109 protein-coding genes, 2 tRNA genes, 1 other RNA gene and 2 pseudogenes (1 of these 114 cut by a window edge) are annotated in these 109,180 nt (G+C 68.9%); 56 read left to right on the top strand and 58 right to left on the bottom strand.

Annotated features, from left to right (window positions below):
* The 3 genes from ACIHAO_RS00570 to ACIHAO_RS00560 form a co-directional block, all read right to left on the bottom strand.
* Positions 1–770, bottom strand: the 5' portion of a protein-coding gene (locus ACIHAO_RS00570; protein ID WP_396554088.1) for an asparaginase. The gene continues 178 nt to the left of window position 1, outside the view; 770 of the gene's 948 nt are visible here — the first part of the coding sequence; its start codon is at positions 768–770; its stop codon lies beyond the left edge, outside the window.
* Complete coding sequence (locus ACIHAO_RS00565; RefSeq protein ID WP_125797676.1) at positions 767–1,333, bottom strand: aerial mycelium formation protein; 567 nt, start codon at positions 1,331–1,333, stop codon at positions 767–769. The genes ACIHAO_RS00570 and ACIHAO_RS00565 overlap by 4 nt, the downstream gene beginning before the upstream one ends.
* A 636-nt stretch (positions 1,334–1,969) precedes the next feature.
* Positions 1,970–3,097, bottom strand: a complete 1,128-nt coding sequence (locus ACIHAO_RS00560) for a folate-binding protein YgfZ (protein WP_125784888.1) — start codon at positions 3,095–3,097, stop codon at positions 1,970–1,972.
* A 30-nt stretch (positions 3,098–3,127) separates the two neighbouring features.
* Between ACIHAO_RS00560 and ACIHAO_RS00555 the strand changes: the two genes are divergently transcribed.
* Positions 3,128–3,982, top strand: coding sequence for an aminodeoxychorismate lyase (locus tag ACIHAO_RS00555; RefSeq protein WP_396554087.1), 855 nt, complete (start codon positions 3,128–3,130; stop codon positions 3,980–3,982).
* Here ACIHAO_RS00555 and ACIHAO_RS00550 read toward each other — a convergent pair.
* The 10 genes from ACIHAO_RS00550 to ACIHAO_RS00505 form a co-directional block, all read right to left on the bottom strand.
* On the bottom strand, positions 3,975–4,406 hold the full coding sequence (locus ACIHAO_RS00550) for a TFIIB-type zinc ribbon-containing protein (protein ID WP_396554086.1): 432 nt from the start codon (positions 4,404–4,406) through the stop codon (positions 3,975–3,977). The two genes, ACIHAO_RS00555 and ACIHAO_RS00550, sit on opposite strands and share 8 nt — an antisense overlap.
* Entirely contained in the window at positions 4,406–4,819 is a 414-nt protein-coding gene (locus ACIHAO_RS00545) for a hypothetical protein (RefSeq protein ID WP_396554085.1), read from the bottom strand. The genes ACIHAO_RS00550 and ACIHAO_RS00545 overlap by 1 nt, the downstream gene beginning before the upstream one ends.
* A complete protein-coding gene (locus tag ACIHAO_RS00540) occupies positions 4,807–5,679 on the bottom strand; it encodes a biotin-dependent carboxyltransferase family protein (protein WP_396554084.1) in 873 nt (290 codons plus the stop codon). Before ACIHAO_RS00540 ends, ACIHAO_RS00545 begins: the two co-directional genes overlap by 13 nt.
* Complete coding sequence (gene pxpB, locus ACIHAO_RS00535; protein WP_396554083.1) at positions 5,676–6,287, bottom strand: 5-oxoprolinase subunit PxpB; 612 nt, start codon at positions 6,285–6,287, stop codon at positions 5,676–5,678. The genes ACIHAO_RS00540 and pxpB overlap by 4 nt, the downstream gene beginning before the upstream one ends.
* Before the next feature lie 10 nt (positions 6,288–6,297).
* Positions 6,298–6,921: an FABP family protein gene (locus tag ACIHAO_RS00530; protein ID WP_396554082.1), complete on the bottom strand. Its 624-nt coding sequence runs from the start codon at positions 6,919–6,921 to the stop codon at positions 6,298–6,300.
* A gap of 222 nt (positions 6,922–7,143) precedes the next feature.
* Entirely contained in the window at positions 7,144–7,452 is a 309-nt protein-coding gene (locus tag ACIHAO_RS00525; RefSeq protein WP_396554081.1) for a DUF1416 domain-containing protein, read from the bottom strand.
* The gene (locus tag ACIHAO_RS00520; protein ID WP_396554080.1) at positions 7,452–8,288 is read right to left on the bottom strand and encodes a sulfurtransferase; all 837 of its coding nucleotides are present in this window, start codon (positions 8,286–8,288) and stop codon (positions 7,452–7,454) included. The genes ACIHAO_RS00525 and ACIHAO_RS00520 overlap by 1 nt, the downstream gene beginning before the upstream one ends.
* Before the next feature lie 21 nt (positions 8,289–8,309).
* The gene (locus tag ACIHAO_RS00515) at positions 8,310–8,744 is read right to left on the bottom strand and encodes a DUF4395 domain-containing protein (protein WP_396554079.1); all 435 of its coding nucleotides are present in this window, start codon (positions 8,742–8,744) and stop codon (positions 8,310–8,312) included.
* A 229-nt stretch (positions 8,745–8,973) separates the two neighbouring features.
* Entirely contained in the window at positions 8,974–9,393 is a 420-nt protein-coding gene (locus ACIHAO_RS00510) for a TlpA family protein disulfide reductase (RefSeq protein WP_396554078.1), read from the bottom strand.
* Positions 9,394–9,400: 7 nt separating this feature from the next.
* Positions 9,401–10,294: a DUF2993 domain-containing protein gene (locus ACIHAO_RS00505; protein WP_396554077.1), complete on the bottom strand. Its 894-nt coding sequence runs from the start codon at positions 10,292–10,294 to the stop codon at positions 9,401–9,403.
* A gap of 143 nt (positions 10,295–10,437) precedes the next feature.
* On the opposite strand from ACIHAO_RS00505, the gene ACIHAO_RS00500 reads away from it, so the two are divergent.
* The 6 genes from ACIHAO_RS00500 to pstB all read left to right on the top strand — a co-directional run bounded on the left by ACIHAO_RS00500 (position 10,438) and on the right by pstB (position 16,317).
* Entirely contained in the window at positions 10,438–11,184 is a 747-nt protein-coding gene (locus tag ACIHAO_RS00500; RefSeq protein ID WP_396554076.1) for a DNA-binding response regulator, read from the top strand.
* Positions 11,185–11,250: 66 nt separating this feature from the next.
* Positions 11,251–12,135, top strand: a complete 885-nt coding sequence (mshD, locus tag ACIHAO_RS00495; protein WP_396554075.1) for a mycothiol synthase — start codon at positions 11,251–11,253, stop codon at positions 12,133–12,135.
* A gap of 229 nt (positions 12,136–12,364) precedes the next feature.
* The gene (gene pstS / locus ACIHAO_RS00490) at positions 12,365–13,492 is read left to right on the top strand and encodes a phosphate ABC transporter substrate-binding protein PstS (protein WP_396554074.1); all 1,128 of its coding nucleotides are present in this window, start codon (positions 12,365–12,367) and stop codon (positions 13,490–13,492) included.
* A 200-nt stretch (positions 13,493–13,692) separates the two neighbouring features.
* Positions 13,693–14,610: a phosphate ABC transporter permease subunit PstC gene (pstC, locus tag ACIHAO_RS00485; protein ID WP_396554765.1), complete on the top strand. Its 918-nt coding sequence runs from the start codon at positions 13,693–13,695 to the stop codon at positions 14,608–14,610.
* 2 nt (positions 14,611–14,612) lie between these two features.
* Positions 14,613–15,530 carry a phosphate ABC transporter permease PstA gene (gene pstA / locus ACIHAO_RS00480; protein WP_396554073.1) on the top strand — a complete coding sequence of 306 codons (918 nt, stop codon included), beginning with the start codon at positions 14,613–14,615 and terminating at the stop codon, positions 15,528–15,530.
* A 10-nt stretch (positions 15,531–15,540) separates the two neighbouring features.
* Positions 15,541–16,317, top strand: coding sequence for a phosphate ABC transporter ATP-binding protein PstB (gene pstB, locus ACIHAO_RS00475; RefSeq protein ID WP_125679661.1), 777 nt, complete (start codon positions 15,541–15,543; stop codon positions 16,315–16,317).
* A 401-nt stretch (positions 16,318–16,718) separates the two neighbouring features.
* On the opposite strand, the gene phoU is transcribed toward pstB, so the two are convergent.
* The 7 genes from phoU to ACIHAO_RS00440 all read right to left on the bottom strand — a co-directional run bounded on the left by phoU (position 16,719) and on the right by ACIHAO_RS00440 (position 23,550).
* Positions 16,719–17,381 carry a phosphate signaling complex protein PhoU gene (phoU, locus tag ACIHAO_RS00470; RefSeq protein ID WP_396554072.1) on the bottom strand — a complete coding sequence of 221 codons (663 nt, stop codon included), beginning with the start codon at positions 17,379–17,381 and terminating at the stop codon, positions 16,719–16,721.
* Between the two features lie 80 nt (positions 17,382–17,461).
* Complete coding sequence (locus ACIHAO_RS00465) at positions 17,462–18,865, bottom strand: LCP family protein (protein WP_396554764.1); 1,404 nt, start codon at positions 18,863–18,865, stop codon at positions 17,462–17,464.
* Positions 18,866–19,673: 808 nt separating this feature from the next.
* Positions 19,674–20,402 carry a GGDEF domain-containing protein gene (locus ACIHAO_RS00460; RefSeq protein ID WP_396554071.1) on the bottom strand — a complete coding sequence of 243 codons (729 nt, stop codon included), beginning with the start codon at positions 20,400–20,402 and terminating at the stop codon, positions 19,674–19,676.
* 65 nt (positions 20,403–20,467) lie between these two features.
* The gene (idi, locus tag ACIHAO_RS00455; protein ID WP_396554070.1) at positions 20,468–21,079 is read right to left on the bottom strand and encodes an isopentenyl-diphosphate Delta-isomerase; all 612 of its coding nucleotides are present in this window, start codon (positions 21,077–21,079) and stop codon (positions 20,468–20,470) included.
* A gap of 58 nt (positions 21,080–21,137) precedes the next feature.
* Positions 21,138–21,971, bottom strand: coding sequence for an alpha/beta fold hydrolase (locus ACIHAO_RS00450; protein ID WP_396554069.1), 834 nt, complete (start codon positions 21,969–21,971; stop codon positions 21,138–21,140).
* Positions 21,972–21,993: 22 nt separating this feature from the next.
* Entirely contained in the window at positions 21,994–23,139 is a 1,146-nt protein-coding gene (gene dusB / locus ACIHAO_RS00445; RefSeq protein WP_396554068.1) for a tRNA dihydrouridine synthase DusB, read from the bottom strand.
* 18 nt (positions 23,140–23,157) lie between these two features.
* Entirely contained in the window at positions 23,158–23,550 is a 393-nt protein-coding gene (locus ACIHAO_RS00440; protein WP_396554067.1) for a hypothetical protein, read from the bottom strand.
* A 130-nt stretch (positions 23,551–23,680) separates the two neighbouring features.
* Here ACIHAO_RS00440 and ACIHAO_RS00435 point away from each other — a divergent pair, with 130 nt between their 5' ends.
* From ACIHAO_RS00435 to ACIHAO_RS00420, 4 genes and pseudogenes are all read left to right on the top strand, one after another.
* Positions 23,681–24,256, top strand: coding sequence for a DUF3800 domain-containing protein (locus ACIHAO_RS00435; protein ID WP_396554066.1), 576 nt, complete (start codon positions 23,681–23,683; stop codon positions 24,254–24,256).
* Between the two features lie 155 nt (positions 24,257–24,411).
* Positions 24,412–24,549: pseudogene (locus ACIHAO_RS00430) on the top strand (undecaprenyl diphosphate synthase family protein); the annotation flags it as partial.
* 72 nt (positions 24,550–24,621) lie between these two features.
* Positions 24,622–26,607: a DUF2339 domain-containing protein gene (locus tag ACIHAO_RS00425; protein ID WP_396554763.1), complete on the top strand. Its 1,986-nt coding sequence runs from the start codon at positions 24,622–24,624 to the stop codon at positions 26,605–26,607.
* Positions 26,608–26,650: 43 nt separating this feature from the next.
* The gene (locus ACIHAO_RS00420) at positions 26,651–27,052 is read left to right on the top strand and encodes a TIGR03667 family PPOX class F420-dependent oxidoreductase (RefSeq protein ID WP_396554065.1); all 402 of its coding nucleotides are present in this window, start codon (positions 26,651–26,653) and stop codon (positions 27,050–27,052) included.
* Positions 27,053–27,061: 9 nt separating this feature from the next.
* Here ACIHAO_RS00420 and ACIHAO_RS00415 read toward each other — a convergent pair whose 3' ends face one another.
* Positions 27,062–27,613 carry a superoxide dismutase gene (locus ACIHAO_RS00415; RefSeq protein ID WP_396554064.1) on the bottom strand — a complete coding sequence of 184 codons (552 nt, stop codon included), beginning with the start codon at positions 27,611–27,613 and terminating at the stop codon, positions 27,062–27,064.
* A gap of 83 nt (positions 27,614–27,696) precedes the next feature.
* On the opposite strand from ACIHAO_RS00415, the gene ACIHAO_RS00410 reads away from it, so the two are divergent.
* Entirely contained in the window at positions 27,697–28,659 is a 963-nt protein-coding gene (locus ACIHAO_RS00410; RefSeq protein WP_396554063.1) for a DMT family transporter, read from the top strand.
* Complete coding sequence (locus tag ACIHAO_RS00405) at positions 28,604–29,068, top strand: DUF6328 family protein (protein WP_396554062.1); 465 nt, start codon at positions 28,604–28,606, stop codon at positions 29,066–29,068. Before ACIHAO_RS00410 ends, ACIHAO_RS00405 begins: the two co-directional genes overlap by 56 nt.
* Here ACIHAO_RS00405 and ACIHAO_RS00400 read toward each other — a convergent pair whose 3' ends face one another.
* A complete protein-coding gene (locus ACIHAO_RS00400) occupies positions 29,069–29,596 on the bottom strand; it encodes a hypothetical protein (RefSeq protein WP_396554061.1) in 528 nt (175 codons plus the stop codon).
* A 77-nt stretch (positions 29,597–29,673) separates the two neighbouring features.
* On the opposite strand from ACIHAO_RS00400, the gene ACIHAO_RS00395 reads away from it, so the two are divergent.
* Positions 29,674–31,488: a LamG-like jellyroll fold domain-containing protein gene (locus tag ACIHAO_RS00395; RefSeq protein ID WP_396554060.1), complete on the top strand. Its 1,815-nt coding sequence runs from the start codon at positions 29,674–29,676 to the stop codon at positions 31,486–31,488.
* A gap of 177 nt (positions 31,489–31,665) precedes the next feature.
* Positions 31,666–33,870 (top strand): RNA polymerase recycling motor ATPase HelR, encoded by a 2,205-nt coding sequence (helR, locus tag ACIHAO_RS00390; RefSeq protein WP_396554059.1) that lies wholly within the window; start codon positions 31,666–31,668, stop codon positions 33,868–33,870.
* A 220-nt stretch (positions 33,871–34,090) separates the two neighbouring features.
* Here helR and ACIHAO_RS00385 read toward each other — a convergent pair whose 3' ends face one another.
* From ACIHAO_RS00385 to ACIHAO_RS00350, 8 genes are all read right to left on the bottom strand, one after another.
* On the bottom strand, positions 34,091–34,585 hold the full coding sequence (locus tag ACIHAO_RS00385) for an Lrp/AsnC family transcriptional regulator (protein WP_396554058.1): 495 nt from the start codon (positions 34,583–34,585) through the stop codon (positions 34,091–34,093).
* Positions 34,586–34,753: 168 nt separating this feature from the next.
* Positions 34,754–36,097: a diaminopimelate decarboxylase gene (gene lysA, locus ACIHAO_RS00380; protein WP_396554057.1), complete on the bottom strand. Its 1,344-nt coding sequence runs from the start codon at positions 36,095–36,097 to the stop codon at positions 34,754–34,756.
* 142 nt (positions 36,098–36,239) lie between these two features.
* Positions 36,240–36,398, bottom strand: coding sequence for a DUF6307 family protein (locus tag ACIHAO_RS00375; protein WP_396554056.1), 159 nt, complete (start codon positions 36,396–36,398; stop codon positions 36,240–36,242).
* Between the two features lie 9 nt (positions 36,399–36,407).
* A complete protein-coding gene (locus tag ACIHAO_RS00370; protein ID WP_396554055.1) occupies positions 36,408–36,590 on the bottom strand; it encodes an RGCVC family protein in 183 nt (60 codons plus the stop codon).
* A complete protein-coding gene (locus tag ACIHAO_RS00365) occupies positions 36,587–37,612 on the bottom strand; it encodes a fatty acid desaturase family protein (RefSeq protein ID WP_396554054.1) in 1,026 nt (341 codons plus the stop codon). The genes ACIHAO_RS00370 and ACIHAO_RS00365 overlap by 4 nt, the downstream gene beginning before the upstream one ends.
* 422 nt (positions 37,613–38,034) lie before the next feature.
* Complete coding sequence (locus ACIHAO_RS00360) at positions 38,035–38,955, bottom strand: dihydrodipicolinate synthase family protein (protein ID WP_396554053.1); 921 nt, start codon at positions 38,953–38,955, stop codon at positions 38,035–38,037.
* A 93-nt stretch (positions 38,956–39,048) separates the two neighbouring features.
* On the bottom strand, positions 39,049–39,519 hold the full coding sequence (locus tag ACIHAO_RS00355; RefSeq protein WP_396554052.1) for a heme-degrading domain-containing protein: 471 nt from the start codon (positions 39,517–39,519) through the stop codon (positions 39,049–39,051).
* Positions 39,520–39,552: 33 nt separating this feature from the next.
* Positions 39,553–40,782: a M20 family metallopeptidase gene (locus ACIHAO_RS00350; RefSeq protein ID WP_396554051.1), complete on the bottom strand. Its 1,230-nt coding sequence runs from the start codon at positions 40,780–40,782 to the stop codon at positions 39,553–39,555.
* 76 nt (positions 40,783–40,858) lie between these two features.
* Here ACIHAO_RS00350 and ACIHAO_RS00345 point away from each other — a divergent pair, with 76 nt between their 5' ends.
* From ACIHAO_RS00345 to ACIHAO_RS00335, 3 genes are all read left to right on the top strand, one after another.
* Entirely contained in the window at positions 40,859–41,341 is a 483-nt protein-coding gene (locus ACIHAO_RS00345; RefSeq protein ID WP_199746177.1) for a tRNA adenosine deaminase-associated protein, read from the top strand.
* 23 nt (positions 41,342–41,364) lie between these two features.
* Entirely contained in the window at positions 41,365–41,817 is a 453-nt protein-coding gene (locus ACIHAO_RS00340) for a nucleoside deaminase (protein WP_396554762.1), read from the top strand.
* An 84-nt stretch (positions 41,818–41,901) separates the two neighbouring features.
* Positions 41,902–42,108: a CsbD family protein gene (locus tag ACIHAO_RS00335; RefSeq protein WP_034314526.1), complete on the top strand. Its 207-nt coding sequence runs from the start codon at positions 41,902–41,904 to the stop codon at positions 42,106–42,108.
* Positions 42,109–42,154: 46 nt separating this feature from the next.
* On the opposite strand, the gene ACIHAO_RS00330 is transcribed toward ACIHAO_RS00335, so the two are convergent.
* Together ACIHAO_RS00330 and ACIHAO_RS00325 are read right to left on the bottom strand one after the other, a co-directional pair.
* Positions 42,155–42,242, bottom strand: a tRNA-Ser gene (locus ACIHAO_RS00330).
* Between the two features lie 42 nt (positions 42,243–42,284).
* On the bottom strand, positions 42,285–42,830 hold the full coding sequence (locus ACIHAO_RS00325; RefSeq protein WP_396554050.1) for a DUF305 domain-containing protein: 546 nt from the start codon (positions 42,828–42,830) through the stop codon (positions 42,285–42,287).
* A 94-nt stretch (positions 42,831–42,924) separates the two neighbouring features.
* Here ACIHAO_RS00325 and ACIHAO_RS00320 point away from each other — a divergent pair, with 94 nt between their 5' ends.
* Entirely contained in the window at positions 42,925–43,383 is a 459-nt protein-coding gene (locus ACIHAO_RS00320) for a limonene-1,2-epoxide hydrolase family protein (RefSeq protein ID WP_396554049.1), read from the top strand.
* A gap of 475 nt (positions 43,384–43,858) precedes the next feature.
* On the opposite strand, the gene ACIHAO_RS00315 is transcribed toward ACIHAO_RS00320, so the two are convergent.
* On the bottom strand, positions 43,859–45,187 hold the full coding sequence (locus tag ACIHAO_RS00315; protein WP_396554048.1) for a BNR-4 repeat-containing protein: 1,329 nt from the start codon (positions 45,185–45,187) through the stop codon (positions 43,859–43,861).
* 182 nt (positions 45,188–45,369) lie between these two features.
* Here ACIHAO_RS00315 and ACIHAO_RS00310 point away from each other — a divergent pair, with 182 nt between their 5' ends.
* Positions 45,370–47,847, top strand: a complete 2,478-nt coding sequence (locus ACIHAO_RS00310) for an endonuclease/exonuclease/phosphatase family protein (protein ID WP_396554047.1) — start codon at positions 45,370–45,372, stop codon at positions 47,845–47,847.
* A gap of 64 nt (positions 47,848–47,911) precedes the next feature.
* Here the strand turns inward: ACIHAO_RS00310 and ACIHAO_RS00305 are convergent, their stop codons facing one another.
* The 6 genes from ACIHAO_RS00305 to ACIHAO_RS00280 all read right to left on the bottom strand — a co-directional run bounded on the left by ACIHAO_RS00305 (position 47,912) and on the right by ACIHAO_RS00280 (position 52,586).
* Positions 47,912–48,283, bottom strand: coding sequence for a hypothetical protein (locus tag ACIHAO_RS00305; protein ID WP_125784929.1), 372 nt, complete (start codon positions 48,281–48,283; stop codon positions 47,912–47,914).
* On the bottom strand, positions 48,276–51,017 hold the full coding sequence (locus tag ACIHAO_RS00300; protein WP_396554046.1) for an FtsK/SpoIIIE domain-containing protein: 2,742 nt from the start codon (positions 51,015–51,017) through the stop codon (positions 48,276–48,278). Before ACIHAO_RS00300 ends, ACIHAO_RS00305 begins: the two co-directional genes overlap by 8 nt.
* A 15-nt stretch (positions 51,018–51,032) precedes the next feature.
* The gene (locus ACIHAO_RS00295; RefSeq protein WP_396554045.1) at positions 51,033–51,278 is read right to left on the bottom strand and encodes a hypothetical protein; all 246 of its coding nucleotides are present in this window, start codon (positions 51,276–51,278) and stop codon (positions 51,033–51,035) included.
* Positions 51,279–51,281: 3 nt separating this feature from the next.
* Positions 51,282–51,542: a hypothetical protein gene (locus ACIHAO_RS00290; RefSeq protein ID WP_005167132.1), complete on the bottom strand. Its 261-nt coding sequence runs from the start codon at positions 51,540–51,542 to the stop codon at positions 51,282–51,284.
* A 140-nt stretch (positions 51,543–51,682) separates the two neighbouring features.
* Positions 51,683–51,767: transfer RNA gene (locus tag ACIHAO_RS00285), tRNA-Ser, on the bottom strand.
* 63 nt (positions 51,768–51,830) lie between these two features.
* Positions 51,831–52,586 (bottom strand): PP2C family protein-serine/threonine phosphatase, encoded by a 756-nt coding sequence (locus ACIHAO_RS00280; protein WP_396554044.1) that lies wholly within the window; start codon positions 52,584–52,586, stop codon positions 51,831–51,833.
* Between the two features lie 77 nt (positions 52,587–52,663).
* On the opposite strand from ACIHAO_RS00280, the gene ACIHAO_RS00275 reads away from it, so the two are divergent.
* From ACIHAO_RS00275 to ACIHAO_RS00255, 5 genes are all read left to right on the top strand, one after another.
* Positions 52,664–54,322, top strand: coding sequence for an N-6 DNA methylase (locus ACIHAO_RS00275; RefSeq protein WP_396554043.1), 1,659 nt, complete (start codon positions 52,664–52,666; stop codon positions 54,320–54,322).
* A 54-nt stretch (positions 54,323–54,376) separates the two neighbouring features.
* The gene (locus ACIHAO_RS00270) at positions 54,377–55,261 is read left to right on the top strand and encodes a serine/threonine-protein kinase (protein WP_125784936.1); all 885 of its coding nucleotides are present in this window, start codon (positions 54,377–54,379) and stop codon (positions 55,259–55,261) included.
* Between the two features lie 94 nt (positions 55,262–55,355).
* Positions 55,356–56,003 carry a L,D-transpeptidase gene (locus tag ACIHAO_RS00265; protein WP_396554042.1) on the top strand — a complete coding sequence of 216 codons (648 nt, stop codon included), beginning with the start codon at positions 55,356–55,358 and terminating at the stop codon, positions 56,001–56,003.
* Positions 56,004–56,296: 293 nt separating this feature from the next.
* Positions 56,297–58,954 (top strand): PQQ-dependent sugar dehydrogenase, encoded by a 2,658-nt coding sequence (locus tag ACIHAO_RS00260; RefSeq protein ID WP_396554041.1) that lies wholly within the window; start codon positions 56,297–56,299, stop codon positions 58,952–58,954.
* A gap of 86 nt (positions 58,955–59,040) precedes the next feature.
* A complete protein-coding gene (locus ACIHAO_RS00255) occupies positions 59,041–61,863 on the top strand; it encodes a PQQ-dependent sugar dehydrogenase (protein ID WP_396554040.1) in 2,823 nt (940 codons plus the stop codon).
* A gap of 74 nt (positions 61,864–61,937) precedes the next feature.
* Here the strand turns inward: ACIHAO_RS00255 and ACIHAO_RS00250 are convergent, their stop codons facing one another.
* Positions 61,938–63,488 carry a 3-hydroxyacyl-CoA dehydrogenase gene (locus ACIHAO_RS00250; RefSeq protein ID WP_396554039.1) on the bottom strand — a complete coding sequence of 517 codons (1,551 nt, stop codon included), beginning with the start codon at positions 63,486–63,488 and terminating at the stop codon, positions 61,938–61,940.
* Between the two features lie 142 nt (positions 63,489–63,630).
* On the opposite strand from ACIHAO_RS00250, the gene ACIHAO_RS00245 reads away from it, so the two are divergent.
* Both ACIHAO_RS00245 and ACIHAO_RS00240 read left to right on the top strand, forming a co-directional pair.
* Complete coding sequence (locus tag ACIHAO_RS00245; RefSeq protein WP_396554038.1) at positions 63,631–63,834, top strand: hypothetical protein; 204 nt, start codon at positions 63,631–63,633, stop codon at positions 63,832–63,834.
* Between the two features lie 25 nt (positions 63,835–63,859).
* On the top strand, positions 63,860–64,483 hold the full coding sequence (locus ACIHAO_RS00240; RefSeq protein ID WP_125784941.1) for a TetR/AcrR family transcriptional regulator: 624 nt from the start codon (positions 63,860–63,862) through the stop codon (positions 64,481–64,483).
* Here the strand turns inward: ACIHAO_RS00240 and ACIHAO_RS00235 are convergent.
* Positions 64,467–65,156 (bottom strand): TetR/AcrR family transcriptional regulator, encoded by a 690-nt coding sequence (locus ACIHAO_RS00235; RefSeq protein ID WP_396554037.1) that lies wholly within the window; start codon positions 65,154–65,156, stop codon positions 64,467–64,469. The genes ACIHAO_RS00240 and ACIHAO_RS00235 overlap by 17 nt on opposite strands.
* Positions 65,157–65,450: 294 nt before the next feature.
* On the opposite strand from ACIHAO_RS00235, the gene ACIHAO_RS00230 reads away from it, so the two are divergent.
* The gene (locus tag ACIHAO_RS00230; protein WP_396554761.1) at positions 65,451–65,834 is read left to right on the top strand and encodes a nitroreductase family deazaflavin-dependent oxidoreductase; all 384 of its coding nucleotides are present in this window, start codon (positions 65,451–65,453) and stop codon (positions 65,832–65,834) included.
* Positions 65,835–66,108: 274 nt separating this feature from the next.
* Here ACIHAO_RS00230 and ACIHAO_RS00225 read toward each other — a convergent pair whose 3' ends face one another.
* The 3 genes from ACIHAO_RS00225 to ACIHAO_RS00215 form a co-directional block, all read right to left on the bottom strand.
* Entirely contained in the window at positions 66,109–66,315 is a 207-nt protein-coding gene (locus tag ACIHAO_RS00225; protein WP_125784943.1) for a hypothetical protein, read from the bottom strand.
* A 67-nt stretch (positions 66,316–66,382) separates the two neighbouring features.
* Positions 66,383–67,039, bottom strand: coding sequence for a response regulator (locus tag ACIHAO_RS00220; protein WP_396554036.1), 657 nt, complete (start codon positions 67,037–67,039; stop codon positions 66,383–66,385).
* Positions 67,036–68,205 (bottom strand): sensor histidine kinase, encoded by a 1,170-nt coding sequence (locus ACIHAO_RS00215; RefSeq protein ID WP_396554035.1) that lies wholly within the window; start codon positions 68,203–68,205, stop codon positions 67,036–67,038. Before ACIHAO_RS00215 ends, ACIHAO_RS00220 begins: the two co-directional genes overlap by 4 nt.
* 52 nt (positions 68,206–68,257) lie before the next feature.
* Between ACIHAO_RS00215 and ACIHAO_RS00210 the strand changes: the two genes are divergently transcribed.
* Positions 68,258–69,331, top strand: a complete 1,074-nt coding sequence (locus tag ACIHAO_RS00210; RefSeq protein ID WP_396554034.1) for a hypothetical protein — start codon at positions 68,258–68,260, stop codon at positions 69,329–69,331.
* On the opposite strand, the gene ACIHAO_RS00205 is transcribed toward ACIHAO_RS00210, so the two are convergent.
* Positions 69,325–69,900 (bottom strand): hypothetical protein, encoded by a 576-nt coding sequence (locus ACIHAO_RS00205; RefSeq protein ID WP_396554033.1) that lies wholly within the window; start codon positions 69,898–69,900, stop codon positions 69,325–69,327. The two genes, ACIHAO_RS00210 and ACIHAO_RS00205, sit on opposite strands and share 7 nt — an antisense overlap.
* A gap of 171 nt (positions 69,901–70,071) precedes the next feature.
* Here ACIHAO_RS00205 and ACIHAO_RS00200 point away from each other — a divergent pair, with 171 nt between their 5' ends.
* Complete coding sequence (locus ACIHAO_RS00200) at positions 70,072–70,821, top strand: response regulator transcription factor (protein WP_396554032.1); 750 nt, start codon at positions 70,072–70,074, stop codon at positions 70,819–70,821.
* Positions 70,799–72,280, top strand: coding sequence for a sensor histidine kinase (locus ACIHAO_RS00195; protein WP_396554031.1), 1,482 nt, complete (start codon positions 70,799–70,801; stop codon positions 72,278–72,280). The genes ACIHAO_RS00200 and ACIHAO_RS00195 overlap by 23 nt, the downstream gene beginning before the upstream one ends.
* Here ACIHAO_RS00195 and ACIHAO_RS00190 read toward each other — a convergent pair.
* Entirely contained in the window at positions 72,252–73,148 is an 897-nt protein-coding gene (locus ACIHAO_RS00190; protein ID WP_396554030.1) for a serine/threonine dehydratase, read from the bottom strand. The two genes, ACIHAO_RS00195 and ACIHAO_RS00190, sit on opposite strands and share 29 nt — an antisense overlap.
* A gap of 46 nt (positions 73,149–73,194) precedes the next feature.
* On the opposite strand from ACIHAO_RS00190, the gene ffs reads away from it, so the two are divergent.
* An RNA gene (ffs, locus tag ACIHAO_RS00185) (signal recognition particle sRNA small type) lies at positions 73,195–73,289 on the top strand.
* Positions 73,290–73,796: 507 nt separating this feature from the next.
* Here ffs and ACIHAO_RS00180 read toward each other — a convergent pair.
* Positions 73,797–74,630, bottom strand: a complete 834-nt coding sequence (locus ACIHAO_RS00180; RefSeq protein ID WP_396554029.1) for a spermidine synthase — start codon at positions 74,628–74,630, stop codon at positions 73,797–73,799.
* A gap of 30 nt (positions 74,631–74,660) precedes the next feature.
* On the opposite strand from ACIHAO_RS00180, the gene ACIHAO_RS00175 reads away from it, so the two are divergent.
* Positions 74,661–76,718: a DNA polymerase III subunit gamma and tau gene (locus ACIHAO_RS00175; protein ID WP_396554028.1), complete on the top strand. Its 2,058-nt coding sequence runs from the start codon at positions 74,661–74,663 to the stop codon at positions 76,716–76,718.
* Positions 76,719–76,734: 16 nt separating this feature from the next.
* Here ACIHAO_RS00175 and ACIHAO_RS00170 read toward each other — a convergent pair whose 3' ends face one another.
* Complete coding sequence (locus tag ACIHAO_RS00170; RefSeq protein WP_396554027.1) at positions 76,735–77,496, bottom strand: endonuclease/exonuclease/phosphatase family protein; 762 nt, start codon at positions 77,494–77,496, stop codon at positions 76,735–76,737.
* A complete protein-coding gene (locus ACIHAO_RS00165) occupies positions 77,493–78,473 on the bottom strand; it encodes an ArsR/SmtB family transcription factor (RefSeq protein WP_396554026.1) in 981 nt (326 codons plus the stop codon). Before ACIHAO_RS00165 ends, ACIHAO_RS00170 begins: the two co-directional genes overlap by 4 nt.
* Before the next feature lie 247 nt (positions 78,474–78,720).
* On the opposite strand from ACIHAO_RS00165, the gene ACIHAO_RS00160 reads away from it, so the two are divergent.
* The gene (locus tag ACIHAO_RS00160; protein WP_396554025.1) at positions 78,721–79,083 is read left to right on the top strand and encodes a helix-turn-helix domain-containing protein; all 363 of its coding nucleotides are present in this window, start codon (positions 78,721–78,723) and stop codon (positions 79,081–79,083) included.
* On the opposite strand, the gene ACIHAO_RS00155 is transcribed toward ACIHAO_RS00160, so the two are convergent.
* Positions 79,072–79,914 carry an N-acetylmuramoyl-L-alanine amidase gene (locus ACIHAO_RS00155; protein ID WP_396554760.1) on the bottom strand — a complete coding sequence of 281 codons (843 nt, stop codon included), beginning with the start codon at positions 79,912–79,914 and terminating at the stop codon, positions 79,072–79,074. The two genes, ACIHAO_RS00160 and ACIHAO_RS00155, sit on opposite strands and share 12 nt — an antisense overlap.
* Before the next feature lie 89 nt (positions 79,915–80,003).
* Here ACIHAO_RS00155 and ACIHAO_RS00150 point away from each other — a divergent pair, with 89 nt between their 5' ends.
* Both ACIHAO_RS00150 and recR read left to right on the top strand, forming a co-directional pair.
* The gene (locus ACIHAO_RS00150; RefSeq protein ID WP_125784956.1) at positions 80,004–80,360 is read left to right on the top strand and encodes a YbaB/EbfC family nucleoid-associated protein; all 357 of its coding nucleotides are present in this window, start codon (positions 80,004–80,006) and stop codon (positions 80,358–80,360) included.
* A gap of 1 nt (position 80,361) precedes the next feature.
* Positions 80,362–80,958 carry a recombination mediator RecR gene (recR, locus tag ACIHAO_RS00145; RefSeq protein ID WP_125784957.1) on the top strand — a complete coding sequence of 199 codons (597 nt, stop codon included), beginning with the start codon at positions 80,362–80,364 and terminating at the stop codon, positions 80,956–80,958.
* Between the two features lie 220 nt (positions 80,959–81,178).
* Here the strand turns inward: recR and ACIHAO_RS00140 are convergent, their stop codons facing one another.
* On the bottom strand, positions 81,179–82,291 hold the full coding sequence (locus ACIHAO_RS00140) for a UDP-N-acetylglucosamine 2-epimerase (protein WP_396554024.1): 1,113 nt from the start codon (positions 82,289–82,291) through the stop codon (positions 81,179–81,181).
* A gap of 61 nt (positions 82,292–82,352) precedes the next feature.
* Between ACIHAO_RS00140 and ACIHAO_RS00135 the strand changes: the two genes are divergently transcribed.
* The 12 genes from ACIHAO_RS00135 (at position 82,353) to ACIHAO_RS00080 (ending at position 96,122) form a co-directional block, all read left to right on the top strand.
* The gene (locus ACIHAO_RS00135) at positions 82,353–83,369 is read left to right on the top strand and encodes a glycosyltransferase family 2 protein (protein ID WP_396554023.1); all 1,017 of its coding nucleotides are present in this window, start codon (positions 82,353–82,355) and stop codon (positions 83,367–83,369) included.
* Positions 83,366–84,664, top strand: a complete 1,299-nt coding sequence (locus ACIHAO_RS00130; protein WP_396554022.1) for a hypothetical protein — start codon at positions 83,366–83,368, stop codon at positions 84,662–84,664. Before ACIHAO_RS00135 ends, ACIHAO_RS00130 begins: the two co-directional genes overlap by 4 nt.
* Before the next feature lie 73 nt (positions 84,665–84,737).
* Positions 84,738–86,714, top strand: a complete 1,977-nt coding sequence (locus ACIHAO_RS00125) for a DUF6541 family protein (RefSeq protein ID WP_396554021.1) — start codon at positions 84,738–84,740, stop codon at positions 86,712–86,714.
* Between the two features lie 59 nt (positions 86,715–86,773).
* A complete protein-coding gene (locus ACIHAO_RS00120) occupies positions 86,774–87,475 on the top strand; it encodes a glycosyltransferase family 2 protein (RefSeq protein WP_125791579.1) in 702 nt (233 codons plus the stop codon).
* 12 nt (positions 87,476–87,487) lie between these two features.
* A complete protein-coding gene (locus tag ACIHAO_RS00115; protein WP_125784962.1) occupies positions 87,488–87,925 on the top strand; it encodes a DUF2304 domain-containing protein in 438 nt (145 codons plus the stop codon).
* Complete coding sequence (locus ACIHAO_RS00110; RefSeq protein ID WP_396554759.1) at positions 87,922–88,470, top strand: uridine kinase; 549 nt, start codon at positions 87,922–87,924, stop codon at positions 88,468–88,470. Before ACIHAO_RS00115 ends, ACIHAO_RS00110 begins: the two co-directional genes overlap by 4 nt.
* A gap of 966 nt (positions 88,471–89,436) precedes the next feature.
* Positions 89,437–90,978 carry an ABC transporter substrate-binding protein gene (locus ACIHAO_RS00105; RefSeq protein ID WP_396554020.1) on the top strand — a complete coding sequence of 514 codons (1,542 nt, stop codon included), beginning with the start codon at positions 89,437–89,439 and terminating at the stop codon, positions 90,976–90,978.
* An 86-nt stretch (positions 90,979–91,064) separates the two neighbouring features.
* Complete coding sequence (locus ACIHAO_RS00100; RefSeq protein WP_125784965.1) at positions 91,065–92,066, top strand: ABC transporter permease; 1,002 nt, start codon at positions 91,065–91,067, stop codon at positions 92,064–92,066.
* On the top strand, positions 92,063–92,998 hold the full coding sequence (locus tag ACIHAO_RS00095) for an ABC transporter permease (protein ID WP_396554019.1): 936 nt from the start codon (positions 92,063–92,065) through the stop codon (positions 92,996–92,998). The genes ACIHAO_RS00100 and ACIHAO_RS00095 overlap by 4 nt, the downstream gene beginning before the upstream one ends.
* 6 nt (positions 92,999–93,004) lie before the next feature.
* Positions 93,005–94,000, top strand: a complete 996-nt coding sequence (locus ACIHAO_RS00090; RefSeq protein ID WP_396554018.1) for an ABC transporter ATP-binding protein — start codon at positions 93,005–93,007, stop codon at positions 93,998–94,000.
* Complete coding sequence (locus tag ACIHAO_RS00085; RefSeq protein WP_396554017.1) at positions 93,997–95,115, top strand: ABC transporter ATP-binding protein; 1,119 nt, start codon at positions 93,997–93,999, stop codon at positions 95,113–95,115. The genes ACIHAO_RS00090 and ACIHAO_RS00085 overlap by 4 nt, the downstream gene beginning before the upstream one ends.
* Before the next feature lie 365 nt (positions 95,116–95,480).
* A complete protein-coding gene (locus tag ACIHAO_RS00080) occupies positions 95,481–96,122 on the top strand; it encodes an SDR family oxidoreductase (RefSeq protein ID WP_396554016.1) in 642 nt (213 codons plus the stop codon).
* Here the strand turns inward: ACIHAO_RS00080 and ACIHAO_RS00075 are convergent.
* Positions 96,115–96,678: a CGNR zinc finger domain-containing protein gene (locus ACIHAO_RS00075; protein WP_396554015.1), complete on the bottom strand. Its 564-nt coding sequence runs from the start codon at positions 96,676–96,678 to the stop codon at positions 96,115–96,117. The genes ACIHAO_RS00080 and ACIHAO_RS00075 overlap by 8 nt on opposite strands.
* Positions 96,679–96,765: 87 nt before the next feature.
* Here ACIHAO_RS00075 and ACIHAO_RS00070 point away from each other — a divergent pair, with 87 nt between their 5' ends.
* Both ACIHAO_RS00070 and erm read left to right on the top strand, forming a co-directional pair.
* Positions 96,766–97,464 carry an SDR family oxidoreductase gene (locus ACIHAO_RS00070; RefSeq protein ID WP_396554014.1) on the top strand — a complete coding sequence of 233 codons (699 nt, stop codon included), beginning with the start codon at positions 96,766–96,768 and terminating at the stop codon, positions 97,462–97,464.
* A gap of 181 nt (positions 97,465–97,645) precedes the next feature.
* On the top strand, positions 97,646–98,380 hold the full coding sequence (gene erm, locus ACIHAO_RS00065) for a 23S ribosomal RNA methyltransferase Erm (RefSeq protein WP_396554013.1): 735 nt from the start codon (positions 97,646–97,648) through the stop codon (positions 98,378–98,380).
* On the opposite strand, the gene ACIHAO_RS00060 is transcribed toward erm, so the two are convergent.
* A complete protein-coding gene (locus ACIHAO_RS00060) occupies positions 98,283–99,206 on the bottom strand; it encodes an EamA family transporter (RefSeq protein ID WP_396554012.1) in 924 nt (307 codons plus the stop codon). The two genes, erm and ACIHAO_RS00060, sit on opposite strands and share 98 nt — an antisense overlap.
* Positions 99,207–99,293: 87 nt before the next feature.
* Here ACIHAO_RS00060 and ACIHAO_RS00055 point away from each other — a divergent pair, with 87 nt between their 5' ends.
* A complete protein-coding gene (locus tag ACIHAO_RS00055) occupies positions 99,294–100,253 on the top strand; it encodes a LysR family transcriptional regulator (protein ID WP_396554011.1) in 960 nt (319 codons plus the stop codon).
* Here the strand turns inward: ACIHAO_RS00055 and ACIHAO_RS00050 are convergent.
* Entirely contained in the window at positions 100,189–100,794 is a 606-nt protein-coding gene (locus tag ACIHAO_RS00050) for a TetR/AcrR family transcriptional regulator (RefSeq protein ID WP_396554010.1), read from the bottom strand. The genes ACIHAO_RS00055 and ACIHAO_RS00050 overlap by 65 nt on opposite strands.
* Positions 100,795–100,852: 58 nt before the next feature.
* On the opposite strand from ACIHAO_RS00050, the gene ACIHAO_RS00045 reads away from it, so the two are divergent.
* On the top strand, positions 100,853–101,479 hold the full coding sequence (locus ACIHAO_RS00045; protein WP_396554009.1) for a peroxiredoxin-like family protein: 627 nt from the start codon (positions 100,853–100,855) through the stop codon (positions 101,477–101,479).
* A 112-nt stretch (positions 101,480–101,591) separates the two neighbouring features.
* Here the strand turns inward: ACIHAO_RS00045 and leuA are convergent, their stop codons facing one another.
* A complete protein-coding gene (leuA, locus tag ACIHAO_RS00040; protein WP_396554008.1) occupies positions 101,592–103,349 on the bottom strand; it encodes a 2-isopropylmalate synthase in 1,758 nt (585 codons plus the stop codon).
* A 244-nt stretch (positions 103,350–103,593) separates the two neighbouring features.
* Between leuA and ACIHAO_RS00035 the strand changes: the two genes are divergently transcribed.
* From ACIHAO_RS00035 to ACIHAO_RS00025, 3 genes are read left to right on the top strand one after another with little or no spacing between them, the layout of a single operon-like run.
* The gene (locus ACIHAO_RS00035; protein WP_396554007.1) at positions 103,594–103,959 is read left to right on the top strand and encodes a hypothetical protein; all 366 of its coding nucleotides are present in this window, start codon (positions 103,594–103,596) and stop codon (positions 103,957–103,959) included.
* 39 nt (positions 103,960–103,998) lie between these two features.
* Entirely contained in the window at positions 103,999–104,601 is a 603-nt protein-coding gene (locus ACIHAO_RS00030; protein ID WP_396554006.1) for a chemotaxis protein CheB, read from the top strand.
* Positions 104,598–106,448: a CheR family methyltransferase gene (locus ACIHAO_RS00025; RefSeq protein WP_396554005.1), complete on the top strand. Its 1,851-nt coding sequence runs from the start codon at positions 104,598–104,600 to the stop codon at positions 106,446–106,448. Before ACIHAO_RS00030 ends, ACIHAO_RS00025 begins: the two co-directional genes overlap by 4 nt.
* Before the next feature lies 1 nt (position 106,449).
* Here ACIHAO_RS00025 and ACIHAO_RS00020 read toward each other — a convergent pair whose 3' ends face one another.
* Positions 106,450–107,211 (bottom strand): ANTAR domain-containing protein, encoded by a 762-nt coding sequence (locus ACIHAO_RS00020; protein WP_396554004.1) that lies wholly within the window; start codon positions 107,209–107,211, stop codon positions 106,450–106,452.
* Between the two features lie 140 nt (positions 107,212–107,351).
* Here ACIHAO_RS00020 and ACIHAO_RS00015 point away from each other — a divergent pair, with 140 nt between their 5' ends.
* Positions 107,352–108,245: an ANTAR domain-containing protein gene (locus ACIHAO_RS00015; RefSeq protein WP_396554003.1), complete on the top strand. Its 894-nt coding sequence runs from the start codon at positions 107,352–107,354 to the stop codon at positions 108,243–108,245.
* On the opposite strand, the gene ACIHAO_RS00010 is transcribed toward ACIHAO_RS00015, so the two are convergent.
* The gene (locus ACIHAO_RS00010) at positions 108,238–108,831 is read right to left on the bottom strand and encodes a hypothetical protein (RefSeq protein WP_396554002.1); all 594 of its coding nucleotides are present in this window, start codon (positions 108,829–108,831) and stop codon (positions 108,238–108,240) included. The two genes, ACIHAO_RS00015 and ACIHAO_RS00010, sit on opposite strands and share 8 nt — an antisense overlap.
* A 226-nt stretch (positions 108,832–109,057) precedes the next feature.
* Positions 109,058–109,180, bottom strand: a pseudogene (locus ACIHAO_RS00005) (IS110 family transposase); the annotation flags it as partial.

Genomic DNA, 109,180 nt, shown 5'->3' with positions numbered 1-109,180 from the left:
GCCGTGCCGTCCGGGAGAGCGAACGCGTGCACTCCCTCGGCGCCGCCCTTCGAAAGCAGGCCCTCGACGTTCCGCATCAGCACGGTGTCCTCGCGGCCGGTGCCCGCGACGTGCCAAGGATGCGCGCGCACGGCGTCGGCGACGCGGCGGTCCGGTCCGCCCATCGCGGTGACCAGCCTGCCGAAGGACCGGGCGAGGCCGGTGAGGGAGAACGCGAACAGCGGGGCACCGCAGCCGTCGACGCCGACCGTTTCGATCGTCTCGCTGGTGAGGTCGGCGACCGTGGCCTGGACGACCTTCTGCAGCGGATGGGTCGCGGCCGCGTAATCCTTGGTCGGCCAGCCGAGCTGCGCGCAGGTCATGAGCATCGCGGCGTGTTTGCCGGAGCAGTTCATGGCGGCGCGGCGTTTCCCGGCCGAGGCCACGGCTAGCATGCTCGGCTCGTGCAGCGGGAAGGCGGGCGGGCAGGCCAGCGCGTCCTCGGTCAGCCCCGCGAGGGAAAGCATCGACAAGGCGCCCTCGACGTGGCCGGGCTCGCCGTTGTGCGATCCGCAGCCCAGCGCGAGTTCTTCGTCGCCGATCGTGAGACCGGCGCGGAGCATCCCGACGGCTTGCAGGGGTTTGTTGGACGAGCGCGGGTACACCGGCCGCTCGATGTCGCCCGCGGCGAACCGCACCGACCCGTCCGGGGCGGTGATCACGAGCGCGCCGCGGTGCGTGCTCTCCACGAACCCGGACCGGACGACCTCGACCAGGACGGGATTCGTCACTCGGACCCGCCGCGTTCGGTGTCGAGCAGGTCGTCGACCGATGCCGTGCCTTTGCGGTACCGGGTCGCGATCTCGGCGTTGATCGTGTCCATCACGCCCTGCACCTCGCGGCGGTACGAAGAGACCGAGACCTCTTCGTCGGCGTACCGGTTGAGGGCGTTGACCAGCTTCTCGTCCGACAGCGTGCTGACATCGGAAAGATCCGTGTCGCCGATGAGCGCCTCGGCGAACCGCCGGTGCTCGCCGGCGCGCGACGGCTCCAGCCGCTGATGCCTGCCCGAACCCGTGGCCGGGCCGATCGCGTTGTCCGCCAGGATCGCGGCAAGCCGCTCGACGACGCTGCTTTCGTCACCGCCCGAAGTCCGGCGCTTCTGCTCGGCCCGCACGATGTCGATCCGCGCGTGCAGCAGACGCCGCAGGTACGACAGGTCGGTCTCCTCCTGCGCGGCCTCGTCACGGCGCTCGCGCAGCACGGAAAGGGTCAGCTCGCCGAGGTCGCTGAGATACCCAGGGCCGAGCACGCGGTCGATACGACGGCGACCACCGGGCCGGACTTCGATCACCCGCGTAGCTTATCGCGCTCCAGCGGAAATGTTCCGCAGGGAGCGATACCACAAGGATCTCCGCCCCTCACGACACCCTCCGCCGCCGCGCTGCTCTTTCGGTTCCTTCCAGAGCGCGCCCCCCACCCGTCCCGGGGGCGGCCCCTGGTCCAGTCTACCGGGGGTGGGGGCGGAAAAGCGCTGGTCGGCCAAGTTGTCCACAGGTGGATGGGGTTGTGGACAACTTGTGGATGGCTGTGGTGGTGGGCGCGGCGGGGGAGTACATGAAGGCCCCCTTTATTGCGTCTAGCGCAAGGAAGGGGGGCCTTCATGTACTTGGACGCGAGCGAAGGGCGAGTTTCCATCGCTCAGCCGAGGGAAGGGTCCTTCACGCGCAGCCAATGTGACGGGCGAGGCTGCTGTGACTGGTGAGGCGAAAGTGACGCGCTGCAGGTCCGTGAAGGCCTCCTTGAGGGACCCAGAGTCCCTCAAGGAGGCCTTCACGGACCGCGCCGCGAGAGTCGCAAGGTAGCGAAGGGCCCCTTCCCTACCCTCAAGGTAGGCAAGGAGGCCCTCACGGACCGTAACGGGAACGCAACCGGCAAACCCGCGCAAGCAACGCAAGCCCGCGCAAGCAACAAGCCCGCAGGAAGCCGGTCAACCCCGCAGTCGCTGAGCCGCTTCCCGTCCGGGAGCCGGTGCCTCTCCCGGCACGGAGTCCGGGTCGATGGCCGCCTGCACGACGCGGTCCTCGGCGCCGACCAGTAGTTCCGCGCCCGGCTGCGTGGAGCGCTTGACCAGCGCCAGCGCGATCGGGCCCAGTTCGTGGTGTTGCACCACGCTGCCGACGCGGCCGACCGTTCGCTCGCCAAGCAGCACCGGGTCGCCGGTTTCCGGCGTGATCTCCGGCGAACCGTCCAGGTGCAGCAGCGCCATGTACCGCGGCGGCCGCCCGACGTTGTGGACCTTCGCGACGGTCTCCTGTCCGCGGTAGCAGCCCTTCGCCACGTGCGCGGCGGAGTCGACCCAGTTCACCTCGTGCGGGATCGTGCGGTCGTCGGTGTCGAGGCCCAGCCGCGGGCGCAGCGATTCGACCCGCAGCGCGTCGAACGCCCAGCTGCCCGCGGGGCGCGCGCCCGCGTCGGTCAGGCGGCGCCACCAGTCGGCGAGTTCGGCGCGGGGCACGGCGAGGTCGACGCTGTGCCGTCCGGGCCACGGCATTCGTCGCGCGAAACCGCCGGGGATCGGCACGACCGAGTACGGGTCCGAGCCCAAAGAAACATCCACGGCGGCCAGCACACGGTCCGCCTCGGGTCCGAGGACGGTCAGCAACGCCAGCTCGTCCGACACATCGCGGATGTCCACTTTGGACCAGAACTTCATCGCTTCGAGGTAGTCACGCAGGGTCTGCTTGCCGCCGGACGGCAGCGCGCTGGTGGCCACGGCGCCCCGGTCGCTGTCCAGCCACACCGTGCCGTCCGCGTGCGCGACGACCATGTGGGTGTCGACGCGGCCGAGGCTGTCCAGGACGAGCGCTTCGGTGCCGGTGCCTTCGGCGAGCCCGGTGACGTGCTGCGAGATCACCAAATGCAGCCAGGACAACCGTTCTTCCCCGGTCACGGCCAGGATCTCGCGATGCGAACGGTCGATCACGACCGCGCCGCGCGCGGCCGTCCGCTGCTCGGCGAAGGGGTCTCCCCAATGCCACGGGACACCCTCTTCGGGATGCCCGTCGGGAGCCGCGATCGGTCCGGGAAGGTCGAGCAGGGGGGAGCGGTAGGGCATGAAACCCATGCTAGTGAGTACCGTGTCCCCATGCGCGTGCTTGCCTTTCTCGACGGGACCCTGGCCGACCCCGAAGCCGCTCACCTGCGGGTAGACGACCTCGGGCTGCTTCGCGGTGACGGCGTGTTCGAGACGATCCTCGTCGTCGACGGGCGCCCTCGTGAGCTCCGCCCGCACCTCGAGCGGCTGGCCCGTTCCGCGGCCATGCTCGACCTGCCGGAGCCGGACCTCGCGGACTGGGAGCGCGCCGCGCAGACCGTCATCGACAACTGGTCGGGCCCGTCCGAAATCGCGCTGAAACTGGTGTACACCAGGGGAATCGACGGCGATCCGGAAGCGAAGCCGTTCGGGTTCGCGCTCGGTGTCGAGATCGACGAGAAGGTCCAGCGGGCCCGTGTCGAAGGCGTCGCGGCGATCACCCTCGAGCGCGGTATCGAGCCCGATCTCGCCGAGCGCGCGCCGTGGCTGTTGCTGGGCGCGAAGTCGATTTCGTACGGCGTCAACATGGCCGCGCTGCGGGAGGCGGGCCGCCGCGGCGCGAGCGATGTGATTTTCACCGCCGCCGACGGATCGGTCTTCGAGGGGCCGACGTCGACGGTCGTCCTCGCGAAGGAGAAGACGATCTACACGCCGCCGGCGACCATCGGCATCCTGCCCGGCACGACGCAGGCGGCGCTGTTCCGGGGCGCCGAGCGCGCGGGCTGGTCGGTCAAGGTCGAGCCGCTCAAGGTCTCGGACCTCATCGAGGGCGAGGGGCTGTTCCTCGCCTCGTCGGTCCGCAAGCTGACCAGGGTGCACACGCTCGACGGCGTCGCGCTCACCGACTCCAGCGCGATCCACGCCGAACTGGCCGCCGCGTACGAAAGCGAGTACGCGATCAGCTGAGCGTCGCGCGCAGCTTGGCGATGGTGCGAAGGACCTCGGCCCGGTGCTTCGCCGTCGTCATCCACGAGGGCAGGCGCGCGACCAAGGTCAGGCCGGGGCGATCCCCGAGTCCGCGTTCCCTCAGCGTCGCCGCGACGAACCGTTCGATCAGGTCCAGGTGGCCGACGTGGAACGCCCAGAGGGTGTTCCCGCCGCAGCACTCGGCGCGCAGCCACAGGGGTTCGCGGAAGAACGGGTCGATCGAACCGCCCCACACCCTGTGGTCCGGGCGGGGAGGAACACGCACCAGAGCGCAGCCGGCACACGTCAGCCGTTCGGAGGTGACCGAGGCACGGCGCGAGCAGCGCGGGCAGACGACCAGGATCGGCTCGTCCACGAGATCGTCGATCCGGGTCTGGGGATCGCGGAACCGCGGGGTGTCCATCAACCCAGCGGACTGATGATCAGCAGGTGCGGCAGGATCGCTTCTTCGCGGTAGGCCGCGATCTTGTGGTGACCGTCGAGGATCACCGCCGCGTCGGTGGTCTCCAGCACGACCGCGACCGGCCGGTGCCCGCTCTTGATCGCCGTCCGGTAGTAGCCGACGCGCGACACGTCGGCGGGCGGCCAGTCGGCGCTCGGGGTCAGGTAGCGGTCCTCGGCGAGCCGTTCGGGGCCGGTGACCTGATATTCGCCGTCGGCGAAGAGATCGAGAAGCGGGCGGAGCGTGTCGCCGAGCGGGCGCCGCATCTGACCGGTGGCCAGTGCGATCCGCAGCGACTGCGGGAGTTCGGGTTGGACGGGGACCGAAGTTGTGTCGATGACACCTGTGCCACCGTCGACCTTTACCAGTTCCACACCTTCGTGGACGAGTGAAAGCGGAGAAGGGTTCCGGGTCGGGCCTGCGCGAGCGCCGGGAGTGACGCCTGTCTCACCACGGCCGCCACCGGGTAACCACCGGTAGTTGGATGATCCGCCAAGAACACCACCGGCAACCCGTTCGGCGGCACCTGCACGGCGCCGGTCAACAGGCCTTCGCTCGGCAGTTCCCGCTCCGCGTATTCGTCCCCGCGAGCCAAGGCGGGCCCGTCGAGCCGGAGCCCGACGCGGTTGGATTCCGCCGTCACCGTCCAGGCCTTCGCGAGGCCGGCCGTGAGGTTTTCGAACCAGTGCGCCCGCGGTCCCGGGTCGACCAGTACGACGATCTCCGCCGGAGCCATCGTGGGCAGGACGACGTCGGCGCCTCCGGCCAGGGAGGGCACGCCGAGGGGGAGGACGTCGCCCGCTTTCAGCGGCGCGGGCCCGATCTCCGAAAGGACGTCCCGCGAACGGCTGCCGAGTTCAGGCTCGACCGCGATCCCGCCGGAAGCCGCGAGGTAGCACCGCAAACCGGTGGCGGGTGCGCCGATCGTCACGACCTGGTCCGCGGCCAGCCACACCGGCGCGTGCGAGCCGACGGCGCGGCCGTCGACCTCGACGGTGACGGCCGGGCCGGTCACCGCGACGGTGCAGGACGCCGACGCGCGCAGTCGCAGGCCGCCGAACAGGCACTCGACGCCCGCGGCGTCCTCGGTGTTGCCGACGAGCCGGTTGGCCAGTTTCAGCGCCGGGACGTCCAGCGCTCCGGACGGCGGGACACCGAGATGCGCGTAACCGGGCCTGCCGAGGTCCTGGATCAGCGCGAGCGGGCCGGTCTCGACCACTTCGAGCGCCCTCATCCCGCACTCCGGAACCGCACCCGGTCGCCGGGCGACAGCAGCGCGGGCGGGTCGGCGCGCGGGTCGAACAGGACGGTCCGGGTGTGGCCGATCAGCCGCCAGCCACCGGGCGAGACGCGGGGGTAGACGCCGGTGAACTCGCCCGCGATCCCGACCGAACCCGGCGGCACGCGAGTGCGCGGAGTCGACAGCCGCGGCTGCCGCAGCGGCTCGGGAAGCCCTGTCAGATAACCGAATCCGGGCGCGAACCCGGTGAAGGCCACGGTGTAGACGGCGCCGGTGTGCAGCCGGACGACGTCCTCAGTGGACACTCCGGCGTCCCGCGCGACGAGTGCGAGATCCTCGCCGTCGTAGGTGACGTCGAGAGTGATCTCGCCGGGTTCGCCTTCGGGCGGGTGTTCGAGATCGGCGTCCGCCAGCAGGTCACGGGCGGCCGCGAGGGCGCCGGAGCCAGGGGTTTCCACCACGAGCAGGCTGCGGGCGCCGGGGACGAGTTCGGCGATCCCCGGCGGACGCGCGGCCGAAATCGTGGCGTGTGCCGCGATCGTCTGTGCCAGGGAATCGCAGTCGAGCAGGGCGGCGTGCTCGCCGTAGGCACGCCACCACATGGAAAGTCGGTCAGCCCACCACGCGACGCAGCAGCGCCGACGTGTGCGGCTGGAGTTCCTGGCCCATCATGGCGCGCTCCTCGACATAGCCGAGTTCGCCGTTGACGATGCCGTAGAGCCGCTGCGACGCCGTGACGTCCTTGGCGCTCGACGAGCGGACGACCGCGTCGGTGCCCAGTTCCCAGGCCGGGACCGAGGCCTTGCCACGCGGCTTGCCGTAGAAGAGTTCCACGATGCCGGTGTTGTGGGTGAGCAGCAGTTCGATCGTGTCGTCCGCCTGCGGACGCCAGAACCCGGATTCCCGCGCGGCCGGACGGATGACCTTGCCGTCCTCGTCGAGCAGCCAGGCACGCGCCTCGTGGGTGAGGAACGGGCGGCCGTCGTGCGCGATCGTCAGCTGCATGCCGAACCGGTACGGGCCTTCGATGGTCGGGTAGTCGACCTCGCCCTCGCCGCGCCAGACGCCGACGAGCGGCAGCAGCGCCAGGCAGGCGTCGTTGAGGTTCGCTCCTTCGCGCAGGTTCGCCGTGTCGCCCGGGATGGGCATGTCGTCGAACTGCGGCAGGTTCCGGTCGCGCGTGTTTTCCGCGCGCTTCTCCGCGGCCTGGATGGCCTCGTCGCCCTTAGCCGTCATCGGTCAGCGCTGGTCCGCGTAAAGCCGGTAGACGACGTACACGGCGAACCAGGTGATCGCGACGCCGGCGAGCACCAGCAGGGTCGTAAACAGGATCTCCACGCCACGCACTTTAGTCGCTACCTGCCCGGACAGGCCTGCCGAGGTCGCGTGGCCGTGCCCACACGCGTGTGAAGGCCCCCTTCCCTCGGCTGAGGGAAGGGGGCCTTCACACGCGAAACGTCAGGCGACGGAGATGGCGAGTTGGTGCACGCCGGGTCCCTGCGCGGTGACAGAGGCTTCGCCGTTGCCGGAGCGGTGCAGCGCGCGCACCGTCCAGTCGCCGGGGGCCGCGTAGAAGCGGAAGTCGCCGTCGGCCGACGAGACCACCTCGCCGGTGAAGTCGCCGCCGCCGTCCAGCAACCGCACGAAGGCGCCGCTGACGGGACCCTCGGAACCGGTCACCTTGCCTGCCAGCACGACCTGGCCGCGGGTGTCGTAATCGGCGGGCGTGGCCTCCTGGGCCGGTGCGCCGCAGCTGTCGTCAGCCATCACTTAGCTCCCAACTCGACCGGCACGCCGACGAGCGAGCCGTATTCCGTCCATGAACCGTCGTAGTTCTTCACGGCGTCGTAGCCGAGGAGCTCGTGCAGCGCGAACCACGCGATGGACGAACGCTCACCGATCCGGCAGTACGCGATCGTGGACTTCGACTCGTCGAGGCCCTCGTCGGAGTACAGCTCCTTGATCTCTTCCTCGGTCTTGAAGGTGCCGTCCTCGTTGGCGACCTTCGCCCACGGGACGTTCAGCGCGCCAGGGATGTGGCCGGGGACCTGCGACTGCTCCTGCGGCAGGTGCGCCGGGGCGAGCAGCTTGCCGGAGAACTCGTCGGGCGAACGCACGTCGACGAAGTTGCTGGAACCGATGGCCTGGACGACCTCGTCGCGGAACGCGCGGATCGAGAGGTCCTGCTCCTTGGCCTTGTACTCGGCGGGCTCGCGCTTGACGTCCTCGGAGCTCAGCTCGCGGCCGTCGAGCTCCCACTTCTTGCGGCCGCCGTCGAGCAGCTGCACGTTCTCGTGGCCGTAGAGCTTGAAGTACCAGTACGCGTACGCGGCGAACCAGTTGTTGTTGCCGCCGTAGAGGATCACGCGGTCGTCGTTCGAGATGCCCTTCTCGGACAGCAGCTTCTCGAAGCCCTCCTTGTTGACGAAGTCGCGGCGGACCCCGTCCTGCAGGTCCTTGCGCCAGTCGAACTTCACCGCACCGCGGATGTGTCCGTTGTCGTACGCGGTCGTGTCCTCGTCGACCTCGATGAACACGACACCCGGGGTGTCCAGGTTCTCCTCGGCCCACTGGGTGGTGACCAGGACGTCTTCACGGCTCATGGAGCTGACTCTCTTTCTGGGTTAGGACGCGCGAGGGCTGGGGCTGAAACGTTTGATGAGCAGGTACATCTCGCAACCGAGACAGAAGTTGAACGCCGCGTTGAGGAAGGCCGCGAGCAGGGCGAACGCCGTCGCGACGAACCCGAGCGCGGTCAGCCCGGTGGCGAAGCCGACCGTGCCGACGACGGCGAACACGAACCCGACCGCCTGCGCGAACCGCAGCGGGGCGGCGTCCTCGCGTTCGGCCGTCGGGCCGAGCCGCGGCGCGACCAGGTAGCGATAGAGGAGGGAGTACGGCGCCGGCTTGAGCCCGATGAAGGCCCCGATCGCGAACACCACCGCCTGCGCCGCGAGCAGTGGCCACCACTGGGTGATGAGCACGACCGCGAGCACGATCGTCGTCAGGATGGCGGCGAAACGCGGACCACGGGGGTCGACGGCCGGTCCTGCGGACATGGTTCCTCCTGCGAACGAGAGGGAAAAGGTGCGTGCCGGAAGGGCACGCGCAGGCATCAGGGCGCGTTCAGCGAGCCGGACACAGGCTGCTGCGAACGCGGCACAGATCCACTGCGCGGCGCTGGGTCAGCAAGGTTCGGGGCAGCCTGTTCACGGGCACGAGGGTACGCAGAGCTCCCTCAGGTTGGGAACCGTGTTCACACCTTGGGACGCTTCCCAAAATTCGGGATCAGACGTTCGCCAGATGGGGTTTCAGGGCTTCGAGAAGCTCCTGACCTCGGGGAACGCCGCCGACGCGGAAAACCTCCCGGCCGTCCGGCGTCAAGGCCAGCGTCGTCGGAGTCCGCAATATCGAAAGTGCTTGGGCGACTTCGGGCGTCTCGGTGACGTCCAGATCGACGTGCGTGAGGCCGTCGGTCCTGTCCGCGAGCGCCGACAGGATCACGCGGGTGTGGCGGCACGGCGCGCAGAACGTCGTCGAGATCTGGACCAGGGTGACGCCTTCGGGCGCGAGGGCGTCCGAGACGCGGCCGGGCAGTGCGGGCGCGCCCGTCTTCGCCGCGCGGATGCGGCCGTTGCGCGCTTGCAGCAGCGCGCCCGCCACGCCGCCGAGCACCAGTACGCCCAGCAGCACCCACACCCCGGTCATCCGCAAGTCACCCCTGAGGCTTCGCTCCGCTGAAGGCGACGTTCTTGCCTTCACCCTTGATGGTCACCGAGCCGCTGTTCACGCGTACCGACGTCGGGGTCACCGAGAACGGCATCGCGCCGGTGTCGATGGTCGCGTTGAAGTTCGGCAGCAGCACGTTCTGCACCGCTTGGGGAACGACGGTGGTCTCCTTGTCATTCCCGAACTGAAGCCTCTTCGGCTCGATGCTGATCTTCTGGCCCTTGAGTTCGATCATCGCGAAACAGAAGATCTCCACCTTCTGCCCGGCGATCTGCACGTTGCCCGACAGCCGGATGCCCGCGCTGGAGCTGTCGATCTGCTCGCCCTGCGCGTTGGTGGTCGGCGGCGTCGTCTCGCCCTGGCCGTTCTCGCCGTTGCGGACGTAGTCCTCGGTGACCGGCTCGATCTTCAGGTTCTCGATCTTGTCGAGCGGGGCCTGCTTCGCGATGTCGGAAGCCTTGACGGTCACTTCGCCCTTGAGGGTGCCGATGACGATCGACTTCGTGTTGCCGGACGTCAGATCCGACAGCGGCGCCGTGACGTCGCTCATGTCCGCGTTGAAGTCCACGTCCCGCAGCTTCGGCGGGACCGCGACGCCCTGGGCGTTGATGGTGATGTGACTGTAGTCACCGGAAAGGGCCTGCGTCAGGAACGGGAAACCGTGCACCGTGACGGCCGGATCGTTGGGCAGAGCCAGCTGTTCGCGGGTCTTCTGGGAGATCGTGTGCTCGGCGAACGCCGCCGCCCCGAAATCGGCCCCGACCAGCAGCACCACCAGTACCGCGAGGGCGATGAGCCAGCCCCGGCCACGGCGCTTTCCTCGCTTGGCGGACCGGCCGGGGGACGGTCGGTCGTCATGCGCCACGGGCCTGCTCACCATTGCGTCGAATCTCCTTCGTAAACCTCTTTGGCCAGGTGTGATCGATCCAGCACGGGGTAGGTCCTCGGCTGTTCACCCGCTATTCTCACTAAGCACCGGCTGTAGCCACGTTCGAGGCGACCACGACTGAAGGCGGTGCGGCGATGAGCCTGGACCTTCTGGTACTGACCCCGGAAGCAGATGCCACCACGGTGCTCCCCGCCCTGGATCTGCTGCCCCACACCGTACGCGTCCGTGCTCCGGAAGTGACCGCACTGCTCGACGCTGGCCACCGCGACGTCATCGTCCTCGACGCCCGCAGCGATCTCGCCTCCGCGAAGAGCCTCTGCCGCCTGCTCAAGGGCGCCGGTGAGGACGAGACTTCCACGCCGGTCATCGCCGTCGTCGGCGAAGGCGGATTGGTCGCGGTCAGCGCGGAATGGCGCACCGACGACATCCTTCTCCCGACCGCGGGCCCCGCCGAGGTCGACGCGCGGCTGCGGCTGGTCACCACCCGCGACGGCGCTTCCGCGCAGGTCGACGCCGAGCTCCGGGTCGGCGAACTGGTCATCGACGAGGCGACGTACACCGCGAAGCTGCGCAAGCGCACTCTCGAGCTCACCTACAAGGAGTTCGAACTCCTCAAGTACCTCGCGCAGCACGCCGGCCGGGTGTTCACCCGCGCCCAGCTGCTGCAGGAGGTCTGGGGCTACGACTTCTTCGGCGGCACGCGCACGGTCGACGTCCACGTCCGGCGCCTGCGCGCGAAGCTCGGGCCGGAGCACGAGCAGATGATCGGGACCGTGCGCAACGTCGGCTACAAGTTCGAGCGGCCCGCCAAGGGTGCGGCCAAGCAGGCCATCGCCCCGGACGCGAGCGTCTACGAGCCGAGCGAGCTTTCCGCGCACTGAGTCCCCTCTCCTCCTGCCTGACAAGACGCCCGGGCGCCCTGTGGGTTCCCCGGTAGTGTCGGTTTCATGCTCGAACTGCTGTGGACCGGCGAACCGGAAACGGAAGAGATCCGCCGTTTCCTGCTCGCCGTGCGCGAGACCGACGGCCGCCCCGAAGACACCCGAGACACCGGTTTCGCCGGTGGGCAGCATCTTTTGGGACATGTCGACGGCGAGTTGGTCGCGTACGCGCACCTGGACACCGAAGGCGATTCGCACGGAAACCAGGTCGCCGAGCTTTTCGTCCATCCCGGGCACCGTCGCTCCGGGCACGGCAGGGCGCTCACCAAGGCGCTCGTCGACCACGTCGCGGGGAAGCCGCTGCGGGTCTGGGCGCACGGCGATCACCCCGCCGCCGTCCACCTCGCCGGTACCGAAGGCTTCGAGCGCGCGCGGGAGCTGCTGATCCTGCACGCGGACGTCGAAGCAGCCGATTGGCCGGAACCCGTGACGCGCGAAGGCGTCACACTGCGCACCTTTGTACCCGGCCAGGACGAGGAAGCGATGGTCCGCGTCAACGCGCGTGCCTTCGACTGGCATCCCGAGCAAGGCGCCCTGACCGCCGACGACGTCCGCGCGACCGAGACCGAGGCATGGTTCGACCCCGAAGGCTTCTTCCTCGCCGAGGAGAACGGCGAGGTCGTCGGCTTCCATTGGACGAAGGTCCACGAGGCCGTTCCCGGCCGGTTCGGCGGCGAGCCCGCCGGCGAGGTCTACGTCGTCGGCATCGATCCCGACGCGCAGGGCGGCGGCCTCGGCAAGGCGCTCACGCTCGCCGGGCTGCGGTATCTCCGCGACCGCGGACTGGACCAAGTGATCTTGTACGTCGAAGGTGACAACGCCCCCGCACTCGCTGTTTATTCGAAGCTCGGCTTCACCCGATACGAGGTAGACGTTCAATACGCTCGGTAACCGCGTTCACACGTGCGGCACTTGACCGGTCACGGAGAGCAGACGCGCAGGTCACGGCCGGGACACGGACCACTTTCGGAGTAGTCGCGCTGCTCACATCGGCCGCCTTGTTCACTTGCCGTTCACCCTCTGACGGCCACCTGTCCACTGTCGGTGCTTAGTGTCCGGGTCCGGAAGGAACGCTCCCGTTCCACCGATCCGGCGAAAGTCTCCCAGTGGAGGAAATGCAGTGAAGATCATGCGGCCCGCGGGCGCGATCGGCATCGTGGCCACCGCCGCCCTCGTGCTCGGCGCCTGTGGATCCGACCCGGCGGCGACCAAGCCCGGCAGCACCGGTGCCGCCGCCGCTCCCAGCGGCACGGCCGACGTCGAATGCGGCGGCAAGAGCCCGCTTTCGGCCGAGGGCTCGTCCGCGCAGAAGACCGCGATCGACATCTTCGTGCAGGCCTACGCCGCCAAGTGCTCCGGCCAGAAGGTGAACTACAACCCCAGCGGTTCGGGCGCCGGCGTCAAGCAGTTCAACGGCAACCAGGTCGACTTCGCCGGATCCGACTCGCCGCTCAAGTCCGGTGAGGAAGCCGAGAAGGCCAAGGCCCGGTGCGCCTCCGACGCCTGGAACCTCCCGCTCGTCATCGGCCCGGTCGCGGTCGCCTACAAGGTCTCCGGCGTCGACAAGCTGACCCTGACCCCCGAGGTCACCGCCAAGATCTTCAACGGCGGCATCACCAAGTGGAACGACCCGGCCATCAAGGCGGTCAAGGGCAACGAGAGCGTCAACCTGCCGGACAAGCCGATCCAGGTCATCTCCCGCACCGACGAGTCGGGCACCACCGACAACTTCCAGAAGTACCTGAAGGTCGCCTCGAAGGGCGCCTGGACCCAGGGCGACGGCAAGAAGTTCAACGGTGGCGTCGGTAACGGTGCCGAGAAGTCCAACGGTGTGGCCAGCGCGGTCAAGGCCACCGACGGCGCCATCACCTACGTCGAGTCCGCCTTCGCGAAGGACGGCCTCAACTCCGCCCTGATCGACAGCGGCTCCGGCGGTGTCGAGCTGACCGCGGCGAACGTCGCCAAGTCCCTCGACGCGGCGAAGTTCAAGAAGGAGGGCTCGAACGACCTCGCCCTCGACCTCGACGCGATCTACGGCAGCAACGTCGCCGGCGCGTACCCGGTCATCCTCGCCACCTACGAGATCGTCTGCTCGAAGTACGCCGACGCCGAGGTCGCGAAGGCCGTCAAGGCCTTCCTGACCGTCGCCGCCACGGACGGCCAGAAGCCGCTCGGGGACAAGGGTTACGTGCCGATCCCGCAGAGCCTGCAGGACAAGGTCCTGACCGCCGTCAAGGCCATCGCCTGACCTTCAGGTCGATCGGTAGAAGACAGGCTGGACAGAAGTAGTCGATGAGCGATTCCTCTTCGCCCAGAACGCCCACCGGCGACCCCGGTGGGCGTTCTGGCGTCCGCGAGACCTTCACGGAGGACCCGATTTCGGAGCAACCTGCCGCGTCACCGCCCGAGAAGTCCTCGGTGCCGCTCGCGAGCCCCAATTCCAGGACGGTGCGACCCGGTGACCGCATCTTCCAGTTCCTGACCACCGGTGCCGGCGTCTTCGTCGTCGCACTGATCGGCCTGATCGGACTGTTCCTGCTGGTGCAGGCCATTCCGGCGCTCCAGGCCGACGAAGCGAGCTTCCTGACGAGCCAGGTCTGGCAGACCGATCCGGGCGACATGCGGTTCGGCATCATGGGCCTGCTGCTGGTCACGGTCTACTCGTCGCTGCTGGCGCTGATCATCGCCATGCCGATCTCGCTCGGCATCGCCCTCTTCCTGACCCATTACGCGCCGAAGCGGCTGGCGCGGCCGTTCGCCTATGTGATCGACCTGCTCGCCGCGGTCCCCTCGATCATCTACGGCCTGTGGGGCCTGATGGTCTTCGCGCCGACGATCGAGCCCTTCTCCCAGTGGGTCAACGACACGTTCTCGTGGATCCCGATCTTCGCGGCGGGCAACGTCTCACCGGACATGCGCGGCACGATCTTCACCGCGGGCATCGTGCTCGCCGTGATGATCCTGCCGATCATCACCTCGCTGTCCCGCGAGGTGTTCGAGCGGACCCCGACCCCGCACATCGAAGGCGCGCTGGCGCTCGGCGCCACCCGCTGGGAGGTCATCCGCACCACGGTGCTGCCGTTCGGCAAGGCGGGATACATCGGCGCCTCCATGCTCGGCCTCGGCCGCGCGCTCGGCGAGACGATCGCGCTCGCGATCATCCTGACCGGCGCGGTGGGCCGCGAGTTCACCTGGAGCCTCTTCGACGGCGGCGCCACGTTCGCCTCGAAGATCGCGGCGGACTACGCGGAACTCAACAACGAGATCTCGGCGGGCGCGTACATCGCGGCCGGCCTCGTGCTGTTCCTGCTGACGTTCGTCGTCAACTTCGCCGCGCGATCCATCATCGCCAAGAAGGGGGACTGAGCATGTCCACCACGCTCGAGAAGACCCCCGCCACCACCCCCGCCTTCCAGCAGGTCAGCCTCGCGCGGAAGGCCAAGAACGGTCTCGCGACGGCCCTGATCTGGCTGTCGTTCCTCATCGCCGTCGTGCCGCTGGTGTGGCTGCTCGCCACGGTGGTCATCAACGGCGTCAAGCGGATCCCCTACAGCAACTGGTGGACCGAGGACTTCGGCTCGGTGCTGTCGGACGAGGTCGGCGGCGGCGTGGCACACGCCGTCATCGGCTCGGTGCTGCAGGGCGTGGTCTGCGCGATCATCGCGGTCCCGATCGGCATGCTGGTCGCGATCTACCTGGTCGAGTACGGCCGCGGCAGGCTCGCGAAGGTCACGACGTTCATGGTGGACATCCTCTCCGGTGTCCCCTCGATCGTCGCGGCGCTGTTCATCTACGCGCTGTGGATCACCACGTTCGGCCTCCCGCGCAGCGGTTTCGCCGTGTCGCTCGCCCTGGTGCTGCTGATGATCCCGGTGGTCGTGCGCTCCTCGGAGGAGATGCTGCGGATCGTCCCCGACGACCTGCGCGAAGCCTCCTACGCGCTCGGCGTGCCGAAGTGGAAGACGATCATGAAGATCGTTCTGCCGACCGCGCTGTCCGGCATCATCGGCGGCATCATGATGGCGCTCGCCAGGGTCATGGGCGAGACCGCACCGCTGCTGGTCCTCGTCGGCTACTCCGCCTACGTGAACTGGGACATCTTCGGTGGCGAGCAGGCCGCTCTGCCGCTTCTGATGAACAACGAACGGGTCAGCAACCCGTTCGACGAAGGAACCGTCGCGTTCGACAGGATCTGGGGTGCCGCGCTCACCCTGGTGCTGATCATCGCGATCGTGAACCTCCTCGCCATGCTCTTTGCCCGTCTTGTCGCCCCGAAGAAGAAGTGAGCTGTTTGAGATGGCCAAACGAATCGACGTCAAAGACGTGGACATCTACTACGGCAAATTCCACGCCGTGGACGGCGTCACCCTCTCGGTGCCGCCGCGGAACGTCACCGCGTTCATCGGCCCTTCGGGCTGCGGCAAGTCGACGGTGCTGCGCACGCTGAACCGCATGCACGAAGTCATCCCCGGTGCCCGCGTCGAGGGCGAGGTGCTGCTCGACGGCGAGGACATCTACGGCGCCGGCGTCGACCCGGTGCAGGTCCGCCGCACCATCGGCATGGTGTTCCAGCGGCCCAACCCGTTCCCGACGATGTCGATCCGCGACAACGTCGTGGCGGGCCTCCGCCTCGGCGGCGCCAAGGGCAAGAAGGAACTCGACGAGGTCGCCGAGCGCGCGCTGCGCGGCGCGAACTTGTGGAACGAGGTCAAGGACCGGCTCAACAAGCCGGGCGGCGGCCTCTCCGGCGGTCAGCAGCAGCGGCTCTGCATCGCGCGGGCGATCGCCGTGCGGCCCGACGTGCTGCTGATGGACGAACCGTGCTCCGCGCTCGACCCGATCTCGACGCTCGCCATCGAGGACCTGATCGGTGAGCTCAAGAAGGAATACACGATCGTCATCGTGACCCACAACATGCAGCAGGCGGCGCGGGTCTCGGACCAGACGGCGTTCTTCAACCTGGCGGGCGTCGGCCAGCCGGGCCGCCTGGTGGAGCTGAACGACACCGAGAAGATCTTCTCGAACCCGGACGAGAAGGCGACCGAGGACTACATCTCGGGCCGGTTCGGCTGAGTCTCTTCACACGCTTGGGGGGTCGCGGGCGGGCAGCTGAGGCGACGTTGCGAAAGCCACTTTCGCAACGCTCACCGGGCCAAGTTGGGCGCCGGGGCGGGTGCTCGGCCCCGTGCTTGCCCGAGGCAGTGTCGGGGTATCCCCATGGGCGGCCGGGGGGGGGCCCCAACTGTGGTTTCGGACACCCACCCCCGGGCGGCGGGGGCGGGGGGGGGGGCGCCGCCGGGGGGGGCGCGGCGGCGGCCCCCCCCCGCCGCGGGGGCGCCGCGGCGGCCCCCGCCCGCCCCCCCCCCCCGACCCTCTCGCGGGGCGGTCGTGAGCGTGGCGGGGCGCTGACACAACGAAGGGGCCCTCCACCGCATCACATGCGGTGGAGGGCCCCTTCGTTGTGTCCGTAGGTGCTACAGCTCGTCGGGTCCGTAGCCGGGCATCTTGCCGGTCACCACGAAGATCATCCGGCGCGCGACCGAGACGGCGTGGTCGGCGAAGCGCTCGTAGAAGCGGCCCAGCAGGGTGACGTCGACGGCCGCGGCGACGCCGTGGTCCCAGTTCCGGTCCATGATGACGGTGAACAGGTGCTTGTGGATCTCGTCGACCTCGTCGTCGTCCGACTCGATCGTGCGGGCGGCCTCGACGTCCTTGGACTTGATGACCTGCTCGACCTTGCGGGCCAGGCTCACCCCGACCTCGCCCATCTTGGCGAAGTCGGCCTTCACCTCGTCGGGCAGCACCGGGTCCGGGTGGCGGCGGCGCGCGGCCTTGGCCACGTGCAGCGCCAGATCGCCCATCCGTTCCAGGCTTTCCGCCGCGTGGATCGCGGCGAGGACGGTCCGCAGGTCGGTCGCGACGGGTGCCTGCAGTGCCAGCAGCGCGTACGCCTGCTCCTCGCATTCGGCGCGCGCGTCGTCGACCTTCGCGTCGTCGCTGATCACCTGCTCGGCGAGTCCGAGATCGACCTCGAGCAACGCCCGGGTCGCCCGCTCCATCGCGTCGGCGACCTGGAGGGACATGCTCGCTAGGTTCTCGGCGAGCTGTTCGAGTTCGACATGGTAAGCCTCACGCATGGCCCAACCCTACGGGGAACGGGCACCAAAAGCCGCATCCCAGAGTGAACCCGACGTGAACCCGGACTAACGAATGATCCTCAGCCTGAGCTGGTGCTCTTCTTGGCGCCGCCGGACTTCGCGGAGCTGGTCGGAGTGGCCGCCGTGTCGCTCGGGGGAGGCGCCGGCGCCTTCTCTTCCAGCGGGGTGTTGTTGATCAGCGCGTCGAAGACGGCCTTCGCCCGGCTCTGCACCAGGACCTCGTTGCCGCGCTTGTTCGCCTCTTCGGTGGTGGGCACGGTGAGGAACTTGACCTTGTCCGATCCCATCCCGCGCATCGACTTCGCCAGCGTCATCATCTGCTTGATGCCGAGGTTCTCGCCGAAGGTGGCCTTGGCGAACGCGTCGATGAAACCGCTGAGCTTGCCGGTGTCCAGGATGACTTCCTTCGACATCACGGTCTTCAGCAGCGCGCCGAGGAAGGCCTGCTGGCGTTTGATCCGGCCGTAGTCCGACGTCGGGTCGCCCTTGACGTGCCGCGCCCGGACGTAGTTCAGCGCCTGGTCGCCGGAGATCCGGACCTCGCCCGCCTGCGGGATGATCATGCCGAGCGTGGTGTCGTCGATCGGCTTCTCGTTGTACACGGTGACGCCCTGCACGGCGTCGACCATGGATTTGAAGCCGTTGAAGTCGATCCCGACGAAGTGGTTCATCTTCATGCCGGTGATCTGCTGGATGACCTTCGTGACGCACTGCGGGCCGCCGACCGCGTAGGCCGTGTTCAGCTTCGCGATCTTCTGCGCCGGCGAGGTCTCTTCCTTGTACGACGACGTCGCCGGGTCCCAGCGCTTGCATTCGGGACGGCTGATCTCGAGGTCGCGGGGGAAGGACACCATGACGACGCGCTGCCGGTCGGCGGGGACGTGCGCGATCATCACCGTGTCCGAACGGGCGCCCGGGGTGCCGTCCGCGTCGCCGACGCCGTCTTCGGCGGCCGCGCCGTCACGGGTGTCGGAGCCGACCATCAGGAAGTTCTCGTCGCCGGTCTGACCGGCGGCGTCCTGGATGTCGGCCGAGTCCTCGTCGAGCGAGGCGACGTTGTTGAACTTCGCGTCGAACCAGGTCTGGGCGCCCCAGGCCGAACCGATGGAGAGGAACACGAGCGCGGCGACGACGGCGGCCGCGATCCGGCCGGCTTTGGCCGTCTGCTTGGTCCTGCGTTCCTTCTTCTCCTGCAGGCGGGTCTGCGGCGACGATTCGCCGGAGGCCTCGGCAGGCTCGGAATCGGTGGTCGTGACCACGCGCTGCAGCGCCGTGCGGGTCTGCTCCAGCAGCGCGGCGGGACGGGAAGCGAGCCGCTCGCGGCGCTCGCGCTTCTTGGCCTCTTCGGCCTCGAGTTCGTCGTGCGCGGCGGAGAACCGGGCGAGCGTGTGGTCGATCTTGCGCTTGGTGATCGTCGCGTCGTCGATCGCTTCGAGTTCGTCGGTCATCGTGAGCCGGTCCATCTCGGACCGCGGCGGGACACCGGGCGAGAGGGACGGCTGAGGGACCGGGGCGACCGGCGGTTGCTGCACCGGCCGCTGCGGCGGGCGGCGGGGGCGACGCGGGGGCGCCGGGGCGGCGGGCTGCTGCTGCGCGCCCGGGTTCACCACCGGCGGACGGCGCTGCGTCGGCGCTTCGGGGGTGGGCGCGGCCTGCGGAGTGCGGCGCGGCTGGCGTGCGCGAGGCGGGCGCGGGGTCTCCGCGGGCGGCGTCTGAGCAGGCGGCGCGGCGGGGTTGGCCGCACGAGGCGCGGGCGCCGGGCTTTCGACGGGGGCGGCCGGACGAGACCGACGCGGTGCGGGCGGCTCCACCCTGGCGGCACGCGCACCGGGTCTCGGAGGCTCCGGAGACGGCTCGTCCTGCCGGAGTCGGCGCGGAGCGGGCGCCTCGGCGGCGGGGTCGAAGATCGGGCGTTCACCGGTATGACGTGCGACGACGTCGGAAACGCTGATCCCGCCGTGGGTGTCCATCGAGCGGCGCCGGGCCCTGCGGCCGCGCTCACCGGGACTTCTCTCCGTTTGGCTGTGGCGACCGGTCCCCGGGTTGTGGTGCTCGTCGGGCACTCGGTCTCCTTTCACGAATCGGTCGAAGCTCTTTCGTTATCGTACGGACACCTCAGGTTCGTGACGACAACCATCCCGGAATTTTCTTCACCCAAGGTACCGAGAAGCGCCGAGCGGTCCATGCGATCGGGTGAGCGGTCGTGGTTAAAGCTGCGTTAAAACGTGCGAAACCACTACGCAGAGTGCGAGTGTTGATCGAGTGAGTGGCCTAGGCGCCGGCTGAGTCCGCAGCGTTCATCGGATGCGGAATCGTCCGTGAAGATTCCGCGTCGTGATAGGCGACTTTGTTCCGTCCTGCCCGTTTCGCCATATACAACAAAGCGTCGGCACTGCGCAACTGTCGTTCCGGTTCCACCGCGGGATTCGGTTCCGCGCGGCTCTCGTGCGAGAGTCCCACGCTGATCGTCACCGACAGACCGGGCCGGATCCGGCGCCACGGATGGCGGGCGACCCGGATACGGGCGGTGTCCGCGATGCGCACGGCGCGGGCGGCGTCGACGTCCGGGATGACGAGCGCGAACTCCTCGCCGCCGTAGCGGGCGCAGAACGCCTCGGGCGGCAGCCCCTGCTGCAGCAGATCGGCCACTTCACGCAGCACCCGATCGCCGACGAGATGCCCGAAAGTGTCGTTGACGCCCTTGAAAAGGTCGAGGTCGACCAGTGCGATCGCGATCCCGGGCGGGCCGCGGTGGTCGACCGCCGGGCCGTGCAGCCACTGGTCGAGGTAGCGGCGGTTGTAGCTGGACGTCAGCGTGTCCCGCAGGCTGCCGGCCCGGGCGAGGTCGAAGGCGGACTTGAGGTGGTGATAGGCGCGGCGCCAGTCACCCTGGGTGGCGAGCACCCCGGCGATCGACTCGTGGAGGCTGAGCAGATCGGTGGACGGCGCGCCCGATGGGAGCGCGGCCTCGTCGTCGGCTGCCACGCTCACCTCCGCCACGAATTGGTTTTCGTCGTATAGGAGGGATCTCTTGAGGTATGAGTACGGTCCAAAGTGAATATCGCTCAAGTGGACGACGGTCGGGCACCATTGTCACGCACCGAAGTGCCGTTCTGTAAGGCCGAAAACGGCTCGGCGTCTTTGAGCTGCGAAAACTGATCTTTCGCCCAGTAACTCACGTCAGTCACATCATCATTCAGCAACAGTGCGTAATCATTCCAGCTCACCCAGCGCCAGTCACCGACCTCGTCCGGATGCGGTTCCGGATCTTCGTCGACCCAGGCGACGAAGACGGGGCAGAACTCGTTCTCGACCACTCCATCGAATGGTGGCGTCGAGTAGCGGTACGCCGGAAGGACGCAGCGGAGCCCGTTCAGCCGGTGTAAGCCGAGCTCGAAGGCGGCACGGCGCCGGACGGCCTCCTCGATCGGCTCACCCGGTGCGGGATGCCCGCAGACACTGTTGGTCCAGACGCGGGGCCACACCTTCTTGGTGGCGGCGCGGCTGGTGATCAGCAGGGCCTGGTCGCTGCGGCGCAACAGGTAACAGGAGAACGCCAGGTGCAGCCTGGTGTGCTCGTGGTGCGCGGCCAGCTTGGGCGCGGTTTCGCCGGTCGGCTCGCCGTCCTCGGTGACGTAGACGATGCGTTCGGTGTCCACTTCGGTCGTTTCGTTCACCGGACCCACTGAACCAGCAGGCTCGCTGTAACCGGTACCGCGACCAGAGTTACCCCTGTTAGTGGGACGAGAGGTGCTCCACGAGCAAAGAAGTGACGGCTTCGGGTGCCTCTTCCACCACCCAGTGGGAGGCGTCCTCGATCATCTCGAAGCGGTACGGGCCGGTCACCCGGTTCGCGGTGTCGAGCGCGGCAGTCGACCCGAAGGCGGCGTCCTCGGTGCTCCAGATGTAGAGCGTCGGAACCTCGATCGGCCCGATCTTCCCGCCGGAACGGCCGGCGCGGTACCAATTGAGCGCGGCGGTCAGCGCGCCCGGTTCGGACAGGCGCCGGACGTACTCGTCGACCTTGCTCGGCGACACCTTCCAGTCGAACAGGCGGCGCAGCGCGTCGGCGTTGTTCTCGAGCATTCGCCGTTCGGTGACGCGGGTCTGCCGCCATTCGGTCATGTACCCCGATCGGAGGTGCTGGTCCTCGTCGGTCTTCATGGCCTCCGCCAGCGCCGCCGGATGCGGCGTCGAAATCGCGGCGAGACTGCGAAGCCTGCCGGGATGCGCGTCGGCCGTCCACCACGCGACGGCGCCGCCCCAATCGTGTCCGACGAGATCGAATTCGTTCCATCCCAGGCGATCCGCGATCGCGATGACGTCACCGACGAGGTAGTCGATGTTGTACTCGGACACCTGCTCCGGCCGGACGTCCGGTGAGTAACCGCGCTGATCCGGTGCCACCGCGCGGTAACCGAGCACGCCGAGCGTCGCGACCTGGTGCTCCCATTCCACCGCGGCCTCGGGGAATCCGTGCAGCAACAGAACGGGGCGGCCGTCTTCGGGGCCAGCCGCGATGGCGTCGAAGGAACCGGCGGCGGTGGGGATGGTCAGCTGCTCGATCACGACGCCGACTTTACGGGGACGGTCAGCCGCCCGAGTGCATGTCCTCGGCTTCGGGGACGCAGTCGTCGTCCGGGTCGTCGAGCCAGCCGTGCGGCAGCGTGACCTTGCCCGGCGAACCCTGCCGTCCGCGCGGCCCGGTGGCGGCGCTGGGGAACGGGGCGTCGTGGTCGAGCTTGGCGATGAGATCGTCGAGTTCGTCCATACCGGACAACATCGCGAAACCGCGGCGAAGTTCGGAGCCGACAGGGAAACCCATGAAATACCAAGCCATGTGCTTGCGGATGTCCCGCATCGCCTTGTCGTGGCCATCGTGTTCGACGAGCAGTTCCGTGTGGCGGCGCAAGACCTTCGCGACCTCGCCGAGATTCGGCGGCGTCGGCTGCGGACGCCCGGCGAAGGCGGCTTCCAGTTCACCGAACAGCCACGGCCTGCCCAGGCAACCGCGTCCGACCACGACACCGTCGCAGCCGGTCTCGTCGACCATGCGCAACGCGTCTTCGGCGGAGAAGATGTCACCGTTGCCGAGCACCGGGATACTGGTGACCGCTTCCTTGAGCGCCGCGATCTTCGTCCAGTCGGCCTGGCCGGAGTAGCGCTGCGCGGCCGTGCGCGCGTGCAGGCTGACCGCCGCCGCGCCCTCCGCCTCGGCGATCCGCCCGGCGTCGAGGTACGTGAGATGGTCGTCGTCGATGCCCACCCGGAACTTGACCGTGAACGGCACGCCCGCCTCGGCCGCGGCCTTCGCCGACTCGCGCACGATGTCCGCGAACAGCTTGCGCTTGAACGGCAACGCCGCGCCGCCGCCCTTGCGCGTCACCTTCGCCACCGGGCAGCCGAAGTTACTGTCGATGTGGTCGGCGAGGCCCTCGCCGGTGATGATGCGGACGGCCTCGGCCATGGTCTTGGGGTCGACCCCGTAAAGCTGCATGGACCTGGGCTTTTCGTTCTCGCCGAAGGTCATCATGTGCATGGTGCCGGGGTGGCGTTCGACCACCGCGCGGGCGGTGATCATCTCGCAGACGTAGATCCCCGCGCCGTACTCCTGGCACAGCTGCCGGAACGCGACGTTGGTGATGCCCGCCATGGGAGCGAGCACGACCGGCGGATCGACCTCGTAGGGGCCGATCTTCAGTGCGGGCTTGCTCAGGGTGGCTGTCACGTCCTCCATTGTCGCCTGTGGTGTCTGTCACTCGCAGGTGGGCCGGTCTCCGCCGCCGATCGCCTCGCCGCGAGGGGAGGTCACCCGCCATTTGATCGTGCCGTCGGGGCAGGTCCCGTCGATGTAGGTCATGCGGCCGGCGGTGATCACGCCGGTGTGCTTCGGGGACCTCAATTCGATCCGCAGGTTGTAGAACCGGGCTCTGTCGTTCTCGATGACTTCGTCTTCGTCTCGCCACACGGTCAGCTCGGGGAAGGAGAGGCTGTCGAAGCGCACTGACCGGACGCCTTCGAAGTGAAGTTCGACAGGCTCGGTCTCCGGCCTGAACTCGGACCGGAGGATCAACTGCGAGTGCCCGGCGCCGTATCGCCACAGCTGGAAGGTGCGGGACGTGCTGAGGAGCGTTTCGCCGGGGTTCATCAGGCCAGTATGGAGAAACTTCCGACGGCTGGTCCGGCGTCTTCACTCGATCCGCGAGGTGTTGCGGCTACGCGAATCCGGGCGCCGGACCGTACCGATTGAGCCGGGAACGAATCCCTAGGCTCGGCGGATGTCCGTGTTGCAGGCATTCGCCGACGAATCGTTCAAAGAGGACGACGACGGTGGCTTCTACGTACTCGCGGCCGCGGTCCTGCCCGTCGACCGGCATGCCGAGCTGCGCAAGGTCATGGTAGGCATGAGGGCCGAACGCACGGGGAAGCTGCACTGGAACGTATTGGCCGATGTCCAGAAGCGGGCGGTCGTCAAGCAGGTCGCCGACTTCGAGGAACTCCATTTGGTGGCAGTGGGTACTCCGGTGCCGGTGCGACGTCAGGAACGTGGCCGTTCTCTTTGTATGCAGCGACTCGTGATGGAGTTGCATCTACTCGATGTCAGTCTCTTGGTCGCTGAAGGCCGCACAGTTCAGCTCGACGCCCGCGACGTGCGCACTGTCCAGCAATGCCGCTTTTCGCTGCCTCGAGGCGCCGCGTTTCGCATCCGGCACGTTCGTGGCGCCGACGAGCCGCTGTTGCGGATTCCGGACATCGTCGCCGGGGCTGTTCGCGCTCGAAGACAAGGAACCCCCGACTATGCCGATCAACTGGCCACGTGCGCGATCGAACTGGAGGTCGACACACTCGCCTGATCCGGCACATGCGTAAGGCCAGGGTCCCGGTATTCCCCGGGTGCACCTGGCCCTGCGACTCGTGTGATGCCCACGGCGCCACACTCCGTGTCAAGCGTAACTCATGTGCTTTCAGAGTGCTGAAGACCCGATTTCGGTAACTTCGCCTCCATGAGGACCTGATCATCCGGACGAGCGGCGAGGTCCGGCTGTCCGGATTCCTGCTTTGGCAGGCGAAGGATTCCCAGCTGTACTTCTGCGACGCCAACTGGCCGGGCTTCCGAGCGCTCCGGGTGTGGGCTCGACCGCGATGATCTTGCAGGTCGCGACCACATCGTCATCACGATTGAGTAGTGCTACGGATCCATCGGCGGGTCTCAGGCCGCATGCTGATCGCCATGACCACCGATGGGGATGTGCTCCTCAGGCTCGCCGGGGAGATCGACGACCTTGGGGCCCGCCTCGCGCGGGTCGGTACGGAGCTGCGGACCGTCCGATCAGGAGCGGAGCCGACGCCCGAAGAGGCGCCTGAGCAGGCTTCTCAAGAGCAGGCCGCGCAGCAGGCACCGCAAGCGGAGCAGCAGGCGCCCCCGGCCGAGCAGGCCCAGCAGCCGCCGGCCGAGCAGCCCCAGCCCCAGCCCCAGCCCCAGCAGCCGCCGCAGCCCCAGGTGCCGCAGCAGCCGTACCCCCACCCCCAGTACCAGCACCCGCAGTACGCCCACTACCAGCAGCAATACCAGCAGGCCCAGTACCAGCAGGCCCAGTACGCGCAGTGGCAGCAACAGCAGTACCGGCAGCAGCACGCGCCGCAGCAGCCCTACCGCCCGTATCAGCCGGTCCCGAAGGTCACGCTCGGCGAGAAGCTGAGCAAGGAAGGCGCCGGCAGCAGGCTGCTGGCCTGGATCGGTGGCGCGGTCACGCTGCTGGGTGTCGTGCTGTTCCTCGTGCTCGCGATCCAGCGTGGCTGGTTCGGCCCGTTGCCGCGGGTGCTCGGGGGCGCGGTGCTCGGCGCGGCGCTGGTCGGGATCGGGCTTCGCCTGCACCGCACGCCGGCGGGCCGTACGGGCGCGTTCGCGCTCGCCGCGACCGGGATCGGGGCGTTGTACCTCGACGCCATCGCCGCGACGACGATGTACGAGTACCTCCCGGCCTACGCCGGTCTCGCGATCGGGCTCCTGATCGCGGTCGGCGGGTTGCTGCTGGCCGTGCGGTGGAAGTCTTCGCTGCTCGCGACGGCCGTCGTACTCGGCTGTGTGGTCTGCGCGCCGATCATCACGCAGGGTTTCACCCCGCAGCTGGTCGCGTTCCTGCTGGTGGTCCAGGTCGCGTCGACGCCGGTGCAGTTGCGCCAGTCGTGGCCGTCGGTGGCGGTCGCGGCCGGGATCCCGCCGCTGGTCGCGTCGGTCTTCAGCACGGCGTTCACCGGTTTCGGTGGCAGCACGGCCAACACCGCCGCCGCGCTGGCCGCGGGTGGCGTCGCACTCGCGCTGGCCCTGATCGTCACGGCCAAGCGGCCGGGGGACGCCGCCGCGCTCGCCCTGCTGGCCGTCGCGCCGGCGCCGTCGTTGCTCGCCGCGTTGTTCCTGCCGAAGACCCCGGCCGTGCTGGTCACCGCGTCGGTGGCGCTGGTGCTGCTCGGGGTGTGGGCGGCCGGGCAGTGGCTCGACGGCTGGACGGGTGACCTCGCGGGCGCCGCCGGGTTGCTCGCGGCCCTGCAGACGACGATGACGCTGTTCGACGGCAGTGCCCGTTCGGCGATCCTCATCGGCGAAGGTGTTCTACTGGCGCTGGTCGCGCTGTGGACGAAGAAGCACGTGGCGCTCTTCGGCGGGCTGGGCTTCGCCGTCATCGGCGGCCTGATCGCGCTGGCCTTCGACGTCCCGCCGACGCTGTTCTTCCTGATCCGGAACCGGCCGGACGCCGACCTCGCCGCCTCGTTGCTGGTGGCCGTCGCGATCCTGGCGGTCTCGATCACGCTTCCGTGGGTCGCGCACCGGCTCGGGCTGTTCAAGGCCGCGTCGGAGAACGTGGTGCCTTGGCTCTTCGCCGGGGTCTGCGGGCTCTACGGCGCGGGCGCGATGGTGCTGTGCGGCGCGCTGCTGGCCGTCCCCGGCCGGTCGGGTTTCCTGGTCGGCCACGTGGTGATCACGGTGTCCTGGACGGTCGCCGCGCTGGTGCTGCTCATCCGCGGCATCTCCGCGGTCAGCCTGCGGGTGATCGGTTTTGTGCTGGTCGGGGCGGCGGTGCTGAAGCTGGTGCTGTTCGACCTCTCCGCGCTCGACGGTCTCGCCAGGGTCGCCGCGTTCCTCCTCGCCGGGCTGGTGTTGCTCGGCGCCGGGACGCGCTACGCGAAACTCGTCGCGTCCCGCTGAGCGGACGAGGAAGAAATGCCGGTGGGCCGTGGTTGGGTCGGGCATGAGCTATCGACCCGACCCGCGGCTCGCCGAGCGGGCGAAGGAGAACGTCGCCTGGCTGACCACGATCAGCCCGAAGGGACGCCCTTCGCCCCGCCCGGTGTGGTTCGTACTCGACGGTGACGACTTCATCGTCTTCAGTCAGCCGGACACGGCGAAGACCCGGCACATCGAGGCCAACCCCGAGGTCAGCCTCCACTTCAACAGCGACGAGCACGGCGGCTCGATCCTGGTGGTCGGAGGCAGGGCCGAGATCCTGCCGGACGGTGTCGCGTCGGAGCAGCCGGGCTTCCTCGAAAAGTACGAGAAGCACTACCCCGCGATCGACTACGACGTCCCGAAATTCGATCGGGAGTACCGCGTCCGGATCAGGATCCGGCCCGAACGCACCTGGGGGTTCTAGGAAACGCCGCTAGAAGCCGACGGTCACACAGGCCAGCCTGGCGCCCGCGGTCCCGGCGTGCCCCGGGTCGGTGTGCGTATGCGTTTCGTGGATCACGATGGAGTTCGCGCGCCGATCGGTGAACGTCCAGTCCACTTTGGACACGGCGGCGCCGCGGCCGGTGGCGTCGGTGGTGAGGTCGAGCCAGATCTCGTTGCGGGGGTTGGCGTAGGCCGGGTCCACCGACGGCTTCACCGGGTCTTCGACGTTCTGGTAGTGCGGGCCGGCGAGGTCGCCGGTGGCACCGCACGGCTTCGTGTGCGCGTGGGCGCCGTATTCGCGGTTGGGCAGCAGACCGGTGACGAGGACCGCGGTCGAGGTGCCGTGGGCCTTGGACGTCAACCCGAAGACGTGCGCGCGGGCGCCGGGCGGTACCAGTTCGGGTTTGTAGATCGTGAGGCCGCTCTTGGCGGTGATCACGTGGACGCGGGAGCCGGGGACGGCGGTGGCCGGTCCGGCGCCGGCGGTCAGGGCCAGTGCGGCCGCGGACAGGACAAGCGAGAGTGCGGGGACGGGGCGCATGCCCCTTGCCTAGTCCGCACGAATCGGACACGCCAGGGTGGTCACTCGGTCGGGCGATCATTCTCAAACTATGGGCAGGACACGTGAGCAGTAACCCTCCGGACCGCACTTGGCTGGTCGCGGTCGCCGCCGCTCTTTGGGGCACCGACGGGCTTCTGAGGCTTCCGCTCGCCGAGGCGCTCCCGGCGGCAACGGTCGTCTTCTGGGAGCACCTGCTCGTGGTGCTCGTGCTGAGCCCGTTGATCCCCGGCGCTTTCCGGGCGTTGCGCCGGTGCGGTCCGCGGGAATGGCTGGCCGTGCTCGCGATCGGCGGCGGCTCTTCCGCGCTGGCGACGGCGATGTTCACCGCGGCCTTCAAACTGGGCGATCCGGTGACGCCGTTGGTGCTGCAGAAGCTCCAGCCGGTGTTCGCCGTTCTGGCGGCATACTTCGTACTCCGTGAACGGGTCCGCCCGGGATACGCCTTCTTCGCGATCCCGGCGCTGCTGGGCGCTTGGCTGCTGGCGTTCAAGGATCCGCTGAACATCCAGCTCGCCGCGGCGAAGGCGGCGCTGCTGGCGATCGGCGCGGCCGCGTTGTGGGCGGCGGGCACGGTGCTCGGACGGCTGCTCTCCACCGAACTGGCGCCGAAGGAGGTCACCACCCTGCGGTTCACCGTCGGGCTCCCGGTCGCGGCGGGCATCGTGGCCTATCAGGGCGGCGAGTTCGCGGTCGGCTGGGACAACGCGCTCGGGCTCGCACTGCTCGCGCTGGTCCCCGGTCTGCTGGCGCTGAGCCTGTACTACGTCGGCCTGCGGTCGACGCCCGCGGCCAGGGCGACGTTGGCCGAGCTGGCGTTCCCGGTCACGGCCGCCGTGATCGGCGTATTGTGCTTGAACGCCGATTTGTCGGGTACTCAGTGGCTGGGCCTCGCCGTGGTGGTCGTGTCAGTGACGTCGCTCGGCTGGCACGAAAAGGTCAGGCGTCAACCGATGGTCCTGGAGCCGCTGAATGGTCGAGCACACCGGCGAGACGAAGAACGAACGCCTGACCCGCAACGTCAGTGAGCTCCTGCAGGAGCTGCGGGTCGCGCAGGCGGGCGTTCAGATCCTCTTCGGTTTCCTGCTCACGGTGGTGTTCACCGACGAGTTCCACGCGGCGAGCGGGTTCGAGAAAGCCGTCCACCTGACGGCGGTCCTGCTCACGGTCTCTTCGACGGTGCTGCTGACGGCGCCCGCCGCCTGGCATCGGCTGTTGTTCCGCACCGGCAACCGTGAGCGGATCCTCACCGTCGGCAACCGTTCCGTCCTCGTCGGGCTCGGCTGTCTCGCCGCCGCCATCACCACCACCGTCGCGCTCATCGCCAAGGTCGTCTACGGCCCGATCTCGATGACGATCTTCGGCGTGGTGTCGGCGGTGCTGTTCGTCGTCATGTGGTTCGTGGTGCCGAAGAAGATCGACCGCAACGGCGACTGATCACCGGCCGGTGCGCACCGGGGTGCTTTCGGGCAGGCCGAACGCGGCGGCGGACACGGACTTCGGGTCGTCCGGGCTCGCGCCGCCGAGCACCCGGCGGGCGCCGACCCACGAGAACATCTCCTTGACCGAAGGCGAGTAGCCGGCGCCGTCCTCGGCGACCCGCCGGTCGAGCACGCGGTATCCGCCGGGAGTGCGTTCCACGCGGTAAACCATGGGCTGCCGCCGGAATCCGCTGCGCGTGACGAGCCCGTCGCCCTCCTTCACGACCTCGTCGCAGCTCGCGACCAGGCCGATCTTGACCCGCTCGCCGTCCGGCCGGGTCTCGATCACCTTCTGCGTGCACACCCAGCGGATTCCCGCGTCCCGGGAACCGGCGAACGCGCGCAGATGCTCGTCGATTCCGGGCAGCGCCTCCCGCGCGACGGCGTCGTCCACCGCCGGCATCTCGTCCACGATCCACCAGGCCGCCGCGGTCACCACCACACCGACCCCGGCGAGCACGGGCCAGCGTTTGACGTTCCCCATGTGACGAAGCTACCGAGCGGGGCAAGTGTTCACCCGCGGTTCGGGACGCGTTGCCTCCGCGACCGTAGGTTGCGGCCGTGAACGACTCCTCCAGACGGACCTTCCTGCGCGGCGCGGGCCTGCTCGGCGCCGGTGCGGCGGTGTCCGCGTTGCCGGCACTCGGCGCCCCCGCGGCTTCGGCGACCTTCGGCCACCACGGCCCGGACGCCGAAGACGGCCGCTTCACCCTCGCGGTCCTGCCCGACACCCAGTACCTCTTCGACGCCGACCGCGGCGATCCCGCGCCGTTGGACGCCACGCTGCGGTACGTCACCGGCGGCGACGAGAACATCGTCTTCCTGGCGCATCTCGGCGACCTCACCGAGAACGGGCAGCCGGGCGAGTTCGACCAGATCAGCCGGTCGTTCCAGCACCTGGACCGGCGCCGGTTCCCGTACAGCACGCTGGCGGGCAACCACGACATCAAGTCCTCGACCGACGACCAGCGTGGCCGCACGCCGTATCTGGACGCGTTCGGCCCGCGGCGGCAACGGGGTTCGCGGACCTTCCGCGGCGCGAGCCCGGACGGCTACAACAGCCACCACGTCTTCCGTGCGGGTGGACGTGAGTGGCTGCTGCTCGCGCTCGACTGGCGGCCGTCGGCCGGCGGGCTGGAGTGGGCGCGGTCGGTGCTCGCGCGGAACCCGCGGCTTCCGGCCATTCTGACCATCCATGAATTGGTATGGGCCGACGAGGCCGGACAGGCTCAGTTCTCGGAGTTCGGGCAGAAGGTCTGGGACGAGCTGATCGCCGGCAACGACCAGATCTTCCTGACCCTCAACGGGCACTTCTGGCCGCCGGGGCGCGCGGTGAAGCGCAACAACGCGGGCAACGACGTCCATCTGCACATCACCAACTACCAGGACCGCTACTACGGCGGCAGCGCGATGATCCGGCTCTACCGGTTCGACCTGCCGCGGAACGTGATCGACGTCCGCACCTTCTCGCCGTGGCTGGCGGATCAGGCGCCGCGGCTGAACGAACTGCAACGGCGGGAGATCGACCGCACCGGCCCGGCGGACTACTTCAGCCTGGAGGTCGACTTCGAGTCGAGGTTCGCCGATTTCGCGCCGGTCCCGGTCCCGCCCGCGCGGCCCGCCGATCGCCAGCTGATCCGCGGGACCGTGGCATATTGGCGGTTCGAAGGCCGTGACGGCGCGCCCGTAGACGGTGTCCGTGACCTTTCCGGCCGGGGCAACGACCTGGTCCGGGTGACTCTGCCCGGCAGCGCCCCCGAGGCGCTGCGGTTCTCCGGTGAATTCTCCGGGCGGCAGCCATCGAGGTCCAGCCTTCGCTTCGACGGCGGTAAGAAGCCGGCTCGCGGCGGGTATCTGCGCACGGCGGACTCCGCGCCGATGAACGCGGAGACGTTCGCCCGCGGCTACACCGTCGAAGCATTCGTGAAACTGCCCGCGGATTTCAAGGACGGCAAGCATTCCTGGGCGGCGATCTTCGGCAGACAGGGTTCCGGCGGCAAGGCGGGCAAAACCGGTGACGACCCCGGCGAGCCGTCGGCCACACTGTCCCTTTCGGACGGTGCGGCGTTCCAGTGGGCGGTGTTCCCGGTGAACCAGAACGGGATTTCGACCTGCTGGAGCCACGAACTGGCGTTGCGGGAGTGGATTCACGTCGCGGCCGTCAACGACGGAAGGCGGACGACGCTCTACGTCGACGGCTGCCCGGTGCTGCGGAATCCGAAGACGCCTGCCGCGGGGATCGCGAACCCCGGCGGCTCGTGGCTGATCGGCGCCTACGCCTACGACTCGATCGTCGAGCAGGCGTTCCACGGCTGGCTCGGCGACGTCCGTGTGGTGGGAAGGGCGCTGGACCCGCGCGAGTTCATGCTCGGCTGAGTGCTCCGGATGGTGCGCGGTAATGGCGGATCTTCGTCCCCATTATCGCGCACTCTCGTTTCCGGTGGAATACCGGGTCCCTCTTGACAAGCGGTGGACAATAGAAAATCGGCGCCCGATCAAGAATGCTGATCGATACGCCGAATGTGTTGTCAGTCTAACCGCTGTGAGGGGAACTTGTCAAATCAGGGGTACGACGAGGAATTGCGGTCCGAACGGAAGTATGTCGCGTCGCTCTACGGACGGCTGGACACCGAACGCGCACGGGTGAAGGAGGCGTATGCCGGTGCGCTGCGGGGAGAAGGCTTCGCGCTTTCCGACCGCGAGGTGTCCGTCGGCGCCAAGGCGAGCGAGATGGCCAGGCTGAAGATCGCCGACGAGGGCCTTTGTTTCGGCCGTTTGGACGCCCTTTCGGGAGAACGGCGGTATGTCGGCCGGATCGGCCTTTTCGACGAGGAGAACGACTACGAACCGTTGGTGCTGGACTGGCGGGCGCCGGCGTCGCGCGCGTTTTACTGCGCGACGGGCGCGTCGCCGGAAGGAATGTCACGGCGCCGTCAATTCCGCACCCTCGGGCGTGACGTCCTCGACTTCACCGACGAGGTCTTCGGCCGTCCGGAATCGGCGGGCGAACGGGGTGACGTCGCGCTGCTGGCCGCGGTCAACGCGCCGCGCGGCGAGGGGATGCGGGACATCGTCGCGACGATCCAGGCCGAGCAGGACGAGATCATCCGGCTGGACCACGCCGGCGTCGTCGTCGTGGAGGGCGGCCCCGGCACCGGGAAGACGGCGGTGGCGCTGCACCGGGTGGCGTACCTGCTGTACACGAAACGGGAGCGCATGGAACGCCGCGGCGTGCTCGTGGTCGGGCCCAGCAGTGGCTTCCTCGACCACATCGGCCGGGTCCTGCCGTCGCTCGGCGAGACCAGCGTCGTCTTCGCGACGCCTGGTGACCTCGTCGCCGGTCTGCGCACCGAACGCGAGGATCCGCCGCCGGTGCAGCGGCTGAAGGGCTCGCTGGCGATCCTGGACGTGCTTTCGGCGGCGGTGGCGGACCGGCAGGAACTCCCGGCCGAGGCCGAGCCGATCGCACTCGACGACGTCACCGTGCCGGTGGACGCCGAGGTCGCGGCCGCCGCGCGTGCGGTGGCCAGGGAAAGCGGCCTGTTGCACAACGAGGCTCGGCCGGTCTTCGATCGGGAGGTGATCGCCGCGCTCGCCACCCGCGCGGTCGACCGGCTCGGCGCGGGCTGGCTACCGCGGGACGACGAGCACACGCGCCCGGAGCTGCTGAAGAACGCCCGGCGCGACCTGGAAGCCAGCGAGGAGCTCCGCGCGGTGCTCGACCGCCTCTGGCCGGTGCTGACGCCGCAGCGGCTGCTCGCCGACCTCTACGCCTCGCCGGAGCGGTTGCGGGCGGCAGGGGCCGATCCGGCGCTGTTCCGCGAGGACGCCGGCGCGTGGACGGTGTCCGACGTGCCGCTGCTGGACGAAGCCGTCGAACTGCTCGGCACGGACCGCGCCGCCGAACGCCGGGCGGCGGAACGGGAGCGGCTGGCCCGGAAGGAATACGCCGAGCGGGTGCTGGAGATCGTCGAGGTCGAGGACGATCACGACGACTACGAATTCGCGCTCCGGCCGACGGACGTGCTGATGGCGGAGGAGCTGGCGGACCGGTTCGCCGAACGCGACGAACGGGATCTGGCCGAACGCGCCGCCGCGGACCGGGAATGGACCTATGGCCACGTCGTGGTCGACGAGGCGCAGGAACTGTCCGAAATGGACTGGCGCGTGCTGATGCGGCGCTGCCCCAGCCGGTCGTTCACCGTCGTCGGGGATCTCGCGCAGCGGCGGTCGCCGTCCGGCGCGCGATCGTGGGACGCGATGCTGTCCCGGTACGTCGCCGACCGATGGGTGTACCGGAAACTGACCGTCAACTACCGGACGCCGTCGGAGATCATGGCGGTGGCGGCCTCACTGCTGGCGAGTTTCGCGCCGGACGCCGTGCCGCCGGACTCGGTGCGTTCGTGCGGCGTGTGGCCGTGGGCGCGCCGACTGTCCGAAATGGACATCGAGGAGGCGGTCGCCGGGTTCACCCGCGAGGAATCGGCGCGTGAGGGGACTTCGGTCGTGATCGGGCCGCCGGACGTGCCGGGCGCGATCCCGCCGTCCGCCACCAAGGGGCTGGAGTACGACGCGGTCCTGGTGGTGGAGCCGGAGCGGATCCTCGCGGACGGCCCAAGCGGCGAGGCGGAACTGTACGTCGCGCTGACGCGGGCGACGCAGCGGCTCGGGGTCTTGTACAGCGGGGCGCTGCCCGCCGTACTGCGCGGGCTCGACACGCGGCGGCGGACGCCGGACGCGTACCTGCGCTGTGTCTAGCCCCTGCGCGAGTGCGATGAAAGGCCCCTTCCTTGCGAAATTCGCAAGGAAGGGGCCTTTCATTGCGGCTTCGGGCCTCGATTCGGGTGCCCGCGAGCCCGTGGTCGGGGCGGGCCAGGTGCCCCCAATGTGGCATTGGAGACGCTCAGCGTCCCCAATGCCACATTGGGAGCACAGGTCAAGCGACCGGCCCGCCGGTCGGATGCGCGGCGGCCCTGGCCTACTTGGTCAGGTTTCCCCAGGCGTATGTCTGTTTTGCCAGTTTCAGGTAGACCAGTGTTTCGGTGCTGACGACACCCGGGATGGGCCGGATGTCGTCGTTCAGCACACTCAAGAGGTGTTCGTCGTCCCGGCAGGCGACCTCGGCGAGCAGGTCGTAGCCTCCCGCGGTCAGCACGACGTAATGGACGTCCGGCAATCCGGAGAGCTGGTCGGAGACCGCCCGCGGATCGCCTTGGACCTTGATCCCGACCATCGCCTGACGGCCGAGCCCGACGTTCGCTGGATCCGTGACCGCGACGATCTGCATCGTCTCGTCCCGCAGCAGCCGCTGGACGCGCTGCCGCACGGCACCCTCCGACAGTCCGACGGCCTTGGCCAAGGCCGTGAACGAGGCCCGCCCGTCGACTTGCAGTAGAGCGATCAGAGTGCGATCGGTATTGTCCAAACCTCTAGGTGTGCGCTGCTCCATCTGCGCGCGTGGTTCGTCACCCATGCCGTCCCTCCCTTTGTTTCGGCATGCGATTCTTGTCGCGCAGCGTATCGATCAATGTCCAGAATGCTACCGCCGTTAAGTTGTTTGTCGCGATTCTCTTTCCCCGCGCCTTCGTGCCGAGGATTCTGTCGCGCGACAGGCGGGGTGTCGAGGTTTTCGGACGGCGAGTCAGCCCAGGTCGCGTTTCAGCAGGTCTTCCTCGGTTTCCCGGCGTACGAGCAGGGTCGCGGTACCGCGGGAGACACCGACCACCGGGGGCCTGCCGACGAGGTTGTAATTCGACGCGAGCGAGTGGTGATAGGCGCCGGTGCACGGAACGGCGAGCAGATCGCCGGGGTGGACGTCGTCGGGGAGCGAGAGCCCGTCGGCGAGGACGTCACCCGATTCGCAGTGCCGTCCGACCACCGTCATCGGCCGCCGCGCGGCCCGGCTGCGCCTGCCGATCAGGCGCGCGGTGTACGCCGCCCCGTAGAGCGCGGGCCGCGCGTTGTCGCTCATCCCGCCGTCGACGGCGACGAAGGTGCGCGAACCGCGTTTCACCGCGCAGACCCGGTACACGGTGATCCCCGCCGGGCCGACGATCGCGCGGCCCGGTTCGATCGTCAGTTTCGGCTGCGGGAAACCGTGCGAAGCGCATTCGTAAGCGAGCGCGACACGCAGGCGGCGCACATAGCCGTCGATGTCGAAACCCGTGTCGCCGGGCAGATAACGCACGGCGTGCCCGCCGCCGAGATCCAGCTCGCGCAGGGTGACGCCGTGGGTTTCGCGGAGCGCGACCAGCACCCCGATCATCTTGCGGGCGGCCAGTTCGTAGAAATCGACCCGGGACACCTGCGAACCGATGTGGCAGTGCAGACCGGCCAGGCGGAGCCCGGGTTGTGCGAGCACCGCGGAGACGGCGCGGCCGAGGTTGTCGCGGACCTCCTCGCGCAGCGAGAAGCCGAACTTCTGGCCTTCGGTGCCGGTGGTGATCGCCGCGTGCGTGCCCGCCGCGACGTCGGGTGTCACGCGGATCAGCACCTGCTGCGCGCCGGTGGCCAGCGCGCCGAGCTGCTCGATCTCGTCGAGCGAGTCCACCACGATCCGGCGGACGCCGTAGGACAGCGCCGCCTTGAGGTCTTCGGGGGTTTTCGCGTTGCCGTGCAGCAGGATCCGCTCGGCGGGGAAGCCCGCCGACCGTGCCACCGCGATCTCGCCCGCCGAGCAGGTGTCCAGGGAAAGTCCTTCTTCGGCGACCCAGCGCAGGACGGCGCGAATGCACAGCGCCTTGCTCGCGTACGCCACCTCGGCGTCCGGCAGCGCCCGGCGGTACGCGCGGGCGTTCTGGCGGACCTCGTCCTCATCGAGCAGGTACGCCGGTGTCCCGAACCTCGCGGCGAGGTGGGACACCGGCGCGCCGGCGAACAGCAGTTCCCCGCCGTCCCCGAGCCGGGTGCTCCGTGGCCAGACCCCGGGTTCGAGGTGGTCGGCGGCCTCGCAGCCGAGGCTGGGCAGGAGCTCGCTGAGCGTCACGGTTACCTCCGCGTCGATCGGTCAGTGCCTCATCAGCACAACTCCGATCGACCCGGCCCGGCCGCTCCGGCAACGTCTCCCTGACGCGTTCCGGGGGCTCGCTGACGCGATGTTTACGCGCGAGTAACCCGGGCCACAGCGATCAGCGGACGGGCTCCGGAACGGTGTCCAGCGCCCGCACCATGTGCACGGCCAAGGCGAACGCGGCCTCGTTGCCGAGGTCGGTGTGTTCGGCGACGATCTTCTTCACGGTGTCGACCCGCATCTCGTAGCGGGAGACGGGGACGGTATCGGCGTTCATGGTGATCCTCTATTCGGTTGTTTCGGGTTTCGTGGCACAGGTGCAGCCGCGGCTGAACCCGCCGGCCGCGGTCGCGGTGCAGAAGCGCCGGGCGATCGCGTCGTGCGCGGTCAGGGGATGCGGGCAGCTCGGGCAGCGGTCGTCGGCGGCGGGTTCGGCCACCTCGCCGAGGGAGCGGATGGAGGAGGTCATCGCGCGGCCACCGGTTGAGCACGCAACGGCGCCCCCACTTCGTGCAGATGCCGGAGCACGTAGCCGTACGAGGCCGCCCAGCCGCACTGGGCGTAGTCGATGCCGTGCTTCGCGCAGAACTCCCGCACGATCACCTGCGCGTGCTTGAGGTTCGGCCGCGCCATACTCGGGAAGAGGTGGTGCTCGATCTGGTAGTTGAGCCCGCCGAGCGCGAAGTCGACGACCGGTCCGCCGCGCACGTTGCGTGAGGTGAGCACCTGCTTGCGCAGGAAGTCGAGCGTGTGCCCGGCCGACAGCGTCGGCATGCCCTTGTGGTTCGGGGCGAACGAGCAGCCCATGTACACCCCCCAAAGGCACTGGTGCACGGCGATGAAGGCGAAGCCGACACCGGGCGAGAGGACCACGAACACCGCTGTCAGGTACGCGGCGATGTGGGCGAGCATCAGCGCCGATTCGAGCTTCCGCCGTTTGAAGCCGCGCTGGAAGATCGCCGTGATGCTCGAGACGTGCAGGTTCAGGCCTTCCAGCAGCAGCAGCGGGAAGAACAGGAACGCCTGGTATTTCGCCATCCAGCGCAGGAAACCACGTCGTCCGGCGCCCTGGCCCTTGGTGAAGACGAGCGCGGCGAGGTTGACGTCCGGGTCCTCGTCCTCGTGGTTGGGATTGGCGTGGTGGCGGGTGTGCGTGCCGATCCACCAGCCGTAGCTGAGCCCGGTCAGTCCGCCGTGGACGAAACCGGTGACGTCGTTCGCCTTGCGGCCGCGGAAGATCTGCTTGTGCCCCGCGTCGTGGCCGATGAAGGACAGTTGCGTGAACATCATCGCGAAGAACGCGGCGAGGAACAGTTGCCACCAGGAGTCCCCGAGATGCGCGAACGCGACCCAGCCGCCCGCGAAAGCGAGCAGGTTCAAGGCGATCTTCACCGCGTAGTACTTGCGCCGCCGATCGAGGAGCCCGGCGTCTTTGACCAATTTGGACAGTTCAGCGAAGTCGCTGCCCTGCCTCGTCTGTGTGGAGGTCATGGAAGAGTCACACCGTTCTGGTTCGTGAAAGTGGACAATCCAGCAACGGGTTTCAGAACACCGAAAGGGTCTGGTTCGGCCGAGAAAAGGCACTGGTACCACAACACGCCACGGTCGCTCCGCGGTCTTCCCCCAGCGTCCCACGACGGCGGAGCGGAAGCAATTCACCAGAACAGCACGATCCGGCGTACAGTCGAAGACATCGAGGGAAATTTCCCCCGAGACAGGAGCACCGGCCAGACACATCGTTCTTCGCGCTCATGGTCCCGCCGGCTTTGTCCGGTGAGCAGCCGCCCGCCGCGCTACAGCGCGCCCCGAGGCGCCCATCAGGGCCACGCCGCGATCGTCGATGGCCACGACCTCTGACCTGTCGCCGTGCCCGCACCCGCCCTTGGCAGGTGCGGGCACGGTCCGGAAAACCGCTAGCGAAGGCCCCACTTCTCAAGCAGCCCGGCGACTTCGCCGCGTTCGCCGTCGGTCAGCGCACGGCTCGGCGGCCGGACATCGGGGCGGCACAAACCGAGCTGTGCCAACGCTTCCTTCACCACGCTCACGTTGTTGGCGTTGCCGTCCGCGGCGCGCAGTTCCTCGAACGGCCGGACGCGTTCCCAGCAGGCCATCGCGCCGCGGAAGTCACCGTCCCGGAGTGCGCGGAACATCTCCAGCGAGATCGACGGCGCGACGTTCACCAGCCCCGACGTGAACCCGGTCGCGCCGACGGCGAAGTAGCCCGGCGCCGAGAGCTCCGCCAGTCCGGCGATCCACCCGAAGCGATCGATCCCCGCGTCCCGTGCCACCGAAGCGAACCGAACCGGATCCGGCACGGCGTACTTCACCCCGATGACGTTCTCCGCCGCGTCGGCGAGCCCGGCGAGCTGCCGGCCTTCGATCTTCGGATCACGCACGTACGGCACGACGCCCAGTTCCGGGACCGCGGTCGCGATGGCGCGGTGGTACTCGACCCAGCCTTCCGCCGAGACGTACGGATGCACCGGCTGATGGATCATGATCAGCTCCGCGCCCGCCTCGCGCGCGTGCCGTGCCGCCCCGATCGCCGTCCGGACGTCGTGCCCGACACCGACGACCACACTCGCCCGCCCCGCCGCGGCCCGGACCGCCAGTTCGAGGCAGAGCCGCGTCTCGGCCTCGTCCAGCGCGTAGAACTCACCGGTGTTCCCGTTCGGCGTCACGATGTCGACACCGCCGGTGATCAGCCGGTCCACCAGGTTCACGTAGGACTCCGGAGCCACGGCGCCGCCGGCGTCGAACGGGGTCACCGGGATGGCCACGACCCCGGACAGCCGTCGCTTCAGCTCGTCGAGACGGGAGGAGGTCACTGGCATGCCCTATCTGATATATGATGTGACGCCTCAGTCTAACAGGCTCGAAGCCGTCCACAGGTGGACAACCTGTGGACAACTCCGTGGAAAGTCTGCTTAGGACAGTGTGGCGAGGAAGGTTTCCAGCTGCTCGACGACGAACGCGTGATCGTCGGCCTGGTGCAGTCCCGAGACGCCGACGGTGCCGACCGGTCCCACGCCCTCGACGAGCACCGGGAACACGCCGCCGTGCGCCGCGTACAGGTCCGGGTCGAGGCGGGAATCGGCTTCGAACGTCGTGCCCTTCGCGCGGAACCGTTCGCCGACGAGGAACGAGCTGTGCCCGTACCGGTCGACGACACGGCTCTTGCGGTCGATCCACGCGTCGTTGTCGGCCGAGGTCCCCGGCAGGGCCGCGTGGAACAGCCGCTGGCCGCCGCGGCGCACGGAGACCGTCACGGGGAGGGCGCGGTCCCGTGCCGCCGCGAGGAGGTGGGCGCCCAGCTTCAGCGCGGTCTCGTTGTCGAACCGGCGGAAGACCAGGCGCTCCTCCTGTGCGGCAAGGACGGCCAAGATGTCATCGCTCATGACGCCTATTAAATCAACACTGTTGTGTAAAGGCTACCGAAGCGCGTCCAGCGCGAAGGCGGCGTACATCGCGACGCCGTTGGCCATCGCGTCCTCGTCGAAGACCACGCGGTTCGAGTGGTTCGCCTCCGCCTCGTCCGGGTCGACGCCCGCCGGGCGGGCGCCGAGGAACGCGAACGCGCCCGGAACCCGCTGCAGGACGTAGGAGAAGTCTTCCGCGCCCATCACCGGGTTCTCCATGACCTCGGTGTTGGCCGCCCCGAGCACTTCGGCCGCCAACTCCAGCACGCGCTCCGCGACCAGCGGATCGTTCACCGTGACCGGGTAACCGGCGACGACTTCGGCGCTCACACGGACACCGTGCGCGGCGCCGACCGCTTCACAGACCTTCGGCAGTTCCTCGCGCACGTATGCCTGCGTTCGGTCGGACAGCGTGCGGATCGTGCCCTCCAGGAACGCCGTCTCCGGGATGATGTTCGTCGTCGTCCCGGCCTCGATCCGGGTGACCGAGACCACCGCGGGCTCGAACACGCTCACCTTGCGGGTCACCATCGTCTGCAGCGCGCTCACCATCGCGGCCGCGGCGGGCACCGGGTCGATCGCCTGATGCGGCGCCGAGCCGTGCCCGCCCCTGCCGGTGACCTTCACGTGGAAGCTGTTCGCCGACGCCATGATCGGGCCGGGCCGCGTCTGCACGACCCCGGACGCGGCCGAGGTGAAGATGTGCAGGCCGAAGGCCTTCTCGACGCGCTCGCCCGCGGCTTCGAGCACGCCTTCGTGGATCATGTGGCGCGCGCCGTGCTCGCCTTCCTCGCCGGGCTGGAACATGAACACCACCGACCCGGCCAGCTCGTCGGCGTGCTCACTGAGCAGCCGCGCGGCCGACGCCAGCATCGCGACGTGGGTGTCGTGCCCGCAGGCGTGCATCGCGCCGTCTTCCTCGGAGGTGAAGTCGACGCCGGTGTCCTCCTGCAGCGGCAACGCGTCCATGTCGCCGCGGAGCAGGATCGCCGGACCCGGCTTCCCGCCGCGGAGGACGGCGGTCAGCGAGGTGGTGGACTTGCCCTCGGTGATCTCCAGCGGGAGGCCTTCGAGGGCGGCCTTGATCGAGGCCTGGGTTTTCGGCAGGTGGAGGCCGATCTCCGGATTCCGGTGGATCTCCCGGCGGAGCTCTACGGTTTTCGTCTGGAGCGCGCGGGCTTCCTCCAGCAATCCGGCGAAGCGCGCATCGGGGAGGGTGGGCAGGTCGGTCGGTCCGGTCATGTCTCGATAGTGGCGCATGCGGCGCTTCGGGCGCACCGTGCGTGCGTTCCGAAAGCGGGCGGAATACGGTGTGCGCATGGCGGTGCAAGAGCCGATCACGGGGTTCGCGGTGGCCGTGGTGCGGGAGGACGGTCGATGGCGGTGCAGCTCCCTTGATCCCGGGGCCCTGGCCGAACTCGACGCTGCGATCACTGAGCTCGGAAAACTTCGTTCGACCGGGGCCGCCTTCGGGCTGCTCGCGGTCGACGACGAGTTCTTCGTGATCGTCCGGCCGAGTCCGAGAGGGCCGTCGCTGCTGCTGTCCGACGCCGCCGCGGCGCTCGACTACGACATCGCCGCCGACGTCCTCGACGTGCTGAGAGTCGACCCGCCGGACGAGGACGACGACGCGGTCTGGCCGGAAGGCGATCTGGAGATCCTGTCCGATCTCGGACTGCCGGGGGCCGAACTCCAGGTGATCGTCGGCGAGGTCGACCTCTATCCGGACGAACAACTCCAGATGGTCGCGCAGCGGTGCGGATTCGCCCCCGAGTTCACCAAGATCCTGGACGAGATCTGAGCCCCGCCGCCTCCGCCGCCGACATCGCCGCCGTCCGGGCGGCGATCGGCGCGGCGCGAGGTGCGGGCGACGACGTGCCGATCGGCGCCGTCGTCCTCTCCCCGGACGGGACACCGCTCGCCTCGGCGCGCAACGCCCGCGAAGAACTGGGCGACCCGACGGCGCACGCGGAGATCCTCGCGCTGCGGGCCGCGTCCAAGCTCTACGGCGACGGCTGGCGGCTCGAAGGCTGCACGCTCGCCGTGACACTGGAGCCGTGCACGATGTGCGCCGGCGCCCTCGTGATGGCCCGGGTCGCGAAGGTCGTCTTCGGCGCCTGGGAGCCCAAGACGGGGGCCGTGGGGTCGCTGTGGGACGTCGTCCGCGATCGGCGGCTCAGCCACCGCGCGGAAGTCGTCGGCGGCGTCCTGGAGGCCGAATGCGCGGCCCTGCTCGAAGACTTCTTCCACGGGCAACGGGGTAACCGCACCGGGTGACAGATGTGTCGGATCCGCCGGCCCGGGTAACCCTGAGGCAGGCGGCCGCAAACGGCGGCCGCAGTCGAAGGAGGAACACCCGCCATGAGCGTTTTCGACAAGGCGAAGGACAAGGCCGAGCAGGCCATCGGCGCCGCCAAGGAGAAGCTCGGCGAGAAGACCGACAACCAGGACCTCGCGAACTCGGGCCGGGCCGACCAGACCGAAGGCCAGGTCAAGGAGACCGGGCACGACCTGCGCGACCGCGCCGAGGGTGGCGTGCAGGACCTCAAGGACAAGTTCAACAAGTAGTCCGGACGCAGAAGAGCCGGTCTCCGTGGAGACCGGCTCTTCGCTGCGGTGGCGGTGGGATTTGAACCCACGGACGGGTATTAACCGTCACACGATTTCGAGTCGTGCTCCTTCGGCCGCTCGGACACGCCACCGCCGAGAACAATACCGGAGGGCCTTCCGGGGCCTTCAGGGGGTCAAGAAAGCTGCGCGGTGATCTCGTTGATCGCCGCAGTCTGGTTCTCGACGATCTCCTGCGCGAGCGCCTTGGTCTCGGCGTGCTGTCCCGACGACAGCACGGTTTTGGCCATCTCGACGCCGTTGCGCAGGTGCTCGGCCATCAGCGGGAGCCAAGTCCTGTCGAACTCGGCGCCCGTCAGGTTCTGCAGCGAGGCGACCTGCCCGGCGGTGATCATCCCCGGCATCGTGTGCCCGGCGTGACCCGCCGCGGGCAGCACGGCCGCGTTCCACGACTGCAGCCAGCCGGTCATCGTCTGGACCTCGGCCGACTCGGCCTTGACGATCTTGGCCGCGGTCGCCTTCACGTACTCGGAAGCGGACCGTTCCGCGGCCAGGTTCCCGACCTGGATCGACTGCTGGTGATGCGGCACCATCTGCTGCGAGAAGGTGATGTCGGCCTGGTTGGCGCCCGGTGTCGCCGGTGCCGCGCCCGTGGCCGTCGAGCAGCCCGCGAGCACCCACACGACCAGCCCGAACAGTGCCATCGGCAGTCGCCGTCGCATCGATACCTCCGTAGTCAGGGGAAACCGGCCCCTCTCCTCCTGTGATACGGCTGTGACCTTCCGGTGGTTCAAAATCGGATTAGCCTTGGCGGACATGACGGATCCGAAGACCGTGGTGACCGGTTTCCTTCAGGCCCTCGAAGAGCTCGACATCGACCGCGCGCTGGGCTTCGTCGCGATCGACATCGTCTACCAGAACGTCCCGCTGCCGCCTGCCCGCGGCCTTTCGGCGGTGGAGAAGCAGTTGCGCACCATGGCCCGCTACGGCAGCGGGTTCGAGGCGCGCACCCACCACATCGCCGCGGACGGCCCGATCGTGCTCACCGAGCGCACCGACGTCCTGCGCCGCGGTGCGTGGGAGGCCGAGTTCTGGGTGTGCGGCACGTTCGAGGTGCGCGACGGCCGGATCGTGCTGTGGCGCGACTACTTCGACTGGACGACCTTCCTGGCCGCCAGCGCGAAGGGCGCGGGCAAGGCGGCGGTCGCCGGGGCGAAGTCGCTGATCGGGAAGTACAAGAGCAGGCAGGAACTCGCGAGCGGCAAGGACGGCTGAAGCGGGCCGAAAGTCAAAAGTGTCGTGTCAGATGGTCGGTCCGTGAAGGCCTCCTTGAGGGACCCAGAGTCCCTCAAGGAGGCCTTCATGGACCACAAGGACCGGTGAGCTTTTCCGACACGGTCAAGCACTCACGAGGCCGAAATGACGCACCGCCGGTGTACGGGCTCCGTCCTCCCCCGACGGGTCCCGTGCACCGGCGGTGCGCCCCCAGTTCCCCCTGCTCACCCTCCCCGGTGAGCGTTCCGGCGGATTTCGCGCGAGCCGCCGCGCTTCCGGTCGCGAAGATCGACGATCAGGGCGAAGGCCGGCAGTGATCCGGCGACCATGCCTGCGATGAGCAATCCCATCCGACACCCCCTCGGGTCTCGTGAGCCGGAGAATGTGTCCTCGCTCACGTGATCCAAGGTAGCGCCGGAAATGGCCGGGTGTACCCGGACTTGAGGTTCATTTAAGGCAGGGAAACCCCAATGGGCTATTTGTGCGGGGTTCCCGCGACATAAACGTCACCGTCGGCCACGGAGACGTCACGCGCACTGGACGCGCCGGTCGCCAGAATGCGCGCGGGGTCCCGGAAACCGGTGATCATTTCCACGCGCTGGACCGGTTTCGGTGTGGTGATCACGGTTTCCGGCTTCCAGACGCGGCCGTTCTCGAGCAGGAACGTTTCGATGTCCGGCTTTCCATCGCGGGTGGCGTAAACGCGCCAAGTGCCGCCATTGAGCTGTTCGATCTCGCGCAAACGGAGCCCGTTCGCGACTTCGCGCACTTCCCACTCGCGGCCGTTCCACGCGCCCGCGAAATCGCGCGGCGAACCCGCGGCGTCGAACTGGAACCACGTGACGAACGGTTTGCCGTCGCGTTGGGTGCCGACCTGCAGGATGTAATCCGGCGACTTGAGCCCGCCGGGGAGTTCGAGCGGGGTTTCCACGACCTTGAGGTAACGCTCCTGCTCGGCGTCGTCGACCTGCGTGCCGAGGTCGCGGCCCGCCGCGGAGAAGAAGCGCAGGGTGCGGACGTCGAAGGACAGGTAGTGGACGTTGCGGTGGTAGACGTCGTGTTTGTGCTGTGCCGGCCCGCCGCCAGCGAGGGTGTAGACGAACTGGATCCGCCCGGCGGACGGCAGGTACCGCAGCTGCCCGACGTAGACCTCGTCCATGTGGTCGGCCCTGCCCAGGGAGCCGAACGCCCACTGCTTTCCGGTCAGCTGCACGGAGTTCTTCCACGTCCGCCCGTTGTCGCGGGAGACGAGGTACTTCATCGGCCGGAAGTCCGTGTTCGCGCCCGGCGTGACCTGATTGGTCGTCTCGCGATAGAACAGGAACAGCGTGCCGTCGGTGGTCTTGACCGGCATCGGATAGCTCGCCGCGTCACCCTCGGGGACCTCGGTGTCCGTCCAGGTGCCCTCGAGGGAATGGGCGCGCGGCGCGCGGCTGATCACCGTCCGCGTGTTGTGCATGCCGCGGAAGATCAGCAGGTGCCCGTCGCCCGCCAGCAGCATCGTCGGGTAGTTGTGCGGATCGGATTCGCCGTCGGCGATCTTCTTCGGCGCGGTCCAGGCGCCGGTCCGGTGGTCGTAGGCCTGGACGTAGGTGTCCGCGGCCTTGCCGGACCACGAGATGAACGTCTTGCGCGCGACCGGGTCGAAGATCCCGCCCGCGTTCGGCCGCCGGTCGGTGCGGGACGCGACCGTGCTCGCCGGGGTCATCACCTCGAACGCGGTCTTCTCCGGCGGCTTGGCGGCCGCCTGGGGGACCGGGGTCACGAGACCCGCCGCGATGAGCACGCAAAGCAGTCTGCGCATGAGGACGCCTCCTGGTGTGACAGGCGGCGGAAGCCGATCATCTCACGCGAAACCGGCACTGGGAACTACGAAAGTGTGGGTCCGAACGGACTAGCGGTGACGAATCGTTGTCTTGCCGTCTTCCTCATTTCACTTGTCCGGGGGAGTATTCCTCGACCGATCTTGCGAAAAGGGGACTCAGCGTGACCATATCCCGACGTGCCGCCCGGAGCAGGGCCCTGACCGTGGCCGTCGCCTCCGGGCTGGTCGTGAGCGGTGTATCCGCTCCGGCCGCGCTCGCCGCGCCCAGCGCCGACGCCGTGATCGCCGAGGTCTACGGCGGTGGCGGCAACTCGGGCGCCACGCTGACCAACGACTTCGTCGAACTCGCCAACCGCGGCACGGCCGCCGTGAGCCTCGACGGCTTCAGCGTCCAGTACGCGCCCGCGTCGGGGAGCAGCTGGCAGGTCACGCCGCTGACCGGCGGCGTCGCGCCGGGCGCGCGGTACCTCGTGGCGCAGGCGAAGGGCGCGGGCGGCACCGTCGCGCTGCCGACGCCGGACGCCACCGGGTCGCTGACCCTGTCCGCGACCGCCGGCACCATCGCGCTCGTCCAGGGCACCACGGCACTGACCTGCAAAACGGCCGCCGACTGCGCGGCCGACACCCGGATCAAGGACCTGGTCGGTTTCGGCCCGGCAGCCACCATCCGTGAGGGCGCCGCGGCGCCCGCGCCGTCCAACACCGCGTCCGTTGCCAGGGGGACGGCACTCGCGGACACCGACGACAACGCCGCCGACTTCACCTCCGGCGCGCCCACGCCGACCAACGGCAAGGGTGAGACGCCGGGCGAGACCGGTCCGCCGCCGGTGACCGCCAAGATCCACGAAATCCAGGGCACCACCCGGATCTCGCCGTTCAAGGACCGCAAGGTCGCCGGGGTCACCGGGGTGGTGACCGCGATCCGGAGCTTCGGTTCGGCCCGCGGGTTCTGGCTCACCGACACCGCCCCCGACGCCGACCCGCGCACCAGCGAGGGCTTGTTCGTCTTCACCGGCTCGACCACCCCCGCCGTGGCCGTCGGCGACGCGGTGACCGCCGCCGGCACCGTCCGCGAGTTCTACCCGGACGCGCCCGCGACCTCGCCGTACCAGTCACTCACCGAACTGACGAGTGCACAGTGGACGGTCGATTCGAGCGGGAACGCCTTGCCCGCGGCGACCGTCGTCACGCCGGACACGGTCCCGGACACCGTCGCCCCCGCGCCCGGCGGCAGCATCGAGCCGTTGCCGCTGGAGCCGGCGAAGTACTCGCTGGACTTCTGGGAGACGCACGAGAGCGAGATCGTCAGCGTCTCCGACGCGCGCGTCGTCGGCCCGACGTCGTCGTTCAACGAGCTTTACGTGACCACCAAACCGAAGCAGAACCCGAGCGTCCGCGGCGGCGCGGTGTACCTGGACTACGACCGGCTCAACACCGGCGTGCTCAAGGTCGCGTCGCTGATCCCGTTCGCCGAACAGCCGTTCCCGAAGGTCAACACCGGCGACGTGCTCACCGGTGAGACCTCCGGCCCGGTCGAGTACAGCAACTTCGGCGGCTACACGCTGTTCGCGACGAAGCTCGGTGCCGCCAAGGACAACGGGTTGCAGCGCGAAAGCACCCGCGCCCAGCGCGGTGGCGAGCTTTCGGTGGCCACCTACAACGTCGAGAACCTGTCCGCTTTGGACGGTGCGGAGAAGTTCGGCGACCTGGCCAAGGCGATCGCCACCAACCTGGCGAAGCCGGACATCCTGAACCTGGAAGAGATCCAGGACAACAACGGGCCGACGAACGACGGCACCGTCGCCGCCGACCAGACGTTGCGGAAGTTCGTCGACGCGATCGTCGCCGCCGGTGGACCGCGCTACGAGTGGCGCCAGATCGACCCGGTGAACGGCAAGGACGGCGGCCAGCCGGGTGGCAACATCCGCGTCGGCTTCCTGTTCAACCCGGCCCGCGTGTCCTTTGTGGACCGCAAGGGCGGCGACGCGACCACCCCGGTCGACGTGGTCAAGGAACGCGGCAAGACCCACCTGACCGTCTCGCCCGGCCGCGTCGACCCGGGCAACGAAGCATGGGAGGCCAGCCGCAAACCCCTCGCCGGCGAGTTCGTCTTCCAGGGCCGCACCGTGTTCGTCATCGCGAACCACTTCAACTCCAAGGGCGGCGACCAGCCGACGCACGGCCGCAACCAGCCGCCGGTCCGGAGTTCCGAGGTGCAGCGCGTCAAGCAGGCGACCGTGCTCCGCGGTTTCGTCGACAAGCTGCTCGCGTCGGACAAGAACGCGAACATCGTGGTCGCCGGTGACATCAACGACTACCCGTTCTCGCCCGCGGTGCGGACGCTGACCGCCGGTGGCGCCCTGAAGGACGTCATCGCTTCGCTGCCCGAGAACGAGCGATACAGCTACGTCTTCGAGGGCCAGTCGCAGGTGCTGGACCACATCCTGGCGTCGAGGGCGCCGCGCGGGCTCGACTACGACGTCGTCCACCTGAACGCGGAGTTCGCGAAGCAGGCCAGCGACCACGACCCGCAGGTGCTGCGATTCCGGCCGAGCGCCGGCAACCCGGTCCTGGACGCGTTCCACGACCTGGCGGACTACTTGGAGCGCGTCTTCGGCCCTTACCTGCCGAAGCCCTGATCCGCCCGCAATCAGTCACCTACTTGCTTCGGTGTATCTCGCAAGTAGGTGACTGATTGCGTGGTCAGGAGCGTTTCGCGCGCCAGCCCAGGGAAAGCACGGCCTGCACTAGTTCCTGGTAGCTCGGCTTGACCTCTTCCAGGTACTTCTCCAGGTAGCTGGGCCGCGCGTTCGGGACCGGCCTCGGGTCCTCGTCGTCGGGCAGCCACGAGAGGCCTTCGACGTTGTGCTGCGCCATTTTCCACCAGCGGGTGCATCGGTCGACGGCGCGCTGCTCGCGTTCGGCGGCGTCCGCGACGGCCTGCTGTGCCTCGGCGAGCCGGGCCTCCAGTTCGTCCGCGCGGCCGATCTCCCAGTTGCGGAGGTTTTCCGCCGATGTGCGCGCGCGGCCGACGATCTCCTTGTACCGCATGGCCGCGGTGATGCCGTCATCCATCGAGAAGCCCATCCGGACGCTGGAACGGGATGATCACCTCAGGGGCGCCGTGGGTGGTGCGGTCGAAGAACAGCGCCCGGCCTGCCCGCGGCGACCAGTGCACGACCTGCCCCGCGGCGAACGGCGACAGGTCGTTGCCCTGGACGTCCAGTGCCGCCCAGGTGCCGATGTCGTCGGTGCCAGCGAAACCGAGGGTGTCCTTCAGCCGGGCGACGCTGCGCCACCAGCCGATGGTGTGGACGCCGTGCGTCGGGCCCTGCTTCAGCAGCACCCGCAGCTGATCCAAACCGCTCTTGAGCTGACCGGGCGCCTTCGCCTCCAGCGCGGGGATCGAGGCGTCGACGCCGTACAGCAGCAGCACCTGCGCTTTGTCCAAAGAGGACAGATTCTCCGCGATATCGATTACCCGGGCGGGCAAATCGTCGACCAGGGTCGCCTCGTGTCCCTCCGCGCGCAGTCGCTCGGCCAGTTCGGCCACCGCTGGGACGGAGGCTTCGATGGGGCACGAGAGCACGAACTCCACCGACTCGTTGTGATACTGGCGGGCAAGCGACCGAGCGGCGGAGTCCATGATGGACAGTGCCTCCGCGGTGGCCGCGCCGAGGACGGCGACGTTCCGGCCCGGCGCTTTCGGCAGGTCGACCCCGCAGGCGGCCTCGTCGACGTCGATGGACTGGCCGAGCAGTGCGCGCGGTTTGTCCGTCGGCTTCAGCTCGGTGAACGCCGGAAACTGTTCCAGCACCGGGGAATGCGCGCCGTCGAACAGCCGAGGCCGCTTGAACGACTCCGAGTACTGTTCCCAAAGCCGTTGCTGCAGCTTGTTGAAGACGTCCTTGCTGCTCGCGTCCGGCACGTGGGCGAGCTGGTTCCCGTGTGCCACACCGGAATCGTGGTTGATCACCGCATGCCACTTCGGTGCCGAGACCGCCGCGTTGTTGGTCTCGGACAGCACGCGCCGCGCCTTCGGCATCGCGATCCGCAGCGTGCACTGCTCGAACACCGCCGGTTTGCCCCAGAATGCCTCGATCCCGGCGACGTCCTGGCTCGCGAGCACCAGGTGGATGCCCTGGGACCGGCCTCGCCGCGCGATGTCCTCCAGCAGCTGGGTCGCGGTCGCCGTCACGCCGTCGCGGCCGGCGAACAGGTACTGGAATTCGTCGATGACCGCGACGATCCGCGGCCAGTGCCCGCCGGGGTCCTGTTCGCGCAGGTCCGCGAGGTTGGTGACCTCGTGCAGTTTCGCCGCGGCGGACCGGCGGCGCAGCTCGTCGGCGAGGAACCGCAGCAGCGCCAGGCCGAACTCGCGGTCGGTGTTGACGTTGACCCCGATGAGTTTGGCGTGCGGCAGCCAGCTGGCGTCCCGCCGCCCCGGGGCGAGCCCGGCGAACGACACGCCTTCCTTGAAGTCCAGCAGATACAGCGCGAGTTCGTCCGGCGAGTACCGGGCCGCGAGACTGCCGAGCAGGGAGTACAGGAAGTTCGTCTTCCCCGAACCGCTCGGCCCGCCGATGAGGACGTGCGGGCTGGCGTCACCGATGACGACCTCCACCGGCTCGCCCTCGAAGAACCCGACGGGCGCCCGGAGTTCCCGCGCCGAACTCTCCTTGCCCAGTTCGGTGGGCAGCAGGTCGGCGAACGCGCGAGGCCCGCCCTGTTTGGCGATCAGCGCCTCGGCGATCCGCCCGGCGGCCCGGATGACCTGCCCGGACGGCATCGGCGGGTCGAGGTCGACGATGAGGTCGGGGCCGGTCATGCTGCTCGTCGCGTGCCGGTCGTCGTGCAGGCTCAGCGATTCGACCGACGTCGACAGCATGGTCGGCACGTCGATCAGGATCAGGCAGATCCCGGCCGCGAGCGCCCCGGTGGCGACGCGTTTCAGTTCGCGGGCGCGCTCCGGTTCGAGGGTCTCGCCGTTGCCGTAGAGCACGGCGACGCGGAACGGTTCGACGCGCTGGCCGCTCGCCCGCCGGATCTCCCGCAGCGACGTGTGCCCCGCCTGCATCCCGGTCGCGTGGATGCGGCGGATGTGCCCGGCCAGCTCGTCGAGGAGGTCTTCGAGCCGCCCGGGGTCGTACAGGGTGAGCGCGCTCGTGCGGCTCAGCGGATACAGGTCGGGCAGGATCGCGGTCAGCTGCCCGACGTCCCACAGGTGGACGCGCACCGCGCCGGGTTCGAACGTGCTCAGGATCCGCATCAGCAGGTTCTGCACGATGCCGTCCACCGCGGCCCGGGTCTTCGGTGCCGACGTGATGGACAGATGCGACTCGTCGAGCAGCGGCAGCGCGACGTCGAACGTGCGCGGGACGTCCCGGCCCGGCACGGTCGCCGAACCGATGCGCCACAGCCCCGGCGCGGTGATGCCGGGATTCCCGCCGACGCGGCCGAGCCAGTTGCCGGGCTCCCGGCTCGCGGGGCCCGGCGCGTTGTTCGCGACGAGTTCGCGCAGCTCGTTCGGGCCCGCTTCCCAGTCCGCGTAGAACTGGCCGCGCACGTTGCCGAGCAGGCCGAACACCTCGTTCGCGGCGGGGTGCCGCGACCATTCGGTGTACTGCTCCGCGGTGGAGTTGTTCATCCCCACCCGGACGATGTGCTGTTCCAGTCGCAGTTTGGCCAGTTCCGCTTCGGCGGACTGGCGGGCGCCGGCGGCGGCGCCGAGGACGAGCCCGATCTGGTGCCGGACCCGCTCCAGCGCCGTAACGACGCGATTGCGCTGTTCACTCGCTTTGCTGCCCATACCGGCTCGCCGATCTCAGAGGCGTGATTGGTAACCGCTGACCAGGTCGTCAGCGGCGGAAAGGCGCGTCAGGAGGTTTTCGATCCCCTCGTCGGCCTGCGCCAGCTGCGACGGCACCCATGGAACGGCTTGGGCCTGTGGTTCCACAAGAGCGCGCCTGGATTCCTCGAGCAGGCTTCTGGCCCGCTCGGCATGGGCACGTCCGTCGGCGAGGCCGGATTGGACGGCCGTCAGCAGCTGGTGCAGTTCTTCGAGGTACATGCGCTAGAGGCGGGTCGAGTAGGACTCGGCCGACGAAATGCCCGCCTGGATGGTGCTCTGCATACCGGTGATGCCCTGCAGGGCCTCGGCGAGAAGCCCGTGCGCCTGGCTCACCTCGTGCTGGGTACTGCCCTGGGTGGCCTGGGAAAGCGAAAGCTGTGCTTCTTCGAGAGACTGCGCTGCCTGCTGAAGTGCGGCGATGCTCGCGGATGCCTTCTCGTTCGCGAGCGCGATACCAGCGCGGATCTCTTCGACTCCGGCCATTTTGGCGGACTCCTTGGGACGTCGGGGGCTGGAACGACCACCATTGAACTTAGCGTGATCAACTGACTCTGTTAAGTGAAGGTCCTGCTAACTAATCAACAAGGCCCCGGACGTCGGAACGTCCGGGGCCTTGCTGACGGCGGAGGATACAGGATTCGAACCTGCGAGGGCGTGAACCCAACACGCTTTCCAAGCGTGCGCCTTAGGCCGCTCGGCCAATCCTCCGTGGGGAACTTTACCGGATGCCCTTTCGCCCCCGCGAAGGCGGGTCTGACCTGCGTTCGCGGCTTAAGCGGACGCGGGCACGGTGACGTCGACGACGTCGGCGACGACGCAGGTGATGTTGTCCGGTCCGCCGCCTTCGTTGGCCAGGTCGATCAGCCTCGGGACGGTCTCGGCGGGATCTTGGAAGGCGCCGAGGACGTCCTTGATAACGGTTTCGACAACCGTTGCCGTCAACCCGTCCGAGCACAGCAGGAGACGGTCTCCGGGGGCGGCGTCGAAGGCCCAGATGTCCGCTTCGCCGCTCCCGGTGCTCAGGAGTGCCTTCATCAACAGTGAGCCGCGAGGGTGCCCTTCGACCTCCGACGGGTCGATGCGGCCGTCGTCCGCGAGCGCCTGCGCGAGGGTGTGGTCGCGCGTGAAGCGCTGAAGCGTCCCTCCGCGGAGGAGGTATCCCTTGGAGTCGCCGATGTGGGCGGCCGTGAAGTGCGAGCCGTCGAACAGCAGCGCCGTCAGGGTGGTGCCCATTCCCCGCGTCTCGGGCTCCTGCTCGGCCGTCGCGGCGAGCCGGTCGTCGATCGTGCGCAGGCCGCCGGAGAGCACCTCGGCCAGGTCGACTTCCGCGAGGTCGAAACCGTGGAGGTCCGCGTCGAGCCGGGACAGGACGCCGACCGCCTCGGCGCTGGCCACCTCGCCGTGCGGCTGGCCGCCGATGCCGTCGGCGACGGCCAGCATCCTGGCGCTGACGTAGACCGAGTCCTGGTTGACCTGGCGGCGCCGCCCGACGTCCGAGCCGGCCGCGTACCGAAGGGTGTACCTCATGGACTCCAGTAAAGCAGCTGTGTACTGAGTTCACAAACAAAGGGCTGGAATGCTCAGCTGTCGGTTAGGATGCGCCGATGGAGGAGCAAGCCACCGTCAGCGCGGCGGACATCGCGCGGATCGCCGGCGTCGGCCGCGCGGCGGTGAGCAACTGGCGTCGACGGTACGGAGATTTTCCGCCGCCCGTCGGCGGGACGGCGTCGAGCCCCCTCTTTTCCCTTGTCCACGTCGAACACTGGCTGCGTGAACGCGGCAAACCGGTCGAGATCTCGCTCGGGGACCGGACCTGGCAGCGGCTGCGGAACCTCGGCGACGACCTGACGCTCGGCGACCGGGTCGGCAGGGTGGGCGCCTACCTGTCGCGGCGCGGTGTCCGGGAATGGACCTTTTCGCCCCGTTACGACGATGTCGAGCTGTTCGAGCTGGTGGACCGCTTCGCCGACGAGCAGGGCGCGCGGGAGGCGTTCGAGTTCCTGTGCGAGCGCTACGTCGAGGCGCACTCCCGACGGCTGTCCGTCACTCCCGGGCCGGTGGCCGCGCTGATGGCCCGCCTCATCGGTCCCGAACCCGGCGTCGTGCTCGACCCCGCGTGCGGGCTCGGGACCCTGCTGCTCGCCTCCGGCGGGACCCGGCTGCTCGGCCAGGTCGACGATCCGGTGACCTCGTGCATCGCCGCGCATCGGCTGCTGCTCGCGGGGGCCGACATGGAGATGTACGGCGCGGACGCGCTGTCGATGGACTCCTACGAAGGGGTTCTCGCGGACGCCGTCGTCTGCGATCCGCCGTTCAACGAACGCGAATGGGGCTACGACGCCCTCGTCGGCGACCCGCGCTGGGAGTACGGCCAGCCGCCGCGCGGCGAACCGGAACTGGCTTGGGTCCAGCACTGTCTCGCGCATGTGAAACCCGGCGGGCTGGTCGCGATCCGCATGCCCCCGGCCGCCGCCGGCCGCCGCACCGGGCGGCGGATCCGCGGGAACCTGTTGCGGGCCGGGGCTTTGCGTGCCGTGGTCACGGTCGACGGGGCGGATCTCTGGCTGTTGCGGCGGCCGGAGCCCGCCGAGCGTCCGCCGTCCAGGGTGCTCCTGCTGACCGATCCGTCCACTGTGGAGGAACAGTGGCGGGATCATCTGCGCGGCGCCGAGGTGCCGGGCGCGGTCCGGATCATCGACCTGCTCGACGAGGAGATCGACCTTTCTCCCGCGCGGTATCAGGATCGAGACGAACACTCGGGCGAAGCCTTCCTGGAAGTCCGAAGGTATTTTGAGGGAATCCGGCCGGAACTGCCGTCGCTGGCGGTGTCCGACGAGAAGCCGTCGTTCGTCACGATCGGTGAGCTGCTGAAGTCCGGCGTGCTCACCGTGCCGGAATCGGTGGACGAGGGCGATGTGGTCGCGTCGCCCTCCGCGCCCGCCTATGTCCACAGTGGAGAGACGAGGGTGGTCGAGCCGACGATGTCGAAGTACCGCACCGATCCCGAACGGCTGGACGCCGCGTTCCTCGCCGGATGCCTGCGCGCGGCGGGGCAGGCCGCACCGGCCTCGTCGACCAGGATCGACCTCAGGCGCACCCGGATCCCGCGTCTGCCGATCGAGACACAGCGGTCCTACGGGGCGGCGTTCACCCGGCTCGCCGCCTTCGAGGCCGCCCTGCGCGAGGCGGCGGAATCGGGCCTGGAGCTGGTGAGGCTAGGCTTGGCCGGGCTCACCGAAGGACAGCTCAAGCCGGAGAATTGATAGGTGTTGGAAGCGGAGCTTCTCCGTTGAGGGTGGCGGTGGGGGGGGACGAGGTTGCTGATCGCCGATCGCTACGAACTCGACGAGCTGCCGCTCGGCCGGGGTGGGATGGGCGCGGTCTACGCGGGCCACGACCGGCATCTCGGCCGCCGCGTGGCGGTGAAGTTCCTCGGGCTTCCCGGCGGTCCGGACGCCGAACTCGAGCAGCGGTTCATCCGCGAGGCGCGGATCCTCGCGACCCTGGAACACGCGGGCGCGCCGACGCTGTACGACTTCGGCACCTACGACGAGCGGCTGTACCAGGTCATGCAGTTCATCGAGGGCGTGACCGTCGCCGACCTCGCCGCCGAACACGGGCCGCTGCCGGTGCCGTGGGCGGCCGCGATCGCGGCGCAGGCCTGCGCGGTGCTGTCCGCCGCGCACGCGCTTTCCATCTGCCACCGCGATCTCAAGCCCACCAACCTGATGTTGTGTCCCGACGGCAGCGTGAAGGTGCTCGACTTCGGGCTCGCGATGCTGCGCGAGACCGACGTCGCCCAGTTCACCCGCGCCGGGCAGATCCTGGGCACCCCCGCGTACATGGCTCCCGAGCAGATCCAGCGCGGGATCGCCGGGCCACGCAGTGATCTGTACGCGCTGGGCTGCGTCCTGCACGAAATGCTGACCGGCAGGCAGCTCTTCACCGGCCCGACGGCGTACGCGGTCTTCGAGAAGCAGGTCAAGGAGAGCCCGGCCGAAGTGGACGGTGTCCCGGATGGACTGCGGGTGCTGCTCGCGGATCTCCTGGAGAAGGACCCGGAACGGCGTCCGTCCGACGCGGACGAACTGTTCGGGCGGCTGGCCGTGTTCGCGCGGGACCTGCCGCCGCTGCCCGGATACCTGGACGAAGGCGCCAATCCAGGCCGGATGTACGCGCGGGTCGTCGGCCGCGTGCCCTGAGACGCGATCGTGACCTTCCGATCAACAACCCCGGACGGGTGACCTCCGTCTTTACCCATGTCAGCAGGACTACGGGCAAACGGGGGTACGGGTCGTGAAGAAGTTCCTGGTGGGGGTGAGCGCACTGGCCACGGCGCTGGTGCTGACCGCGTGTTCCGGCAACGCCGGCGGCGGCGCGCCCGGCGGTGGCGCCGTTGCGCAGGGCGACCCGGCGGGCGGGACCACGACCACGTCGGCGCCGTCTTCGGCACCTGCGACCTCCTCGCCGACGCCGACGCCCAGTAGCTCCAGCTCCAACCCGAAGCCGACGTCCTCGAAGCCCAAGCCGACGCCGAAACCCACGCCGAAACCGGCGGCCAAGCCCGCCGCGAACGCCGCCGACGTTCCTTGCAAGGCCGCGCTGGCGTCACCGGGCGTGAGCGCCTGTGTGGACCTCTCCGCGCTGAAGACGTGGCTGCTGCAGGACGGCAAGGTCATCTACGGCCCGGTCAAGCAGCTGCCCGGCAAGAAGGGCCACGCGACGCCGACCGGGGTCTTCCACGTTTCGGCCAAGGTCAAGAACTACCACTCGAAGCAGTTCGACGCGCCGATGCCGAACTCGGTGTTCTTCCTGCCGGGCATCGCGTTCCACACCGGCAGCCTCTCGGTGTACTCGCACGGCTGCATCCACCTGTCCGCGGCGGCTTCGCAGAAGTACTTCACGACGCTGCAGAACGGCAACGTGGTGCAGGTCGTGGCCTGACGAGCGGCTCCGGATGGGGCGTGTCCCGAAAGTGGCTTTCGCGACGTTGGATGTCCCGAAAGTGGCTTTCGCGACATGCTCGCAGCCCCTCACGACCTGTGACGCCAACCCGGCCCAGGCCTCTCCACCCGATACGGCACCCTCGGCTCAGTGACCCGAATCGCCACTCACGACCACCGTGAGGCAGCGTTCTCGTGCGGATCATTGCGGTTCGGTTGCTTCGGCACGGATTCCGCAATGACCCGGCCTTCCCCGGCGACGTGCCATGACACGCCGGAAATGGGGAAGCGCCGATGAAGCCGAGCCGGGCACTCACTCGCATACTCGTGGCCTTGTCGGTTGCCATCCTGCTTCTCCCGGGCTGGGTGGGCGCTCCGGATGCGAGCGCGGCGCCCACCCTGCCGTCCGGTTTCGTGTTGCGTGATCAGCCGAGCGGACAGGCCGCGTTCGACCTGACCGATTTCGCTTATCTGCCGGACGGTTCGGTGCTCAGCATCGGCAAGAGCGGCAAGGTCGCCTGGGTGCCCGTGACCGGCCCGGCGCGGACGGTCGCGACCCTTCCCGTCCACGACAACGGAGATCTCGGCCTCGTCGGCCTCGCCGTCGCCCCGGATTTCGCCACCTCGCGCCGGATCTACCTCGCGTGGTCGTTCGACACGGGCGGCGGCGCGTTCACCATGCGGGTGGCGCGCTGGACGGTGACCGGCGCGGACGTCCCCACCGGCCTCGCGAACGAACGAGTGCTCGTCGACCTTCCCGGTTTCCACAACGTCCACGGAGTCTCCGGGCTCGTCGCCGCGCCGGACGGGACGTTGTGGATCTCCATCGGTGACGCCGCCGACTTCACCAGGATGGATCCGGGCGCGTTGCGCGCACTCGACCTCGATCAGCTGTACGGCAAGATCCTGCACGTCACACCGGATGGCGCCGGCGTGCCCGGAAATCCTTATCACTCCACAGCGGCGCCGGATTCGAATCGCTCCAAGGTGTTCTCCAGCGGTTACCGCAGCCCGTTCCGGATCTCCCTCGACCCGCGGCTCGGCCTGCCGGTCGTGGGCGACGTCGGCTGGAACACCTGGGAAGAGGTCGACGTCGTGCGGCCGGGCGCGAACCACGGCTGGCCGTGCTGGGAAGGGAATTCCCCGACGCCCGGGTACGCCGGCCTCGCCGGTTGCACGGGTGTGGTCAACACGCCGCCGATCACCGCCTATCACCACGGTTCCGGGGTCGACGAAGGAAACAGTGTCACCGCCGGGATCGTCTACAGTGGATCGTCCTATCCGGACGAATACCGCGGTGCCTTCTTCTTCGGCGACTACGTCACGCAGAAGATCTGGACGATGACGTACGACAGCCAGGGCAGGCTCGTCCAGGCACCGCAACGGCCGCCGAAGTTCACCGGCGTCGGCGGTCCGGTCAAGTTCGCGGCCGCGGCCAACGGCGACATCGTGTACGCCGACATCCACACCGGGAACCTGCGGCGGCTCAGCTATCCGGGGACGAACGCGGAACCGGTCGCGGTGGCGGCGTCGAGCACCGAGCCGTCGACGAGGACGGTGACCTTCGACGGCGCCGGGTCCTACGACTTCGACGGCGATCCGCTGGCCTACCACTGGGATTTCGGCGACGGTACGAGCCAGACCGGGGTCCGGGTGACCCACGCCTACGGTGCCGGAATGACGAGCGCGACCGCGCGGCTCACCGTCACCGACCGGCTCGGTGCCTCCGGCGGCACCGATGTGGTCGTGGTGCCGGGAAATCATTCGCCGGATCCGGTGCTGACGGATCCCGGCGCGCGGACCTTCGCGGTCGGGGAACCGGTCGTCGTCGGGGTGACGGCGACCGACGCCGAGGACGGCGCGCTCCCGGTCGCTTGGACCACGCTGATCCGGCACTGCCCGGAGGAGGCGACCTGTCACGCGCATCCCGGTTCGCCGGGCGGCGGACCGGCTTTCACCGTGCCGTTCACCGATCACCAGGACTCCCGCGTCGAGATCACGGCGACGGTGACCGACAGTGCCGGGGTGGCGGCGAGCAGGACCTACGTCGCCCTGCCGCGTGAGCACCGGCTGACGCTGACCGGCAGTGTCCCCGCGGCGGTGAGCATCCCGGCCGAGGGCGGGGTGAGCACGGCGATGGTGACCGAGGGGGCGACGTTCGAGGTGGTGGCGGAGGAGGTCGCCGCGGACGGCGTTTCGACGTTCGTGAACTGGTCCGACGGGAGGACCTCACGGACGGTGACCGTCACCGTCCCGGCGCACGACCTGACCATGACCGCGAACTACCTCACCCCGATCGACAAGCGCTATCAGGCGGAACCCGCGCTGCGGCAACGGCTCGGCGCGCCGGCCGGGCCCGAGATCACCGACGGGACCGTGCGCTACCGGGCGTACGCGGGCGGCAGGCTCTACTGGAGTGCCGAGACCGGCGTGAAGCAGATCGAAGGCGAGATCCTCAAGAAGTACCTCGCGCTCGGCGGGCACCGGAAGTTCGGTCCGCCCGCGACGGACGAGAGCGTCACTCCGGACGGCGTCGGCCGGTACAACCACTTCCCGAACTGGCCCGGCACTTCCCAGTCCTCGATCTACTGGACGCCGTCGACCGGCGCGCATCCGGTGTACGGGCGGATCAGGGTCAAATGGGCCGCGCTCGGCTGGGAGCGGGGGCCGCTCGGCTACCCGGCGACGGACGAGCTTCCGACCCCCGACGGTGTCGGCCGGTACAACCACTTCGCGAAGGCGGGCTCGGTCTACTGGACGATGGCCACCGACGCGCATGCCATCTACGGGGCGATCCGGCAGCGCTGGGCCGCGCTCGGCTGGGAGCGGTCGTACCTGCGCTACCCGGCGACGGACGAGTTCGGCATCCCCATCGGACGGCAGAACAGTTTCCAAGGCGGCTACGTCACGTGGAACCGGAGCACGGGGCAGGTGATCGACCGAAGGTGGTGATCACAATTCGATAAAGGCACTCGAAAGTGTGAAATGCCCACCTGGGCCCCGTCGATGAGACGTTCGACTGGGGAAGGGGCCCTTGCATGCCTTCGAAATTCCGCGCGCTCTGTCACGCCGTCGTGACGTTGCTGATAGTGACCTTGCTGGTGCCGCTGACGTCGACTTCCGCGTCCGCCGCACCCGTCATGCCGCCCGGCTTCGTCCTGCGTGACCAGCAGAGCGGGCAGGCTCCATACGACCTGACCGACTTCGCCTACCTGCCCGACGGCTCGATGCTGACCACCGGGAAGCAGGGCAACGTCGCCTGGGTGTCCACCACCGGGCAGACGCAGAGCATCGCGACCCTGTCCGTTCGCAGCACCGGTGACCTCGGGCTGGTCGGCATCGCGATCGCACCCGACTACGCCACCTCCCGCGTGATCTACACGGCCCGCGCGGTCGACGTCGCCGGCGGCGGGATCGCCCTGCGCGCCTCGCGCTGGACGGTCTCCGGCACCGACCGGCCGACCGGGCTGACCGGGGAGAAGGTGCTCATCGAGGGCGCCGCCAACACCGACATCCACGGCATCACCGGTGTCGTGGCCGCCCCCGACGGCACGGTGTGGGTCTCGACCGGCGACAGCTCCCGCTTCCAGGGCGCGGCCGACCCGTTCGCGCTCAACGTGTACGACCTCGACAAGATCTTCGGCAAGATCTTCCACATCACCGCGGACGGCGCCGGCGTGCCGGACAACCCCTACTACACCGCGGCGAACCCGAACTCGCTGCGCTCCAAGGTGTTCGCGAGCGGTTTCCGCAGCCCGTTCCGGTTCAGCCTCGACGCCAGCACCGGCCTGCCGGTGGTCGGCGACGTCGGCTGGGGCACCTGGGAAGAGATCAACTTCGTCCAGAAGGGCGCGAACCACGGCTGGCCGTGTTTCGAGGGCAACCAGCCCGCCGACGGCTTCTCCGCGATGCCGCAGTGCGCTTCGGCCGTGAACACCCCGCCGATGCTGGCGGTCCGCCACGGACAGGGCGTCGACAACGGCAACAGCATCACCGCCGGCATTGTCTACAATGGAGAGTCGTACCCGGAGGAATACCGCGGTGCGTACTTCTTCGGTGACTACGCCACCCAGAAGCTCTGGACGGCCAAGTACGACACGCAGGGCCGCGTCGTCCGCCCGCAGGAGACGCCGCCGAAGTTCACCGGCATCGGCGGTCCGGTCAAGTTCCTCGCCGCGGCCAACGGCGACATCGTGTACGCCGACATCTACACCGGTCTGCTGCGACGGCTCAGCTACACCACCGGGAACAAGGCGCCCGTCGCGGTGGCGACTTCGGAGACGAACCCCGAAACCCGCACGGTCTCCTTCGACGGCAGCGGTTCCTACGACTTCGACAACGACCCGCTGACCTACGAGTGGGACTTCGGCGACGGCACCACCGGCACCGGCGCGAAGGTCACTCACACCTACGCGGCCGGGACCGAGAAGTTCACCGCGAAACTGACGGTGAAGGACGGCCTCCAGGCCTCCGGGAGCACGGACATCGCCGTGGCGCCCGGAAACCACTCGCCGAAGCTCGTCATGACCGACCCCGGTGACCGCCTGTTCGCGGTCGGCGAGGAGGTCAAGGTCGGCGCGACCATCACCGACACCGAGGACGGCGCACTCCCGGTCACCTGGACCACGCTGGTCCGGCACTGCCCGGAGAACGCGGTCTGCCACGCGCATCCGGACCGCGGCGGCACCGGCCCCGAGTTCACCATGCCGTTCACCGACCACACGGACTCCAACCTGGAGTTCACCGCGACGGCGACCGACAGCGCCGGTGTCACGGTCTCGAAGACCTATGTCGCGAAGCCGCGCGAACACCGGTTGACCCTGACCAGCAACGTCGCCGCGGCGCTCGGCATCACGCCGGAAGGCGGCGCCACCTCGGCGATGGTGGTCGAAGGCGCGACCGTCGAGATCCAGGCGGCCGAGGTCGCTTCCGACGGTTCGTCGACCTTCACCGGGTGGTCCAACGGGGCCACCGGGCGGCTGACGAACATCACCATGGGCACCGTCGACCAGACGATCACGGCGAGCTACATCACGCCGATCGACAAGCGCTACCGCGACGAACCCGCGCTGGCGCAACGACTCGGCGCGCCGACCGCACCCGAAGCCGTCGACGGCACGGTCCGCTTCCGCACCTACGAGCGCGGGCGGCTGTACTGGTCGAAGGAGACGGGCGTCAAGCAGATCGAAGGCGAGATCCTCAAGAAGTACCTCGCCGCCGGTGGGCATGTGAAGTTCGGCCCGCCCGCCACCGACGAACAGGCCACTCCGGACGGTGTCGCCCGGTACAACCACTTCCCGGTCTGGCCCGGCGTTCTGCAGTCGTCGATCTACTACACCGTGAACACCGGAGCCCACCCGATCTACGGCAGGATCCGGCAGAAGTGGGCGTCGCTCGACTGGGAGCGGGGGCCGCTGGGCTACCCGAGCACCGATGAGGCGGGCACTCCGGACGGACTCGGCCGCTACAACCACTTCAGCAAGGCCGGTTCGATCTATTACACCGTCCAGACGGACGCGAGGGCGATCCACGGCCGGATCCGCGTCCGCTGGGCGGCGCTCGGCTGGGAAGCCGGGCCCATGGGATACCCGGCAACGGACGAGGCGGCGACCCCGGACGGCGTCGGCCGGTACACCCACTTCACCAAGGCCGGTTCCATCTACTGGTCGATGGCGACCGACGCGCACGGCGTGTGGGGCGAGATCCGCAAGCGCTGGGCGGCGCTCGGCTGGGAACGTTCTTACCTGCGTTACCCGACCACCGACGAAATGGTCGTCACCGGCGGAAGGCAGAACAACTTCCAGGGCGGCTACGTGTTCTGGAGCGCCTCCAACGGTGCGGTGACCGACCGCCCCTGGTAGGCATTTGATCGCGCGTGAAGGCCCCCTTCCCTCGGCTCAGCCGAGGGAAGGGGGCCTTCACGCGCTTGGGGGTCTCAGCGCAGGAGGTCGGCGGGGACGGTGCCCGTCGAGGTGAGCGGCAGGCCGAGCGCGACCCGTTCGGTCAGCCAGGCGCTCGGCCGGTAGCGCTGGTCGCCGGTGCTCGCGACGAGTCCGCGCAGGACCCGCAGCACGAGGTCCGCACCCGCTTCGTCGCCCCAGGTCAGCGGGCCGCGCGGGTAGCCGAGGCCGAGCCGGACGGCGGTGTCGATGTCCTCCGGTGTGGCGAGCCGCTGCCCGGCGATGAAGCAGGCGGTGTTGACGATCGACGCCAGCAGTCGCTGCGCGATCGGCGCGGGGCCGTCGCGGACCACGGTCACCGGCAGCCCGGTCGCGGCGAGCGCGCCCCAGGCGGTGCGGCCGGCGGCCGGGTCGAGCGCGGGGTGCACCGAAAGCGTCAGGCGTTTCCCGTAGCCGCCGAGGGGATCGACGCCGACGACCCGTTCCGCCGGGAGGCCCGCGGCCAGTGCGGTGTCCACAGTGGACGAACCGATCGGGCTGACGATCAGGACCGTGTCCGGGTAGGCGGAGTGCACGACCTGGATCCCCGCCGCCGAGAGCAGCGTGCCGAGCCGTTCGTCGTCGACCCACACGGGAGTGGTGGGGGCCTCCGGCGCGGCAGGCTCCGGCTCCACCTGCTGTTGCCCGTCGACGTAGCTGTAGAAGCCCTCGCCGTTCTTGCGTCCGAACAGTCCGGCGGCGACGCGGGGACGCGTCAGCCACGACGGCCGCAGCCGCGGTTCGCCGTGGAAGCCGCTCCAGATGCTTTCGAGCACGGCGTGCGAGACGTCGAGGCCGGTGAGGTCCAGCAGTTCGAACGGGCCGAGTTTCAAGCCGAGCACGTCACGCGCGACGCGGTCCACCTCGGCCGGGGTCGCGATCCCCTCGGCGAGGATCTGCAGTGCCTCAGTGCCCAGCCCGCGGCCGGCGTGGTTGACCAGGAAGCCCGGCGCGTCGCGCGCGAGGACGGGTTCGTGTCCCCAGCCGCGGACGAGTTCGGTCACGGCGGGCGGCAGCCACGCGGCGGTCCGCGCGCCGGGCACGACCTCCACCAGCCGCATCAGCGGGACCGGGTTGAAGAAGTGCAGGCCGAGCAGCCGGCCCGGATCGGTCAGCGCGGCACCGATCTCGGTGACAGAGAGCGAGCTGGTGTTGGTGGCGAACACGGTGTCCGGGCCGCAGACCCGTTCCAGCTCGGCGAACAGCGCGCGTTTGATCTCCAGGTCCTCGCGGACCGCTTCGATGACGAGGTCGACACCGTCGGCGGGGGCCAGCGGGTCTCCGGCCGCGATCAGCCTGCCTTTCGCGGCCGTGGCGGCTTCTTCGGTGATCTTGCCCTTCGAGGCGAGCTTGCCGAGCATCGCGCCGACATGGTCGATGGCCTCGCCGACGGCGTCGGGCCGGGCGTCGGCGAGCTCGACCTCGAGCCCCGCCGTCACGGCGAGCTGGACGATGCCCCGGCCCATCACCCCGGTTCCGATGACCCGGATCCTGCCGACCTGCTCCGCCCACTTCTCCACCGCGAGCCGCCTTTCCCTCGATGTCATCCCCGGCGTGACGCTAGCCGCCACGTCGGTATCTCGCCCGGAAGGGTGATCCGTGCCCCACTCGGCGTAAGGCCACCGACGCGGCGCGGTCCCCTCCGCGAAGACCAAGTGTTTCGCGCCCCACCCCGAAGGGAAAGCTCCCATGGTGACCGTCCCCGCCGCCACAGCCGTCCGGACCACGCCGTTGCTCCTCGTCGCCGTTCTCTTCGGCGCGATCGCCGCGTTCTTGGCGAGCCAGGCGCTGTGGCCGCTCACCGCGGTGGCCGTCGTGGTCGCCGCCGCCGTCCTCGCGGGAGGGGTGTGGCTGACCGGCCGGAAGAACGGACGTTCTCCCGCCGAGAGCTGATTCGGCACAGCTCTAAGATCGCCGTGTGACGGCGAAACGCTTGACGCGGGAAGAAAGCCGCGAGCAGACCAGGCAGCGCTTGCTCGCGGCGGCCGCCGAGCTGTTCTCCGAACGCGGGGTCAACGGCACGTCCGTCGAGCAGATCGCCGAACGGGCCGGATTCACCCGAGGCGCCTTCTACGGCAACTTCGACGGCAAGCACGAGCTGGTCGTCGAACTGCTGCGCCGCCGGACCCAGCGCGAGGCCGAAGAGGTCTCCGCGCTGCGTGAGGGCGTCGGCTCCTTCGCGGAGATGATGGACCGCCTGCGCGCGTGGAACGTCGAACGCGCCGAACACCTCGCCGGCTGGCTCACCCTGCGCACCGAACTGGCCCTTTACGCGCTGCGGAATCCCGACGCGCGCCCGCTCGTCGGCGAAGGCGAGAAGTCGACAAGGGCGCTGCTGGAGACTTCGATCCGGACCGAGCTCGCCGCGCGGGGCGCGGAACCGCCCGCGGACCCGGCCTTCCTCGCGTTGATCCTGCACGCGCTCGAGGACGGACTCCTGTTGCAGCGTTTCCTCAGTCCCGAGGGGACCGGCGACGAGGACGTGGTGGACGCCGTCCAGCTGCTGATGCGGTCTTGGACCGCGCTCAGCCGGTCATCTTGATCCCGGTGAACTCGGCCATCTGACGGATACCGTGCGCGAAGAAGGCGTCCGAAGGGTCGACGGAGCCGACGTACTGGCCGAACAGCTCGAAGTTGATCATCCCGAACAGCTGGGTCCAGGCCATGATCAGCCGGGAGGCCGTCTCGGGCGCCAGGTTGATCTTGAGGACTCCGGTGACGGCGTCGAGCTGGTGCAGTAGCTCGACGGGCATCTCGCCGACCTCGGTTTCGACCCGGAGATTCGCGTCGCGCAGGACCGCGACCAGCGCGAACGCCACCCGGCCCGCGGGGGCGACGGTGTCCTGCGGGGCCTGGTAACCGGGGATCGGCGAGCCGTAGATCAGCGCGTACTCGTGCGGGTGCGCCTTCGCCCAGGCGCGGACCGCGTGCCAGATCGACTCCCAGCGTGCCAGCGAGGACTTCTTGGGATCGTCGGCCGCCTCCGCGGCTTCGCCGACGGCGTTGTAGGCGTCGACGATCAGCGCGGTCAGCAGCTGTTCGCGGCTGGAGAAGTACCGGTACAACGCCGACGAGACCATGCCCAGCTCCCGCGCGACCGCGCGGAGCGAGAGGCCGAGCGCGCCGACCTCGGCGAGCTGGCGGCGGGCTTCGTCCTTGATCTCACGGGTGAGCTCGGCTCGGGCGCGTTCGCGCGCGGTCTGGGTGGCAGCCATGCTCTCACCATAGAGCATCGCACCTAAACGAGAGCACTGCTCTTGACATGACGCACCGCTCTGGTGTTCACTGCTCTTAACAGAGAGCACTGCTCTCTCGGACTTCGAGGAGCCGAGATGACCACCACTTCCTCCACCGCCGGCACCGCCGCCCACAGCACCGCCACACCCAGTGCCACTATCCCCAGCACGACTGTCCCCAGCACGACTGTCCCCAGCGCGACCGCCTCCGGCACCACTGTCGCCGCCCGCTACGTCAAGCCGGCCAAGGCCACCAACGCGTTCAACGAGTTCGTGCTCAAGCTGACGAAACTCGGCGTGTCCGTCTTGGGCAGCCGGGTGCTCTCGGTCCGGGGCCGGAAGAGCGGCGAACCGCGCTCGGTCCCGGTCAACCTGCTGAAGCTGGACGGGGAGCGCTACCTGGTCGCGCCGCGCGGTGTCACGCAGTGGGTGCGCAACCTGCGCGTCGCGGGTGAGGGACAGCTCAGCGTCGGGCGCCGGACCGAGACGTTCGGCTACACCGAACTCGCCGACGACGAGAAGCCGGCGATCCTGCGCGCGTACCTCAAGCGCTGGAAGTTCGAGGTCGGCGTGTTCTTCGACGGTGTCGACGCGAAAGCCTCCGACGAAGAACTGCTGGCGATCGCGCCCGGCTACCCGATCTTCAAGATCGCCTGAGACCGCGAGTTACGCCTCCAATCACGCGAGTTACGCCTTCAATCACGTGAGTTACGCCTTCAATCACGCGAGTTCGCCGTACGGCGACGGATTTCGCGCGCTGGACTGGATACCGCGGCGTGTCGTCCGGCTGGACACGGGTGCCGTCTCTCTGATCACGCGTGTCGTCCCTTTACCGGCGGACGGCGAAACCACAAACGTCAGGCGTGCAGGATCAGGCGGCACGAGGGCGCGTGTCGGCGGCCGGAGAAGTCCGAAAGCGTGAAAGGCGCGGCTAATCCTCGGTGGGAGCCCGCCGGGTGCGGCGGGCGGTGGCCGCCACCAGCACCACCCCGACCAGGAACGCGACGAGCCCGATCAGGAACCACAGTTTCTGCCCGGTCATGAAGCTGCCGGTCAGCACGCCGGCGCCCTGGAGCACCCAGACGCCGCCCACCAGCAGGAAGACCAGTCCGATCGTGAGCGTCACCCAGCGTTTCATCCACGGCTCCCCGCCTCGACGTGCCCTGCGGTGATTCTGGCACCGGGAGCCCCGTCCGGCGAACCGATCATCGTCTGCCGACGAGGCCGTTCCGGAACGCGTAGACGACGGCGTGCACCCGGTCGCGCAATCCCAGTTTGGCGAGGATACGGGAAACGTGGGTCTTCACCGTCTCTTCGCCCACGTGCAGGTGCGCGGCGATTTCCGCGTTGCTGGAGGCGTCGGCGACGAGCATGAGGACTTCGCGTTCGCGTGAGGTGAGCCGTTCCAGTTCCGCCGGTTCGGCGGCCGCGGGTTCGATGCTGGTGGCGAAGGTCGACACGAGCCGCCGGGTCACCGTCGGGTCGATCAGCGCGTCTCCGCGTGCGGCGACGCGCATGGCCGAAACGAGTTCCTCGGGCGCGAGGCTCTTCAACAGGAACCCGCTCGCCCCGGCGCGCAGCGCGCGATACACGTACTCGTCGGAGTCGTAGGTCGTCAGCACGAGCACGCGGGTGTCGTTGCCCGGCGCGGACATGATCGCCTCGGTCGCGGCCAGACCGTCCAATTTGGGCATCCGGACGTCGAGCACGGCGACGTCCGGGCGCAGCGCGGCCGCCTGTGCGACGGCTTCGCGTCCGTCCGCTGCCTCGCCGACGCATTCGAAGTCCGCCTGGGTGTCCAGCACCGCGCGCATCCCGGAGCGGAACATCGCGTGGTCGTCCGCCAGCAGAACCCGGATCACTGTGCCTCCAAAGGAAAACCGACTCGAATCCGCCAGCGCCGCCCGTCGTCGAGCGGTCCGCATTCCGCCTGGCCGCCGAACAACGCGACGCGCTGCCGGATTCCGGCGAGACCGCGTTTCGTCGACTCGGCGGACGTGTTCGGGTGGCCCATCTCGTTCGTGATGGTGAGGACGACCTCCGTTTGCCGGTAGGCGAGGTCGATCTCGACGGTCCCGCCGCGACCGTGCCGGAGCGCGTTCGTCAGCGCCTCCTGCGCGATGCGGTACAACGCGATGTCCACCGATCCCGGCAGTTCCCGCGGCCCGCCGTGACTGGTCAGCCGCGCGGGCAGCCCGGCGGTGCGGAGGTTGTCGAGCAGTTCGTCGAGGTTGTCCAGCCCCGGCTGCCGTTGCGCGTCGCCGTTCTCCTTGCCGTGCAAGAGATCCAGGAGACGCCGCAGGTCGGCCATCGCGGCCCGGCTCGACGATTCGACGGCCGAGAGCGAACGCCGCACGGCGGGTTCTCCCTCCGGCAGCCCGAGCCGCGCGGCGCCGGCGTGCACACCGATCGCGCTGACGTGGTGGGAGATCACATCGTGCAGGTCGCGCGCGATCGTCGTGCGTTCTTCGGCGACGGCCCGGCGGACGGCCTCGGCTTCGTGCTGCTGCCGTCGTTCCTCCGCGCGCTGGAGATCGGCGATGTACGCGCGCCGCGCGGTCGTGTAGCGGCCGACCATCCACGGCAGCAGCCCGCTCACGCCGACGTCGATGATCAGCACCCGCCAGTCCCGATCGCCCCGGTCGGCCGGGATGAGGCTGCAGGCGACGAGACCGGCGAGCATCGCGGCGAGTGCGGCCAGCGCGGGTCTGGTCGCGAGCCAGGCACCCGCGCGGTAGCCCGCGATCAGCACGCCCGCGTTCGTGGCCTGCAGGTAGTGGTCGTACGGGTACAGCAGGAGCGGCGCGGCGACGAGCAGGACGGCGTGCGCGGCGGAAACCCAGCCGGAGTACCGCGAAGGCCCGGCGAGCGCCGCGTTGGCGAGGATTCCGCCCACCAGCACCACCCACACCTGCCAGCCGAGCGAGAGCGGTGGTCCGCCGATGAGATACAGCCCGGCGTCGGCGACCAGGCAGACGGCCGCGACCGCATACGCCTGCCTCGCCAGCGAACCACTGATGTCCCGCACGCGCCCAACTCTGCCCTATTTCGCTGGACAGGGGTTCCTAAGATCGAAAGCCATGGGGACCACGAAGACGCCCGTGCTCTGGACGACCGGGGCACCGGGAGCCGGGAAATCCACCACCGCCTGGGGTTTGTACACGCGCATCGTGGAAGCGGGCGGCAACGTCGCGTACGTCGACATCGACCAGCTCGGGTTGATCGGCCCGCCTCCGGGCGGTGGCGAAGCCGCACACGCGATCAAGGCGGCCAATTTGCTGCGGGTGCTGGGGATTCTGCGCGCGCGGGGTGCCAGGCAGCTCGTCGTGTCCGGGATCGTGGACCCCGGAAACGGTGTCGAGCCGCATTTCGAGGGCGGCGACTTCGATCTCACCCTCATTCGGCTGACGTGCGATCGGGACGAACTCCGGAGCCGGTTCCTCGGCCGGGGTTCACCCGCCGCGGCGCTGCCCGACCTGTACGCGGTGGCGGACGCCTACGACCGCACCGGTTTCGGCGAGGCGATGGACACGACCGGGCAGCGGCACGAGGAGACCGTGGAGGCACTGTTCCCGCGTTGCGTCGCAGGCGATGGACCGGTCCGGGTGCCGGGTGTCGTGGAGCCATCGCCCGGTCCGGTGACGGTGGTGACCGGACCGACGGCGGTCGGCAAATCGACGGCCGCCTTCAGCGCGCTGCGGGACCTCTGGGCACGCGAGATGCCCGTCGCCTACGTCGATCTCGCGCAACTCGGCTTCGCGAATCCCGGCCCGGATCCGGCACTGGAGGCGGCGAATCTCGCGGCCGTCTGGCGCGGCTACCGCGAAGCCGGAGCGAAGCGGTTGATCGTCGTCGCCAGGGAATTCCTGCCGGAGCACCGGCGGGTCTTCGAGGAGGTCACCGTCGTCCACCTCGACGCGGACGCCCCGACGCTCACCGAACGCGTCGGGCGCCGCGCCGAGGGCGAAAGCGCGCTGCTGGCGGGTGACGAACTACGCGGCGTGCCACCTGTCGTACGGGACCGGGTGGCCGCCCGCGCGGTCACCGAGGCGGCCCGGATGCGGCAGGCCCGCACCGATCGCGTCGTCCTGGACACCACCGGGCAGGAGCCCGCCGAGACGGCCGCCGCGCTGCTCGCCGTCCTGGCTCAGTAGCGGCGCGGGCCGTCCTGCCCCTGTTGCCCCTGACCGGGCCCGCCGCGCTGGTTCTGCCCCGGTTTGCCGATGGTCGTCGCCGTCGCGGCGTCGCCGGTGACCGTGGCGTTCACCGTCACCGTCTCGCCGGTCTTGGGATCGCCGGTCTTCCGTGTCGACGCGTCGATCGTGTAGACCTGCTTGTAGCCGTCCTTGCTGGTGAGGCTGATGGACGTCGCGCTGATCTCGGTGATCTCGCCGGTCTGCGTCCGTTCGGTGCGGTAGCCGCCCTTGCCGTCGGAGACGACGAAGTCGCCGTGCAGCGTGTCGCGCGGCATACCCCCGCCAGGGCCCATGAGCACCCGGCCGCCGCCGGGGCCGCCCATCATCCCGCCCTGTTCGGCGCCGTTCGCGGCGGTTCCGGCCCAGATCGCGGCCCCGCCGCCGGCGGCGATCACCACCGCCACCCCGGCGGCGATCGCGGTCTTGCGGCCCGACCAGGTCTTCTTCGGTTCACCCGCCGGGGCAGGCGCGCCCCAGGTGGCGGTCTCGTCCGCCGGGGGTTCGGCGGGTTTGGTCGGTTCGGTCATCTGGTCGCCTCCGTGTGGTCGGTTGCGGCCATGGTCGGCGCCGTCGCTGTGCGGAAGCTGTGCCGTCGGTGGGCACGCGCTGTGTTTTCGCTCCCCGGCAGGGTGATCGTTCACAGGAAACGCACAGGCGGGACACAGAGAAGCCTCATCGGGGCCGCCCAGGATGGCAGCATGACCAGTGTGAACGTCCCTTCGCCCGGTTCCGGCAAGGCGGGCCTGCGCCGTGCCGACGGCAGCCCCGTGCGGGTGCTGGTCGTCGACGACGAGGCGACCCTGTCCGAGCTCGTGTCGATGGCGCTGCGCATGGAGGGCTGGGACATCCGCACCGCCGCCGACGGGATCGAGGCGGTCCGCGTCGCGAGGGAATTCCGGCCGGACGCGGTGGTGCTGGACGTCATGCTGCCGGATATGAGCGGCCTGGACGTGTTGCGGCGCCTGCGTTCCGAGGTGCCGAACCTGCCGGTGCTGTTCCTGACCGCGAAGGACGCGGTGGAGGACCGGATCGCCGGGCTCACCGCGGGCGGCGACGACTACGTCACCAAACCGTTCAGCCTGGAGGAGGTCGCGTTGCGGCTGCGCGCGCTGCTGCGCCGCGCGGGCGGGGTGGCCGGGCCGAGCGGTTCGACGCTCGTCGTCGGAGACCTGACCTTGGACGAGGACAGCCGCGAAGTGCACCGTGGCGGCGATTCGGTGCCGCTGACCGCTACCGAGTTCGAGCTGCTGCGTTACCTCATGCGGAATCCGAAGCGGGTGCTGTCGAAGGCGCAGATCCTCGACCGGGTGTGGAGCTACGACTTCGGCGGCCAGGCCAACATCGTCGAGCTGTACATCTCCTACCTCCGCAAGAAGATCGACGCCGACCGGGAACCGATGATCCACACGATGCGCGGCGCCGGGTATGTCCTCAAACCCGCGGGGTAGGCGGCCGTGGTCCCTGCGACGGCGGTTGATCGCGCAGGTCGCGGGGCTGCTCGCGCTCGTCTGCCTGGTGGTCGGCGTGGTGACCGAACTGGCGTTGCGCGACTTCCTGTTCGACCAGCTCGACGCCCGGCTCGCCGAGACGAGTGAACGCGCGAGCCGTCCGGCGCCACCGGGCCGTCCCGGCGGGGAAAGGGTTCCCGAGGGCCTGCGCGCGTACGGGCAGAGCACCGGTTCGCTGTTCGTGAACATCCTCCCGGACGGGCGGGTGATCGCGGCGGTGCTGCGGTCCAGCTACGACGCGAAGATCGCCGATCCGTTCCCCCACGACCCGCTCGGCCCGGGCCAGATGTCCGCGCTCCTGCGGTCGACGCCGACCGACAAGCCCACCGACGTGGACCTGGGCCCACTCGGGGAGTACCGCGTGGTGGCCAAATCGGCGGCCAACGGCAGCGTCGCGATCACCGGACTGCCCACAAAGGACGTCACGGACACGTTGTGGAACCTCGGTTTCATCTTCGGCGGGGTGGCCGTCGGCGGCATCCTGCTGGCGGGCGCGCTCGGCGCGGTGACCGTGCGGCGCACCATGAAACCCCTCGACCGCCTGGCCGCCACGGCGACCCGGGTCGCCGAGCTGCCGTTGGACCGCGGCGAGGTCGCACTGTTCGAACGAGTGTCCGAAGTGGACACGGATCCGCGCACCGAGGTCGGCAAGGTCGGCTTCGCGCTCAATCGCATGCTCGGCCACATCGCGAGTGCCTTGTCCGCCCGCCAGGCCAGCGAGAGCCGGGTGCGCCGGTTCGTCGCGGACGCCAGCCACGAACTGCGGACCCCGCTCGCGGCCATCCGCGGTTACGCGGAACTCACCCGGCGGTCCGGCTCCGAGGTGCCGCCGGACATCGCGTTCGCGATGGGAAGGGTCGAGTCGGAATCGACGCGGATGACCGGCCTGGTCGAGGATCTGCTGCTGCTCGCGCGGCTCGACTCCGGCCGTCCGGTGGTGCACCAGCCGGTCGATCTGTCCCGGCTGGTCGCGGACGCCGTCGCCGACGCGCACGTCGCCGGGCCGGAGCACAAGTGGCTGCTGGAGGTGCCGCCGGAACCGATCACCGTCCTCGGCGACGCGGATCAGCTGCACCAGGTGGTGATCAACCTGCTGGGCAACGCGCGCACGCACACCCCGGCGGGCACCGAGGTCACCACCTCGCTGTCCATAGTGGACTCGATGGCGACACTGTCCATTGTCGACAGTGGTCCGGGTATTCCGCCGGAAATCCTCCCGGACGTCTTCGAACGCTTCGCCCGCGGCGACGATTCGAGGTCACGGGCGGCGGGCAGCACCGGACTCGGGCTGGCCATCGTCGCGGCCGTCGTCGCCGCGCACGGCGGACAGGTCGGGGTCGCCAGCCGTCCGGGGCGGACGGAGTTCCGGGTCAGGCTCCGGGCGTCCAATCACTGTTAGCGCCGCACAGGATGACGCAGGGCAGCGCACCCTCGGTCCGTCCGGCCAGCCACGCGGCGAACGGGACGGCCGCGGCCGGTTCGACGGCGAGGCGGAACTCCTCCCAGAGCCGGTCCCGCGCGGCGAGCAGTTCCGCGTCGCTGACCAGCACGGAGGTCACTCGATCCCGCAGGACGGCGAACGGGACGCTCCCGATCCTGGTCGCGCCCAGCGCCGACGACGCCACCGAGTCGATCTCCACGTCCACCGGCTCGCCCGCCGTCAGCGCCGCGTCGAGCGCGCGGCACCGCTCCGGCTCGACGGCGTACGTCGGCAACCCGGCCAGCGACGTCCCCGCGACCAGCCCGCCGCCGCCGACCGCGACCAAGAACGCGTCGACATCCGGCGCGTCCTGGACCACTTCGGCCGCCACAGTGCCCTGACCAGCGACGATGGCGGGATCGTCGTACGCGTGCAGATACCGCGTACCCGGCTCAGAGGCGGCTTCGAGCGCCTTCGCGGCGGCCTCGGCGTACGTCGCTCCGTGACGGATGAGCTTCGCGCCCGCGGCCTCGATCCTGGCCGTCTTCGCCTGCGGAGCCGACTCCGGCACGTACACCGTCGCGGGCAGATTCAGCAGCGAAGCCGCCGTCGCCACACCCAGCCCATGGTTGCCGCCGGACGCCGTCAGCACCCGCTCCGGCAACGGCCCGCTCAGCAGCGCGTTCACCGCGCCCCGCAGTTTGAACGACCCGCTCCGCTGCAGATGCTCCAGCTTGAGCACCAGCGGCCGCCCGTCGACCTCGGCGCGCAGCAGCGGCGTGTGTCGCACGAACGGGTGGACGGCTTCGGCGGCCTTGAGGACATCTGCCCAGGTCGGAGTACTCATACCCCCCACTGTCCTCCATGCCTGGAGGGGAGTGACTACACTGGTCCCCGGATCCCGCGCGGCGTCCATCTTGTGAACCTCCCCAGGGCCGGAAGGCAGCAAGGATAAGCAAGCTCTGACGGGTGCGCGGGATCCCCTTTCATTTCCGGGGTCGGTCCCGCCCCACCCGTGGTCGTGGCGATTCGGGTTCTGGCGAGCCTCCCCTTGGGTACCTACCGCGTGACCTTCGGCGCTTCTTGCGTGATGCCTGGTTTGAAGTACATGAAGGGGTCCTTGCTGTACCTGGGCGCAAGGATGGGGTCCTTCATGTACTGGGTTTCACGCGCCGTCGCTATAGCGGCCGAGACTCATGGTGGCGTTCCTGCCGGCCTGCGGCAGCAGCGCCGCCTCGGCCCGGCCCGAGGTGAAGGGCCCCTTCCCTACTCTCAGGGTAGGGAAGGAGTCCCTCACGAACCTGCGAACCCGATCCATCCCGCCGTAGGCACCTGGAACACGGCCGGCCCTGACCCGAATCACCACCCACGAACCGCGACCACTCACGTGAGCGCCCGACTTGAGACCTTCATGCGCGGGTCTGCCTCGGCGCGGGCCGAGCTCAGCACGGACCTTCGATCCCGACCCAAGACACCCGAATCGCCACTCACGAGCCTAGAAGATCCCGAAGACGTCCTTCGGCGGCACAGGTGACGGCACGGCGTCCGCGTCGGTGACGGGTTTCGCTTTGCCCTGGAGCTGCCGTAGGTCCTCACCAGCGACGCAGCGGGCCGGGTACGCGGACGACGCGGCCCGGCGGGTCATCTCGGTCACCGGGAGTTCGACGCGGGAAGCGGCGACGACGATGTTCCCGAACCGGCGGCCCCGCAGGACACCCGGCTCCGCGAGCAGCGCGAGGTGCGGGAACGACGTCGCCAGTGTCGCCAGGAACCGGCGGAGGAACGGCAGGTTCGGGCCGTCGGAGATGTTGGCCAGGTAGGTCCCGGCCGGCCGAAGGACGCGCGCGACCTCGTTCGTGAACTCGACGGTCGCGAGCCCGCCGGCCAGGATTCCGCGCTCGAAAGCGTCCACGATGACCAGGTCGGCCGAAGCGTCGTACCTGCCGGAGACGCCTTCGCGGCCGTCGCCGACACGGACCTTCAGTCCCTTCAGGCCTAGTTGCTCGCGGATGAGCGCGACGAGCTCGCCGTCGGCGTCGAAGACCAGCTGCCGCGAGCGCGGCCGCGCGGCGGTGATGTAGCGGGGGAGCGTGCAGGCCGCCCCGCCGACGTGCAGCACGTCGAGTGGGCCTTCGCCGAGGCAGTCGACGACGTCGGCGATCCGGCGGATGTAGTCGAACTCGAGATCCGTGGGGTCGTCGAGGTTGACGTGCGACTGGGCGACCCCGTCGACCGTGATCATCCAGGCGTTCGGGCGGTCGGCGTCGCGCAGCAGTTCGGCGGCTCCGAAGCGGACCGGATACGTTCCCGGGGTCGGTGCTGGTCTCACCCTGTCGGCCCCTCCCGGTAGTCTCGCCGCGTGGCTCTAGCTCTATACCGAAAGTACCGTCCGGCTACCTTCGCCGAGGTCGTCGGGCAGGAGCATGTGACCGATCCGCTGCGTACGGCGCTCGCCGCCGGGCGCATCAACCACGCCTACCTCTTCTCGGGCCCGCGCGGCTGCGGCAAGACGTCGAGCGCCCGCATCATGGCGCGTTCACTGAACTGCGCGAAGGGCCCGACGCCGGATCCGTGCGGCGAGTGCAACTCGTGCCGCAACCTCGCGCCCGAAGGCCCCGGCAGCGTCGACGTCACCGAACTCGACGCCGCCAGCCACGGTGGCGTCGACGACGCCCGTGAGCTGCGGGACAGGGCCTTCTACGCCCCGGCGGACTCGCGCTACCGCGTCTTCATCATCGACGAGGCGCACATGGTCACCACGCAGGGCTTCAACGCCCTGCTGAAGATCGTGGAAGAGCCGCCGGAGCACCTGATCTTCATCTTCGCGACCACCGAACCGGACAAGGTGCTGCCCACCATCCGGTCGCGGACGCACCACTACCCCTTCCGGCTGATCCCGCCCAGCTCCATGCGTGAGCTGCTGGAACGCAACGTCGCCGCCGAGGGCGCGCAGGTCGAGCCCGCGGTGTATCCGCTGGTCATCCGCGCGGGCGGTGGTTCGGCGCGGGACACGCAATCGGTGCTGGACCAGCTGCTGGCGGGGGCCGGGCCGGACGGCGTCGACTACTCGCGCGCGGTGTCGCTGCTGGGTGTCACCGACGTCGCGCTCATCGACGGCATGGTCGACGCGCTGGCCGCGGACGACGCGGCGGCCGTGTTCGGCACGGTCGAGAGCCTCGCCGAGGCCGGGCACGACCCGCGACGGTTCGCCACCGACCTGCTCGACCGCCTGCGCGATCTGGTGATGCTGCGCTCGGTGCCGGACGCGGGCGAGCGCGGGCTGGTCGCAGCGCCGGACGACGAACTCAAGAAGATGAAGGAGCAGGCGGGCAAACTGGAGCCCGCCACGCTCTCGCGCTACGCCGACATCGTCCACAATGGACTCTTGGAGATGCGGGGCGCGACCTCGCCGCGGCTGGTGCTGGAACTGCTGACGGCGCGGATGCTGCTGCCGTCGGTCGCCGAGGGCACCGACGCGTTGCTCGCCCGTCTCGAACGGCTCGAGCGGCGTGCCGCTTCGGCCCCGGCGCCCGTCGCCAGTGCTCCGGCACAGGCTGCTCCGGCAGCGCAAGCCCCTCAGGCTGCTCCGGTGGCGCAGTCCGCGCCTGCCCCGGCAGCGCCTTCGGGTGAACCCGTCCGCGAGTTCCAGCGGCCGTCGCAACGACCCGCCGCACCCGCTCAGCAGTCCGCGCCGTCTCCACAGGCCGCACCGGCACCCCAGCCCGTCGCGCGGCCGGAACCGGTCGCCGAACGGCCCGCCCCGCAACGCCCGTCCGCGCCCACCCCGCCGCCGGCCGCGCCCGCGGCGGCGGCAGCGCCTTCGGGCGGCTCGACGGACGTGGACGGGATCCGCGCCCGCTGGCCGCAGGTGCAGGCCGCGATCCGCAAGATCCCGGGCGGCACCGTCACCGGCGCGATGCTCACGCAGGCGAGTGTGGTGAGTGTCGAAGGCAACGCCGTCACGCTCACGCACAACGCGGAACCGGTGGTCCGCAGGCTTTCCGAACCGCTGCACACGGAGCGCATCGCGGCCGCGTTCAAGGCGGTCTTCGAAGACGACTGGCAGATCCGGTGCGTCCACGGTGCCGCGCAGGCCCGGCAGGCAGCCGCTCCCAAGGCCGCGCCGCCGCCGTCCGCGCCTGAGCGTTCCTTCACCCGCCGGTCCGCCGAAGCGCCCTCCGCCGCTCCGGCGCCTCCCGCGCCGAAGCCGGAGCCCCAGCGGCCGAAGGTGGTCACGACCGAGCCCGACATCCCGCTCCCGCCCGAGCCGGCGGAGGAGGACGAGGACCTCTACAACGAGGACGCGAGTCCCGCTCCGCCGCCTCCGCCGCTCCCGCCCGATAAGGATCCGGAAGAGATCGCCCGGAAACTCCTCACCGACCACCTCAACGCCCGCCCCCTCGACGAACGCAAGTAGTCACCTGGATGCGGGATCAGCGGGTCAGGGTGACCCGCCAGGCCGGGTGATCGGTGCCGGGGATCGACGTCTTCCCGGAGCTGCCGAAGCCGAAGGCACCCCCGGCGATGATGTGCTGCACGCTGCCGTCGCCCTTCCGGAACGACCCGGCGGGAACGCACGCCTGCGCGCTCGGATCACCCGGGTAGCTCAGGTTCAGGTCACCGCCGAACACGGTGCCGGTGCCGTACTTCGCCAGCAGCCCTTTCAGGTCCTGACACTGCTGTTCGACCGCGGGCCGCTTCGTCGACAGGTGCGTGGTGCACGCGTTGACCGTGCCGAACTTCGCGCACAGGTAGGCGCGCTGTTCCGCCCCGCCGTCCTGAGGCCCGTAGTAGCCGCCTTCGCGCGCCTTCACCGCGCCGAGGTCCTGTCTGGCCAGTACCGCGATGCCGTATTCGCCACGCCCTGACGTGCACGGATACGGCGTCGTCCGGCCGTTCTCCTTCTTGCCGACGGGCTGCCACACGACCGTGTAGACCCGGCCCGACTGCGCCTTGACGTCGGCGGCCAGCTTCGTCGTCTCCGACGAACATGCCTCGTTCAACGTCACGACGGCCGGGTTCACCGCGACGATCGTGCTCGCCGCCTTCCCCATCGGGTTCGTCCCGCCCTGGTCGAAGCATTTCGCGACACCGCTGCGGCACAGGTTCATCTGCAACACCGGGAAGTCCGTCGCCGCGGCGGCGGGGGCGGCCGTGCCGAGGAGCAGGGCGACGGCGGCGAGTACCGATTTCATGGAGAGGTCCCTTCGTGGAGTTCCCCGGTGAGCAAAGCCGTGCCGAGGCGGGTGAGGTGGTGCAGGATGGCGCCGCCCTGCCGGGCGCTGGAGACGAGCCCGGCCTCGCGCAGCACGGCGGCCTGTTTGCTGGCCGTGCCGATCGACGTGCCGAGGCAGGTGGCCAGCTTGCTGGTCGTCCGCGGTACGCGCAGCGCGCCGAGGCTCTCGGCGCGGGTCCGGCCGAGAAGCGCCACCAGTTCGGGGGACGTGTCCGCCGGACGGGCGCTCGTCACCCGGGCGGGGTAGAGCAGCACCGGCGGCAGCGCCGGATCGATGAAGGTGACCGGCGTGTTCGCGCAGAACCGGCTCGGGATCAAGGTCAGCCCCCGGCCGCCGAGGTGGACGGTCCGCTCCCGGGGGTACGCGATCTCCAGCACCTCGCCGTCCCAGCCGCGCACGCCGGGGATGCCGCGCACCATCGCCCCCGCCCCCTCGGTGGCCAGCGTGCGGACGCGGCGGGCGCGATCGGCGGCGACGGTCTCGCGCATGCCGTGCCAGAACGGCGCGATCACCAGTTCGTAGGAGCCGCGCAGGGCGCCGACGACCCCGTGCACCTCCTCGCGATCGCCGTCGGCGAGCCGTTTCACCCAGGGCTGCGTGGCGCCGGTGAACACGGTCCGGAGATCGGCGCACAACCGGCGGCGGGGTGTGCACGCCACCGCTTCGAGCCCGCTTTCGAACGACCCTGCCGATCCGGGCGGGGTCAGGAAGTCGGGAAAGTTCCCCTTCGGCGGAACCAGTGTGAACAGCGTCTTCAGTGATCGTGCCGCTTCTTCGTCGTGCCGCGCGCTCAGCTGGACTCGCCGGCGCCAGGCCGACGGGTGGTTCTCCCGCAGTTGATGTGAACCGAGAACCAGTTCCCACAGCGGGTCGGGTGCTTCGGCGATCCGGATCCCTTGGAGATCCTCACGATCGAAGATCATGCGCAGAGTCATGCCATGTCCCCCTCAAGACGGCATTTCATTCGCTGCCGGTAACTCAAACGTGCCTTACGCGGCTCGGCAAGCAGTTCGGCCCGATCCGGGAGGGTGAGCCGAAAACCCGTTGCTGACCTGCGGGAACGTGGGCGCCTGGGACATCTCTGGGATGTCAGGTGGCGACAGGGTTTCCGCTGGGAGGAAAAGGTGTGTCCCCGCGCGCGGCCATCGGTGACGCTTCGTGGGCATCATCCGGGGAGGGGCCATGACAGGTGGAGAGCACGGCCGCGCCTTGGCGGAACTTCTCGCGGAGCTGAAACGGCGTAGTGGTCACAGCTACGAACGGATCGGCGCCAAGGCGCGGCTGAACCGGTCGACGGTGCATCGCTACTGCAGCGGTGTGACCATTCCGGTCGCCTTCGGTCCGCTGGAACGGATCGCGACGGTCTGCCGGGCCGGACGCGACGAACGGGCGAAGCTCTTCCGGTTGTGGGAACGCGCGGACGCGGCAAGGGGAGGGACGCCGCGTCCGCGCCTTCCGTTCCGGCGCCCGGGAAACGGAACCGGACGGGCTGGTGGCCTCGGCGCCTGCGGTGGAAGCGGTCCAGCCGACTCCCTAGCCCGCTAGGTAGTCCTCGATGGCCTTCGCGATGACGGCCGCGTACTGCTGACGTCCTTCTTCGCTCGCCATCGCCGCCGCCTCGGCGGCGTTGCGCATGTTCCCGCATTCCACGAGTGCGGCAGGACGGGTCGAGAGATTGAGACCACCGAGGTCGCCGCGCGGGGCGAGCCCGTTCGAACCGAGGTACGTCGACGTCGGGAAGCCACCCGCGCGGATGCCGTCCCGCAACGCCGTCGCGAGTTTCACCGAGGGCTCGCCCTGCTGGGGGTTCAGGGGCGGGGCGGAATAGGCGACGTGGAAACCGTGCGCTCCGGCGGAATTCGAGCCGTCCGCGTGGATCGACACGACGGCGTCCGCTTCGGCGTCGTTCCCGATCGCGGCTCGTTCGTTGACGCACGGCCCGACCCCGGTGTCGTTCTGCCGGGTGAGGATGACGCGGATTCCCTTGGCCGCCAAGGCCTGCGAGATCCGCTGCGACACGTCCCAGGTGAACGCGTGCTCGGAATAGCCGGAATTCGTCGAGGTTCCGGTGGTGTTGCACGGTTTCGTCTTCCCGCGCCCCGCCGGGACCTGTTTGTTGATCTCGCCGGGCTTCCCGGAGTTCCCGCCGTTGTGGCCGGGATCGAGCACGACGACCTTGCCCGTCTTCGGCTGCCGTGTGCTCGGAGGCGGCTGAGGCGCGCTCGAAGGCGGCGCGCTCGTCTTCGGACTCGGCTGCGGAAGCGTGGTGAAGACCGTGGTGGTCCCCGGAGCCGACGGACTCGACGGCGAGGACGCGGGGGTGTCCACCCCGCACGCCGTGAACAGCGTCAAGCCGATCGCCACCATGAGGCCCATCCGTCGTCGCACGGCGCCCACGGTGCCACACGGGTGACGGCTAGGCTGGTAGGCGGCACGGGATTTTCCAGGAGAGGACCGATCGGATCATGGTGCAACCCGGTGGCGGCTTCGACCTGTCGCAGATCATGCAGCAGGCACAGCAGATGCAGCAGAAGCTGGTCGAGGCCCAGGAAGAACTGGCCAACACGGAGGTGACCGGCACTTCCGGCGGCGGCCTGGTCACCGCGACCGTGTCCGGCGACAGTCAGCTCAAAGCGCTGGCCATCGACCCCAAGGTGGTCGACCCCGACGACGTCGAGACCCTGTCCGACCTGGTCGTCGCGGCCGTGCGGGACGCTTCGGCCAACGCGCAGAAGCTCACCGAACAGAAACTCGGCCCGCTCGCCGGCGGCCTCGGCGGCGGGATGCCGGACCTCGGCGGCTTCCCCGGGCTCGGCGGCTAGCTTGTACGAGGGTGTCGTCCAGGATCTGATCGACGAGCTCGGGCGGCTGCCCGGCGTCGGTCCCAAGAGCGCGCAACGGATCGCCTTCCACCTGCTGGCGGCCGATCCCGCGGATATCTCGCGCTTGCAGGAAGTGCTCGGCAAGGTCAAGGAAGGCGTGCAGTTCTGCGAGGTCTGCGGCAACGTCTCGGAGCAGGAGACCTGCCGGATCTGCCGCGACACCCGCCGCGATCTCACGGTCATCTGCGTGGTCGAGGAGCCGAAGGACGTCCTCGCCGTCGAGCGGACGCGCGAGTTCAAGGGCCGCTACCACGTACTCGGCGGCGCGCTGGACCCGTTGTCCGGCATCGGGCCGGAACAGTTGCGCATGCGTGAGCTGCTCGCGCGGATCGGTGGCGCGGAGATCAGCGAGATCATCATCGCGACCGACCCGAACACCGAAGGCGAGGCGACCGCGACGTACCTCGTGCGGATGCTTCGCGACTTCCCCGGCCTGACCGTGACGCGACTGGCGTCGGGGCTGCCGATGGGCGGGGACCTGGAGTTCGCGGACGAGCTGACGCTGGGGCGGGCGCTTTCGGGACGGCGGGCTCTCTAGCTCTCTCTTCGGCTGCGGGATGCGGCCTGGAGTCCGTGAAGGCCTCCTTGAGGGACCCAGAGTCCCTCAAGGAGGCCTTCATGGAACGCCGCGGACGATCGCGGCGACTGACGCTGGGGTGGGCGCTTTAGACGGCTTCAAGTGACATGAAAGGCCCCTTCATTGCAAAATTTGCAATGAAGGGGCCTTTCATGTCACTCCGTGAAGGCCGCGCGAAGCGTCAGCAGTAGCCCAGGCGCGCCAGGGTGTCGACGATGATCTCCGACGGGTGGAACTTGTCGACCCAGGAGTCGCCGCGGCGGTTCTGGTAGGTGTCGAGGAAGTTCTGCAGCTTGTCCCCGCGCATCTCGGTCAGCACGACGGTCTCGCCGAGGTGCTGCGGCGTCTCGGTGCGCTCGCGGTGCACGGCGCACGGCAGGCCGAGGTAGTAGCACTCGGCCGACAGGCCACCCGAGTCGGTGACGACGTATTCGGCGCGCGCGACCAGCGGCAGGAACTTCAGGTACCGCATCTTCGGCTGGATGATGAAGTTCTTCTCGTCGAAGAGGTTCGCCAGGCCGAGCGAGCGGATCTTCTCGCGCTCGGGCGCGCCCGCCATGTAGAGGATCGGCATCTGCTTGCTCTGCTCGCGCAGGATCTCCAGCGCCTCGCGGTACTTGTCCGCGCGCGAGACCAGCTCGAAGCGGTGCAGGGTGGCGAGGCCGAACTTCTCCGGGAGGCCCTCGACGTCGAGCGGGCCGTTGATGGCCATCCGCATCGCGTCGATCGCGGTGTTCGCCTCGGTGTCGACGACGACGCCGCGCGCGTTGCGGAGGTTGTTCACCTCACGCGCGCTCGGCGCGAAGTGCATGTCGACGATCTTCGCGGCGATCTTCCGGTTCAGCTCCTCCGGCAGCGGCGACATGATGCTGCCCGACCGCGCGCCCGCCTCGACGTGCCCGACCCGCGACTTGAGGATCCGCTTCCCGATGAGCGAGCCGTACGGCGTGGTGAACGTGTCACCGTGCACCAGCACCAGCGGCGGACGGCCGTCCTCGACCAGCGCGGCCTTCAGTTCGGCGCGGCGGCTCCACGCGGTGCGCAGCACCTGCGCGGCCCAGCCCGGCACCTGCGCGGGCGACTCCAGGTTGTGCGCCTTCTCCTTCGGCACCAGCCAGACGTCGGGCTCGGGGAGGTTCAGATCGGCGAGAACGTCCGAGACCTCGTCGACGTGCTGGGCGGTGAACCAGATCTTCGGCCGGACCCCGCGTTCGAGGATGCCGTGGTAGACCGGCGCGATTTTGATCAGTTCCGCCGTGGTGCCGAGAATGAAGGAAATCACCGGAACAGCCATTCTGTCGGGGTCTGCGGTGCCCGAAGGATACTGGTGGGCCGCGCAAGGTAGCCTCGCCGGGGTGAGTGCGAATTCGCTCCTCCCGGCCCTGTCCGTGGTGATCCCGGTCTACAACGAGCAGAACTGGATCGACCGCAGTGTGGGGGCGCTGATCGCGTCGGCACAGGCGGCGAACTGGCCGGTCGAGGTCGTCGTGGTCGACGACGGCAGCACCGACGGCACCGGCGACAAGCTCGCCAAGCTGCAGGAGCTGTACGGCATCACCGTGCTCACCCAGCCGAACAGCGGCCGCTTCGAGGCACGCCGGGCGGGCATCGCGAAGGCGTCCGGGCGGCAGATCCTGCTGCTCGACAGCCGCGTGATCGTGGACTCCGGCTCGCTCACCTTCCTCCGCGACCAGCTCGTGGACCATCCCGAACGCACGGTGTGGAACGGTCACGTCAACGTCGCCTCCGAACACAATCCGTATGCGGGATTCATGGCCGGGCTGGTCAAGATCCCGTGGCGCCGTTATTGCGCGAACCCGCGGTTGATGTCCTTCGGTATCGAAGAGTTCGACGTCTTCCCTAAAGGCACGGGATTCTTTTCCGCGCCGAAGGACGTTCTCGAGGATTCGTCCAACGCGTTCGAGTCGCTCTTCGAAGACGTCCGTTTCGCCAGTGACGACACGGGTGTTCTGCGCTGGATCGCCGAACGGCACCGCATCTTCCTCGCGCCCGGCTTCTCCGCGACCTACCACGGCCGGGATTCGTTCAAGAAGTTCCTCGGCCAGTCGTATTTCCGCGGCACCACGTTCGTCGATTCGTATCTCGCGTCGCCGGGGCCCGCGCGCAACGGACTGTTCGCCGCCATGGCCGTCGGTGTGCTCGGGCTCGGCGTCGCCGCGAAGCGCCCGAAGACCGCTGTCGCGCTGGCCGCCGCGGGATCGACGGCCGCCGGCTTCGCGGTGACGAAGTTCGGTGCGACCAAGGCCGAGGCCAAGGCGGTCGCCCAGCTCACCCCGGTGTTCGCCGCCGGCTTCGGCGCCGGAGCGCTCCGAGGCCTCTTCATGGCGCTGCGGGCCCGGCTGCGGCGATGAGCAGCACGGTGAGCAGCGAAAAACTGGCGAAGGACACCGGGAAATCCGCCGGGCGGATCGGCGTCTACCTGCTGATCGCGATCGCGCTCGGCTACGTCCTCACCGTCGTCTGGGGCCGGACGCTCTCGGCGGCCGACAACGCCGTCCTGCTCTCCTTCTGGGGCATGTTGATGGGACTGGGCGCCGCCCTGTCCCCGCTCGAACAGGAGATCTCGCGCCAGTCCGCGCACGCCGCGCTCGACGGCCGCAAGGCCGGTCGCCCGGCGGTGATCGCGTTCGCCACCAGCGCGATCGCCGTGGTGGTCGTCGGACTGGTCACGCTGCTGCCGCCGATCACCGGCAAGGTCTACGGCGGCCAGTTCGCGCTCGCCGTGATCGTGCTCGCGGGCGGGCTTTCGTTCGCCTTCCAGTTCGCCGCGCGGGGCCTGCTGATCGGCCAGGACCACGTCCGGTCCTACTCGTGGCTGATCCTGGTCGAGGCGGCCGTGCGGATCCTGGTGGTCGCCGCGCTGGTGGTCGCCGGGCTCACCCAGGTGTACTGGTTCGCCATCGCCGCCGCGACCGGCTCGTTCGCCTGGCTGCTCTTCGCCCGTGGTGCCGCCAAACTGGTCGATCCCCAGCTCGAAGCCGACGCGCCCGCGAAGCCGATCGTCACGAACATGCTGATGCTCCTCGCGGGCGCCGGGCTCACCGCGAGCGTCATCACCGGCTACCCCGCGCTGGTCAGCCTGCTCGCCCCCGGTGGCGACAAGGACAAGCTCGGCGTGCTCTTCCTCGCCCTGTTCGTGGCCAGGACGCCGCTCACGCTGATGGCGCCGGTCCAGGCGCTCGCGGTGCCGACCGTGGTGCGCCTGTCCAGTACCGAGGAGGGCAAGCACCGGCTGCGGAGGCTGCTCGCGCTCGGCTCGATGGGCGCGCTGGCGCTCGGGGCGCTCGGCGCGCTGATCGGCTGGCTGATCGGCCCCTGGGCGGTTCGCCTGGTCTACGGCGCCAAGAACGACCCCGAGGCGTGGTGGATGGCCGGGCTCGTCTGGTCCTCGGTGCTGCTGGCCGCGATGCAGCTGCTCGCCGCCGTCCTCGTCGCGCAGGCCAAGGCCACGAAGGTGTTGATCACCTGGGCGGCCGTCGTCGTCGCGACCGCGCTGGTCCTGCTGTTCTTCCCGGGCGATACCGTCGTGCGCGCCGTCGTCGGCCTCGCCGCCGGACCGACCGTCGGCCTGCTGGTCGTCATGGCGTTCGTGGTGCGCGGCACGCCCGGGCCGGGCAACGCGCGGCCTTCCGAAACGTCTCGATAGTGTGGCGGCGCCATCGCGCGCCGCGAACTTCGGTGGCGTTCCTGACGCCGAATAGGGTTGGACAGCGAATTCGATGAACGTTCTTTTGGTCTTGCTGGCGTTCTGGCTGCCGGGGCTCGTCTTCGGCGCCGCGATCAGGCTGCGCGGCTGGACCCTCGCCGCCGCGGCCCCGCTGCTGACCTTCGGCCTCGTCGCCATCGGCATCCCGATCCTCGGCCGCTTCGGCATCCGCTGGACGATGCTGAACGTCGGCCTGTGGGTGCTGCTGCTGTCCCTCGTCGGCTTCGGCCTTTCGTTCCTCGTGCTCCGCTTCACCGCGAAACGGCACCCCGAGTGGGCCGAGGACGAAGACGACGACGAGACCAAGCGCTCCCTGCGCGACCACCTGCTGATCGGCGCCGGTGTCGTGGTCGGCCTCGGCGTCGGCCTGGTCACCTTCCTGCGCGGTTCGCACACCCTGGAGAACGTCCAGCAGGGCTGGGACGCCCCGTTCCACGGCAACCTGGTGCGCTGGATCGCCGAGCACGGCGACGCGCGCGCGTCGACCGTCGGCACCATCGCGAACCTGCCGAACCAGCACGACTACTTCTACCCGGACACCTACCACGCGCTGCTCGCCCTGATCTTCGGCAAGGGCGGCCTGACGATGATGCCGACGCTGAACCTGGCGGCGCTCATGGTCGTGCTGACCGTCCCGGTCGGCGTCGCGGCGATGTGCCGCGCCTGGCGCATGCCGGTGCTCGCGACCGCCGCCGCCGCGGCCGTGTCCACCTGGTTCACCGCGTTCCCGTACGACTCGCTGTGGCGCGGCCCGCTGTGGCCGTACGTCGCCGGGGTGGCGCTCGTGCCCGCGATGCTCGCGCTGGCCCGCCTGCTGCTCAAGCCGAACGGCGTCGCCGGACCGGTCGCGATCGGCGTCGGCGTCGCCGGGCTGGCCGGCCTGCACACCAGCCTGATCTTCGTGATCATGGTCTACTTCCTGCTGATCCTGCTCGCGGTGCTGTTCCGCTTCGAGAAGATCAACTGGCGCCGGAGTGCGGCTTCCCTGGTGGCCACGATCGTGGTGGCGGTCGTCCTCGGCGTGCCACAGGTCCTGCCCGCGCTCTACAACGCGGGCGGCGTGACGAGCGCGTTCTGGGCGTCGGAGACCAGCGTGTCCGGAGCGCTCGGGCAGACCATCACGTTCTCGCCGATGGCGTCGTTCCCGCAGTGGTGGATCGGCATCCCGGCGATCATCGGCGTGTTCTTCCTGGTCCGGCACCGGCGGATGCTCTGGATGGTCGGCGCGTACGTCGTACTCGGCGGCCTGTTCGCCGCGACGATCTCGCTGGAGACCCCGCTCATCCACACCCTGACCGGCGTGTTCTACAACGACCACTGGCGGATCGGCGCGCTCGTTCCGCTGGCGGGTGCCGTCGCGTTCGGCGAGTTCGTGCACACCACGTCGGGCAAGATCGCGGAGAAGCTCGGCGAGCGCAGGCCCGGCCTGAACCCGGTCACCGCGGCCATCGCGGGCGCGGTGGTGGTCGGCCTGGTCGTCACGGTGCTGAGCAAGGGCGGCTACATCGGCCGCAACTCCGCGCGGCTCGCGATGAACTACGGCGAGGGCCCCTCGGTCAGCAAGGCCGAGGAAGCGGCCTACGCCTGGCTCGGGAAGCACGTCGTGCCGGGCGAGCGCGTGATGAACGACAAGGCCGACGGCTCGGTGTGGATGTACGCCCTTTCGGGGGTTCAGCCGGTCGAGTGGACCAACTACGGCGCCGAGTTCACCACCAAGGCCGGCTGGCTCAGCGTCTTCCTGAACGACATCAACCGCGAGCCGCGTGTGCGCGAGGCGCTCACCGACCTCAAGGTGCGTTACGTGCTCGTCGGCAAGGGCAAGGTGGCCCCCAACGCGCAGTCCGCGGTGGGTCTCCAGCGCCTCGACATCACTCCGGGTTTCAAACGCGTCTTCCACAACCTCGACGCGTCGGTTTACGAAATCGAAGGTCAGCAAGGTGTGGTCGCCGATGGCGCGCCCGCCGGGTCCGACACCGCTCACGGCCAGTAAGAAGATAGAGTGATCCAGTGTCCAGTACGTCCGTGACCACCCGCCGCGTACTCATCGTGATGCCCGCGTTGAACGAGCAGGCCAGCGTCGGCGCGGTCATTTCCCAGGTCAAGCAGTCCTTGCCGGGCATGGACGTGCTGGTCGTCGACGACGGCTCGTCCGACGACACGGCCAACCTCGCCCGCGCGGCGGGCGCGGAGGTGGCCCGCCTGGCGGTGAACCTCGGCGTCGGCGGGGCGATGCGCACCGGCTTCCGGTACGCGGCCGCCCGCGGCTACGACGTCGTCGTGCAGGTGGACGCGGACGGTCAGCACGATCCCGACGAGGTCGCCGCCCTGCTGGACGCGCTCGACGACGCCGACATCGCGATCGGCTCGCGGTTCGCGGGCAAGGGTTCGTACAAGGCGAGCGGCCCGCGGAAATACGCGATGGTCGCGCTCTCGCTCGTTTTCTCCCGGCTCGGGAAGACCAAGCTCACCGACGTGACCTCCGGGTTCAAGGCGATGGGCCCGCGCGCGATCAAACTGTTCGCCGCGTACTACCCGGCCGAATACCTCGGCGACACGGTCGAATCGCTCGTGATGGCGATCCGCGCCGAACTGAAGATCAAGGAAATCCCGGTGATCATGCGCGAACGGGCGGCCGGAACGCCGAGCCATTCGCCGGTGAAATCGGCCGTCTACCTCGGCCGCGCCGGACTCGCCCTGCTGCTGGCGCTGGTGCGCCGCCGCCCCGCCGTCGACTCGTCGGATTCGGCGTAAAAGGAGCTGATTATGGCTGGCTGGCGCATTCTCAGCATCGTCGTCGCCTGTCTCGTGCTGTTCGTCGTCCTCGAGATGATGCGACGGCGGAAACTGCGGGAAAAGTACGCGGGTGTTTGGCTCGTCCTCGCCGTCGGCGTGGTCGTGCTCGCCCTCGTTCCGCAGGCCGCCGACTTCCTGGCCCGGGTAACCGGCGTCCAGACGCCGTCGAACTTCGTATTCCTCTTGGCCGGTGTGGTGCTCGCACTGGTCGCGCTGCATCTGTCGACCGAGGTCGGGCATCTCGAAGAAGAGGTCCGCACCTCCGTCGAAGAGATCGCGCTGCTCCGCTGCGAACTCGCCGACGCCCAGCGTGACCTGGAAGAACGCGTCGCCGCGCTCGAAGCGAGGACGGCCGCGCCCGACAACGTCAAAGGGCTCCCCGAAGTGAGCCCCGCACGCGCACGCTGATCGACGCCCTTTTCGCGGCCCCGCCGAGGTTGGGCGCCGTCCGCGTACTCGCCGTCGACGGCCCGTCCGGCTCCGGGAAGTCCACACTGGCCGGGAAGATCGTGGCCGAACTCGCCGGCCGAGGCAGTCATGTCGCGTTGGTGAGCACCGACGAGTTCGCCACCTGGGACGAGCCCGTTTCGTGGTGGCCGCGCCTGGAAACCGGCGTACTGGAACCCCTGCGCGCGGGCAGACCCGGCCGCTACCGGCGCGTGGACTGGACCAGCGGCACCCCTCGACCGGGTGAAGAAGTCGAGATCTCCGTCCCCGAAGTCCTGGTGCTGGAGGGCGTTTCCAGTGGCCGCGCGCGGATCCGGCCGTCGTTGTCGCTGCTGACCTGGCTCGACGGCGGGAACGAGGCCGAACGCCTCGACCGCGCGACCGGCCGCGACGGCGAGGAATCCCGTGTGGACCTGCGGCGCTGGCAACTGTTCGAACGCGGATGGTTCGCCGTGGACGGGACCCGTGCCGCCGCGGACCGGGTGCTCACCTCCCGCGAGTGGTGAGGCCGAATCCGGATGGCGGTCTCGCGTGACTGGACGGACGACACGCGTGTGGGTGGTCGTGAGTGGCGATTCGGGTTATTGAGGAGAAAGTCAAAGGTGTCGTGTTCGTGGGTGAGGCTGGTGGTGGAGTGAAGGCTTCTTTCGCCGCGTCTGATGCGGTGAAGGGAGCCTTCGGCCCTGGTCGGGCGGGGCCGGGATCGCAGGTCCGTGAAGGACTCCTTGCCTACCCTCAGGGTAGGGAAGGGGCCCCTCACTACATGTCGGGCTGAGCTCAGCCCGAGCCGAGGCACGGGCAGGAACCGGCTCAGCCGAGGAAACTCGACCGTCACACCTTCCCCAAGTACATGAAGGATCCCATCCTTGCGCCTAGGTACAGCAAGGAGGCCTTCATGGACTTCAGGACCCGACGCGGCACCTTTGTGCGGGTAGGCAGTACCACTTGAGAGAGGGACCCGATACCCACGGATGTCCTGTTTTGTCAGCGATTTCGCGACCAACGACGGGGTCCGGGGCTTGCCCCGGGCGGGTCCGGGGTCGCACCCCGGAAAGACACTGCGTCAGTGACCCATTGGTTGTAGCGGTAAGCACCCATTTGAGTCAGTGACCCGGCACTCTGCGCGTTAGTGGTCCGAAATTGATTACACTCCGTCCAGAATTGCGGACACTTTGCGGTCGTATTGGCCGTCGTGTAGCGCGATCGTAACCTCGCGTGCTTAAGTGCGGGCTGAGTTCCCGCTAGTGTCGGCGAGCACACCGATCGTCCGCGGAGTTCGAGTTTCGACCGATCGACGCCGACGGTGCCTAAACACCGAATATCTCCTCAAGGGGTGCCAGATGCAGCAACTGCGGGTGACCCGAGCACGCCGTGTGGCCCTGATCGGGCTTGCCGGCGCACTCGCGGTCTCCATTTCCGCCTGTGCCGAATCGAAGCGTGAAGAAGGCGCAGGGGGTGGCTCGGGAGGCACCATGGTCTTCGGGGCCGCCGGTAACCCGAAGACGTTCGACCCGCTCTTCAACGACGACGGTGAAACCTTCCGCATCATCCGCCAGATGATGGACACGCTGATCATGAACAAGCCGGGGACCGCGGACCTCGAGCCGGGTCTGGCGGAGAAGTGGGAAGGCAGCAACGAAGGCAAGACCTGGACCTTCACCCTGAAGAAGGGTGTGAAGTTCCACGACGGCACCCCGTTCAACGCCGAAGCGGTCTGCTTCAACTTCAACCGCATGTTCAACATGAAGGGCGCCGCCGCCCAGAGCCAGATGATCTACTACGGCGACGTCTTCGAGGGTTTCGCGAAGAACGAGGGCGACGCTTCCGGCGACCCGGTCTACAAGGACTGCCAGGCCAAGGACGAGTCCACCGCCGTCCTGAACCTGAACAAGGCCAAGGGCGCGTTCCCGGCGGCCTTCACCCTTCCGTCGCTGTCCATCCAGAGCCCGGACGCGCTGAAGAAGTACAACGCCGACGCCGTCACCCAGAGCGGTGACTCGTTCTCCTACCCGGAGTACGCGCTGAAGCACCCGACCGGCACCGGCCCGTTCAAGTTCGAGAGCTGGGACCAGGCCAAGGGTGAGATCACGCTGGTCAAGGCCACCGACGCGCCGACCCAGACGGCCAAGCTCGACAAGCTGGTCTTCAAGGTCATCCCGGACGAGAACGCCCGCAAGCAGGCGCTCAAGGCCGGCGACATCCAGGGCTACGACTACCCGTCGCCCGCGGACTACGGCCTGCTGCGCAACGACGGTGAGCAGGTGCTCATCCGCCCGTCGTTCAACATCCTGTACCTGGGCATCAACCAGAAGAACAACCCGAAGCTGAAGGACCCCAACGTCCGCAAGGCGCTGGCCTACGGCCTCAACCGTGAGCAGTTCGTGAAGTCGAAGCTCCCCGAGGGTGCCGAGACCGCGACGCAGTTCGTGCCGAAGGCGATCGACGGCTACAACGAGAACGTCACCAAGTACGACTACAACCTTCAGAAGGCGAAAGACCTGCTGAAGGCGGCCGGCGCCGAGGGCATGACCCTCAAGTTCTACTACCCGACCGAGGTCACCCGGCCGTACATGCCGAACCCGGCCGACATCTTCACCTCGCTGTCCGAGGACATGAAGGCCATGGGCATCAAGGTCGAGCCGATCGCCAAGCCGTGGAACGGTGGCTACAAGGACGACGTCCAGAAGGCGGGCAAGCACGACGTGCACCTGCTCGGCTGGACCGGTGACTACAACGACGCCGGTAACTTCGTCGGCACCTTCTTCGGCCGCGAGAAGGCGGAGTTCGGTTTCAGCAACCCCGAGCTCTTCACCGCCCTCTCCGCCGCGGACGCCGCGCCCGCCGGCGAGGCGCACACCAAGGCGTACCAGGAAGTCAACAAGCAGATCATGGAATACCTGCCCGCCATCCCGATCTCCTACGGCCCCCCGGCGATCGTCGTCGGCCCGAAGGTGAAGGGTCTGGTCGCCAGCCCGCTGACCGACGAGCGCTTCTACACCGTCACGGTCAACTGATCCACCACCACTAAGCCACCAGGGGGTGGGCGCTACCGCGCCCGCCCCCTGTGGCCCATTCCCGGGCTGGCAACAAAGGAACGCACGTGCTCCGTTTTCTCGTGCGTCGGCTGCTACAAGCGATACCGACGCTCTTGATCCTGTCCATTTTGATCTTCGCCTGGCTCCGGTCCCTTCCCGGTGGCCCCGCCGGCGCCCTCCTGGGCGACAAGGCGACCCCGGAGAAGATCGCCGACCTGAACAAGCTCCTCGGCCTCGACGATCCGATCTTCGTCCAGTACTTCAAGTTCCTCGGCCGGGCGATCACCGGCGACTTCGGCAACTCGCTGGTCTCCGCCCAGCCGGTCATGTCGGAGATCGGGAACTTCCTTCCCGCCACCCTCGAGCTCGGCTTCTGCGCGATGCTCATCGCGGTGGGCTTCGGCATCCCGTTCGGCTACCTGTCCGCCCGCTTCCGCGGCGGGGCCGTCGACAACGTCATCATCGTGCTGAGCCTGGTCGGCGTCGCCGTACCGGTGTTCTTCCTCGGCTACATGATGCAGGACCTGCTGGCCGCCCCGCTGGGACTTCCCTCGCAGGGCCGTCAGATGGCGGGCCTCGACGCCACCACCGTCACCGGGTTCGCCGTCCTCGACGGCATCATCACCCAGGAGTGGGACGCCGCCTGGGACGCGATCGCCCACCTGATCCTCCCGGCGTTCGCGCTGGCCACGATCCCGCTCGCGGTGATCGTGCGGATCACCCGGGCTTCGGTGCTGGACGTGCTGAACGAGGACTTCATCCGCACGGCCAACTCGAAGGGCCTGACCCAGCCGATCGTCCGGCGCCGTCACGTGCTCCGCAACGGCCTGCTGCCGGTGGTCACCGTCATCGGTCTCCAGACCGGCGCCCTGCTCGGTGGCGCCGTGCTGACCGAGCGGGTGTTCAACTTCCGCGGCCTCGGCTTCCTGCTCGCCGAAGGCATCGAACGGCGTGACTACCCGCGTCTGCAGGCGTTGCTGCTGTTCGGCGCGCTGGTCTACGTGCTGGTGAACATGCTGGTCGACGTCTCGTACGGGCTCATCGACCCGAGGGTGCGTGTCCGATGAACACTTTGCTGAACAAGAAGAAGGAGCCGATCGACAAGCTCGCGGCCGCGTCGGCGAAGGGGCACAGCCTCGGTGGCGAGGCGCTGCGCCGGATGATGCGGAGCCCGGTGGCCATCACCGGCGCCGTGATCACCGGACTGTTCCTGCTCGTGGCGATCTTCGCGCCGCTTCTGGCGCCGAAGGATCCCTACGAGCGGTATCTGCAGAGCCAGGTCATCCTCGGCCAGGGCATCATTCCGGGCGCTCAGCCCGGTTTCCCGCTCGGTGTCGACGACTTCGGCCGCGACTATCTTTCGCGGCTGCTGGTCGGCGCGCAGAACACGCTGCTGGTCGGTGTGCTCGCGACGATCATCGGCGTCGTGGTCGGCATGATCATCGGTGGTCTCGCCGGTGCCTTCGGCGGCTGGGTCGACACCGTGCTGATGCGGCTCGTCGACGTCATGCTGTCCGTGCCGTCGCTGCTGTTGGCGATCTCGGTCGCCGCGCTGTTCCAGAAGCCGAGCCAGTGGACCGTGATCGTCGCGGTGTCGATGGTCAGCGTGCCGATCTTCGCGCGATTGCTGCGTGGATCGATGCTCGCGCAACGGAACAGCGACCATGTGCTCGCGGCGACGTCGCTCGGCGTCAAACGCGGGGCGGTCGTGTTGCGGCACATGCTGCCCAACTCGCTCGGCCCGGTCATCGTGCAGGCCACGCTGACCCTGGCGACCGCCATCCTCGAGGCGGCGGCGCTGTCGTTCCTCGGTCTCGGCGACCCGGACCCGAACCGGGCGGAATGGGGCATCATGCTGAGCCGCAGCGCTCGGCAGTTCCTCGACATCCGCCCCGAGCTGGCGTACTACCCGGCCATCGCGATCATCATCGTCGCGCTCGGGTTCACGCTGCTCGGCGAGTCCTTGCGGGAAGCCCTCGATCCGAAGAACAGGCGGTGATTTCTGATGGCCCTCCTCGAAGTACGCGATCTCAAGGTCGTTTTCCAGCGGCGCGGTGAGAAGCCGTTCACCGCGGTGGACGAGGTCAGTTTCGACGTCGAACCCGGCCAGACGGTCGGCCTCGTCGGCGAGTCCGGTTGCGGCAAGTCCGTGACCTCGCTGGCGATCATGCGGCTGCTCGCGAAACGCGGCAACCACGTCAGCGGTTCGGTGTCGTTCGAAGGCACGGATCTGCTCACCCTGTCGGACAAGGAAATGCGGGACCGCCGCGGCCGCGACCTCGGCATGGTGTTCCAGGATCCGCTGTCCTCGCTGAACCCGGTCATCCCGATCGGCCTCCAGATCACCGAGGTGCTGGAGCGGCATCGCGGGATGTCGCGCAAGGCGGCGTCGGTGGAGGCGGCGGAACTGCTGGACAAGGTCGGCATCCCCGACCCCACCCGGCGGCTTTCCGAGTACCCGCACCAGCTTTCCGGCGGGATGCGGCAGCGTGCGCTGATCGCGATCGCGCTCGCCTGCCGTCCCCGGCTGCTCATCGCCGACGAGCCGACCACCGCGCTCGACGTGACGATCCAGGCGCAGATCCTCGCGTTGCTGCGGGAACTGGTGCAGGACACCGGGACCGCGCTGATCATGATCACGCACGACCTCGGTGTAGTCGCCGGACTCTGCGACGAGGTCAACGTGCTCTACGGCGGCAAGATCGTCGAGCGGGCCGAGCGGCACTCGCTGTTCGCCGAGCCTCGGCACCCGTACACGCACGGCCTGCTCGCCTCGATCCCGCGGCTCGACGCGGGCCGCGGCGAGAAACTGATCCCCATCAAGGGATCCGTCGCCGACAACATCCCGTGGGACGGCGGTTGCGCCTTCGCGCCCCGCTGCCCGAACGCTCTCGGCGTATGCCGGGAGGTTTCACCGCAGCTGACCCCCGATCGCGGTGGACTGCTGCGCTGCCACAACCCGGTGATCCCGGCCGTGGCCGCACGAGGAGGGGCCCGATGACGCACGCGGTACCGGAGCAGGAAGTCCTGCTCGAGGTCAACGACCTCAAGGTGCACTTCCCGATCAAACGCGGCATCGTCTTCGACCGCACGGTCGGGTACGTGTACGCCGTGGACGGCGTCGATCTCGCCATCCGCAAGGGTGAAACCTACGGTCTGGTCGGGGAATCCGGCTGCGGAAAGTCCACTTTGGGCAGGGCGATCCTCCGGCTGACCGAGCTGACGAACGGCAACGTCGTCTTCGACGGCACCGACGTCGCGGGCCTCAAGGGCGAGGACCTGCGCAAGGCCCGCCGCCGGATGCAGATGGTCTTCCAGGACCCGATGTCCTCTTTGGACCCTCGGCAGTCGGTGGAATCCATTCTGACCGAAGGAATGAAGGCGCACGGCCTCGCCGATGACAAGGAAACGACCGCCAAGCGGCTGCGGGAACTCCTCTCCGCCGTGGGTCTTCCGGAGTCCTCGCTGCGGAAGTACCCGCACGAGTTCTCGGGCGGCCAGCGTCAGCGCATCGGCATCGCGCGGGCGCTCGCGGTCGAGCCGGACCTGATCGTCGCCGACGAACCCGTGTCCGCGCTGGACGTCTCGGTGCAGGCGCAGGTGGTCAACCTCCTGGAAGATCTGCAGGCGAAACTCGGGCTCACCTACCTGGTGATCGCGCACGACCTCGCGGTGGTGCGGCACATCTCCGACCGCATCGGCGTGATGTACCTCGGCTCGCTGGTCGAAGAGGCCGACGCCGACGCGCTCTACGAGAACCCGCTGCACCCGTACACGCGGGCGCTGCTCTCGGCGATCCCCGTGCCGGACCCGGTGGTAGAGGACAGCCGCGAGCAGATCCTGCTCGCCGGCGACCTGCCCTCGCCGGCGCGGCCGCCGTCCGGCTGCCGGTTCCACACGCGGTGCCCGTGGAAGCAGCAGAGCCTGTGCGACACCGACCGCCCGCAGCTGCGGGAGATCGGCGCCGGGCACCGGGTCGCCTGCCACTACGCGGAGGACATCCGCGACGGGCGGATCAAACCGCACGAGGTCAAGGCGGAACTCGTCGGCGCCGGTGACCTGAACCCCGACGTCGGCGGACTGCCGGACGTCGGCTCGGCGGCGGAGATCCTCTAGCCCCAGCGAAGTACATGAAGGCCCCCTTCCTTGCGCCTGCGTACAGGAAGGGGGCCTTCATGTACTTGGGACCACCGCAAGTAGGTGACGAATTGCGGCGGGCGCGTGACCGGACGCGTTGCGAAAGCCACTTTCGCAACGCTCAAGGTTGCGAAAGTGGCTTTCGCAACACGCGCTGCCCCATCGAGCTGCCCCATCGAGCTGCCCCGTCGAGCGGCCTGTCGGCGAGGCGCCAAGCCCGGCCGCAAGGCCAAGCCCCGCCGCAATTGGTCACCTACTTGCGGCGCCCACCGCAAGTAGGTGACCAATTGCGGCGTCGGCGGCGCGACCAGGCAAAAGCGGCCGCCTTCGGGCAGACTCGTGTCATGCGGGTCACAGTGCTGGGTGCGTCGGGGCGGACGGGGATCCACGTGGTCCGGCTCCTGCGGGGGCGGGGTCATCGGGTGCGGGCGGGGTTGCGCAGTCGTCGCCGCGCGGAGGAGGTCGCCGGTCTCGGCGCCGAAACCGTGGTCGCGGACGTCACCGCCGACGCGGACGACCTCGTCGAGGCGCTCGCCGGGTCCGAGGTCGTGATCAGCGCGATCGGCGCGCCCGATCCGGATCAGGCCTCGGTCGATCTCGTCGACCGCGACGGCGTGATCACCGCGATCCGCGCGGCGGAGAAGGCGGGTGTCTCGCGCTTCGTGCAGCTTTCCGCGCAGTTCGCGGACGCGCCGGATCAGGGTGATCGGCTGGTGCGGTCGATCCTGATGGCGAAGCAGATCTCCGACAGTGTCCTCCGCCGTTCGAGCCTGAACTGGACGATCGTCCGGCCCGGCACGCTCACCGACGACCATCCCACCGGCCACGTCAAGGTCGCCGGTCATCTCGAACCGGGCCGTGTCTCCCGCGCGGACGTCGCCGCCGTCCTGGTCGGCACGCTGGAAGAGCCGCTCACCGAAAACCAGGGTTTCGACGTCATCGGCGGCGAGATCCCGATCCCGTCGGCGCTGGCTTCGTTCAGCTGAGCGCTTTCTTCCGTTCCCGCGCCGCCCGCAGGTTCGCGACGTTCCCGCAGGTCCGCACGTCGTGCCAGACCCCGCTGTTGTTGCGCGAGACGTCGTAGAAGGCCGAACGGCAGCCGTCGAGCCGGCACAGTTTCAGCCGCGGCCAGATCCCGGCCTGCTGCGCGAGCAGCGTTTCCGTCCACAGCGCCGAAGTGAGCCACTGCCGTCCGGTGCCGGACGGGAACAGCCGGACGACGCCGTCCCGCAGGGCCAGGTCCGCCTTGATCGGCTTCTCGACGGCCACGTCTTCGCCGTCCAAGAGCGAAACAAACGCTCCGCGAAGCTCTCGAAGCGCGCGAAGGTCGCCCGGACCCAGCGTGATCTCGGGCACGCCGGTGTCCCGGGTCCGCGACCATTCCGCCAGTGCTTCGGTGGCCCAGGGGCGCGCCAGGTCGGCGTCGCTCAGCAGGTCGAGGCCGTGTGTCTTGATCGCCTTCGTGTTGAGGAAGTCCTGAACGAGCGCCAGCCCCGACGGGGCGGTGCGTAACCGGTAGCGGTCGGTCGCGGTCCATGACATAGGTCAAGCGTACTTGACTCTGTCGCCTCGCGTCTCCATCCTGACGACAGAGGCAAAAGCCGAACACTTCTGTCAAGGGAGCAAGTCATGACCTCCATCGAAGGCGCCGTCGTCCTGGTCACCGGCGGACAGCGCGGGCTCGGCAAGGCGTTCGTCGCCGAACTGCTCGACCGCGGCGCCGCCAAGGTCTACGCGACCGCCAGGTCGCCGCGCGAGGAGACCGATCCGCGGATCGTGCCGCTCCCGCTCGACGTCACCGACCCGGAATCCGTCCGCGCGCTGGCCGGGCGGGCGAGTGACGTCACGATCGTCTTCAACAACGCCGGGGTCCTCGGTCTCGGCTCGCTGCTCACCGAAGACGTCGACGCGCACCGCCCGGTCTTCGAGACGAACGTCTTCGGCGCGCTGCGCGTCGCGCAAGCGTTTGCGCCGCAGCTCAAGGACGGCGGAGCGCTGGTCAACGTGCATTCGATCCTGTCGTGGGCGGCGGGCTCGGGTTCCTACGGCGCGTCGAAGGCGGCCTTCTGGTCGCTCACCAACTCGCTCCGGATCGAGTTCGCCGAGCAGGGCACCCACGTCGTCGGCGTCCACCTCGGCTACACCGACACCGACATGACCCAGGGCCTCGACATCCCCAAGAACGACCCGCGTGACGTCGCCCGCCAGGTCGTCGACGGGCTCGAAAAGGGCGAGACCGAAGTGCTCACCGACGAGCTCACGCGCCGGGTCAAGGCCGCGCTGTCCGGACCGGTCGAGCACCTGGGTACGAGCCGGATCGGCGCGTAAAACCGTTCGCGGGAGCACGCCGGCCCGAGGTAGTTTCGCCGCCATGTGTGCTTCCGCGTTCACCAGGACCCGCCGCGCCTAGCGGCGGATCCCCAGCGTCCAGCAAGGAACCGCCGCCCGAGCGAGTCATCGCCGGGCCGGCCTCGTGCTGCCCGGCTCACCTCGAAGCCGCGGAGATCCCTTGCGCACACAACGTCCTGGCCGTCATGAACTCGGCCAGAACTTCCTCATCGACCGGAACACCATCGAAACCGTGGTGCGGCTCGTCGCCGTCACCGACGGGCCGATCATCGAATTCGGCACGGGCGACGGCGCGCTGACCTTGCCGCTGGAAGGGCTCGGCAGGCCGCTGACCGGCGTCGAGCTCGATGCCCGCCGTGCCGCCCGGCTGGCGCGTCGCGTCCGGGCGTCCACGGAGATCGTCACCGCCGATTTCCTGAGGTTTCCCCTGCCGAAGACGCCCTGCGCCCTCGTCGGCAATCTGCCGTTCCACCTCACCACAGCGACGCTGCGCCACGTCCTCGCCGCTCCCGGCTGGACGGACGCCGTCCTGCTCGTGCAGTGGGAGGTGGCGCGCCGCCGGGCCGGGGTCGGTGGCGCGACCATGATGACCGCGCAGTGGTGGCCGTGGTTCGACTTCCGGCTGGCCGGACGGGTACCCGCCACGGCGTTCCGTCCGAAACCCGGTGTCGACGGCGGTCTGCTCACCATGACCCGCCGTGAGCGTCCGCTCGTCGAAGCCGCGGATCGTCAGCGCTACCAGGGCTTCGTACGGCGGGTGTTCACCTTTCCCGGCAGGGGAGTCGTGCCCAAACGCCTCACCGCACGCCAGTGGGCTGAGGCGTTTCGGCTTCAGGGAGGAAGTCCGGCTCGCGCACGCGGCGTTTCGCCGAACCGAACAGGACCCCGCCGATGACCACGGCCGCCGCGACGATCTCCAGCGGCGACGGCCGCTCGTCCAGCACCAGGAACGCCATCGACAGCCCGACCACCGGCACCAGCAGGGAGAACGGGGCGACCACGCCCGCCGGATTGCGGCGCATCAGCGACGTCCAGATCCCGGAGCCGACGATCGTGCCGAACAGCACCACGTAGGCGAGCCCGCCGAGGCCGATCAGGCCGGTCGGGGTGCCCAGCGTGCTCAGCGACTGCCCGATCTCGGCGGGGCCCTCCATGGCCAGTGACAGCGCGAACATCGGCAGCGGCGGCACCACCGACATCCAGAGGACGAAGTTCAGCGGGTTGTCCGGTGCCGCCTGCCGGGTGCTCAGGTTGCCGAACGCCCAGCTCAGCGCGCCGAGCAGGGTCAGGATCACCGGCAGCAGCGCGGCGTTCCCCGCCTGCTGCCAGGCGATCGCCGCCATCCCGGCGACGGCGAGCAGTATCCCGGCGAGCTGCCGCCCGGACACGCGTTCCCGCAGGAAGACGGCACCGAGGAGGACGGTGAACGGGGCCGAGGCCTGCAGCACCAGCGACGCGAGACCGGTCGGCATGCCGGTGTCCATCGCGATGAAGAGGAACACGAACTGCCCGGTGCCGAACCCGAGCCCGTAGCCGAGCAGGTGGCGGATCTTCACCTTCGGCCACGGCACGAACAGGATCGTCGGGATGGCGATGACCGCGAAGCGCAGCCCGCCGGCGAAGACGGGCGGGAACTGGCCGAGAGTGGCGTGGATGGCGAGGAAGTTGCAGCCCCAGAGGACGGCGACGAGCAGGGCGAGCAGACGATCGCGGGCGGGCATGTCTTCACTCTTACGGGTAACGACCATTTAGGACCAGCGAGAATATTTGCAGCGACCGTTCAGTTCGGCTTCACATATGCTGGCGGCATGGACATCGGCCGGTTGCGGACCCTGCGGGAGTTCGCCGACCGCGGCAGCGTGACGGCGGCCGCGAAGGCGTTGCACTGCACCCCGTCCGCGGTTTCCCAGCAGCTGCGCGCCTTGCAGGGTGACGTCGGTCTCGCGCTCACGGAACCCGCCGGGAGGGGGCTGCGGCTGACCGACGCGGGCCGCGCGCTGGTCGCCCGCGTCGACGACGTGCTCGCCGCCCTCGAACGCGCGGAGTCCGAATTGGACACATACCGCAGCGCTCCTCGCGGCCGCGTGCGGATGGCGATCTTCCAGTCGGCCGGGTTGATGCTGCTGCCCGGCCTGCTGCACCGGACGGCGGAGTTCGACGGACTGGACGTCATCGTGCGTGACGTCGACATGACGCCGCCGGAGGTTCCCGGGCTCGTCGCGGATTACGACATCGTGGTGGCGCACCGGGACGAGCACGCGCCGTCACTGGGCTCGGATCGGCTGGAGACGCGGCATCTGCTGCGTGAGCCACTCGACGTCGCGCTCCCGGCTGGGCATCGGCTCGCGAAACGGCGCCGCATCGAGCTCGCCGAACTGGCCGACGAACGCTGGATCAGCGTCAACGCCGGCTTCCCGGTCGACGACATCCTCCAGTCGCTGATCATCCGCACCGGTGTGCGCCCGCAGGTCGTCCAGCGCATCAACGATTTCCGCATCACCGAACGGCTCGTCGCCGCCGGGCACGGGATCGCGCTGCTGCCCCGGTACACAATGGACACTCGTCGCGGCAGCGGTCTCGTCTGCCGTCCGCTCGCCGGGATCAAGGCGGCGCGGCACGTGGAGGCGGTGTACCGGCTCGGTGCGTCTTCGCGGCCCGCGGTGGCGAAGGTGCTCGACGCGCTCGCCGACGAGGTCGCGGCGCTCACGGGCGAGCGTGACTCTTCAGGTGGTCCAGCGCGATCCGGAGCGCGTCGGCGATCGGCGTGATGTCGTGCCGCACGTGGGCCATCAGGAGGCCGCCCTGGACGCAGGCCATCGCGGCCTGCGCGAGCCTGGCCGGGTCGGCGTCGTCGACGAGCTTTCCCTTCGCTTGCAAGGACTTGAGTCCGCGTTCGAGATGTGACTCCCATTCGCGGTAGGCCTTGTCGAGCAGGGGCGCCATCTGGGGGTCGTCGCCGAGTTCGCCGGTGAGGTTGCCGAGCGGGCAGGCGATCGGTCCCCGCGGAGTGGTCTGGACGGCCAGGATCTCCTGGGCCCACTTGTCGAAATCGGCCCAGTCGTGCAGCTCGAAGATGGTCGGCTGGTTGCCGAGGATCTTCTCGAGGAAGCGGGCGATGACCGCTTCGACGAGCTCGTCCTTGTTCTTGAAGTAGTGGTACATCTGCGATTTCCCGGCGCCGCTCGCCGCGAGCACCTTGTCGACGCTCGTCCCGGCCACGCCGTGGACGTACATCAGCTCGGCGGCCGCGTCGACGATCGCGTCCCGAGTCATCCGCCCTCGCGGGGTCTTCGCCGGTTGACCACTCATGTACCGGATAGTACAGTCGGCTTCACTGTACCGATCAGTACAATCAAGGGAGCCGACCATGGGGGATCTGAACACCGACCTCGCCGAGCTGCGGAACTCGGTGGCGAGCCACGTTCCGGCCGAGGTCGCCGAGGTGCTCAAAGCCGACCGTGCGACGTTCGTCGGGGTGGTCGCCGAGGCGGCCGCGAAGCCGGGGACGGCGATGCCGGAGCTCACGCTGCCGGACGCCGGCGGCGCTCAGGTCCGGGTCGCGGACGGGCCGGCGGTCGTCGTTTTCTATCGCGGCGCGTGGTGTCCGTACTGCAACCTGGCCTTGCGCACGTATCAGCGGGAACTGTTGCCGGAGCTGGAAAACCTGGGCGTGAAGCTGGTAGCGGTCAGCCCGCAGCTGCCGGACGACTCGCTGTCCACAAAGGACTTGAAGTTCACTGTTCTGTCCGATGTGGACAACACGCTCGGGCGCGCGCTCGGCATCACGTTCCGGCTGGCGCCGGAGACGAAACCGGCTTTCGACACGCTCATCGGCGACGTCGAGAAGATCAACGGGGCGGCGGAATGGGAACTGCCGTACCCGACCGTCCTGGTCGTGGACGGCGAAGGCGTCATCCGCTACATCGACGTGCACCCGGACTACACCACCCGCACCGACCCGGCCGACATCCTGGCCGCCGTGAAGGCCCTCTAACCGGCGCAAGTAGTCCTCTAGTTGCGGGTTTGTGCGGGCGTCGCACGTGAGATGAAGGGGCCTTTCATAGCAAAATTTGCTATGAAAGGCCCCTTCATCTCAATCGGGAGACCTACCGGTGGGCCCGGTTCACGGCCGACACGACGGCCCGCAGCGAAGCGGTCACGATCGACGGGTCGATCCCGATGCCCCAGTACACCCGGTCGGAGATGGCACACTCGATGTACGACGCGGCGCGCGCGTCGTCGCCCGGCGAGAGCGTGTGCTCGCTGTAGTCCAGCAGCCGCAGGTCGAACCCGACGGTCGACAGCGCGTCGAAGAACGCCGCGATCGGGCCGTTCCCGCGGCCGGTGACCTCGTGTTCGTCGCCTTCGACGCGGACGGTGGCGGTGATGTCGTACTCGCCGTCGCCGTTGTCCCTGACGTGCTGGCGGACCAGCTCCAGCGGCGTCTTCAGCTCCAGGTACTCGGCCGAGAACGCGTTCCACATCGTGGTCGGGTCGACCTCGCCGCCCTCGGTGTCGGTGTGGCGCTGGACTACCTTCGAGAACTCGATCTGCAGGCGCCGCGGCAGGTCGAGCTGGTGCTCGGCCTTCATGATGTAGGCGACGCCGCCCTTGCCGGACTGCGAGTTCACCCGGATGACGGCCTCGTAGTTGCGGCCGATGTCCTTCGGGTCGATCGGCAGGTACGGGACCTCCCACGGGTGCTCGTCGACCGGCGTCCCCGCCTTGTCGGCGGCGGCCTTCATCGCGTCGAGACCCTTGTTGATCGCGTCCTGGTGGCTGCCGGAGAACGCGGTGAACACCAGGTCGCCTGCCCACGGGCTGCGTTCGTGCACCGGCAGCTGGTTGCAGTATTCGACGGTCCGCTTGATCTCGTCCATGTCGGAGAAGTCGATCTGCGGGTCGACGCCCTGGCTGTACAGGTTCATGCCCAGCGCGACCAGGTCGACGTTGCCGGTGCGCTCGCCGTTGCCGAACAGGCAGCCTTCGATCCGGTCCGCGCCCGCCTGGAAGCCCAGTTCGGCGGCGGCGATGCCGGTGCCGCGGTCGTTGTGCGGGTGCAGCGACAGGATCACCGAATCGCGGCGCTCCAGGTTGCGGTGCATCCACTCGATCGAGTCGGCGTAGACGTTCGGCGACGCCATCTCGACGGTGGCGGGCAGGTTCAGGATGGCGGGCTTGGCGCGCGTCGGCTGCCAGATGTCGGTGATCGTGTTGCAGACCTCGAGCGCGTACGACAGCTCGGTGCCCGTGTAGGACTCCGGCGAGTACTGGAACCGGAAGTCGGTGTCCGGCTGCTTCGCCGCGTAGTCGACGACCAGCTCAGCGGCCTGCGAAGCGATCTTCGTGATGCCGATGCGCTCCTCGCGGAACACGACGCGACGCTGCAGGATCGAGGTCGAGTTGTAGATGTGGACGATCGCGCGCGGCGCGCCTTCGAGCGCCTTGAAGGTGCGTTCGATCAGTTCCGGGCGGCACTGGGTCAGCACCTGGATGCTGACGTCGTCCGGGATGGCGCCCTCGTCGATGATCTCGCGGACGAAGTCGAAGTCCGTCTGCGACGCCGCCGGGAAACCGACCTCGATCTCCTTGTAGCCCATGCGGACCAGCAGGTCGAAGAACTTGCGCTTGCGCGCGGGCGACATCGGGTCGATCAGGGCCTGGTTGCCGTCGCGCAGGTCGACCGCGCACCACAGCGGCGCGGTGCCGATGCGCTTGTCCGGCCAGGTGCGGTCGGGCAGCGAGATGTCCTCGACCAGGTCGTACCAGGGGCGATAGCGGTGTACGGGCATCGAAGTGCCGCGTTGGGTGTTCCACGAAGCCTGCTCGGAAGGGGCCGGGCGCGTGGGCTTACGGATGCTCATGAGGGGAGGGTTCTCCTGAAGAATCGGGTGCGACGACCGGCACCACGAAGCCCCGCGACGGGGAGCCGGTCCGATCAGGCCCCGTCGCGGCAGCGAAGCAGGAGAGCTCGAGCCACGACGCCACCTTAACCACGAGATCTCCCGAAAGGAAACCCGGGCCGCGATCGAACCGTGACCACGGCGGCGCCCATTCGGGTTACTCACGGGTAGCAATCGGACCAGGCGGCGTGCCACACTGCCCGGCATGGGCGAGCACGCTGAAGAGAAGGAAACCGCTGATCAGGAGACCAGACGCAAGATCGACTGGCGGGCCGGGGGCGGGCGCGCGGCCGGGATACTGGCGAGCGTGGTCCGCTGGGTGGGCTTGGTCTTCGCGGCCATCCTGGTGCTGCACGTCGTCTTCGTGATCGGCGAGGCGAACCCCGGCAACGGCATCGTGTCGTTCGTCCGCGGCTGGGCCGACGGGCTCCTGCTGGGCTTCAAGGACCTCTTCATGCCCGAAGACGCCAAGCTCCGCGTGCTGATCAACTACGGCATCGCCGCGATCTTCTGGATGGTCGTCACGGGGATCCTCGCGAAGATCATCCGTCGCGTGGGCGGTTCCGCCTAGCGAGGGGCTTTGCGGGGCCGGGAGCACTACGCTCGGAAGATGCCCGGTCCCGGCCGCCACGAGGCGGCTTACGAGATCGTCGCCATCGGCTCTTCGGCGGGTGGGGTGAAGGCACTGATCGCGGTGCTGGGCGCCCTGCCCGCCGGCTTTTCCGTGCCCGTGGTCGTCGTCCAGCATCTCGACCCCCACCACGACACGCTCCTCGCCGACATTCTCGACCGCCGGTCTTCGCTCAGCGTCAAGCTGGCCGAGGCCGGTGACGTCCTGAAGCCCGGGACCGTCTACGTCGCGCCGCCGGACCGCCATCTACTGGTGGAGCCCGGCGACGTGGTCGGCCTGACGGCGACCGAGCAGGTGAAGTTCGTGCGGCCGTCCGCCGATCTGCTCTTCGAGTCCGTCGCCGCCGTGCACGGTCCGGCGGCACTCGCCTGCGTCCTGACCGGGACGGGTTCCGACGGCGCGGCGGGCGCGGCGGCCATCAAGGCCGGTGGCGGTACCGTTGTCTCCCAAGATCCGGAGACCGCCGAATTCAAGGGAATGCCGGACGCGGTGGCGAAGGCCGTGCCGGTCGACCTGGTGCTGCCACTGGACGAAGTCGCCGGTGCGCTCGTCGGCCTGGTCAACGGAACGAGGACGGTATGAACGCGCCGGACGGCGAAATCGAAGACGGCCAGGGACTCGAAACGCTGCTCGCGTTCATCAGGGATTCCCGCGGTTTCGATTTCACCGGTTACAAACGCACTTCGCTGGCCCGCCGGATCCAGAAGCGGATGCAGACGGTGAAGATCGCGGGGTACGGCGAGTACCGCGATTTCCTGGAGACCAACGCCGACGAGTTCCTCGGACTTTTCAACACCATCCTGATCAACGTCACCAGTTTCCTCCGTGACGCCGAAGCCTGGAGCTACCTGCGGAAGACCGTCGTACCCGAACTCGTCGCGAAGGCCGGGGCCGAAGAGGAGATCCGGATCTGGAGCGCCGGCTGTTCGAGCGGGGAAGAGGCGTATTCCCTCGCGATCGTCTTCGCGGAAGAACTCGGTATCGAGGAAAGCACTAGACGGGTCAAGATCTACGGCACCGACGTCGATGAAGAGGCCTTACGCGAGGCGAGGACGGGGCTGTATCCGGCGAAGTCCCTGGAGCACCTTCCCGGTGAGCTGAAGAAGAAGTACTTCGAGCCGACAGGCAACCTGTTCGCCTTCCGGCGAGACCTCCGCCGCCGGGTGATCTTCGGCAGGCACGACATCACGCGCGACGCCCCCATTTCCCGGGTGGACCTGCTCGCCTGCCGCAACACCCTGATGTATTTCAACGTCGAGGCGCAGGCGAAGATCATCGAACGGTTCCATTTCGCGCTCAACGAAGGCGGGCACCTGTTCCTCGGGAAGGCCGAAATGCTGCTTTCCGACGGCGTCCGCTTCGACGTCGCCAATATCCGGAACCGGGTGTTCAAGCTGCGATCGGGCGGTCCGGCGGTGAAGTCCGCGCGGTTCGACGCCCGGGCGGGCGCGGGGACGCGGGACGCCACCCGGCGGCGGCAGGTGTGCGAACTCGCCTTGGCGTCCTCGCCCGATTCCGTGCTGGGGCTCGATCGCGACGGCACGGTCGCCCTGATCAACGGCACGGCGAGGCTCCAGTTCGGGCTTTCCCCACACGACGTTGGCAGGCCCTTCCACGATCTGGAGGTGTCCTACCGGCCGATCGAACTCCGGGCGGTGGTCGACCAGGTCCACAGTGAGCGCCGGAGCGTCCGGCTCGATTCCGTGCGGCGACTGAAAGGCGCGGAAGATTCGCAGTACTTCGACATCATCGTCCGGCCACTGATCACCGTCGACGGCGAGGACATCGGCGCGGCGATCACGTTCGTCGACACCACCGAGGCCACCAGGCTCCAGCATGAGGTGAAACGCGTGCAGGAGGATCTGGCGACCGCCTACGCCGAACTCCAGTCCACCAACGCGGAACTCGAGACGGTCAACGAGGAACTCCAGTCGAGTATCGAGGAACTCGAGACGACGAACGAGGAACTCCAGTCCACGAACGAGGAGTTGGAGACCACCAACGAGGAACTCCAGTCGGGCAACGAGGAACTCGAAACGATGAACGAGGAGATGCGCACCCGGACCGCGGAACTCGACGAGACGCGCATGTTCTTCGAAGGGGTGCTGGCCAGCGTCGACGCGGGCGTGGTCGTACTCGACGGCGAACTCCAGGTGCGCAGCTGGAACCGCGGCGCGGAGGAGCTGTGGGGCCTCCGGACCGGCGAGGTCTACCGGCAGGACTTCTTCGAACTGGACTTCGGCCTGCCCACGACCACGCTCCGCGGTGTCGTCGAGGTCTGCAACGAGACCGGGCACCGGGCGGACCCGGTCGAGATCGACGCGGTGGACAGGAAGGGCAGGTCACTCGTCGCCTCGGTCAGCTGTTCGCCGTTGCGAGGGCCGGGCGGCGGCGTCGTGCTGATGATCGAGAAGCGGCAGCCCAACTGAGTCAGGAGCGGCGGTTCGCTTTCGCTACCCGCTCGTGGAGCGCAACCACCAAGTCGGCCGCGGTCGTGCGGCGGCCGACGAGGCTTTCGGAAAGCTCGCCGATCCGCAGGTTGTGGCTGCGCGCGTAGCGGCGGATCAGGAGGAACGCGTCGTCCGTGCCGATCTCCAGCCGAGCGGAGACGAGTCCCTTGGCCTGCTCGATGATCACCCGGCTGCTGAGCGCCCCTTGCAGTTGTTCCGAGGTCGCGGTCAGCCCGGTGATCGCCCGGTGGTTGAGCATGCCGATCGTCGCGGCGTCGGCGAGCGCGATCGCGATGCGCACGTCGGCTTCCGGCAGCCGGGTGGTCTCCGTGGTCAGGATCGTCACCGCGCCGAGGACCTCCTCGTGGCGGCTGAACGGAAACGCGTGCACGGTGCGGAAACCGAGGGAAAGGGCGGCGGGCGCCAGCCGTTTCCACCGTTCGGCCGCCTCGTCGAGCCGGACGCCGACGACCGGCCCCCGGCTTTCGCAGCAGTCGATCCCCGGGCCCTCTTCGGCGAGGAATTCGCCGATCGACGGTTCGCCGAGCCGCTCGTCCGTGTTCACCACGACGGGCAGAGCGTCGTGGACGCCGAAGGCGACCAGCCGGATCGACGACGAGGGAATCAATTGGGCGTACCGATCCGCCACACAGAGCCAATAATTCACCGGGTCGAGGGTGGGAGCCAGCGTGTCGGCCAGCTCCAGCAAGGTATCGGCGACCCATCTTTCTCGGTTTCGCATCAGAAGCGGCCTTCCTGCGGATTGCAGTTCTCAGAGGCGCTGGGCAGTAAACGTTAGTCCTCCGAGGGAAGACCGAAAACCCCTGGGGCTCAGCCATTCGGGTCACCTCGGCGGGCCTGGTGCGGGCGTACGCTCAGCCCATGTGGGACGGCACTGGTGGCCGGTACGACCCGTCGGCGATGCGCGGACTGATCGAAACCGAGCGCGGGCGCGCGGATCGCGCGGCCGCCGTCGCCCGGCGGCACGAAGGCCTGCTGGGCACGGCCATCGAGGCCATGCGGCCGTTCCACCGCCGGATGGCGGAACTCCACCGCGCGACCGAGTGCAAACACCTTGCCGCGGCGGCGCTGCACGCCGGCTACCTCGACGCCGTCGGACGCTGGGCCGACCGGCCGGGGGAACCGGCCGTCGTCCCCCCGGCGTTCATGACGGCGGTGGCCGACGTGTCCGGCGTCGAGAGCCTGGTGGTGACCCTGTTCGGTCTCGCCGGGCGGGATTCGGCGGTCGTGGTGTCCGATCCCGTCGCCGCCCGCGTGCACGACCTCGAAGAAGTCTTCGGCGAAGGGCCGTCATGGGACAGGCCGCTGAGGCCTGGTGTCTGGAGCGAACCGGAACTCTCCGGGCGGTGGCCCCGGTTCGGCCCCGCCGCGCGGGAATTCGGGATCCACGCGGTCGTTTCGGCGCCGCTGGGCCCGCCGGAGGCCTTGATGGGGACCCTCACCGCGTATCGGTCCGAGGCCGAACCGGACGTCGCGGTGGCCCGGTCCGTGGGAGTGTTCGCCGAAGCGCTGACCGAAACCGCGTTGAACCCGGCCGTGCGGCTCGACGGTGCCGACGGTCTTCCCGTGCACCCGTTGTTCGGGGACCTGGACCGCCGGGTCGTGGTGCATCAGGCCACGGGGATGGTGATGGCCGCCCACGACTGTTCGGTCTCGGACGCGCAGGCGATGCTCCGGGCGCACGCCTTCGCCCGGAACGGCAGCGTCACCGAACTCGCTCAGGCCATCGTGGCCGGGACTTATCGCCTCACCTGATCGCGAGACGTTCGTAAGCCTCGATGGCGGCTTCCGGGTCGTCCGCCTGGAACTTCACGACGCGGACGGTCTCGGTCTCGCCGAGCGGGCGGGTCACGGTGATCGGCTCGCGCAGTTCGGCGATCAGGTTCGTCTCGTGGAAATTGTCGTGCCTGAGCCAGGTTTCGTCGCGGAACGCCTTCGCCCTGGCCGGGTCGTGGCTCTCCTTCACATACCGCAGGCTCACGACGTTCTCCCTCGGGATCCGCACGTCGTAAAACGAGCTGTAGCGCACCCGGACCTCGCGCGACGAGATCACATGCGGCCGGACGACGGTGCCGGCGTAGACCCCGAACACCAGCAGCGCCGAGTACACGCCCAGGACGAGCAGCAGCAGGTCGACGAACAGGCCGAAGTCGATCAGCCAGAACAGCCCGGCTTCGACGGCGCTCACCACGGCCAAGACGATGAAGATCGGCTTGCCCTCTCCGCCGTACGGCACCGCGACGGCGTCCCCGTCGAGGCCGTCCTTGCGGCCTCTCAGATACAGCCAGAGACCCGCCATCGTGCGCGATTCGTTGCGGACGAGACTGTGTAAAGCCCCCATGACTCCAGGTTACCGGGCAAGGTCAGAACCCAATGCCGCGTAGCCCAAGATGATCTTGGACGGGGTTTTGATCGCAAGTGGCGACGGTTGCCGCAGGTCAAGCGCCCGGTTGCCCTGCCCGACGAAAGCCGGCACGCCCCTAGCGTCCCGCAGACACATTTCGATGACTGAATATCCGATTGATGATGAAATGGGCGATTCAGTCAAGGGGATGCTCCTATAGATGTCAAGTGGTGGTTAGGGCTTGGTAGATTTCGCGGGCGACGTAGCGTTTGAGGCAGCGGATGATGTCTTTTTTCGAGAGTCCTTCTGTGGTGCGGCGGGTGACGTAGGCGCGGGTGCGTTGGTC

Origin of the sequence: Amycolatopsis sp. NPDC052450 (assembly GCF_044547565.1) — a bacterium.
Classification (GTDB): domain Bacteria; phylum Actinomycetota; class Actinomycetes; order Mycobacteriales; family Pseudonocardiaceae; genus Amycolatopsis.
Note: the sequence above shows the minus strand (reverse complement) of the source record. Positions and strands in the feature narration are given on the sequence as shown.

What these genes read in the sequence shown, in the direction of transcription:
- ACIHAO_RS00165 (WP_396554026.1), bottom strand. Translation starts at nt 78,473, where the DNA reads ATGACTCTGCGCATGATCTTCGATCGTGAGGATCTCCAAGGGATCCGG.
- ACIHAO_RS00205 (WP_396554033.1), bottom strand. Translation starts at nt 69,900, where the DNA reads ATGACCGAACCGACCAAACCCGCCGAACCCCCGGCGGACGAGACCGCC.
- ACIHAO_RS00405 (WP_396554062.1), top strand. Translation starts at nt 28,604, where the DNA reads ATGGTCGAGCACACCGGCGAGACGAAGAACGAACGCCTGACCCGCAAC.
- ACIHAO_RS00050 (WP_396554010.1), bottom strand. Translation starts at nt 100,794, where the DNA reads ATGAGTGGTCAACCGGCGAAGACCCCGCGAGGGCGGATGACTCGGGAC.
- ACIHAO_RS00540 (WP_396554084.1), bottom strand. Translation starts at nt 5,679, where the DNA reads ATGAGGGCGCTCGAAGTGGTCGAGACCGGCCCGCTCGCGCTGATCCAG.
- ACIHAO_RS00560 (WP_125784888.1), bottom strand. Translation starts at nt 3,097, where the DNA reads ATGCCCTACCGCTCCCCCCTGCTCGACCTTCCCGGACCGATCGCGGCT.
- dusB (WP_396554068.1), bottom strand. Translation starts at nt 23,139, where the DNA reads ATGGAGGACGTGACAGCCACCCTGAGCAAGCCCGCACTGAAGATCGGC.
- ACIHAO_RS00350 (WP_396554051.1), bottom strand. Translation starts at nt 40,782, where the DNA reads ATGACCGGACCGACCGACCTGCCCACCCTCCCCGATGCGCGCTTCGCC.
- mshD (WP_396554075.1), top strand. Translation starts at nt 11,251, where the DNA reads ATGCTCGAACTGCTGTGGACCGGCGAACCGGAAACGGAAGAGATCCGC.
- ACIHAO_RS00325 (WP_396554050.1), bottom strand. Translation starts at nt 42,830, where the DNA reads ATGCGACGGCGACTGCCGATGGCACTGTTCGGGCTGGTCGTGTGGGTG.
- leuA (WP_396554008.1), bottom strand. Translation starts at nt 103,349, where the DNA reads ATGAGCATCCGTAAGCCCACGCGCCCGGCCCCTTCCGAGCAGGCTTCG.
- ACIHAO_RS00195 (WP_396554031.1), top strand. Translation starts at nt 70,799, where the DNA reads ATGTCCTCAAACCCGCGGGGTAGGCGGCCGTGGTCCCTGCGACGGCGG.
- ACIHAO_RS00355 (WP_396554052.1), bottom strand. Translation starts at nt 39,519, where the DNA reads ATGAGCGATGACATCTTGGCCGTCCTTGCCGCACAGGAGGAGCGCCTG.
- ACIHAO_RS00200 (WP_396554032.1), top strand. Translation starts at nt 70,072, where the DNA reads ATGACCAGTGTGAACGTCCCTTCGCCCGGTTCCGGCAAGGCGGGCCTG.
- ACIHAO_RS00400 (WP_396554061.1), bottom strand. Translation starts at nt 29,596, where the DNA reads ATGGGGAACGTCAAACGCTGGCCCGTGCTCGCCGGGGTCGGTGTGGTG.
- ACIHAO_RS00010 (WP_396554002.1), bottom strand. Translation starts at nt 108,831, where the DNA reads ATGGGGGCTTTACACAGTCTCGTCCGCAACGAATCGCGCACGATGGCG.
- ACIHAO_RS00385 (WP_396554058.1), bottom strand. Translation starts at nt 34,585, where the DNA reads ATGGGTGACGAACCACGCGCGCAGATGGAGCAGCGCACACCTAGAGGT.
- ACIHAO_RS00505 (WP_396554077.1), bottom strand. Translation starts at nt 10,294, where the DNA reads ATGGTGAGCAGGCCCGTGGCGCATGACGACCGACCGTCCCCCGGCCGG.
- ACIHAO_RS00295 (WP_396554045.1), bottom strand. Translation starts at nt 51,278, where the DNA reads ATGTACCTCGAAGAACTGCACCAGCTGCTGACGGCCGTCCAATCCGGC.
- ACIHAO_RS00315 (WP_396554048.1), bottom strand. Translation starts at nt 45,187, where the DNA reads ATGCGCAGACTGCTTTGCGTGCTCATCGCGGCGGGTCTCGTGACCCCG.
- pstA (WP_396554073.1), top strand. Translation starts at nt 14,613, where the DNA reads ATGTCCACCACGCTCGAGAAGACCCCCGCCACCACCCCCGCCTTCCAG.
- ACIHAO_RS00280 (WP_396554044.1), bottom strand. Translation starts at nt 52,586, where the DNA reads ATGAGGTACACCCTTCGGTACGCGGCCGGCTCGGACGTCGGGCGGCGC.
- ACIHAO_RS00290 (WP_005167132.1), bottom strand. Translation starts at nt 51,542, where the DNA reads ATGGCCGGAGTCGAAGAGATCCGCGCTGGTATCGCGCTCGCGAACGAG.
- ACIHAO_RS00035 (WP_396554007.1), top strand. Translation starts at nt 103,594, where the DNA reads ATGGGCGAGCACGCTGAAGAGAAGGAAACCGCTGATCAGGAGACCAGA.
- ACIHAO_RS00120 (WP_125791579.1), top strand. Translation starts at nt 86,774, where the DNA reads ATGCCCGCGTTGAACGAGCAGGCCAGCGTCGGCGCGGTCATTTCCCAG.
- ACIHAO_RS00515 (WP_396554079.1), bottom strand. Translation starts at nt 8,744, where the DNA reads ATGTCCGCAGGACCGGCCGTCGACCCCCGTGGTCCGCGTTTCGCCGCC.
- ACIHAO_RS00070 (WP_396554014.1), top strand. Translation starts at nt 96,766, where the DNA reads ATGACCTCCATCGAAGGCGCCGTCGTCCTGGTCACCGGCGGACAGCGC.
- ACIHAO_RS00510 (WP_396554078.1), bottom strand. Translation starts at nt 9,393, where the DNA reads ATGACCGGGGTGTGGGTGCTGCTGGGCGTACTGGTGCTCGGCGGCGTG.
- ACIHAO_RS00190 (WP_396554030.1), bottom strand. Translation starts at nt 73,148, where the DNA reads ATGAGTACTCCGACCTGGGCAGATGTCCTCAAGGCCGCCGAAGCCGTC.
- ACIHAO_RS00375 (WP_396554056.1), bottom strand. Translation starts at nt 36,398, where the DNA reads ATGAACGCCGATACCGTCCCCGTCTCCCGCTACGAGATGCGGGTCGAC.
- ACIHAO_RS00160 (WP_396554025.1), top strand. Translation starts at nt 78,721, where the DNA reads ATGACAGGTGGAGAGCACGGCCGCGCCTTGGCGGAACTTCTCGCGGAG.
- ACIHAO_RS00335 (WP_034314526.1), top strand. Translation starts at nt 41,902, where the DNA reads ATGAGCGTTTTCGACAAGGCGAAGGACAAGGCCGAGCAGGCCATCGGC.
- ACIHAO_RS00420 (WP_396554065.1), top strand. Translation starts at nt 26,651, where the DNA reads ATGAGCTATCGACCCGACCCGCGGCTCGCCGAGCGGGCGAAGGAGAAC.
- ACIHAO_RS00320 (WP_396554049.1), top strand. Translation starts at nt 42,925, where the DNA reads ATGACGGATCCGAAGACCGTGGTGACCGGTTTCCTTCAGGCCCTCGAA.
- ACIHAO_RS00550 (WP_396554086.1), bottom strand. Translation starts at nt 4,406, where the DNA reads ATGGACACCCCGCGGTTCCGCGATCCCCAGACCCGGATCGACGATCTC.
- ACIHAO_RS00055 (WP_396554011.1), top strand. Translation starts at nt 99,294, where the DNA reads ATGGACATCGGCCGGTTGCGGACCCTGCGGGAGTTCGCCGACCGCGGC.
- ACIHAO_RS00245 (WP_396554038.1), top strand. Translation starts at nt 63,631, where the DNA reads ATGGTGACCGTCCCCGCCGCCACAGCCGTCCGGACCACGCCGTTGCTC.
- ACIHAO_RS00130 (WP_396554022.1), top strand. Translation starts at nt 83,366, where the DNA reads ATGAGCAGCACGGTGAGCAGCGAAAAACTGGCGAAGGACACCGGGAAA.
- ACIHAO_RS00225 (WP_125784943.1), bottom strand. Translation starts at nt 66,315, where the DNA reads ATGAAACGCTGGGTGACGCTCACGATCGGACTGGTCTTCCTGCTGGTG.
- ACIHAO_RS00235 (WP_396554037.1), bottom strand. Translation starts at nt 65,156, where the DNA reads ATGGCTGCCACCCAGACCGCGCGCGAACGCGCCCGAGCCGAGCTCACC.
- ACIHAO_RS00155 (WP_396554760.1), bottom strand. Translation starts at nt 79,914, where the DNA reads ATGGGCCTCATGGTGGCGATCGGCTTGACGCTGTTCACGGCGTGCGGG.
- ACIHAO_RS00105 (WP_396554020.1), top strand. Translation starts at nt 89,437, where the DNA reads ATGGTCTTCGGGGCCGCCGGTAACCCGAAGACGTTCGACCCGCTCTTC.
- ACIHAO_RS00520 (WP_396554080.1), bottom strand. Translation starts at nt 8,288, where the DNA reads ATGAGCCGTGAAGACGTCCTGGTCACCACCCAGTGGGCCGAGGAGAAC.
- ACIHAO_RS00425 (WP_396554763.1), top strand. Translation starts at nt 24,622, where the DNA reads ATGCTGATCGCCATGACCACCGATGGGGATGTGCTCCTCAGGCTCGCC.
- ACIHAO_RS00365 (WP_396554054.1), bottom strand. Translation starts at nt 37,612, where the DNA reads ATGACCTCCACACAGACGAGGCAGGGCAGCGACTTCGCTGAACTGTCC.
- phoU (WP_396554072.1), bottom strand. Translation starts at nt 17,381, where the DNA reads ATGCGTGAGGCTTACCATGTCGAACTCGAACAGCTCGCCGAGAACCTA.
- pxpB (WP_396554083.1), bottom strand. Translation starts at nt 6,287, where the DNA reads ATGTGGTGGCGTGCCTACGGCGAGCACGCCGCCCTGCTCGACTGCGAT.
- ACIHAO_RS00260 (WP_396554041.1), top strand. Translation starts at nt 56,297, where the DNA reads ATGAAGCCGAGCCGGGCACTCACTCGCATACTCGTGGCCTTGTCGGTT.
- ACIHAO_RS00255 (WP_396554040.1), top strand. Translation starts at nt 59,041, where the DNA reads ATGCCTTCGAAATTCCGCGCGCTCTGTCACGCCGTCGTGACGTTGCTG.
- ACIHAO_RS00435 (WP_396554066.1), top strand. Translation starts at nt 23,681, where the DNA reads ATGTCCGTGTTGCAGGCATTCGCCGACGAATCGTTCAAAGAGGACGAC.
- ACIHAO_RS00210 (WP_396554034.1), top strand. Translation starts at nt 68,258, where the DNA reads ATGGGGACCACGAAGACGCCCGTGCTCTGGACGACCGGGGCACCGGGA.
- ACIHAO_RS00025 (WP_396554005.1), top strand. Translation starts at nt 104,598, where the DNA reads ATGAACGCGCCGGACGGCGAAATCGAAGACGGCCAGGGACTCGAAACG.
- ACIHAO_RS00415 (WP_396554064.1), bottom strand. Translation starts at nt 27,613, where the DNA reads ATGCGCCCCGTCCCCGCACTCTCGCTTGTCCTGTCCGCGGCCGCACTG.
- ACIHAO_RS00060 (WP_396554012.1), bottom strand. Translation starts at nt 99,206, where the DNA reads ATGCCCGCCCGCGATCGTCTGCTCGCCCTGCTCGTCGCCGTCCTCTGG.
- ACIHAO_RS00500 (WP_396554076.1), top strand. Translation starts at nt 10,438, where the DNA reads ATGAGCCTGGACCTTCTGGTACTGACCCCGGAAGCAGATGCCACCACG.
- ACIHAO_RS00370 (WP_396554055.1), bottom strand. Translation starts at nt 36,590, where the DNA reads ATGACCTCCTCCATCCGCTCCCTCGGCGAGGTGGCCGAACCCGCCGCC.
- ACIHAO_RS00360 (WP_396554053.1), bottom strand. Translation starts at nt 38,955, where the DNA reads ATGCCAGTGACCTCCTCCCGTCTCGACGAGCTGAAGCGACGGCTGTCC.
- ACIHAO_RS00465 (WP_396554764.1), bottom strand. Translation starts at nt 18,865, where the DNA reads ATGGACCGGCTCACGATGACCGACGAACTCGAAGCGATCGACGACGCG.
- ACIHAO_RS00305 (WP_125784929.1), bottom strand. Translation starts at nt 48,283, where the DNA reads ATGGATGACGGCATCACCGCGGCCATGCGGTACAAGGAGATCGTCGGC.
- ACIHAO_RS00275 (WP_396554043.1), top strand. Translation starts at nt 52,664, where the DNA reads ATGGAGGAGCAAGCCACCGTCAGCGCGGCGGACATCGCGCGGATCGCC.
- ACIHAO_RS00115 (WP_125784962.1), top strand. Translation starts at nt 87,488, where the DNA reads ATGGCTGGCTGGCGCATTCTCAGCATCGTCGTCGCCTGTCTCGTGCTG.
- ACIHAO_RS00045 (WP_396554009.1), top strand. Translation starts at nt 100,853, where the DNA reads ATGGGGGATCTGAACACCGACCTCGCCGAGCTGCGGAACTCGGTGGCG.
- ACIHAO_RS00525 (WP_396554081.1), bottom strand. Translation starts at nt 7,452, where the DNA reads ATGGCTGACGACAGCTGCGGCGCACCGGCCCAGGAGGCCACGCCCGCC.
- ACIHAO_RS00250 (WP_396554039.1), bottom strand. Translation starts at nt 63,488, where the DNA reads ATGACATCGAGGGAAAGGCGGCTCGCGGTGGAGAAGTGGGCGGAGCAG.
- ACIHAO_RS00030 (WP_396554006.1), top strand. Translation starts at nt 103,999, where the DNA reads ATGCCCGGTCCCGGCCGCCACGAGGCGGCTTACGAGATCGTCGCCATC.
- ACIHAO_RS00140 (WP_396554024.1), bottom strand. Translation starts at nt 82,291, where the DNA reads ATGGCTGTTCCGGTGATTTCCTTCATTCTCGGCACCACGGCGGAACTG.
- ACIHAO_RS00300 (WP_396554046.1), bottom strand. Translation starts at nt 51,017, where the DNA reads ATGGGCAGCAAAGCGAGTGAACAGCGCAATCGCGTCGTTACGGCGCTG.
- pstB (WP_125679661.1), top strand. Translation starts at nt 15,541, where the DNA reads ATGGCCAAACGAATCGACGTCAAAGACGTGGACATCTACTACGGCAAA.
- ACIHAO_RS00075 (WP_396554015.1), bottom strand. Translation starts at nt 96,678, where the DNA reads ATGTCATGGACCGCGACCGACCGCTACCGGTTACGCACCGCCCCGTCG.
- ACIHAO_RS00170 (WP_396554027.1), bottom strand. Translation starts at nt 77,496, where the DNA reads ATGAAATCGGTACTCGCCGCCGTCGCCCTGCTCCTCGGCACGGCCGCC.
- ACIHAO_RS00555 (WP_396554087.1), top strand. Translation starts at nt 3,128, where the DNA reads ATGCGCGTGCTTGCCTTTCTCGACGGGACCCTGGCCGACCCCGAAGCC.
- ACIHAO_RS00345 (WP_199746177.1), top strand. Translation starts at nt 40,859, where the DNA reads ATGGCGGTGCAAGAGCCGATCACGGGGTTCGCGGTGGCCGTGGTGCGG.
- ACIHAO_RS00085 (WP_396554017.1), top strand. Translation starts at nt 93,997, where the DNA reads ATGACGCACGCGGTACCGGAGCAGGAAGTCCTGCTCGAGGTCAACGAC.
- ACIHAO_RS00090 (WP_396554018.1), top strand. Translation starts at nt 93,005, where the DNA reads ATGGCCCTCCTCGAAGTACGCGATCTCAAGGTCGTTTTCCAGCGGCGC.
- ACIHAO_RS00015 (WP_396554003.1), top strand. Translation starts at nt 107,352, where the DNA reads ATGTGGGACGGCACTGGTGGCCGGTACGACCCGTCGGCGATGCGCGGA.
- ACIHAO_RS00125 (WP_396554021.1), top strand. Translation starts at nt 84,738, where the DNA reads ATGAACGTTCTTTTGGTCTTGCTGGCGTTCTGGCTGCCGGGGCTCGTC.
- ACIHAO_RS00150 (WP_125784956.1), top strand. Translation starts at nt 80,004, where the DNA reads ATGGTGCAACCCGGTGGCGGCTTCGACCTGTCGCAGATCATGCAGCAG.
- ACIHAO_RS00080 (WP_396554016.1), top strand. Translation starts at nt 95,481, where the DNA reads ATGCGGGTCACAGTGCTGGGTGCGTCGGGGCGGACGGGGATCCACGTG.
- ACIHAO_RS00530 (WP_396554082.1), bottom strand. Translation starts at nt 6,921, where the DNA reads ATGACGGCTAAGGGCGACGAGGCCATCCAGGCCGCGGAGAAGCGCGCG.
- ACIHAO_RS00095 (WP_396554019.1), top strand. Translation starts at nt 92,063, where the DNA reads ATGAACACTTTGCTGAACAAGAAGAAGGAGCCGATCGACAAGCTCGCG.
- ACIHAO_RS00020 (WP_396554004.1), bottom strand. Translation starts at nt 107,211, where the DNA reads ATGCGAAACCGAGAAAGATGGGTCGCCGATACCTTGCTGGAGCTGGCC.
- ACIHAO_RS00440 (WP_396554067.1), bottom strand. Translation starts at nt 23,550, where the DNA reads ATGAACCCCGGCGAAACGCTCCTCAGCACGTCCCGCACCTTCCAGCTG.